The 83,461-nt window shown below is 44.2% G+C and carries 73 protein-coding genes and 1 tRNA gene; 23 read left to right on the top strand and 51 right to left on the bottom strand.

Annotated elements, in window-relative coordinates:
• Positions 1-73: 73 nt before the first annotated feature.
• The 6 genes from R7Z50_RS20855 to R7Z50_RS20830 all read right to left on the bottom strand — a co-directional run bounded on the left by R7Z50_RS20855 (position 74) and on the right by R7Z50_RS20830 (position 4,492).
• The gene (locus R7Z50_RS20855; RefSeq protein ID WP_318149244.1) at positions 74-847 is read right to left on the bottom strand and encodes an NERD domain-containing protein; all 774 of its coding nucleotides are present in this window, start codon (positions 845-847) and stop codon (positions 74-76) included.
• A gap of 150 nt (positions 848-997) precedes the next feature.
• On the bottom strand, positions 998-1,285 hold the full coding sequence (locus tag R7Z50_RS20850) for a type II toxin-antitoxin system RelE/ParE family toxin (RefSeq protein WP_203491063.1): 288 nt from the start codon (positions 1,283-1,285) through the stop codon (positions 998-1,000).
• Positions 1,282-1,563, bottom strand: a complete 282-nt coding sequence (locus R7Z50_RS20845; RefSeq protein ID WP_000086647.1) for a type II toxin-antitoxin system Phd/YefM family antitoxin — start codon at positions 1,561-1,563, stop codon at positions 1,282-1,284. Before R7Z50_RS20845 ends, R7Z50_RS20850 begins: the two co-directional genes overlap by 4 nt.
• 205 nt (positions 1,564-1,768) lie before the next feature.
• Complete coding sequence (locus R7Z50_RS20840; protein ID WP_225481802.1) at positions 1,769-2,017, bottom strand: hypothetical protein; 249 nt, start codon at positions 2,015-2,017, stop codon at positions 1,769-1,771.
• Between the two features lie 173 nt (positions 2,018-2,190).
• On the bottom strand, positions 2,191-2,949 hold the full coding sequence (locus R7Z50_RS20835; protein WP_213892801.1) for a hypothetical protein: 759 nt from the start codon (positions 2,947-2,949) through the stop codon (positions 2,191-2,193).
• 652 nt (positions 2,950-3,601) lie between these two features.
• Positions 3,602-4,492 carry a type I restriction enzyme HsdR N-terminal domain-containing protein gene (locus R7Z50_RS20830; RefSeq protein WP_054577386.1) on the bottom strand — a complete coding sequence of 297 codons (891 nt, stop codon included), beginning with the start codon at positions 4,490-4,492 and terminating at the stop codon, positions 3,602-3,604.
• A gap of 244 nt (positions 4,493-4,736) precedes the next feature.
• Between R7Z50_RS20830 and R7Z50_RS20825 the strand changes: the two genes are divergently transcribed.
• The gene (locus R7Z50_RS20825; RefSeq protein ID WP_017636093.1) at positions 4,737-5,699 is read left to right on the top strand and encodes an integron integrase; all 963 of its coding nucleotides are present in this window, start codon (positions 4,737-4,739) and stop codon (positions 5,697-5,699) included.
• A gap of 43 nt (positions 5,700-5,742) precedes the next feature.
• On the opposite strand, the gene R7Z50_RS20820 is transcribed toward R7Z50_RS20825, so the two are convergent.
• The 8 genes from R7Z50_RS20820 to R7Z50_RS20785 all read right to left on the bottom strand — a co-directional run bounded on the left by R7Z50_RS20820 (position 5,743) and on the right by R7Z50_RS20785 (position 13,631).
• A complete protein-coding gene (locus R7Z50_RS20820; protein ID WP_017636094.1) occupies positions 5,743-6,216 on the bottom strand; it encodes a DUF2947 domain-containing protein in 474 nt (157 codons plus the stop codon).
• Between the two features lie 13 nt (positions 6,217-6,229).
• Positions 6,230-6,817: an HD domain-containing protein gene (locus R7Z50_RS20815; protein ID WP_005376917.1), complete on the bottom strand. Its 588-nt coding sequence runs from the start codon at positions 6,815-6,817 to the stop codon at positions 6,230-6,232.
• A gap of 1 nt (position 6,818) precedes the next feature.
• Complete coding sequence (gene rimJ / locus R7Z50_RS20810; protein ID WP_005388271.1) at positions 6,819-7,403, bottom strand: ribosomal protein S5-alanine N-acetyltransferase; 585 nt, start codon at positions 7,401-7,403, stop codon at positions 6,819-6,821.
• A 36-nt stretch (positions 7,404-7,439) separates the two neighbouring features.
• Positions 7,440-8,984 carry a transcriptional regulator TyrR gene (gene tyrR, locus R7Z50_RS20805; RefSeq protein ID WP_017820442.1) on the bottom strand — a complete coding sequence of 515 codons (1,545 nt, stop codon included), beginning with the start codon at positions 8,982-8,984 and terminating at the stop codon, positions 7,440-7,442.
• Between the two features lie 100 nt (positions 8,985-9,084).
• Positions 9,085-10,125, bottom strand: a complete 1,041-nt coding sequence (locus R7Z50_RS20800; protein ID WP_065274660.1) for a YcjF family protein — start codon at positions 10,123-10,125, stop codon at positions 9,085-9,087.
• On the bottom strand, positions 10,122-11,498 hold the full coding sequence (locus tag R7Z50_RS20795; RefSeq protein WP_065274661.1) for a YcjX family protein: 1,377 nt from the start codon (positions 11,496-11,498) through the stop codon (positions 10,122-10,124). The genes R7Z50_RS20800 and R7Z50_RS20795 overlap by 4 nt, the downstream gene beginning before the upstream one ends.
• A gap of 255 nt (positions 11,499-11,753) precedes the next feature.
• Positions 11,754-11,939 carry a hypothetical protein gene (locus R7Z50_RS20790; protein WP_005376906.1) on the bottom strand — a complete coding sequence of 62 codons (186 nt, stop codon included), beginning with the start codon at positions 11,937-11,939 and terminating at the stop codon, positions 11,754-11,756.
• 174 nt (positions 11,940-12,113) lie between these two features.
• Entirely contained in the window at positions 12,114-13,631 is a 1,518-nt protein-coding gene (locus R7Z50_RS20785) for a fumarate hydratase (protein ID WP_005376905.1), read from the bottom strand.
• 270 nt (positions 13,632-13,901) lie between these two features.
• On the opposite strand from R7Z50_RS20785, the gene pabB reads away from it, so the two are divergent.
• The gene (gene pabB / locus R7Z50_RS20780; protein ID WP_186584874.1) at positions 13,902-15,266 is read left to right on the top strand and encodes an aminodeoxychorismate synthase component I; all 1,365 of its coding nucleotides are present in this window, start codon (positions 13,902-13,904) and stop codon (positions 15,264-15,266) included.
• Positions 15,267-15,631: 365 nt separating this feature from the next.
• Here the strand turns inward: pabB and R7Z50_RS20775 are convergent, their stop codons facing one another.
• Positions 15,632-17,332: an ATP-binding protein gene (locus R7Z50_RS20775; RefSeq protein ID WP_005388280.1), complete on the bottom strand. Its 1,701-nt coding sequence runs from the start codon at positions 17,330-17,332 to the stop codon at positions 15,632-15,634.
• A gap of 7 nt (positions 17,333-17,339) precedes the next feature.
• Entirely contained in the window at positions 17,340-17,879 is a 540-nt protein-coding gene (locus tag R7Z50_RS20770) for a heme NO-binding domain-containing protein (protein ID WP_005388282.1), read from the bottom strand.
• A 231-nt stretch (positions 17,880-18,110) separates the two neighbouring features.
• Here R7Z50_RS20770 and R7Z50_RS20765 point away from each other — a divergent pair, with 231 nt between their 5' ends.
• The 5 genes from R7Z50_RS20765 to R7Z50_RS20745 all read left to right on the top strand — a co-directional run bounded on the left by R7Z50_RS20765 (position 18,111) and on the right by R7Z50_RS20745 (position 24,258).
• Positions 18,111-18,710: a CoA pyrophosphatase gene (locus R7Z50_RS20765; RefSeq protein ID WP_005376901.1), complete on the top strand. Its 600-nt coding sequence runs from the start codon at positions 18,111-18,113 to the stop codon at positions 18,708-18,710.
• Positions 18,711-19,055: 345 nt separating this feature from the next.
• Complete coding sequence (locus tag R7Z50_RS20760) at positions 19,056-20,309, top strand: aromatic amino acid transport family protein (protein WP_005388284.1); 1,254 nt, start codon at positions 19,056-19,058, stop codon at positions 20,307-20,309.
• 97 nt (positions 20,310-20,406) lie between these two features.
• Positions 20,407-21,768, top strand: coding sequence for an L-serine ammonia-lyase (locus tag R7Z50_RS20755; RefSeq protein ID WP_005376899.1), 1,362 nt, complete (start codon positions 20,407-20,409; stop codon positions 21,766-21,768).
• A gap of 212 nt (positions 21,769-21,980) precedes the next feature.
• Positions 21,981-23,696, top strand: a complete 1,716-nt coding sequence (locus R7Z50_RS20750) for an EAL domain-containing protein (protein WP_154204465.1) — start codon at positions 21,981-21,983, stop codon at positions 23,694-23,696.
• A 94-nt stretch (positions 23,697-23,790) separates the two neighbouring features.
• A complete protein-coding gene (locus R7Z50_RS20745; protein ID WP_017636099.1) occupies positions 23,791-24,258 on the top strand; it encodes a GNAT family N-acetyltransferase in 468 nt (155 codons plus the stop codon).
• Positions 24,259-24,347: 89 nt separating this feature from the next.
• On the opposite strand, the gene queD is transcribed toward R7Z50_RS20745, so the two are convergent.
• Entirely contained in the window at positions 24,348-24,710 is a 363-nt protein-coding gene (gene queD, locus R7Z50_RS20740; protein WP_005376896.1) for a 6-carboxytetrahydropterin synthase QueD, read from the bottom strand.
• Positions 24,711-25,003: 293 nt separating this feature from the next.
• Here queD and R7Z50_RS20735 point away from each other — a divergent pair, with 293 nt between their 5' ends.
• Both R7Z50_RS20735 and asnS read left to right on the top strand, forming a co-directional pair.
• The gene (locus R7Z50_RS20735; protein WP_005389247.1) at positions 25,004-26,629 is read left to right on the top strand and encodes a methyl-accepting chemotaxis protein; all 1,626 of its coding nucleotides are present in this window, start codon (positions 25,004-25,006) and stop codon (positions 26,627-26,629) included.
• Between the two features lie 189 nt (positions 26,630-26,818).
• The gene (gene asnS / locus R7Z50_RS20730) at positions 26,819-28,219 is read left to right on the top strand and encodes an asparagine--tRNA ligase (protein ID WP_017636101.1); all 1,401 of its coding nucleotides are present in this window, start codon (positions 26,819-26,821) and stop codon (positions 28,217-28,219) included.
• Positions 28,220-28,310: 91 nt separating this feature from the next.
• Here asnS and R7Z50_RS20725 read toward each other — a convergent pair whose 3' ends face one another.
• On the bottom strand, positions 28,311-28,535 hold the full coding sequence (locus R7Z50_RS20725; protein ID WP_017636102.1) for a hypothetical protein: 225 nt from the start codon (positions 28,533-28,535) through the stop codon (positions 28,311-28,313).
• 98 nt (positions 28,536-28,633) lie between these two features.
• Positions 28,634-30,025 carry a PLP-dependent aminotransferase family protein gene (locus R7Z50_RS20720; RefSeq protein WP_318149243.1) on the bottom strand — a complete coding sequence of 464 codons (1,392 nt, stop codon included), beginning with the start codon at positions 30,023-30,025 and terminating at the stop codon, positions 28,634-28,636.
• 258 nt (positions 30,026-30,283) lie between these two features.
• On the opposite strand from R7Z50_RS20720, the gene R7Z50_RS20715 reads away from it, so the two are divergent.
• From R7Z50_RS20715 to R7Z50_RS20705, 3 genes are all read left to right on the top strand, one after another.
• Positions 30,284-30,514, top strand: a complete 231-nt coding sequence (locus tag R7Z50_RS20715) for a hypothetical protein (RefSeq protein WP_017636104.1) — start codon at positions 30,284-30,286, stop codon at positions 30,512-30,514.
• Positions 30,515-30,759: 245 nt separating this feature from the next.
• The gene (locus R7Z50_RS20710; RefSeq protein ID WP_005376885.1) at positions 30,760-31,059 is read left to right on the top strand and encodes a hypothetical protein; all 300 of its coding nucleotides are present in this window, start codon (positions 30,760-30,762) and stop codon (positions 31,057-31,059) included.
• A 332-nt stretch (positions 31,060-31,391) separates the two neighbouring features.
• Positions 31,392-32,582, top strand: a complete 1,191-nt coding sequence (locus tag R7Z50_RS20705; RefSeq protein ID WP_017636105.1) for an amino acid aminotransferase — start codon at positions 31,392-31,394, stop codon at positions 32,580-32,582.
• A gap of 89 nt (positions 32,583-32,671) precedes the next feature.
• On the opposite strand, the gene R7Z50_RS20700 is transcribed toward R7Z50_RS20705, so the two are convergent.
• A complete protein-coding gene (locus R7Z50_RS20700; RefSeq protein ID WP_318149242.1) occupies positions 32,672-33,313 on the bottom strand; it encodes an outer membrane beta-barrel protein in 642 nt (213 codons plus the stop codon).
• Between the two features lie 314 nt (positions 33,314-33,627).
• Between R7Z50_RS20700 and R7Z50_RS20695 the strand changes: the two genes are divergently transcribed.
• Positions 33,628-35,517 carry a DUF294 nucleotidyltransferase-like domain-containing protein gene (locus R7Z50_RS20695; protein ID WP_017636107.1) on the top strand — a complete coding sequence of 630 codons (1,890 nt, stop codon included), beginning with the start codon at positions 33,628-33,630 and terminating at the stop codon, positions 35,515-35,517.
• A gap of 8 nt (positions 35,518-35,525) precedes the next feature.
• Entirely contained in the window at positions 35,526-36,245 is a 720-nt protein-coding gene (locus tag R7Z50_RS20690) for a 3'-5' exonuclease (protein ID WP_318149241.1), read from the top strand.
• 69 nt (positions 36,246-36,314) lie between these two features.
• Here R7Z50_RS20690 and R7Z50_RS20685 read toward each other — a convergent pair whose 3' ends face one another.
• Both R7Z50_RS20685 and R7Z50_RS20680 read right to left on the bottom strand, forming a co-directional pair.
• A complete protein-coding gene (locus R7Z50_RS20685; protein ID WP_005376880.1) occupies positions 36,315-38,198 on the bottom strand; it encodes a methyl-accepting chemotaxis protein in 1,884 nt (627 codons plus the stop codon).
• A gap of 231 nt (positions 38,199-38,429) precedes the next feature.
• Entirely contained in the window at positions 38,430-40,001 is a 1,572-nt protein-coding gene (locus tag R7Z50_RS20680) for a BCCT family transporter (RefSeq protein WP_005376879.1), read from the bottom strand.
• 387 nt (positions 40,002-40,388) lie between these two features.
• Between R7Z50_RS20680 and R7Z50_RS20675 the strand changes: the two genes are divergently transcribed.
• Positions 40,389-40,865 (top strand): MarR family winged helix-turn-helix transcriptional regulator, encoded by a 477-nt coding sequence (locus tag R7Z50_RS20675; RefSeq protein ID WP_005376877.1) that lies wholly within the window; start codon positions 40,389-40,391, stop codon positions 40,863-40,865.
• A 40-nt stretch (positions 40,866-40,905) separates the two neighbouring features.
• On the opposite strand, the gene R7Z50_RS20670 is transcribed toward R7Z50_RS20675, so the two are convergent.
• From R7Z50_RS20670 to R7Z50_RS20645, 6 genes are all read right to left on the bottom strand, one after another.
• Positions 40,906-41,544, bottom strand: coding sequence for a response regulator (locus R7Z50_RS20670; protein ID WP_005376875.1), 639 nt, complete (start codon positions 41,542-41,544; stop codon positions 40,906-40,908).
• Entirely contained in the window at positions 41,537-42,892 is a 1,356-nt protein-coding gene (locus tag R7Z50_RS20665) for a cache domain-containing protein (RefSeq protein WP_005386831.1), read from the bottom strand. The genes R7Z50_RS20670 and R7Z50_RS20665 overlap by 8 nt, the downstream gene beginning before the upstream one ends.
• 151 nt (positions 42,893-43,043) lie before the next feature.
• Positions 43,044-44,330, bottom strand: coding sequence for a TRAP transporter large permease (locus R7Z50_RS20660; protein ID WP_005376871.1), 1,287 nt, complete (start codon positions 44,328-44,330; stop codon positions 43,044-43,046).
• 12 nt (positions 44,331-44,342) lie between these two features.
• Positions 44,343-44,882 carry a TRAP transporter small permease subunit gene (locus tag R7Z50_RS20655; RefSeq protein ID WP_053306570.1) on the bottom strand — a complete coding sequence of 180 codons (540 nt, stop codon included), beginning with the start codon at positions 44,880-44,882 and terminating at the stop codon, positions 44,343-44,345.
• A gap of 115 nt (positions 44,883-44,997) precedes the next feature.
• A complete protein-coding gene (locus R7Z50_RS20650) occupies positions 44,998-46,089 on the bottom strand; it encodes a TRAP transporter substrate-binding protein (protein ID WP_017636112.1) in 1,092 nt (363 codons plus the stop codon).
• Positions 46,090-46,503: 414 nt separating this feature from the next.
• Positions 46,504-46,908, bottom strand: coding sequence for a hypothetical protein (locus tag R7Z50_RS20645; protein WP_005376863.1), 405 nt, complete (start codon positions 46,906-46,908; stop codon positions 46,504-46,506).
• A gap of 273 nt (positions 46,909-47,181) precedes the next feature.
• Here R7Z50_RS20645 and R7Z50_RS20640 point away from each other — a divergent pair, with 273 nt between their 5' ends.
• Positions 47,182-47,847, top strand: a complete 666-nt coding sequence (locus R7Z50_RS20640; RefSeq protein ID WP_005386825.1) for a DUF2982 domain-containing protein — start codon at positions 47,182-47,184, stop codon at positions 47,845-47,847.
• Positions 47,848-47,865: 18 nt separating this feature from the next.
• Here R7Z50_RS20640 and R7Z50_RS20635 read toward each other — a convergent pair whose 3' ends face one another.
• The 15 genes from R7Z50_RS20635 to nrfB form a co-directional block, all read right to left on the bottom strand.
• Positions 47,866-48,522 (bottom strand): MBL fold metallo-hydrolase, encoded by a 657-nt coding sequence (locus tag R7Z50_RS20635; protein ID WP_005376855.1) that lies wholly within the window; start codon positions 48,520-48,522, stop codon positions 47,866-47,868.
• A 129-nt stretch (positions 48,523-48,651) separates the two neighbouring features.
• A complete protein-coding gene (locus R7Z50_RS20630) occupies positions 48,652-49,200 on the bottom strand; it encodes a DUF882 domain-containing protein (RefSeq protein WP_206970695.1) in 549 nt (182 codons plus the stop codon).
• A gap of 166 nt (positions 49,201-49,366) precedes the next feature.
• Positions 49,367-50,908 (bottom strand): L,D-transpeptidase family protein, encoded by a 1,542-nt coding sequence (locus R7Z50_RS20625; RefSeq protein ID WP_005376852.1) that lies wholly within the window; start codon positions 50,906-50,908, stop codon positions 49,367-49,369.
• A 153-nt stretch (positions 50,909-51,061) separates the two neighbouring features.
• Positions 51,062-52,144: a DUF1513 domain-containing protein gene (locus R7Z50_RS20620; RefSeq protein ID WP_318149240.1), complete on the bottom strand. Its 1,083-nt coding sequence runs from the start codon at positions 52,142-52,144 to the stop codon at positions 51,062-51,064.
• On the bottom strand, positions 52,125-53,162 hold the full coding sequence (locus R7Z50_RS20615; RefSeq protein WP_318149239.1) for an imelysin family protein: 1,038 nt from the start codon (positions 53,160-53,162) through the stop codon (positions 52,125-52,127). The genes R7Z50_RS20620 and R7Z50_RS20615 overlap by 20 nt, the downstream gene beginning before the upstream one ends.
• A 10-nt stretch (positions 53,163-53,172) precedes the next feature.
• Entirely contained in the window at positions 53,173-54,555 is a 1,383-nt protein-coding gene (locus R7Z50_RS20610) for a di-heme oxidoredictase family protein (protein WP_005376848.1), read from the bottom strand.
• 92 nt (positions 54,556-54,647) lie between these two features.
• Entirely contained in the window at positions 54,648-55,910 is a 1,263-nt protein-coding gene (locus tag R7Z50_RS20605; RefSeq protein WP_053304295.1) for an imelysin family protein, read from the bottom strand.
• Between the two features lie 174 nt (positions 55,911-56,084).
• On the bottom strand, positions 56,085-56,681 hold the full coding sequence (locus R7Z50_RS20600; RefSeq protein ID WP_025767283.1) for a GTP cyclohydrolase II: 597 nt from the start codon (positions 56,679-56,681) through the stop codon (positions 56,085-56,087).
• 271 nt (positions 56,682-56,952) lie between these two features.
• Positions 56,953-57,129, bottom strand: a complete 177-nt coding sequence (locus R7Z50_RS20595) for a hypothetical protein (RefSeq protein WP_020480909.1) — start codon at positions 57,127-57,129, stop codon at positions 56,953-56,955.
• Between the two features lie 146 nt (positions 57,130-57,275).
• Positions 57,276-57,686 carry a heme lyase NrfEFG subunit NrfF gene (gene nrfF, locus R7Z50_RS20590; RefSeq protein WP_085569796.1) on the bottom strand — a complete coding sequence of 137 codons (411 nt, stop codon included), beginning with the start codon at positions 57,684-57,686 and terminating at the stop codon, positions 57,276-57,278.
• Entirely contained in the window at positions 57,673-58,206 is a 534-nt protein-coding gene (locus tag R7Z50_RS20585; protein WP_172563564.1) for a DsbE family thiol:disulfide interchange protein, read from the bottom strand. Before R7Z50_RS20585 ends, nrfF begins: the two co-directional genes overlap by 14 nt.
• Positions 58,184-60,091, bottom strand: coding sequence for a heme lyase NrfEFG subunit NrfE (locus R7Z50_RS20580; protein WP_318149238.1), 1,908 nt, complete (start codon positions 60,089-60,091; stop codon positions 58,184-58,186). Before R7Z50_RS20580 ends, R7Z50_RS20585 begins: the two co-directional genes overlap by 23 nt.
• A 9-nt stretch (positions 60,092-60,100) precedes the next feature.
• On the bottom strand, positions 60,101-61,072 hold the full coding sequence (gene nrfD, locus R7Z50_RS20575) for a cytochrome c nitrite reductase subunit NrfD (RefSeq protein WP_318149237.1): 972 nt from the start codon (positions 61,070-61,072) through the stop codon (positions 60,101-60,103).
• On the bottom strand, positions 61,069-61,755 hold the full coding sequence (gene nrfC / locus R7Z50_RS20570) for a cytochrome c nitrite reductase Fe-S protein (protein ID WP_017636123.1): 687 nt from the start codon (positions 61,753-61,755) through the stop codon (positions 61,069-61,071). Before nrfC ends, nrfD begins: the two co-directional genes overlap by 4 nt.
• A 1-nt stretch (position 61,756) precedes the next feature.
• Complete coding sequence (gene nrfB, locus R7Z50_RS20565) at positions 61,757-62,359, bottom strand: cytochrome c nitrite reductase pentaheme subunit (protein WP_064354129.1); 603 nt, start codon at positions 62,357-62,359, stop codon at positions 61,757-61,759.
• 450 nt (positions 62,360-62,809) lie between these two features.
• Here nrfB and nrfA point away from each other — a divergent pair, with 450 nt between their 5' ends.
• Positions 62,810-64,237 carry an ammonia-forming nitrite reductase cytochrome c552 subunit gene (gene nrfA, locus R7Z50_RS20560; RefSeq protein ID WP_318149236.1) on the top strand — a complete coding sequence of 476 codons (1,428 nt, stop codon included), beginning with the start codon at positions 62,810-62,812 and terminating at the stop codon, positions 64,235-64,237.
• Between the two features lie 118 nt (positions 64,238-64,355).
• Here the strand turns inward: nrfA and R7Z50_RS20555 are convergent, their stop codons facing one another.
• From R7Z50_RS20555 to gyrA, 3 genes are all read right to left on the bottom strand, one after another.
• Complete coding sequence (locus tag R7Z50_RS20555) at positions 64,356-64,910, bottom strand: hypothetical protein (RefSeq protein ID WP_017636126.1); 555 nt, start codon at positions 64,908-64,910, stop codon at positions 64,356-64,358.
• Positions 64,911-64,952: 42 nt separating this feature from the next.
• On the bottom strand, positions 64,953-65,576 hold the full coding sequence (locus R7Z50_RS20550; protein ID WP_054701274.1) for a tetratricopeptide repeat protein: 624 nt from the start codon (positions 65,574-65,576) through the stop codon (positions 64,953-64,955).
• Positions 65,577-65,699: 123 nt separating this feature from the next.
• Entirely contained in the window at positions 65,700-68,411 is a 2,712-nt protein-coding gene (gyrA, locus tag R7Z50_RS20545; RefSeq protein WP_017636128.1) for a DNA topoisomerase (ATP-hydrolyzing) subunit A, read from the bottom strand.
• A 475-nt stretch (positions 68,412-68,886) separates the two neighbouring features.
• Between gyrA and ubiG the strand changes: the two genes are divergently transcribed.
• From ubiG to yfaE, 4 genes are all read left to right on the top strand, one after another.
• Complete coding sequence (gene ubiG / locus R7Z50_RS20540; RefSeq protein WP_054577035.1) at positions 68,887-69,594, top strand: bifunctional 2-polyprenyl-6-hydroxyphenol methylase/3-demethylubiquinol 3-O-methyltransferase UbiG; 708 nt, start codon at positions 68,887-68,889, stop codon at positions 69,592-69,594.
• Between the two features lie 501 nt (positions 69,595-70,095).
• Positions 70,096-72,378, top strand: a complete 2,283-nt coding sequence (gene nrdA, locus R7Z50_RS20535) for a class 1a ribonucleoside-diphosphate reductase subunit alpha (RefSeq protein ID WP_005376819.1) — start codon at positions 70,096-70,098, stop codon at positions 72,376-72,378.
• An 83-nt stretch (positions 72,379-72,461) separates the two neighbouring features.
• Complete coding sequence (nrdB, locus tag R7Z50_RS20530) at positions 72,462-73,595, top strand: class Ia ribonucleoside-diphosphate reductase subunit beta (protein ID WP_005376818.1); 1,134 nt, start codon at positions 72,462-72,464, stop codon at positions 73,593-73,595.
• Complete coding sequence (gene yfaE, locus R7Z50_RS20525; protein ID WP_005376817.1) at positions 73,595-73,876, top strand: class I ribonucleotide reductase maintenance protein YfaE; 282 nt, start codon at positions 73,595-73,597, stop codon at positions 73,874-73,876. Before nrdB ends, yfaE begins: the two co-directional genes overlap by 1 nt.
• A gap of 96 nt (positions 73,877-73,972) precedes the next feature.
• On the opposite strand, the gene R7Z50_RS20520 is transcribed toward yfaE, so the two are convergent.
• Positions 73,973-75,205: a CinA family nicotinamide mononucleotide deamidase-related protein gene (locus R7Z50_RS20520; RefSeq protein ID WP_225477562.1), complete on the bottom strand. Its 1,233-nt coding sequence runs from the start codon at positions 75,203-75,205 to the stop codon at positions 73,973-73,975.
• A 191-nt stretch (positions 75,206-75,396) separates the two neighbouring features.
• Here R7Z50_RS20520 and R7Z50_RS20515 point away from each other — a divergent pair, with 191 nt between their 5' ends.
• Together R7Z50_RS20515 and R7Z50_RS20510 are read left to right on the top strand one after the other, a co-directional pair.
• Positions 75,397-76,299, top strand: coding sequence for a DUF3943 domain-containing protein (locus R7Z50_RS20515; RefSeq protein WP_239932164.1), 903 nt, complete (start codon positions 75,397-75,399; stop codon positions 76,297-76,299).
• A 221-nt stretch (positions 76,300-76,520) separates the two neighbouring features.
• Positions 76,521-77,033, top strand: coding sequence for a glycine cleavage system protein R (locus R7Z50_RS20510; protein WP_238855301.1), 513 nt, complete (start codon positions 76,521-76,523; stop codon positions 77,031-77,033).
• Between the two features lie 77 nt (positions 77,034-77,110).
• On the opposite strand, the gene nspC is transcribed toward R7Z50_RS20510, so the two are convergent.
• The 4 genes from nspC to R7Z50_RS20490 form a co-directional block, all read right to left on the bottom strand.
• On the bottom strand, positions 77,111-78,244 hold the full coding sequence (gene nspC / locus R7Z50_RS20505) for a carboxynorspermidine decarboxylase (RefSeq protein ID WP_005386789.1): 1,134 nt from the start codon (positions 78,242-78,244) through the stop codon (positions 77,111-77,113).
• A gap of 103 nt (positions 78,245-78,347) precedes the next feature.
• Positions 78,348-79,592 (bottom strand): carboxynorspermidine synthase, encoded by a 1,245-nt coding sequence (locus R7Z50_RS20500; protein WP_012841628.1) that lies wholly within the window; start codon positions 79,590-79,592, stop codon positions 78,348-78,350.
• Positions 79,593-79,610: 18 nt separating this feature from the next.
• Positions 79,611-82,487, bottom strand: a complete 2,877-nt coding sequence (locus R7Z50_RS20495) for a pyridoxal phosphate-dependent class III aminotransferase (protein WP_262583802.1) — start codon at positions 82,485-82,487, stop codon at positions 79,611-79,613.
• Between the two features lie 898 nt (positions 82,488-83,385).
• A tRNA-Gly gene (locus tag R7Z50_RS20490) sits at positions 83,386-83,461 on the bottom strand.

Genomic DNA, 83,461 nt, shown 5'->3' with positions numbered 1-83,461 from the left:
CATACCACCTTAAACACTAAAACCAACGCATAGTAAAAATGCCACGCGTTGCGAATCACTCTTAAACAGTTTGTTAGTTGAATTTTTTCACCGCTCTACACTTGGGAAAGGTTGAACAACCCCAAAACTGCTTACCTATATTTTCACCACGCTTGGTTTCACGCAACACCATTTCAGAGCCGCAACGGGGACACTGATTTGAGCTAGCTTTGGATGTAACAACTTCTTTGACATGTTTCCGATGCTTTAAATCCGTAATGACTCCGCGCTTTAACTTTACCTGGTTTATAGACTCTGTTAACCGAGCATAATCCTTATCAGAGAACACGACTTCGTTAAATTGTTGAATGTATCGAATACTTCCTCGAGCATAGGTAACGTTTGGAGGCATTTCGGTTTTAAAGGTACTGTCGCCGATGAAAACAATAACTGAATGTAAGTGTTCTTCACTGCAACCTAGCAAGGTTTCCAGAGCTTTTATGTGCTTGTAATTCTGATGCAGTGGGTTCTGAAATTTAGAGGAATGACGGTAAATCTTTTGTGTCCACTGTTTCTGGCGAACTGAACCAAATATCCAACCTTTCATATTCTTAGTTTCAACGACGAAGATGCCATATCTAGAAACCACAATATGGTCGACTTGAGTTGTACCATCGTTAGTCGGCAACGTTACGTCTTTTATTAGTGTGTAATCAGACTCTGGTAATTTGGACAAAAGACGGTTCACGAGAAACTCACCGAATACACCTTTTAGCCACCTACTTTTGAAAACGCTAACAATGAGCAATAAAGGCACTAGATACCAGACTTGCGCAAGCACATTAATAAATGCCTCAAAAATATTCACGGATTTTCCCTATTCAACTAACGCCGCATTAAGGTGTGAGCAACGCTACCACAAAACTAGACCATACCACCGTAAACACAAAACCCAACGATGACACCAAAAATGCCAAGCGTTGGGAATCACTCTTAAATGCTTTGTTAAAACGCAGTTTTACACATCATCTTCCGACAACATTTGACGACAATTACGAACTGTTAGTACGCGGATTTCATGACTTAAGCTGTAGATAATACGATAGTGACCAAAAATAATTTCACGATAATTCGTATGAGGCATTTCAGGAACAAAGCGCCCCATCTCAGGCATACTGCCAAGTAGTTCAGTTTTGTCAAAAACTTCGTTTACCCACTTTTCTGCCACAGATGGGTTATCCAAAGAAATGAACTCCGCTGCATCGCCTAACTTTTGAAGCGCTAATGGAGACCAAACTACTTTCATTTTTTAATGCGCCCCAAAACTTGAGCACGCGCATCATCATTGGAGACGCCAAGACCTGAAGCTAATTGAGCTTCCGCTGTTCGCATTTCTTCCAGTAATTCGATTTTCTCTTGCATTGCTTCATACTCAGCAACGTCAAGGACAACAGCAACACCTTTGCCACGTTGAGTAATTACCAATGGACGGCGAGTCTCATTGATTTGTTTGATGTAAGAAGCTACACCTGCGCGAAACTCAGACAACGGCTGAATGTCTTGATCGAAATGAATACGACTCATATTGAACTCCAACTGGTACAAAATAACGTACAAATAATAGTTCAACTAACAGTTATGAGCAAGAAATTGATTCTGCGTTATAACGCCGCGTTAAGTAGTGAGCAACGCTACCACCTAACCTAAACCGTTGCACCGTAAACACAAAACTCAAATTGGACGAAAAATGCCACGCGTTGCGAATCTGCCTTAAACGCTTTGTTATGTGCTATTTCCCTAAGCATAACTTTATTACCTCTAAACCTAGGGTTAGAGCTGCAATGATAACCGCTGCTAAAGTAAGCCGATTAAGGCTAGTTGTTAATTTAGTTGACGAATCATTAGCTTTGTTTATTTCGTGACTTAAAGCCTCAATATTTTTTACTAGAGCTTCTTGTGCTGAAGCCGATTTGTTGTGAGACGAAAATACCCGGTTGGTTGCTAATGTTTCGTAGAAAGTTTTTTCGACATCACCCAATGTCCTTTCCTTTGATTCATTATTCAAAACTGACCTCCAGATTTTGCTAGCACATAACGCCGCATTAAGGTGTGAGCAACGCTACCACGAAACTTAACCAGACCACCGTAAACACAATACCCAACGATGAAATGAAAAATGCCAAGCGTTGGGAATCACTCTTAAATGCTTTGTTATGTGCCTTTATCTGCTATATGTGTAAAGTACACATTTATAACTGCGGAAATAAACAATAGAAATGCGATGGTTTGCTGAATGCGAGCCATCCTAATACTGTCACGGTGCTTTCGTTCCTCTCTTTGATAAGCCGAAAGTGTATTCAGAGCCTGTGGGTTCACAGTTATGTTAGACAGATGGAGAACTTCATCTTTAAAACTAACATCTCCACTTTCTTGTAAGGCTAATAGTTTCCAGCGCAAGTCCATGTTATGGGTATAGTCAGTTCTATTTTCCGAGCTGTTCCCATAAATTTCACGCTTTAGTGCATAGAAATTGACTTTATTTGACGCATCTCTATGTTTTAGAACCACACTTAACAATTCAAATTTTTCGTAATAACTAATCGTTTTTTTATCTCGACTTTGTTCGAAAAACCACTTAACACGATTAATACCAAGCACATTATAAATATAAGCACTAAGCAACGTTGTATACTCTAATTGCCATAAGCGATAATGATGTTTAATCAACAAGTCGTATTGAGACAGTTGAGAGAACGGTATCTTGTGAGTTTCAGCATCATCACTGTCAGGGTCTGGATAATGGAAAGTTAGGACATTTTCACCTTCAATTGATTCCAGATAATATTTCTTCGAATCCTTAGCCCAGATAAAGTACATATCGTTATTTTCCAATGACGATTTAGAGCCAAGATAAACCCGTTCTCTAGCTTTAAATTTAACTAAAGACTTTAGCAAAAATTTTTTGAACATAGTTCTCCTTTGACGCTTTGGCACATAACGCCGCGTTAAGGGGTGAGCAACGCCTGCCACCCGACCTAAACCATTGTGCCGTAAACACTAAAGCTAACTTAAATGGAAAATGCCAAGCGTTGGGAATCCCTCTTGAACGCCTTGTTAGCTTATTTAGTGCAAACCATTGTATACCAAAAAACTTACCCTACTGCGCATGAAGTATGAACTTGAGACATACCACTGAGCCGAATTTACAGGTTTGAGCTTTGAATTACCTTGAACCAGACCAAAACCGCCGAGCGTGGAGACTCACGGAACTTCACACACAAAAGCTGATATTTGACTTGCTGATTTCACACGAGGACTTTGTCACTTACACCTAACGAGGCGATGCTTGAATTTGACCCGCCTTGATATCTAACCGATAACCGATATAGCTCAATTAGGAACAAAACGAGTACAAGATAAAACATTGCCAGAGCACGATATTTCGATTTAGTTCGGCACTAAACATTTGCTATAATATACTGATCTTTAGAGAGTAAGCTAACGCCCTGTTAAGGTGTGAGCAACGCAATACCAAAGCTCCTGCATACCACCTTAAACACTAAACGCAACGCATAGTAAAAATGCCACGCGTTGCGAATCACTCTTAAACAGTTTGTTAGGGCTATTTTATTGCTTTCGGAAGCCCACCATATGGCATGAACTCTTGAACCTCAAAAGGAATATAAGATTCCTCAGCATTTTGCTGGACTTGGTCAGAGAGCACAGCCACAACGCCAAACTTAAACTCTTTGTCACCCTCAAGCATCACATAATAAGGCATTCGTTTTAGAGAGTTTCGCGTTAACTCAGCTATTTCCGGACTTTGGTAGGATAAAAGTTCCTCTAGCTGCTGTTGGTTGAAGTCCATTGATATTGCACACTCAACGTCTCCCTCGACCACACTAGTAGTTGTGTACAAACCATCTTCAACCCTTGCGATAAACTTACTATTTACAAGTGGACCGATGAACCTAAAACCTTGAATTGCGCCCAACTTTACCATGGAAACACCAAAATCCGGATGATACTCCACCAATGCAGGATTTGCTTTTACATCCGCGTTTAATAACCTGAATAGAAGCTCCCAGTGCTTTGAAATCTCTTTTAACTTAAATTGCAAAATGGGTTCAAATTTTGATACTTGATAAAGCACAAACTCTTCACCATTACATAGCGCATAATATTGAGCTCTAACCTCAGGATGAATTGCGTATGAATACGCTTGTTCTACATGCTTGCTTCTTGTTAGCTGCTCACTCGGAGCTTTTGCATCTAAAACCCAGAACGGTTTATCATCAGCTAAGAATAAATAGTCGGGAATAATTGAGACTTTGCGTTGCTTTGAACCGATTGCAACTAGGGGATTAATTAATGAACGACTTCTGACTACTCTATTGTCACCGCTGATTTTGTAACCTAAATTCCTTATTATTGGAAGTATTAACTCTTCCCTTACTGCATCTTCTTGAAACTCTGGATCATTTAAAACATCAAAGTCAAAATCTGAAAACATAATTTTTCACCATTCTATAAATAGCCTTAACGCTTTCTATACGGCGACTTGCCGTCTTTCTGGCAGGCTACCGCCTTCTTTCTTATCAAAAGCGCTATCAATCGTAGCACTTATCTGTATGAAACAAATAGAAAAACAGTATGAATATGTGTGGTGGCGCGCGCAATTAGGCGGCGCACAGCACGCTAATTTCAAAAGTGGTGATACATTAACGGAACTGTGTAAATAAACAGGTTAATTTATCATGAAAAGTCAGTTTTTACTTAGTGTAAAAGAGCACATGCTTACTCGTCATTATGCGAATAAAACTATCGAAAGTTATCTATTTTGGATAAAACGTTTTATCACTTTTCACCAGCTCGCCCACCCATCAACACTAGCAGAAGATGATGTCATTCAATTTCTGAGTTACTTAGCGGTAGAAGAAAAAGTTGCGGTAAAAACGCAAGCTTTGGCGCTGAACTCAATATCATTTTTATATCGTGATTATTTTAAAACCCCACTATCACTTGATATGAGATTTCAGAAATCCTTGACCGAAAAGAAACTTCCCGTTGTGTTAACCAGGGAGGAGATCCGAAGATTCGTTCAGCATATCGACCCGAGGTATAGACTCCATATTCAGCTACTTTACGGCTCCGGGCTTCGAGTGATGGAATGTTTACGCTTAAGAGTTCAAGACATCGATTATGATTATGGTGCAGTTCGCGTTTGGCAAGGAAAAGGAGGTAAAAATCGTACAGTCACATTAGCCAAAGAACTACATGAACCACTCAAAGCTCAAGTTAATTTAGCAAGAAACTACTACTTTAAAGATAGGCACATGCCTGGTTATGCGGGCGTATACATCTCTGAAGGTTTACGACGTAAATACCCAAAAGCGGAGCTAGATTTTAACTGGCACTTTTTGTTTCCATCAACAAAGTTAAGCGCAGATCGAGACACTGGTGAATTGAGAAGGCATCATATCAATGAAAGCGCAATACAAAGAGCAGTAAAGCGCGCGGCAAGCGACGCAAGCATTGAGAAAACTGTAACTTGCCACACACTAAGACACAGTTTTGCCACGCACTTATTGGAATCTGGCGCAGACATTAGAACTGTTCAGGAACAATTAGGGCATACTGATGTAAAAACCACGCAGATCTATACTCACGTTATCGAGCGCGGGGCTGGTGGTGTGTTGAGTCCATTATCCAGCCTTTAGAAAAACAAAGCCACCTCGAAAGGTGGCTTTGTTTTATAACTCTTTATTGACGAACACCGAGTTTCACATTGCCTTTTGAATCAAACCAAAGTGCTTGCGAACGGCGACGTCCTATTAGTATCGGACCATCGTCATAAAAGAGAAAGTTCTTCCAGTGCTTTTTAAAAATAGACCATTTCGTTTCGATGACATTGTACTTCTCGTAGCAAAAGTAAACGGTTACATCGTCTTGCCAATCGATATGTGCCTCAGCTTCCGCTGGCATGTCAGGATCATCCGACTCCCACGCAGCCATCCAATCCACAGTTTCAGACCAATTCGCCTCATTCATTGGCCAGTCTTGGGAACTAAGTCTATCCATATCAGGGCTTTGAGCACTGATATTTTCTTTCCAAAATTGTGCTGAGCGGGCTTGGCTCATCGGCTTAATAAAAGCCAAATCTTCTTCTGGCACAGGCATCGACTGATGCGTAAAAATCCATTTTCTTTGGTATTCGTCCAAAGGCAAATAAGACATTCAGTCTCCTTTATTACGATTTCAGCCAACCTTTCTCTGTGGCTTCTTCAATCAACTCTTTCGCTTTGTCCCATAAGGTAACAGAGCCAAATTCAATTCGTTTATTAATGGTAAGTGCTTGTTCGCGTGAGACACCATGTTCCTTCCAACTCTGACCATTATTATGGTAGTTCAAGAGCATTGGAATTAACCGATCGAGTGCTTTTGCATACTTAGCATCATCGGTCTGCGCGGCTTCAAATTCATGCCAAAGCGCCAATAGCTCTTGCTCCTGATCGCTGGGTAACATACCAAACAAGCGCTCTGCGGCTCTAATTTCTTTTTCTGCTTGCTCTTGAGACGCAGCAGTATCATAAACAAAGGTATCGCCCGCGTCGATCTCTACTACGTCATGTATCAATAACATTTTCATCACTCGGCAAATATCAACAGGTGCATTCGCATGCTCTTCCATCAATATTGCCATCAGTGCGACATGCCAACTATGCTCACCACTATTTTCGAGGCGCCCTTCAGCACTTTTAACTCGAGTTCGGCGCAAAATGCTTTTGAGTTTATCGAGCTCGATTACAAGTGCTAACTGCTTTTCCAATCGTTCCATACTATCGCCCTTCTGGCTGCCAATTCGGATTAATAAGCGACGTTAGGACGTGGTCTTGCCACTCACCATTAATCAAAAGGTAATCTTTTGCATACCCTTCTCGGTTGAACCCTACATGCTCTAGCACAGATTCACTACGTTTATTGTGAGGCATGTAGCCAGCTTGAATACGATGCAGTTTCTGGACATTAAACATGTAGTCGCAAGCCATGGTTAATCCACGACGCATATAACCATGCCCTTGCGCTTTTTCAGCGAGAGAATATCCGACGTTACAAGAATAAAAAGGGAAACGACTCAAACTACTAAAGGATATCGTACCTAGCATTTCACCCGAAGAGGCTCTGACTAAAAGGCAATAATACCCCAATCCCATTCGATGCAGCTCATTGAGCTTGATAAGCTTTTGCAACCAACCGTTCACTGAGAAAAAAGCCTCTTCACGTTTCGGTTCAAACGGTTTCAGGTATTCTCGGTTCGCTTGAAAATATTCGGCAATCATATCTGCGTCACCGATTTCAGCGGTACGAAGAAGCAAGTCACCGTCCAACTTATGAACGGCGATAGATGAGCTGTTATCTTCCATTACAAATGATTAATTCCGTCTTTTCGTTCAATTCGATTAATTCTTACGTATACCGTAATCACGCAGTTTATTAGCGATTGAGGTATGCGATACATTCAAGCGCTTAGCAAGCTTGCGGCTTGATGGGAATGACTGATACAAACGTTCCAGAACTTGAGATTCATAATCACGCATGATCTCATCCAAAGAACCGTCGATGTTAAGCGTTGCACTACCAGCGCCGACTGACTGAGGCTGAGGTAAATTGAAGTGATCCGCGTTTAGTATATCACCATCCATTTCCGTGAGCGCTCGAAGAACCATGTTATCCAGCTGGCGCATGTTTCCTGGCCACTGATAATTTGCAAGGGCATCAACTAGACCATCATCAAACTCTGGCTTATCAATCCCAAGCTGTTGAGCATGTTTCGCCACAAACAACTCAAGCAATGGTGCAACGTCGTTTGAGCGCTTACGTAACGGAGGAATGCTGAGCGTAAGTACGTTGAGACGATAATACAAATCTTCACGGAACATTCCTGCTTCAGAAAGCTCGGCAAGGTTATGTTTTGTTGAAGCGATGATACGAACATCGACATGCATCTCATCTTCTGCACCGACACGACGGAAATTACCATCCTGTAGAAAACGTAACAGCTTGATTTGAAGGTGCGAACTCATTTCACCGATTTCATCAAGAAATACCGTGCCGCCATTTGCTTGCTCAAAGATGCCTTTGTGGCCTTGTTCATGATTGAATGAACCCGGCGCATGACCAAAAAGTTCGGTTTCTGCTACATCGTCAGGCATCGAAGCACAACTCAAAACTAGGAATGGCTTGCTCGCGCGGCTAGAACGGCTGTGGCAAGCTTTAGCAAGCATTTCTTTACCGGTCCCCGTTTCGCCCTCAATCAACAATGGTTGGTCAAGCACAGACAGCTTCTTAGCTTGGTTCATTAGTGCTTTATGACGGTTCGATATACCAACAAAGTGTTCAAAACCCAGAGGATTATGCAGCGGTAGCGCTTCTTCAATTCTGGCAACTTGCTGACTAGAGCGAATCGTCATTAGAGTACTCGCTAGAGTCGAGTTTTGCGCTTCGTCTCGGATATAAACGGGCATCAACTCTAGAACATAGTCCAAGCCATCAATCACAAGGTTTTCCCGCGTTCGACCATTAACACCTTCAGACCAACGAGAGAAACGAACACTTGGTAACAAAGCACCGATTTGAGTACCAATCACTTCTTGCTTGTGAAGGCCAAGCAATGAAAGTGCAGACATGTTTGCCATGTCTACGGCACCTTTAAGATCAATGGCAAAAACCGGATCGGGCAAGTTATCAACTAACGAGAGCAGCTCCGTATTGTGGCGCTCCATCGGCATAAACTGGATTTTACGTACGTCTTTCACCCCCGGAATACGGCGGATTTCAGCCATCAGCTCACTAAACGTATCAAAATCAATATCCGGGCAATTCAAATAGATAATACCGCTAATATCGATTTCGATACCACGCAAGTCGATGCTTTTAGACGCTAAAATATCGAGCAGTTCTCGGGTCAAGCCGAGTCGATCTTCACATAAGACTTCAAGACGCACTTAAAATATCCCAATTCACAACTGTCAGGAAAAGTTGACAGTAGTTTCTATCATGCTTGGAATGGCGTCAAGCAATCCTATCCATCAAAGTTGATATTCGTTACGGTTTCATCGTAATTGATGCAACTTTCGCCGCCACAGCCTTGCGTATGGTGCCCAACTTAACCTGACGGTCAGGATACCAGGGTAGTGGACGCAATAAGGTCATCGCTTTCAAGCCCAAACGTGCCGTTAGAATACCAACACCTAGTCCCTGCCCCGCACGAGCAGAAACTTTGCCAGCAAGATCCATCGACATCAAATCCATACTGGCATCAATAGCGATCTCACTGGCACCAGCCGCCGCCATATTGACAAATACCGCTCTTAGTAACTTGATGCGAGATGCATAACCTAGCTCTACCCCATATACCTTGGAGAGGTTGTCGATCATTTTGAAATTTCGCCAAGCCACCAGCAACATATCAGCGGCAGCCAGAGGGCTCACGGCGACTAGGGCCGCACACTCGGTTGCGTGCTGTGATACGATTTTCGTTGCCAACTTGTCTTGTTGGCTCACCACCATCGAGTCATACATATCAAGAATTTCAGCGTCACTATGAGCAGGGTTAATACTGTTCTGCCAACGATCAAAGCCCGGATTCTCTGCCATCACACCACTTTGTTCTGCTACGGTTTCGCAAAAGGCTTTCCCTTTCCCAACGCTCTCACTATTAACAAGTGCTTCTGCTTCTTCTTGAACACTAAAATGATTTCGTAGTTTTCGCAGTTTCCAAAGCTCTTTACCCATAGCTCCTAAACCAAGCGAAGCGATCGCAGCAATAAACCCCGTCCAGCTTAAGGCTAGCCAATCAGAAGCCTGAATTGCGGTTATAACCGAGTCCACCGCTTGCCAGCCAACCAGACCAGCAAAAGTTGCAAATGCGCCAGTCGCGAGCCATTTTCTGCCCGATTTTGGACGAATGACATGCTCGAGTTGCAATTCCTGTTCGGTCTCCTGGTGCGCTTCTTTAACTTCAACAGGTACAAATGTTTCTTTTTCGCCGAATGTTTGCTGCGCCGTCAATTCCGGTTGATTCGATTGCTGCTCTTTTTCCATTACCTTTTCAGAGAAAACTTGTTTTTGCTTCAACTCACTCATTTCAATTTATCTCCAATCAGGTAATCCAATGCTTTGTCTAAGCGTATGTGCTTCACTGGCTCATCATTCGGTGAGGGCATCGGACGAAACGACGTAAAATCAAACCCGTTGTTTTGCCAATACGCTGCATTTGGTAGCTTTTTCGGCACCTCTCCGGGAAACATAGTCATCGGCTCACCACCCAATGTTGTTCCTTGTAACGCCGGAATGGTCTTATCTCCAGAGGAAATAAACCCCGTCGTGGTTGCTTGGATGGAAGCGATACTCATGCAGCTCATCTCAATATTCTCGTAGGCTGCCGTTTGCCATGCTGGATGCACCATTTGTTGGAGCAGAGACACCAAATTTGGGTGCTGATCGGGCGTGATATGATCCGCTTTTGTAGCAGCAAACAACACTTTGTCGATTTTTGGTGAGAACAAACGACGCAAAAAGCTACTACGACCATAGCGGAAGCTATGCATGATCTGTTCTAGCGCTTGGCGCATGTCGTAAAACGCTTCATCACCGGCATTGAGAGGCTGCAAACAATCCACCAGTACAATCTGGCGATCGAAGGTCGCAAAATGATGCTTATAAAACGCTTTCACGACTTTCTGTTGGTATTCCTGAAAACGGGCTTCTAACATCGCTAAGTTACTGCCCTTGGACGCTTTGCTTTCCGAATCAACACGACACGGAAAAAACTGTAGCACCGGCGCGCCTGCTAGCTCACCAGGTAATACAAAGCGGCCAGGCTGAACCCAATGAAGGCCAGCGTCTTTACAGGCATGAAGGTACTCGGTGTATGTGTGTGCAACTTTCTCAAGTAGTTTCTCATTCACTTCTGCAAAGAGATCCACTTTCTCCAGTTCAGAAAGCCAAGCTTTGGCTAAATCGCCACGCTGGCCTTTAAGTGCATCAAACTGAGTTTGCGACCACGTTGCAAAGTCCATGTCCAATAAAGGCAGGTCGAGCAACCACTCTCCTGGATAGTCGATAATATCAACATTTAAAATTGCGGTTTTACTCAACAGCTTTTTCGTAGTTTTATTTGGTTTGTACTTGAGCGCTAAGCGAATCTCACTCACATCACGTGTCGGTACTGGCCACTGAGGTGGAGTGGCATGAATTTGGCTCATCGCCTCATCGTAAGCAAAGCGTGGCACCATCATATTCGATTGAGGCTCACGCTTCGCCCCAATAAGGCGCTTATCTCTAGCCGCAGTCAAAAGAGGCAAATTGTCATGGGTTGCAGTATGAAGAAGCTGATTCACTAATGACGTGATGAATGCCGTCTTACCGGCACGAGAAAGTCCGGTGACAGCAATTCGAACATTAGAGTCCATACCTCTGTTGATAAAGTCATTAACTTCTTTCTTTATTCTCTTCATTACGCTTCTTTATCTTACTCCACTTTAAAACAACGTTGTCAGCGACTTCGAATTTCGATCTATGAATACTGTTCTATCCCGAATTCTATGAGTTTAACTTTATATACCTTAATAAAAGATGAACAAAACATCCGGCTTAATGCTGTGTTAAAAAAGAAAAGCCCCTGAGTGGTTCAGAGGCTTACTTAATCTACAGCATTAGTAACTCTATATGCGCTGATTACTATGTTAAACAGGAACCCGCTTTCTTTAAGCCTAGTCGTCTTCGATTAACTTATAGATAACAAATAGAGCGATTTCCAAAATCAACCACAACACACATGTGATGGTCACGTACTTTTCATCAAAGATGCTGATACCGTGAAGAATCAAGTCATAGCCAACAAAGCCACCTATCACTACAGCAAGAATAATTTGTAGAATCTGAATAAAACGAGGCATGCCGTCTCCTAATTATTGTTCGCATAACGTTTGATTGCTATGCCTAAAGGTTTATATCCTTAATTATATAGACAAAAAGTGCAGGTTTCGCTGCACTTTTGTCAATTGTTTGCTAGGTAAATCAGCACCTTGTCACATTCTCTCTACTGAGACGCAGCAAGATTGCCCTTTGCCTTATGCTTCCATCTCTTGAATTTTCACTTTCCAAGTGTCTGGACCAATTTGGTGCGCGTTAACACCATTTGAGTCGACGGCCACTGTTACTGGCATATCTTCAACTTCAAATTCGTAAATCGCTTCCATACCTAAATCTTCAAATGCGACAACGCGAGCTTTCTTGATCGCTTTCGCCACCAAGTACGCAGCGCCACCTACAGCCATTAGGTAAACCGCTTTGTGATTCTTGATAGATTCAACCGTTGCAGGGCCACGCTCAGCTTTACCGATCATGCCCATGATGCCGGTCTTTTCTAGCATCATGTCGGTGAATTTATCCATACGCGTTGATGTTGTTGGGCCAGCAGGACCAACGACTTCATCACCAACTGCATCGACAGGGCCTACGTAGTAAATGAACTTACCGTTGAGATCTACGCCTTCAGGTAGACCTTCACCGTTATCTAGCATGCCTTGAATACGTTTATGCGCAGCATCACGACCAGTCAGAATTTTACCTGATAGAAGAACCGTTTCGCCTGTCTTCCACTCTTGTACTTCTTCTTTAGTAATTGTGTCTAAGTTTACGCGACGCGTATTTTCGCCCGCTTCCCAAGTGATATCTGGCCAATCTTCTAGTTTAGGTGGTGTTAGCTCTGCTGGGCCGCTACCATCAAGCGTGAAGTGTACGTGACGAGTCGCCGCACAGTTCGGGATCAAACAAACAGGCTTAGAAGCCGCGTGCGTTGGCGCAGTTTTGATTTTAACGTCGACAACAGTCGTCAAACCGCCAAGACCTTGCGCACCGATACCAAGTTTGTTCACGCGATTGAAGATATCCAAACGAAGCTCTTCTTCTGCGTTTTGTGGGCCACGGTCAATAAGTTCTTGAATATCGATGTGTTCCATTAGAGATTCTTTTGCCAATACCGCTGCTTTTTCAGCCGTACCGCCGATACCAATGCCAAGCATGCCAGGAGGACACCAGCCCGCCCCCATTGTTGGTAGCGTTTTTTCTACCCACTCAGCAATATCGTCAGATGGGTTTAGCATCACCATCTTAGTTTTGTTTTCGCTACCGCCGCCCTTCGCAGCGATCTGAATTTCAACTTTATCGCCCGGAACCATGTTGATATGTACGACGGCAGGCGTGTTGTCTTTGGTATTAATACGTTTACCAGCAGGGTCCATTAGTACTGACGCACGCAACGGGTTATCAGGGTTCGTGTACGCTTGTCGAACACCTTCATCTACCATCTGCTGAACCGTCATGTCGGTCGAATCCCATTGCACGCCCATACCGATGTTGACGAAACACGTCACAATACCAGTATCCTGACAAATTGGACGGTGACCTTCTGCGGACATTCGGGAGTTAATTAAGATCTGAGCAATCGCGTCTTTAGCGGCTTGGCTCTCTTCGCGGTGATAGGCTTTTTCAAGAGCTTGAACAAAGTCTAGCGGGTGGTAGTAAGAAATATACTGTAGCGCATCAGCGACACTGCTGATCACATCCTGCTTGCGTATTACCGTCATTACATGCCTCGTTATAGTTATGCTTCCATTATTGGCTTGGCTTCAATCGTGTTTGTTGAGCTTATTGCTCTTTTGAGCTTCGTTTTTTGTAAACAATTGTCGAACGGCTGATATCGACACACGAAATGCTGAAGTTGCCTACTTGTAAACCATCTCAAAACCCTATGAATAGAGGGAGTTTGGCTATACAGAGGAATATGATACTCTTGCTGCCCATGACATGCCATGCAGTGAACGATCTCTTTGTCACAAATTACACAAATGAACAACATGGACAATCAATTCATTGATTTTAAAGCGCTGGAATACGCACCAGAGTTTACTCTTCACCTTTTTTCTCGCATTCAACACCTACCTTGGGCGATGTTGCTGCGTTCTGCATCAGAAACGCATATCGATAGCCGCTTCGATGTGTTGGTCTCCAACCCAATTGCAACGTTAGAAACCACTGCCGACAACACACAAGTTGAAACGCCATCGAATGCCTATTCAACTCAAGATGACCCATTTGCGCTGCTTCATCAGTTGCAAGAACAGTGGCTTCCTCACGTAGAGTTAAATAAAGAATTGGATCTGCCTTTTGTCGGCGGTGCGCTCGGTTACTTCAGTTACGATTTAGGTCGCCGCGTAGAAACGATGCCAGAAGTGGCAGAAAAGGACCTCAACACGCCGGATATGGCGGTAGGTCTGTATGAATGGGCCGTTGTTGTTGACCACCACCTAAAAAAAGCATGCTTAGTCGGTCAGAACATCGAGCAAGCTTGGCAATGGTTAAACGAGCAAAAAGCAGAACAAACCGTTGACTTCGCTTTGTCTGGTGATTGGCAGTCAAACATGACGAAAGAGAGCTACGCCACTCGCTTTGACAAGGTGCAAGAATACTTGTTGAGCGGTGACTGTTATCAGATCAATTTGGCGCAGCGCTTTAACGCACCGTATCAAGGCAGCGAGTGGCAAGCGTATCTGAAATTGGAGTCCGCCAACCAAGCGCCATTCTCAGCGTTTATCCGTATGCCTGAGTCTTCGATTTTGAGTATCTCTCCAGAGCGCTTTTTAGAGCTCAAAGATCGCGTCATTGAAACGAAACCAATCAAAGGTACTCGACCACGCAGCGAAGATCCAAAGCAAGATAACGCTAATGCTCATGACTTGCAGACAGCGGAAAAAGATCAGGCAGAAAACCTGATGATTGTCGATTTGCTGCGTAATGATATTGGTCGAGTTGCATCACCGGGTAGCGTTCACGTTCCAAAGCTGTTCGATATTGAAAGCTTCCCTGCCGTGCATCATTTGGTGAGCACCATTCGTGCAAATTTGGATGAACAATACGCTCCTGCGGATTTGCTGCGAGCGTGTTTTCCAGGCGGTTCAATTACGGGCGCACCTAAAGTTCGCGCAATGCAGATTATTGAAGAACTGGAGCCGCATCGACGCAGCGCGTATTGCGGCAGTATTGGCTACATTTCACGCCATGGTCGTATGGACACCAGCATTACTATCCGAACTCTTGTAGCGGAAAAAAACAAACTTTACGCTTGGGCTGGCGGCGGCGTCGTGGCAGATAGCGATTGCGCCTCTGAGTATCAAGAAACGTTGGATAAGCTTTCAAAGATTTTGCCAGCGCTGCAATCGTAGGTTTCAACAGCACACAACGCCGCTTTAATGCTATTGACGAAAACAATCTAAAACGCTTCCAGAACGGATAATGCCGCTCATTTAACAGCGAGTGGCATATTTCTGTATCTCATCACCCTGCACAGCGACGAAAGAGCGTGATACAGGTTCTTCTATTCAAGCACTTTGTGGTCAAATTTGTTTCATTATCCGCTCGGCGTGCTGCTACTAGATTCTTAGTCTAGCCAAGGCTCGCTAGAATGACCCAAAAAACATCGTTAAATGATCGGCATTATCCGGTGTGGTGCGCTTTTTTGTGTGTTTTATTTGCATGTACTTTAGCTTTTAGCCGTTGGCCAACAAACATACTTTTTAAGAGGCAGCGTCTACTGCTCAAGCCACTTACACATAATCTGTTCGATATCGGTTGCGGTGTACGGCTTAGTGAGGATGTCGTCCATGCCTGAATCAATACACTTTTGACGCTCTTCGATGGTAGTGCCAGCGGTTAATGCAATAATAGGATGAGTAAAGCCACGCTCTCTCAGATACATCGTCGCCTCATAACCATCCATTTCTGGCATTCGGCAGTCCATGAATATCAGTTCGTAGTCTTTACTTTTCACCGCTTCTAATGCTTCTTTGCCGTTGGCTTTTAAATCAGGTGTAATGTCGAGTTTTTTCAGCATTTGAGTAACAATGACTTGATTCATTCTGATGTCATCAACCACTAATATTGAGCGTCCTGCTAAATCGCTTCGCTCTATGGTGACCAATTCCCCCTCTGCTGTGCCTTGTGCTTGCCCTTCCTCAAGAGGAATAGCAACTTTAAAAGTTGTCCCTTTGCGCTCTTCACTCTCAAAGCTAATTTGACCTTGCATCAAATCCACGAGGTTTTTACAAATCGCGAGACCTAAACCTGAGCCTTCAAAGCTGCGTTTCGCCGAGCGATCAACTTGGACAAATGGGTCAAAGAGTGACGGCTGTGCTTTTATTGGGATGCCAATACCAGTGTCTTCAACCTCAAAATAAGCCGTGCCGTTAAGCCATTCCACCCGTAACACGACGCCACCCAAGTGCGTAAACTTAATCGCGTTTCCCACCAAGTTAACCAAAATTTGTGTAATGCGCTCTAAGTCACCGACTAAAAATTCCGGGATCCCCAGCTTTTTGTCGATAGAGAAATGGATACGTTTTTCCGCAGCCTTAGCTGCAAATACACCCATGATGGCTTTTTCAAGCTCCTCCCAGGCAAAGACTTTATGTATGATTTCCATCATACCGGCATTCATCTTACTGAAATCAAGAAGATCATTAATGATAACTCTCAATAAGTCCCCTGATTGAGTCAGATTGCTCAAGTATTGACGCTGCTCTTCTTCTAATTGGGTTCGACTCAATAACTCCGCACTACCCAATACGCCATTGAGAGGAGTTCGCAGCTCATGGTTAATCATGGCGACAAACTCCTTCGTCGCTTTTTCTGATTCCTCAGCCCGCTTTCTCAGCTCGACCTCTCGCTCTAAACTTAAGTGTCGACCAATAACACCATGAACTAAGTCAGACACGAGCTCCATCTGTTTGGAAATAAAAGACTGATCGATTTGATCTTGCAACACAGAGAAAATCAACTCCCCAACCGTTTCCCCATCAATGATAACTGGCAAATGCAAATTCTCTCCCTGCCAATTAGGAGAGGTTAAAATCTCGTTGTTATGACGAAGCTGTAAGTGACCAAAGTGATGACGACGCAATGAGCTCAGCTTTGTAGCGTCAAGAAACAAGTAAGCCGCAGAAATGATCGAGTTAGAAGTGAGCTGCTCAATAAAGCTCGCTATCATTGCTTCATCGAACGTGCTCGATAAAAAAGTACGACCGAACTTAATCAACGTGGCATCAATTTGCTCTTCAAACTCAAACTTACGAAGATCCTTTTTAGATTTCAGCTCCAGCTTTTTCAATGCAACACTGAGTTGCTGGTTGGATTCATATAACTCTAAGCTTTTCTGTTCCAACAGCTGCTCAGCTGCTTTTCTTGATGCAACTTCTCGTTTGAGTTTCCTTTCTAATGAGGAACTTCCCGTCATATCGTTCTTATTGAGCCTCTAACCAAAAACGTACTTTGCTGCCATCTTCTGACTGGTTTTGATGTTTGATATGAACTACCTCACCAAAATGTGCAGCACAACCTTTTATCAATCCTAAGCATACGTGAGACATACATCTTGCGCTGTGGTAGTCAAATACCAATTGGGATTGGTTTTCACTAATGAAATCAAATTGCGGAGGGTTAGCATCAGGATAGAGCTTCTTAACTTCGACATGAATAAAGTCTTCAACATGGCGAACAAATTGAAACGTCGTTTCACACTGTTGCAAACTGGCGTGACTAGGAATAGAGCGAAGTAAATTCAAAAAGACGCACTCTCCAAACACCTCTTGCAGTTGCTCGGGGGGAACACCAGATACTTTACTGAGATTCACGATCAACTTAACCAAGTCTTTGTGATCGTAACTACCAACAGCAGTGTAAACACCTTCATCGTTAGAAAGATCGAGAACTTGGTCTAACACATCAAGACCGAATTTCTCTTCCACTAACTCCATGAACTCGGTGAAAATAATCCCTTTCATTGGCCAATACTTGCCCTATAGTGACGTCCTAAAATAAAGAATGGTGTATAACCTTATAAGTTTCAAATTAATATGTTCAAGTAGAGTGAGACACACAACACAAAGAGGGAAAGTGCTGGCGAGTGCTTTAATGCGAATGTTTTATTTGGTAACCAGTAACGATAACGCCATACGCTTTGCCGTCTTTGAGTATAATAAATAATGGTTAGGCACGATAAATAAGGACTCAGTTTGGTTATCGACAAAACTCATTTACTACAGAACTTTCAATTTCGGCTTCCAACGGGCTACCACAAAGAGTCCCTTGCACGACTGAAATGGATGAAAGAAAAGTCCCTGAGAGATGCGGCAGTCTTAATCGGTTTTGTGGAACGCGATGACGGGTTACAAGTCATTCTGACTAAGCGTGCAGCCCACTTACGCCATCATCCGGGACAAATCAGCTTTCCCGGTGGCAAATATGAGCAGGAAGATATTCAGCTCGTGAATACCGCTTTAAGGGAAACCAAAGAAGAAGTTGGGATAGAAGATGAGCATATTCATGTGTTTGGTCAACTGCCTACACTACCAACGATTAGTCAATTTAATGTGACACCTTTTTTGGCTTTTGTTTCTCCGGAATATAAAACGCATATTGACCCAAATGAAGTAGAGTCAGTTTTTGAGGTTCCTGCCAACCATATTCTGAACCCCAAAAAATTGTATAGCACCAAATTTGACCTAAAAAGAAGCAGTCATCGTGTATTTGCTATCCCATATAGACAGCATTTCATCTGGGGCATGACGGCACAAATTATCGAATCAATGCAAAAACATATTATTTCACATTAAATAGTTGTTGATATCGGTGCTTTTATAGGCGCGATCATTATGCGCATCAATATTAATAAAACGTTGCTTCATAAACATTCATTCACATTAGATTAATTTTCCATTTTCACCGCAAACGCTTGCGGTGAAATAAATTTATACAAACAGCCCTATTGATAAGTTTTTCTAATTTTACTCATTAGCAGAAATCACGAGTAGCACATCATTTTCGTGATAAAAAGCAGGTTTTTGACATATCATTCAATAAGCGTAAGCAATAAATGATTTAGATCTAATTTTCCTAGTGTAAAATCTTGCAAAATTACTCCCGACTTATTTCCTGTTCCCAAAATGAGTAACTAAAAAATGAATACAACTACTTCTGCGGTTTCTACCGCACAATCGTCTAGTAAGTTTTCTTACAAAGACTTTACCTGGTGTCTGTCCCTTTTTGGTACGGCAGTAGGTGCAGGTGTACTGTTCCTTCCTATTAAAGCAGGTGCAGGTGGCTTTTGGCCATTAGTAATCCTAGCCCTAATCGCAGCACCAATGACTTGGTTCGCACACAAATCTTTAGCTCGTTTCGTTCTTTCTGCGAAAAACCCTGAAGCGGACATCACCGACACAGTAGAAGAGCACTTTGGTAAGACTGGCGCAAACCTTATTACGTTCGCTTACTTCTTCGCTATCTACCCAATCGTACTTATCTACGGTGTTGGTATCACAAACACAGTTGACTCTTTCCTAGTTAACCAAATGGGCATGGAATCTATTCCTCGCTGGCTACTTTCTGGTGCACTTATTGCTGCAATGACAGCAGGCGTAGTATTCGGTAAAGAGCTTATGCTGAAAGCAACTTCAGCAATGGTTTACCCTCTCGTGTTCATCCTACTAGCACTGTCTGTATACCTAATTCCTGGTTGGAACACTTCAATGATGGAAGTGTCACCTGACTGGGGTGCAATGCCAGCTATCGTTTGGCTAGCAATCCCTGTTATTGTGTTCTCTTTCAACCACAGCCCAATCATTTCTCAGTTCTCTAAAGAGCAACGTCGTGTATACGGTGATGACGCAGTTAAGAAAACTGACGCTATCACCGGTGGCGCAGCAATGATGCTGATGGGCTTTGTTATGTTCTTCGTTTTCTCTGTTGTACTTTCTCTGTCTCCAGAGCAACTAGCAACGGCGCAAGAGCAAAACATCTCTGTTCTCTCTTACCTAGCAAACGTGCATGAATCTCCACTGATCTCTTACATGGGTCCATTGGTTGCTTTCGCAGCGATCACCTCTAGCTACTTTGGCCACTTCTTAGGTGCGCACGAAGGTCTAGTTGGTCTAGTGAAATCTCGTTCAAAATCACCAGTAAGCAAGATCGAGAAGATGTCTCTAATCTTCATTGTAATCACAACTTGGATCGTTGCTATCGTTAACCCAAGCATCCTAGGTATGATTGAAACAATGGGTGCACCGATGATTGCCGCAATCCTATTCTTGATGCCAATCTTCGCAATGCAAAAAGTTCCTGCGATGGCTAAGTACAAAACTTCAGCACCTGTGCAAATTTTCACAGCAATCTGTGGTCTTGCTGCAATTAGTTCTGTAATCTACGGCGCTCTTTAATCATCTCTGCCCAGTGCAGTATGATTAATCCAAAAATATAACGATAAAATTAAGCCTCCCAACTCCCCTTGGGAGGCTTTCTTCTGAGGTAATCGATATGATTAGTGTTTTTGATATCTATAAAATCGGTGTTGGACCTTCAAGCTCACACACTGTAGGCCCAATGAAAGCGGGTAAAGAGTTTATTGATGATCTTCGTGCAATGGGAAAACTGCGCGACATCACTAAAATCACCGTTGACGTTTATGGATCACTATCACTGACAGGGAAAGGTCACCACACAGATATTGCTATCATCATGGGTCTTGCAGGCAACACTCCTGAGAAAGTTGATATCGATTCTATCCCGGGCTTTATCGCTCGTGTAGAAGAAACTGAACGCCTTCCTGTTGGCATGCACTGTCACACAGTATCGTTCCCACGTGAAGGTGGAATGAACTTCCACAAAACAAACCTAGAGCTACACGAAAACGGCATGCAGATCCACGCTTGGATTGATGACGAAAAAGCGTACTCAAAAACTTACTACTCTATCGGCGGTGGTTTCATCGTTGATGAAGAAAATTTCGGTAAAGAAGCTGAGAACCCAGTAAAAGTACCTTACCCGTTTACAACGGCAGAGGAACTGGTTAACCAATGCCATGAAAGTGGATTGTCCATCAGCGCACTAACCATGAAGAATGAGCATGCGCTTCATTCAGATGAAGAAACTCGTACTTATTTCGCAAACATCTGGCGCACAATGCGCGAGTGTATGGATCGCGGTATGAATGAAGAAGGTATTTTGCCAGGTCCATTGCGTGTGCCTCGCCGTGCAGCAGCACTTCGCCAGCAGCTACTTACTTCAGAAAAGACAACAAACGACCCAATGTCTGTTGTTGATTGGGTAAACATGTTTGCTTTCGCAGTAAACGAAGAGAACGCAGCAGGTGGCCGCGTTGTTACAGCACCAACTAACGGTGCGTGTGGCATCATCCCTGCGGTACTGGCTTACTACGATAAGTTCATCCAAACTGTGACTGAAAAAGATTACATCCGTTACTTTGCAGCTTCTGGCGCAATCGGTGGTCTTTACAAGCGTAACGCGTCGATCTCTGGTGCAGAGGTTGGCTGTCAGGGTGAAGTTGGCGTGGCATGTTCTATGGCAGCAGCAGGCCTTGCTGAGCTTATGGGTGGTAGCCCAGAGCAAGTATGTATGGCAGCAGAAATCGCAATGGAGCACAACTTAGGTCTAACGTGTGACCCAGTTGCAGGTCAGGTTCAGGTTCCATGTATCGAGCGTAACGGTATTGCGGCAGTAAAAGCAATCAACTCTACTCGTATGGCACTACGTCGCTCTTCAGCTCCAACTGTTTCTCTAGATAAGGTTATCGAAACCATGCTAGAAACAGGTAAAGACATGAACGCGAAATACCGCGAAACATCTCAAGGTGGTCTAGCAATCAAAGTGATTTGCTAACACGCCTTTCTGAATACCAATCAAAACCCGAGTTTATGCTCGGGTTTTTTTATACCCCAAAAACCCAGGAGAATGCGTTATCAGGACAAGTAAAAAAAAACCTAAAACGTTGAATATATCCAAATATTATGGATATCTCAGTAAAAAATCACATCTCTTCCCTAGCTTTATTGATAACGTAGCCAAAAATTAAACTTGGAGCACATCAACACATGATTAGGTTTGAAATTGGAAACCAAATCTGCGTTTGCTTGTCCGAAAACGAAATATCTCTAGAGCTCAATCAGTCACTCCACCACTCCATTCCTGTCAACCCAAATGAGTACGCCATTCTGTCAACTATCGCCACATACGGCAGTTTAAATACGCCGATTAGTCAGCGGTTAATAGAAAGCAAAATCACTCAACAATACAAAATGACACTGCCTGAAAATGGCTTTAAAAACGCGGTGGCCGCTCTAAGAAAGAAATTTCGCAAGCTCACGGAAGAACATTTAACCACTAACAAAAACATTATCGAAAACATTCACCGGACCGGATACTTCATCCCTTTTACTATGCAAAACAACCATCAGAATGGCATCGAACATCAACAGAAGATCAATCAATACACAACCAATAGTCTTCGCAAAGCGCTTCGTATTTGCCTGCGTAATAAAAAGATCTATTCAGAAGCAATGTGGGTTGTGTTGATCACTGCGATCATTTTCTTTGCTATCTGTTACTACGCGATAAACAGCATCGTTAAACATAATTATCTGGATAACGCCTTCGAAATTGCAGAGAACCTTTCCCGCAGGAGTTGCTTTGCTAATGAAAGCGAACTGAAGTCACTATTTGATAATGTGAAGTTGGTGGAATCGAGCATGATGCTAGATCGTTTCAATATTCGATGCTTAGTCACTCCAGAAACCGTTGTCCCTGTCAGCAAAAAAGCCTTTGAAGAGTGGAGTAACAATAACAATTACACCACCCAATCATTTGACTTAAATAACGCAACCGTTTTGGTTCGTGTTAAAAACATTAACTTATCCGACAATGTTGAAAATCATATTTCACGTTTTTTTCTTTCTGGTATGAAGCTATCAACGAATACCGGAACGTCGTTAGAGATTGGTAACACCAATGAACGCTTTTTCAATTATCACGTAAAGAATAGTGGCTATAAAGAGGTGTATTACATCTCTGGACCGTTTCAAAGTATCATTCTACTGAGCTTACTTTTTCTCATTATACTGCGTCACCGCTCCCTACAAGCCTTTATGGCTTACTTGTGCGCAATTCGACAATTCAAAATAAAACTGGAACCGATTTATAACACTTCGGCACAAAAGATTGTGCACTACGAAGCCCTCTCCCGGTTTAAGGTAAAAAATACGCAACGGTTTATTGAAACACTGATCCGCAATGGATTGCTGCTAACTCATACCTTACTGGTGATTGATTCCATCTACACCAAACAAAAAGCGTTGCCCATCCCTATCAGCATTAACGTTTGTCCTTCTTTGCTGCGAGGGCGTAACTTTTCAATCCTATATAGAGAGCTATCTAATCGGGATTGCCGTTTGCTGACAATCGAAATCACAGAAAATGCATCGATGTACTATACCTCTGAGATTTATGGCAATGTCGCGAAACTAAAAGCTCTGGATTGTAAAATCAGTATTGATGACTTTGGCACCGGTAATAATAATGTGGCGCTTATCAGCAAGCTGAATCCGGACTATCTAAAAATCGACCGAGAATTTGTTATTGGCCTAAAAACTGATGATAAAAAGATAGAAACCTTGCGTCAGTTAATTGCTATGGGCAATACGTATCGCTGCACGGTCATTGTTGAAGGCGTAGAAACGGCAGACAGTGCTCACTTACTCACAACATTGGGCGCATACATTCACCAAGGTTATTATTACCCTCTTCATTGCTAGCTTTTCTTCACTCGGTTAGTTACTTAAAATAGATTTAATACTCTATAAAAACTCGTGGTGGCATAACGGTATGCCGCCAATTTGTGATTGAGCGATGATTGCGATTAAACCCACCAAACTGAAAGATTTTTCAAGTTTGATGCAATTGGATGTGCAAGAAGAGCAAAAAGGATTTTTTACACCGTTTGAAATGGCTTATCAAAAACGTAGTAAGTCAGAGGCGTTCTTTACGATTTATTCTGATGATCTATTAGTAGGCTACCTTGTTATCGATAAAGGTTTCTCCCAACATGCGCCGTTTGCTAAACGATACGAACTGGAGCTTAAATACTTGATGATTGATCAACGTTTCCAACGTCAAGGGGTTGGGAGTGAGGCATTGCGTAAACTGTTCCTTTATGCGTATACCATTAACCCTAAAAGCACCTCTCTTTGCGCCACTGTCCCACAAAGTCAGCAATACGCTATCAGTTTTTTTGATGCGTGCGGATTCATTAATACAGAGGAAACAACATTGGGTGATAATGAAAAAGAATGGATTCTACGACATCCATTAAGCTAGCTGGTGAAGCATAATCAAAATTGGGGCATTCAGATACAACAAAGGCAAGCTTCTCGCTTGCCTTTGTTTAATGCTCAATAGAAAGTGACTTATTCGCCTTTGTAAATACAACCCGCTGTGCACGTTTCTTTGATTTCTACTTTACTTAGCAGTGGTAAGCTTGGCTTAAGCTGCTGCCAAATCCATTTTGCTAACACTTCGCTAGTCGGGTTCTCTAACCCTTCAATGTCGTTTAGGTAGTAATGGTCTAAGCGATTGTAAATTGGTTTAAATGCAGCTTTAATCTCTGCAAAATCCACTACCCAACCTGTATGTGGATCAACTTCACCTTCTACATAAAGACGAACAAGGAAAGAGTGTCCGTGCAAACGACCACACTTGTGACCTTCTGGTACGTGTGGCAAATGGTGTGCTGCTTCGAACATAAACTCTTTGTATAATTCTGTTTTCATCTTGATTCTCAGGCTTTAAAAAGACAGGCAATACTAAGGAATTCGCTGCCAAGAGACAAGCGTTACCCCATACAAGCGTAGCAAAAACTTCCGCTGGTTCCCGGCCTCTTTGCTATCACTCACACCAAAGCGCCGTATTTCTGTCACGCGCCAAACATTTGATTACACAGCACTCACATCACAATTACATATCCCCAACATGTGTGGGGTCACAATCATTCATTTCGTTGTTCGCAGTGCGCATTTGTGCACATTAATATTGTGCAGTTCGTTCCAATTACACTTATAAATTTATGCGCTCAACTATCACTTTTAAGCTCTTACTGGCGTTAATTGCTGTCTTCAGCTGCGTTCTAGCTGCCTCTACGGCTTACCAATACCATCAACAAAAAACCTTAATCAATGATGTTCTTAGTGAACAACTCCATGATAAGGCTAGTAATTATTTCGATAGCCTAAATATGATGATGCTTACGGGCACCATGTCGCAAAAAGAGACCTTACGTCAAAAAGCCCTGGCCCAAGAAGGCATTGAAGCAGTTCGCGTGTTGCGAGCTGATACTGTGACCAAACTTTACGGACCTGGGCAACAAAACCAGCAGCCTGTCGATGATATTGATCAACGAGCGTTGAATGGTGAACTGGTGATTGAACCAATCTCAGCCGATTGGGGCAAAGGGTTAGTAGTCGCGCTACCAATGAAATCGAGCGAAAATTACCGTGGCACCAACTGCGTTTCTTGCCACGTTGCACCAGCAGGAGAAGTGTTGGGCGCGATTCGCTTGGAATACAACATGAATCATGTCAATTCAATGATCAGTAAACAGGCAATGTTTGCGATGGGAATAATGGCCGTAATCGCATTTGTGGGCTTCATCATAACGATGAGTTTGATTCAGAAAATCATTGTACGACCAATTCAAAGAACGTCGAAATTCATGTCGAATGTGAGCCATAGCAAAGATCTATCTCAACGACTTATGCATCACCAACAGGATGAAGTGGGCCAACTTTCTACAGCCATCAGTTCATTCATGGATACGGTCTCCGAAAGCTTAGAACGTGTGCAAGACACCTCTCACTCACTTGCCGACTCCGCGAGTAAACTAACTGCTGTCGCGCAGTCCACAGATAAAGCGGCCAATAACCAACAGCTAGAGACCAACGAAGTACAAAGTAATATCACCGATATGTTGCAGCAACAAACTGCTGTTGAGGACTCGACTAACAACGCTACTGTTTTGGTCAATCACACCGTTGATGTCGCCACTCATAGTGCAAGCCAAGCACACAACGTCAGTGAAGACATCAAACAACTAGTAAGTAACATTGATACCGTACGGGAAAAAATCAGCTCTCTAAATCAAAGAACCGAAGAAGTGTCGTCCATTCTTGTGGTTATTAAGGGTATTGCAGAACAAACCAATCTGCTCGCGTTGAATGCTGCTATTGAAGCCGCCCGAGCCGGAGAGCAAGGGCGCGGTTTTGCGGTCGTCGCGGAAGAAGTGCGTAACCTGGCTTCTAGGACGGCTGAGGCCACTGGTAATATTGAACATATCATTTCTCAATTCCAGCAAGGAAGTGAAGAGTCATTAACTTCTGTTGATACCGTCTGCCAGTTTGCTCATCAACGCTCTGTCGATGTCGAGGCACTATCAGCCACAATGCATAACGTTGTTGACGAAATGCGCCAAGTGCTCAGACATGCAGAAGATATCCAAAACCAGACGCAAACCACATCTGATGTAAGTCAGCATATTCAATCTAAAATAGATGTGATCACACTGCATGCTAACGACACATCACAATCAGCATCGCACACGCGTGATATTAGTGTTGATTTAGAGCATCTATCCGAACGTTTAGAGCAATTACTAAACCAATTCACACTTTCAGAGCACAAAAGAGTGAATAAATAGAGAGATTCTCCCCATCAAAACGAATATAAAGGTTGATGCGAGCGAATTGACAGGTAATATGTCTCGTTGAATCTGTAAAATGCTACCCAACTCAGCGCTTAGCTTGTTTTTTGAACAAAAATGTTATTAGACAAGTACTTTAAGTAAGCGTTGAGTTGAATTTTTACCTCAATGGAGAATATTGAAAACATGACTTACGCGCCTGTATCAGACGTATTGAAAGGTCAGCTAGCAGTAGACAGCGAAGTGACTGTTCGTGGCTGGATCCGTTCACGTCGTGATTCCAAAGCTGGAATCTCTTTCCTTGCCATATATGACGGCTCTTGTTTCGACCCGATTCAGGCCGTGGTCCCAAATAATCTTAATAATTACGAAGACGAAGTATTAAAGCTAACGACTGGCTGCTCTGTTGAAGTAACTGGTAAGATTGTTGAATCTCCTGCAAAGGGTCAAGACTTCGAACTTGCTGCCACTGACGTTAAAGTGGTTGGTTGGGTTGAAGATGCTGAAACTTACCCAATGGCAAAAACTCGTCACTCAATCGAGTACCTACGTGAAGTTGCGCACCTACGTCCGCGCACAAACGTAATCGGTGCAGTAGCACGTGTACGTAACTGCCTATCTCAAGCAATCCACCGCTTCTACCACGAGCAAGGTTACTTCTGGGTATCTGCGCCGTTGATCACGGCTTCAGATGCTGAAGGCGCTGGTGAAATGTTCCGCGTATCTACGCTAGACATGGAAAACCTTCCTCGCACTGACGCTGGTAAAGTGGACTACAACGAAGACTTCTTCGGTAAAGAGACGTTCCTAACCGTATCTGGTCAGCTAAACGCAGAAGCTTACGCTTGTGCGCTAAGCAAAGTTTACACTTTCGGCCCTACTTTCCGAGCTGAAAACTCAAACACAAGCCGCCACCTAGCAGAATTCTGGATGGTTGAGCCTGAAGTTGCGTTCGCAGAACTGGATGATGTAGCGAAACTGGCTGAAGACATGCTCAAGTACGTGTTTAAAGCAGTGCTTGCAGAGTGTCGCGATGACCTTGAGTTCTTCGCTCAACGCATCGACAAAGAAGCAATCACTCGTCTAGAGCAGTTCGTTTCTTCTGACTTCGCGCAAGTTGACTACACTGACGCAATCCAGATCCTTCTTGATTCAGGTCGTGAGTTCGAATTCCCAGTTGAATGGGGTATCGATATGTCTTCTGAGCACGAGCGTTTCCTTGCTGAAGAACACTTCAAAGCACCTGTAATCGTTAAGAACTACCCGAAAGACATTAAAGCATTCTACATGCGTGCTAACGATGACGGTAAAACAGTTGCAGCGATGGACGTTCTAGCACCGGGCATCGGCGAAATCATCGGTGGTTCTCAGCGTGAAGAGCGCCTAGACATTCTAGATGCACGTATGCGTGAAGTGGGTATCGATCCTGAACATATGAGCTGGTACCGCGACCTACGTAAATACGGTACAGTGCCACACGCAGGCTTCGGTCTAGGCTTCGAGCGCCTAGTATCTTACGTAACTGGTATGGGCAACGTTCGTGACGTGATCCCATTCCCACGTACTCCTCGCTCTGCGAACTTCTAATCACTTTTTAGTGATATTGAATTAAAAAGACCTCCCATGTGGAGGTCTTTTATTTTGTACGAATGATTTTCTAGCAACCGATGTATGCACTCTAGTTGTTATTTTCGTCGTCATCCTCATCTGCTCGCGCTGCGTATTTTACTCCAACCACACACAAGCCAAACATCACAAATGGGATAACGGCAGCAGTGTATTCCGTCCAAACCATATGAGAGAAAGATTTCGCCAATATCAAGTGTGCAAACACCAACAAAAATGCGCTAAAAATAGCAACACCCATCAACCTAAGTTCATGCTTTACCAACTGCTTTTTCATTACGGCTCCTAACCTAAATGGTTGTCTGCCCATGATTGAAACACAGCTTCGGTATCGTCCACTGATACAGTTTGAGCAAAAAACAGGTAAACAGTTGGCTAATGAAGTAATTCTCCGACCGTCTTCACGGCTTGTTCTAATTCATCATTTACAGGTAACGATGTATTAAGCCTCAGGTAGTTCTCATAATTTGGAGTGATAGAAAACAACTGACCAAATGCTACAGTGATGTTCGCTTCCAATAACTTCTGATAAATCGCTTTTCCGCACTTTGTTTTCGGCAGTTCTATCCAAAGAAAATAGCCGCCTTCCGGTTGCGTGTAACGAATCGATTGGGGAAAGTACTTATCAACCAGTTCAATAAACGCCAATTGCCGCTGCTCAAGATTCTTTCGCAGTTTTCTAAGATGGCTATCATAACTATCGTTTTGCAAGTAATGCGCGATACCCTGCTGGATTGGTGCACTGCCTGACAGCGTCGAGATAAGTTGCAGCTTTTGAAGTTGCTCATTGAAGCGTTTGTTTACCACCCAGCCCAGCCTATAGCCAGGGCAAAGGCTTTTTGAAAATGATCCACAATGCAACACGCGCTCTTGTGTATCAAAAGCTTTAAGTGAGCTTGGCTTTTTTTCAGAAAAATAAAGCTCTGAATACACATCATCTTCGATCAAGTACACATCGTATTTGTCAGCCAGTTCGACGATACGTTGCTTCTGCCCGTCACTTAATAAAGTTCCTGTTGGATTGTGAAAGTTAGTCATTAACCAACATGCGCGAACATTATTGCCGGCAAAAGTCGCTTCAATTTGATCCACTGAATGTCCAGTTAACGGATCCACCGTTATTTCTATCGCCTTTAGACCTAAACGTTCAATCGCTTGAAGTGCGCCATAAAACGTCGGTGATTCAACTACAACAGTATCTCCAGGCTGGGTCACGGCCTGAAGGCTCAAATTCAATGCTTCTAATGCGCCAGAAGTAACGACAATATCATCATGGGTAAACACCATACCTTGTTGGATGTACCGTTGAGCAATCAAACGGCGTAGAGACTCACAGCCCGGCGGCAAGTTATCCAATAACGTCTCTGCCCCCATCTTCCTGCCTGAGCTGGCTAGGTTGCGGTTTAGCGCTTCTAATGGGAACAATGCAGGGTCTGGAAACGCGGAGCCAAACTTCACCGCATTCGGTGAGGCCTGATTTTTGAGGTAGTCGTAAAGTTCATCGTTGATGCTGGAGCGATAAACGGAAGTGGCTGGAGAACTCGGTTCGAAGCGGTCCAACTCCGCAGTCACAAAGTATCCAGACTGAGGTTTCGCTGCGACCCAACCTTGTGCTTCGAGCAGCTGATAAGCTTGTAATACCGTACCTGCGCTGACAGAATGGTTTCGGCTTGTTACACGCACTGATGGCAGCTTTTCCCCTGCTCTCCATGTATTTTGCTGAATCTGCGTTTTGAACAGCTCAGCCAGTTGACGGTATCGGTTCATGTTTCCCTCATTTCACTTACAGCCGCACCATAGCATACTTCGCGCCAGCATTCTGATATGGGAGTATTCAATTTAGCAACGTAATTTATCAAGCTTATAATAGATATTTCAGCCACGAAGTGAGCGTTTATATCCCATACTTTGACTGTTACACACATATTGCCTTACATCTTTGCAATACCTAAAAGCCAAGGTTTTACGTTGGACTGAGTGCGTTAAACTCACTTCGAACTACTGTCTTTAAATCAGGAGGAAGCGATGAAAGTTTTTACAATGGACGATCTCTCGTATCGCGGAAAACATAAAGGTGTACATAGTTGGGACCATCCTGGCAGTACCACCCCTTATTATTGGCATCCTGATTGGCTGCATATCGCTGAAGATGCTTTGGGTGAACACAAAAAGGCTGACCTTGAAGTCCCTGATGGAGAAACAGCGACAGAAGAGCATGCAAAAGCGGCGATTCTCAAACACTTGAATGACGAGTAGTTTAGGCTCTATCACCGTTCAAGAATAGCATTAGGTAGGCGAATCCATCGTTGTATGCTTTAAACACAAATAAAGCTAAAACCTGCCAAATAGTAAATTCTTCTGAATGAGAAGTACGCATCTTCTATAGCGTTCAAAGGGCAAAATAAGTCGATTGTTATCACATTAATTTTCATTACATCTGTTACATTTAAATAGTAATGGTGATGCACACCTCAACTCATGGATTATGAGAGAAAACAATAATGGCGAAATACAACGAAGAAGATATTAAATACAAAGGTGAATCCAACGGCGTACATTCTTGGAGCTCTCCTTCCGGCCAACCTTATTACTGGCACCCAGATTGGCTACACGTTGCGGAAGATGCGACGGGTACGCATCCGAAGCAAAAACTTGAAGTTGAAAAGACAGAAGTACCAACCGAAAAGCACGCATTAAAAGCGATCTTAAAGCATATGAACGACTGGGCGACTGAAAAACTTTCTTCTAACCCTGACATCGAAACCAATGCGGTTGAGTCGGAAATCAATCTGAAGAAATAACCCCAACCGATATCCATACTTCTAACAGTAAACGCTCCACCTTTGGTGGGGCGTTTTTGTCTCAACAAATCCTCACTAGACAATTATAAACGCGTTAACGCAAAGCACTGAATTGAAACGATTGGGATGTGTGCAAAACTTCTCCAACCATGGCATAAATGCCCTTCAAACTCTGTGTCTACCAAACGTTTTCATGGCAAAAACTTTAGTTATGTTAGAATTCTGTTTCAAATCGCAACTTTTTTAGGTTTTCTTTTCAGTAACGGTTGTAACCAATATTGCTGAAAGGTATAAATGTTAGCACACCCCTTCGATTAACATGGATGAAGATTATGTTTGAAAAAGTAGTTGCCGCTCCGGCTGACCCTATTCTTGGCCTTACTGAAGAGTTTAAAAAAGATGCTCGCGCAGACAAAATTAACCTTGGCGTAGGTATTTACAAAAACGAGCAAGGCGAAACTCCCGTTCTTGCGACAGTAAAGAAAGCTGAAGCAGCACTTGTTGAAACTGAAAAAACCAAATCTTACCTAACCATCGAAGGCACAGCAGAGTACGGTATTGCAGTGCAAAAACTGCTTTTCGGCTCTGATGCAGAAATTGTAAACGAAAAACGCGCTAAAACAGCGCAAGCTCCGGGTGGTACTGGTGCACTACGTGTTGCCGGCGAGTTCATTAAACGTCAACTAGGCGATGTAAAGATCTGGATCAGCAATCCTACATGGGCGAACCACAACGGCGTATTTACTGCTGCTGGTATCGAAACGGCACAATACAGCTACTACAATGCTGAAACAAAAGACAAAGACTTCGACGCGATGCTAAATGATCTGCAATCTGCATCTGAAGGCGACATCGTGCTTCTACACGGCTGCTGTCACAACCCTACAGGGATCGATCCTACAGCTGAAGAATGGGAAACATTGGCGAAACTTGTCGCAGAGAAGAAGTTGCTTCCTCTGTTCGACTTCGCCTACCAAGGCTTTGCTAAAGGTGTGGAAGAAGATGCTGCAGGTCTTCGTACTTTTGCTAAATACAACAAAGAAATCCTAGTCGCGAGCTCTTTCTCGAAAAACTTTGGCCTATACAATGAACGCGTAGGTGCCTTCACGTTAGTAGCTGAGTCAGAAGAAGTCGCAACAACCGCTTTTTCTCAAGTTAAAGCCATTATTCGCTCTATCTACTCTAACCCACCTGCACACGGCAGCGCTGTCGTGACTCACATTCTTGGCAACGCCGAAATGCGTGCGGAATGGGAAGCTGAAGTAGCAGAAATGCGTGACCGCATTCAAGAAATGCGTGAACTATTTGTAGCGACACTAAAAGCAGAGGGTGTGGACGCAGACTTTAGTTTCATCGAACGTCAAAATGGTATGTTCTCTTTCTCTGGTCTTTCTAAAGAGCAAGTTAACCGCCTTAAAGAAGAGTTCGGTATTTACATTGTCGGTTCTGGCCGAATCAGTGTTGCTGGTATGACGAAGTCAAATATGGGCCCTCTGTGTAAAGGCATTGCAGCGGTTTTATAATCGACTGTCGCATACTTTATTAAAAGGAAAGGTCAGCATAAGCTGACCTTTTTTGTTTTAACTTAACGCCAAAAACGAACCCGTCCGATCTAGTAGACAAACTTCAAACTCAGCCCTACTTCATTGACGTAATCTGAGCTTTCACCGCTGTAATCAGTATCTCTAAACTGATAAAAAAGACCAGTGCCGATGACTTTATGCCATTGGTAGTTAAAACCGATCTTAAAATTGTTCTCATCAACGATATCACTACGGTTAAACTCCACTTCAGCTGTCGCAATAAGCTTTTCACTGAGCAAGTAATTCACCCCAACAGTTACAGCTTGAATCAATTCGCTATCGGAAGACAACGTATTATCCGTTTTGTCGTCCGTCGCTTTCGCTTTGATTGCGCCTATTCCATATATCCCGTAGATATCGAATTGCTCTGTAACTCCATAACGGTAACCACCACCAAACAAAAGGCGGTCAATGCGAAGAGTAAAATCATCCGGATGGAAAAACTGCGCTGAGTAATCAACATTAAACAACCAGTTCTCAGTAAACAAATAGTTACCACCGAGTCCAACTGTGGTCGCATTAGAGTTATCTAACCATTCTTCGTTTGTCGTTCCGGCACCAACATCCAAATGAATGTGTTCGTACCCAAATTTTTCTGCTTGGTCCATGACCGCTGCGCTTGATATCGCCGGCAAAGCAGCTAAAAAAACAAGCAATAAATTTCTCACCATTCGACTTCCTTTCATGAGAATTATCTAAACACTGTATTCCATCGCCTGAGCTACTTGGCTCAAGAAGAATAGCTTAATCTAAAGACGTGATAACGATCTGAAACAGCCAAAGAGCTAATCATTCATCACGAAGAAAACATATCGACGACGTCTTTTTCAATTGAGGTGACCATATAGTAGTAAAAATGAAGCTCCCTTATCGTGCGATATGTCAGAATCTTATGACTGAGCACGAAAATCGCGGTTCAGATAAGACTCTGTTTTAAAACTAAGTTAAGATTACTTTATTATTTGCGAACTAAAAGGCGCCTTCGATGGATGCAGAACTTCTCGAGATTTACAACTTTCTCGCCAAGTATCCCCCGTTCAATGAACTCCCTGAAGAAACACTAAACAAGGTGACAGAGAGTGTCGAAATCTCGTACTACCGAGAAGATACCCCCATCATCCATTTTGGAGACTATATCCAAGATTTATACGTGGTGCGAAGCGGTGTTGTTGAAGTTTATCGACGCAAAGGTGAGCTGTATAACCGCCTTGACGAAGGTGACCTATTTGGCCAGATGGGCATGCTCACCAATAACAAAGTCCGCTTTCCGGTAAAAGCCATTGAGGATACCCTGCTCTACTGTATTCCTGGTGACATTTTCCAAGAAATTTACGATAACTTTGATTCCTTTGCGGATTTTGTTGAAGTTGAAAATAGCGCTCGTTTACGCCAAGCCATTTCAGAAAACAAAGACGCCAATGACCTGACGACGTCGAAAGTGAAAACCTTGCTGACTGGCGATGCTCATACGATTGATCGTGGTCAGACAATCCAGCAAGCCGCGCAGCAAATGGCGAATGACAACGTATCGGCTTTACTTATCGTCGACCCAGATTTCGTTCGTGACGAAGACGATCCACAGTCCCCAGTACTTGGTATCATTACTGACCGTGACTTGTGTACCCGTGTGTTAGCTGAAGGTTTGTCCCCACAGGACGATGTGTCCAGTGTGATGACCACGGAGGTCATGTCTCTTGACCACAACGCTTACATCTATGAAGCAATGTTAACGATGCTGCGTTACAACGTACATCACCTACCAGTGGTAAAAAACCAATTACCAATCGGTATTATCGAAACAACCGACATTGTTCGTTATGAATCTCAGAATTCGTTGTTGTTGGTGAGTAGTATTTTCCAACAACAGACTATCGAAGATTTAGCCGTTGTTGCCGAAGAAGTGAAAAGCAGCTTCGTGCGTCTGGTCAATGAAGATGCCAACTCTCACATGGTGGGTAGCGCGATGTCGGTCATTGGCCGAAGCTTCAAACAGCGTCTGCTAGAAATGGCAGAAGAAGAGCTTGGCCCACCGCCAATTCCTTATTGTTTCCTTGCACTTGGCTCAATGGGGCGAGATGAGCAACTGTTGGTGACTGACCAAGATAACGCCATCATTCTAGATGAGACCTATCAAGAAGAGAAACATGGTAAATACTTCGAAGCCCTAGCAAAATACGTCAGCGATGGGTTAGATGCCTGTGGCTACAAATATTGCACAGGTGATATTATGGCAACCAACCCACTATGGCGCATGACTCGTTCAGAGTGGGAAGAGTGTTTTGCTGACTGGATTGATAACCCGAACCCGAAAGCACTACTCAACGCCTCCATCTTTTTCGACTTGGATGGTGTCTATGGCCGCTTAAAATGGGCAGAACAGTTAACTAGCTTTATTGTTCGTCGCGCTCGAAAGAACAACCGCTTCTTAGCGTGTTTGGCTCGTAACGCACTAAACAGAACACCACCTCTAGGCTTCTTTAAAGACTTCGTGATGGAAAAAGATGGCAGACACAACAACTCCATCAACCTCAAACGTCGCGGTACTGCTCCTCTGGTCGACTTAATTCGTGTTCACTCTCTGGCAGTTGGCTCACGTGCACAGAACTCGTTTGAGCGTCTTGACGACATTATTGATGCTGGCATTTTGCCAAAAGGTCGAGCACAAGACTTAAAAGACGCGTTAGAGTTTATTTCCATGGTGCGTATTCGTCACCAAGCGACGGATGTGGAACTAGGCATTGATCCTGATAACAATATCGAACCGGAAAACCTCTCTGAGTTTGAACGTCGCAACCTAAAGGATGCATTCCAGATCCTAAGCAATGGTCAAAATTTCCTTAAGTTCCGCTACCAAGCGAACAAGAGCTTTAAGTGAGGTTTAGCATGATTAAAAAGCTCTTTCAGAAGCCAACCATTCAGTGGCCAACGAAGTTTGAACAAAAGCTGGAGATGGCGAAGGATGAGAATTTAATTGCGTTTTATAGCAACAAGCCGCCTGCTCCAGAAACACCGTTATCTGAGGTGGAGTTCGTGGCGTTAGATTTCGAAACGACGGGTTTGAATCCTGAAAAACATGACATCATTACTATTGGTTTAGTGCCGTTTAACCTGAAGCGAATTTTCCTACGTAACTCGCGTCATTGGAAGGTACGTCCACAGCGTGCACTCGATGAAGACTCAGTCATTATACACGGTATTACTCACAGCGAATTGATCGATGCGCCTGACTTAGGCGATATCTTAAGCGAGCTGCTACCATGCTTAAGCGGGAAAATCATTGTTGTTCATTACCGTCGTATCGAGAGAGAGTTTCTGGATAAAGCGCTCAAAAGCCGTTTAGGGGAAGGTATTGAGTTTCCTGTTTTAGATACGCTGCACCTTGAAGAAACGATTCAACAGAAACGTTCAGGCTCTATCTGGGAGCGTTTAAAAGGGAAAAAACCAGAATCGGTTCGGCTAGCGCAATCTCGACGCCGTTATGGGCTGCCAGACTATACGCCTCACCATGCATTAACCGATGCAATTGCTACCGCAGAGCTACTGCAAGCGCAAATCGCCCATCATTACAGTGAAGAGCAACCCATCAGTGAGTTCTGGCTGTAATATACTTCACGCTTAATAGCGATCAGAAAAGGAGCCAGATGGCTCCTTTTTACTTAGCTTGAGACAAGATTACAGCTTAAAGCGTTGAATCTCTTGTTCAAGTTCGTGTGATAGCTCAGACAGGTGAGCAGCTTGTTCTGCTGCTTGATGAGCTTCGACTGACAACTCGTTAGACACGTCACGAATACCTTCAGTGTTACGAGTGATCTCAGTGGTTACCGATGCTTGCTCTTCTGCTGCTGAAGCAATCTGCGTTGCCATATCACTGATACGCTCAACAGCAGTGTGGATTTGCGTCAAGCTCGCTGCAGCCGCATTGGCATCATCAACACTGGTATCAGCTAGACGACGACTGTCACCCATAATACCGACCGCTTTGGCCGTTGTGCCTTGTAGCATCTCGATAGTTTCTTGAATCTCTTGCGTTGAAGCATGAGTACGTTGGCTCAATACGCGGACTTCATCTGCAACCACAGCAAAACCACGGCCTTGCTCACCTGCACGTGCCGCTTCGATCGCCGCGTTAAGTGCAAGTAGGTTCGTTTGCTCTGCAATGCCTTGAATCGTTGATAGAATCGTATTGATGCTATTTCCGTGTGCTTCTAGCTCTTGAATCACATCAGTAGCAACTTGAACTTCTTGCGCTAAGTTCTGAATAGAGCCTTGCGTTTGAGTTACTTGGCTTGAACCGTGTGAACAAGCTTGAACCGCTTCTTCTGAGTTACTTGCCGTGCTATCAGCATTACCTGCAATTTCTTGTGTCGCTGCTGCCATTTCGTTCACGGCCGTCGCCACCATGTTGATTTCATCTTGCTGGTAAGAGATACGCTGACTACGCTCCTCAGCTTGCTGTGCTGTCGTGCGAGCTTGCTCTGAAAGCGCAGAAGATACGTGGCTAAGCTTAGTAACCATTGTGTGCATGTTGCCAACAAAACGGTTGAAGTTTTCCGCCAGTTTACCTACTTCATCATCACTGCGTGGCTCTAGGCGTTGCGTTAAGTCACCTTCGCCAGATGCAATTTCTTCCAGTGCATTTGATACGCGGTTCAAGTCACGGAACAAGAAACCAACTAGCCAAGAAACTGCAAGAATAACCACAATCGTGATCGCCACAGCAGTAAACAATAGATCTCGTAGCAATACCGCATGACCTGCTTCTTCTGTTGCGCGATCCATTTCAATCGCAAACATCCAATGCGTACCAGGAACTTTATTGAAGTAGTAAAGCTTCTCTTTTCCTTTGATTACCGTATCTTCGATACGACCTTCATCGGCGGCGCGCTCAATTGCCTCTTCTGAAAAATCTTTTAGAACACTGGTGATAGGCTTAAGCGTCAAGCTTTTATCTGGATGCGCTAAGAAGGTGCCTTCATTCATGTCGATTAGCATCGCATGCGCGTTTTCACCTGCATCTAAGTTAATCACATCGCTGATAAGCTGATCGATCAGTACGTCCGCACCAACAACACCAACAAACTGACCATTTTTCATTACTGGCTCAGCAATGGTCACAAGTAGTGCATTCGTGATTGCGTCTTGATATGCGGCTGTGATGATTTGCTTACCCGCGGCATCAGCATCCTTGTACCAAGGACGTGTGCGAGGGTCATAATCAGCACGGTTACGCTCCGGATGAGAGCGGTACATATCACCGTTTGGTGTACCAAGGAAGATGTCATCGAAGCCACCAGCCTTGCGAGCTTGTTGTAGGAAAGGAACAACGTCTTGCTCGGTCGAGTAGTCGTTGAACGCAGTGGCAATATCTTTACGGATATTGACCCAATCAGAAATTCCCTCTGACGCAGTAGTACTAAGACTTTGCGCACGTGAATAGACACCTGAACGAGTCTGATCAAATAATTGACCAGCCGACAACCAAGTAAGTGCTGTTGCCATCACAACAACAGCAGAAAGGCTTGCGCCTATAAGCTTTTGTTTTAATGATAATTTCATATTTATAGTTTTTTGAGTTGGGAGAACAGTTAAGGTGCATGAATATTACACACTTTTTTACGACTATTCACTAATTTTTAAAAAACAAAATAGCACATTAACTCTTTGTAAAATATGAACTTTCATGTGTCATTTTTTTGTCTCGAGCGTCATAAAAACCGCACAAAAAAAGCCAGCAAATTGCTGGCCTTTTGATTGATTGTTAGTCAAACGGTTTTATAAAATGCCGAATTACTGACGCTCAGTTCGCATACCCATCAATAAGCTCACACACATTGCAAGCAGAATGAAGGTAAATGGCAGTGCTGTAGAAATGGCACCAGCCTGAAGAGCTTGAACCGCCTCGGAGCCACCAATCCATAGCAGAGCAACCGCAATTGCACCTTCCATGAATGCCCAGAAGACACGTTGAAGTACAGGTGCATCGACTTTACCACCTGCCGTGATACTGTCGATAACAAGTGAACCAGAGTCAGAAGACGTAATGAAGAACACAAGTACCAACACAACAGCGATGATAGAAAGCATGCTACCAAATGGAAGAACATCAAACATTTGGAACATAGCAAGTGATACGTCAGTCAAGCCATTTGTGCCCAGCTCACCTACTTTATCAACAACTTGCTCGATCGCCAGGCCACCAAATACAGACATCCAAACAACGGTAACCGCAGTTGGAACCAGTAGAACTGCTGTGATGAACTCGCGAACGGTACGACCACGAGAAACACGCGCGATGAACATGCCTACGAATGGCGACCATGAAATCCACCAAGCCCAGTAGAACACTGTCCAGCCTTGGAACCAAGCTTCGTCCGTACGACCAAACGGGTTACTTAGTGGGATGATATTCTCTACATATGCCATAAGTGTGGTTGGAATCGAACCTAGGCTCGCCGCCCAACCGATAAGACCAACAAGGAGAAGTAGCAAGAACGCCACAACCATGTTGATGTTACTAATGACTTTAACACCACCATCGATGCCGCGTACGACTGAAACAACAGCAAGTAAAGTCACCACGGTAATAACGACGATTTGCAGACCTAGGCCTGGCTCAACACCAAATACGTGATGAATACCACTTGCTGCTTGCTGCGCACCTAGACCTAGGGATGTAGCAAGACCAAATAAAGTCGCAAGCACAGCCAGAATGTCCACAATGTGGCCAGCCCAACCCCATGCACGATCACCCAGAAGTGGGTAGAAGATCGAACGCATAGATAGCGGTAAACCTTTGTTGTAGGCAAAGAATGCTAAAGAAAGTGCTACAACACCGTAAATTGCCCATGGGTGAAGGCCCCAGTGGAACATCGTTGCACCCAGTGCCAATCTCGCGGCTTCTGGTGTATTTGCCTCAACACCAAGTGGCGTTTCATACCAACCGGTGAAGTAAGCGACAGGTTCTGCAACACTCCAGAACATTAAACCGATACCCATACCAGCTGCAAATAGCATTGCAAGCCATGACATAAACGAGTAATCGGCAACAGCGTCTTTACCACCTAGTCGAATCTTACCCATTGGTGAGACGATAAGCGCCAAACAGAAAATAACGAAAATGTTACCTGCAATAATGAACAACCAATCGAATGAACCAATAATTTTCCACTTCAGCCCATCAAGTGCCGTCTTTGCGGTATGTGCATCTAGAACTAATGCAGCGACAAGAAACAGCGCAATTAAACCTGCACTAATACCAAAAACTGGGTTATGAACATCAAAACCCCATTTTTGAACGTTGTCCTGACCTACCGTATAGTCGGTACTATCGATACTGTACTTATCTATACCCTTTGTCATCGTTCCTCTCTATTTTTGTAGTGTTTTTACGTACCAAACAAAAAAATCTTTCGAACACGATACGTTTTGCATTCCGTGAAGGCGCAAGATCCTATCATTTGACACGTTTTTGTCTATCTTTTTGCTATTAAAAAATCCAATAACTTACTTTTCACTGTGTGGTTACGGCCTTTGATAGAACAAATCACTACTACAATAGTTAGACCACAAACATTTATTGCTATAATAATTTTAGCTCTTCTTATTTTGTCGAAAAGGCGCGACAAAATGGTATTGAGGACACGGCGTAAAATTGTAGGGGTAATTTTTGATTTCCCCCCTTTAAATAAGGGCGCATTTAAGTTAGTGTCGCCTCGATAAATGTTCCCTACAGACTGGATGAATAAATTGGAAAAGTACGAAGAAGTATTGGTCTCGATTCGTCAGATCATCCGCGCTATTGATTTACATTCTAAAAAGCTGAGCAAAGAGTCTGGATTGACTGCTCCACAGTTGATTTTGATGCGCGCTATCAATGACTTAGATAACGTGACGATTAAACAGTTGTCTAGCCACACTAACATGAGCCAAGCGACCGCAACGACCATTCTAGATAGACTAGAACGAGGCCAGTTTGTTGAGCGTCAGCGCAGTGTTCAAGACAAGCGTAAAGTGCATGCTGTACTTACGAGCAAGGGCCAAGAAGCCTTAAAACAAGCACCAACGCCGCTGCAAGAGCACTTCATTAATCGATTCCAAAAATTGGAAGAATGGGAGCAATCCCTTCTACTATCTTCCGTTCAACGCATCTCGACGATGATGAATGCAGAGGACATCGATGTTGCTCCAATGCTAGAGCTTGGTAGCATTACCAAAGCCGATTAGTTTCGCTCCCACGTGCTCGCTTTTTGCGGGCACTACTCTCCTACTCAGTCAAGCCAGTTTCAAACGCATATTTTGCTAACTCTGCCGTCGAATGTAAGTCCAACTTGTGCTTAATGTTATGGCGATGCGTCTCTACCGTTCGATAACTAATATTGAGTAAAGTGGCGATTTTTTTGCTGCTGTTTCCTTGAGCAACTAATTTAAGTACCGCTTCTTCCCTGCGGCTGAGAGGATTCGTTTTTTGCGTGGCAGGCACCACTTCTTGGGTAAAGAGTGTTTGTGTGACGGATTCACAGAAATACGTCGAGCCTTGGTTCACCGTTTTTATTGCTTGCACCATTTTCTCGGCCGAGATTTCCTTGAGCATATATCCTACGGCACCAGCTTGCATGACCTTCATGATGTACTCGCGATTATCGTGCATGGTCAACATAAGTATTTTGCTCTCTGGGCGCGCTTCTTTAATTACACCAGTCGCTTCAATACCGTTCATTATAGGCATGCTGATATCCATCAATATGACATCCGGTTGCAAGTGCTTTGCGACCTCTATCGCTTCCAAACCATTACTTGCTGTACCCACCACTTCGATGTCAGGCTCTAACTCCAAACGAGCCATGAAGCCATCCAACACCACTTGATGATCATCGACAATCACTACACTAATCGGTTTATCCATAAACTATTTCATCCAAATTAAGCAGCACGGTAATCTCTGTTCCCAAGCCAAGCTCACTCATTAGCTCAAATTCACCACCGATGAACTCTACACGCTCTTGCATATTCCTTAACCCAATCCCTTGTTGGTGCACTGCTTGGTTAACCACAAACCCAACGCCATCATCACGTATGAGTAATTGCAGCATATTGCCCATTTTTTGCAAAGTAACCGTTACTTTTTTCGCTCGCGCATGTTTTTCAATGTTATTCAAAGACTCCTGAGCGACGCGATATAGCGTCGTTGCGACTTCCGAAGTCAGTTTGTGCTGCTGAGTATCGAAATTGCTCTCGATATCAATCCCGGAATGGGAATGAAAATCCTGTAGCAAGGTCGTCAGTGCTGCTTCTAAACCGATATCATCGAGGGCGCTTGGACGGAGCTGATGAGAAATATGCCGCACCTCATTTATCGCGGTGACGAGCGATCGTTGTGATTTATCTAAGTGGGATTTGAGTTTTTCGTCTTCCAGTCTATGACTCATTAAGTCTAAATGACATTTACTGGAGACTAACAACTGATTGATTCCATCATGCAGTTCTCGCGCTAAATGCTTTTTCTCATCTTCTTGGAACATCACGGTTTTATGTGCCAATTCTTTCAGGTTCTTATCAGCGAGGCGATGCTCGTGCAGATTGATCGCCAAAGTGAGAACAATGATTACAGCAACGGTCACCGCTAAGATCACGACGACTGAGAAAAATGTCGTTTCGATATTTTTGTTCACTGCCGCGCGCATATTGGCGACTTCTCGGCTGACATCCTCAATATACAGCCCAGTCCCTATCATCCATTCCCACTTATCGAGCCATGCAGCGTAACTAAGCTTAGGGACAACTTCACCTGTAGATGGCTTTTGCCACAGGTACTGATGAAATCCACCACCTGATTGCGCTTGATACAATAAAGCTTCGATTAAGCGATCGCCATTTTCGTCTTCAAGATAGAGTAAGTTTTCCCCGACAAGCTCCGGAAGAACTGGGTGTACAAGGTTGGTACCATATTTATCATAAGCAAAAAAATAGCCGTCCGACCCATAACTCAAACGATTTAAAATCGCTTTCACACGCGTTTTGGCAACACTCTCTTCTAAAGTCGGATCGTTGTAGATGTAAGAAATGGAGTCAAAAGCGACGTCGACCGTATCTTTCAGCGCCGCTTCTTTTGATTGGATCAGGTTTTGATGAAAGATCTCCACCTCCCTTTTGCCAAGGGTCTTGGTTTGATAGATAGAGATCCAGCTGATACTCGCTGACACCAATACCACGGGTATCAGTGTCAGCAGAATTAACTTTGCTTTGAGAGGCATCCCTTCCCTCCATGAAACGCTGCCTTTACAGCTTACTATCTTAGCAGTACAAACTAATCGATTGTATCTGCATAGACATAATTAACAGCTTAACAACTTGTCTCAAAAGGTAAAAACTCTCAGTTCACAAAATCTCTTTATTATCGAGTGATTAACTCATACCGTAAAAACCTGGGAAAAACAGCAAAGACGCCAACACAACAATCTGAATCGCGATGAACGGCATCACACCTTTGTAGATATCACGCGTAGTAACCCCTGCTGGAGCGACACCTTTTAGATAGAACAAACTAAAGCCAAATGGCGGTGTGAGGAACGACGTCTGCAAGTTCATCGCAATAAGAATCGCAAACCACGTCATATTAATGCCCATCAATTCAGCGACTGGCGCAATAATTGGCACGATGATAAAACAGATTTCAACGAAGTCGATAAAGAAACCTAAAATCAGAATCACCACCATGGTAATAATAAGGAATCCCCACTTTTCACCCGGCAGTTCTAACATCCACTCTTCAACTAAATAATCACCACCAGTGTAGGTAAATGCCATTGAAAAGGCGGTCGCACCAAGTAAGATCGCAAAAACCATTGCGGTTACTTTAACTGTCTCTTTTGATGCATCATAAATCATCGACCAACTAAACTGCTTATACAATAGCGATAAAATAATCGCACCTGCACCACCCAGTGCCGCTGACTCTGTTGGTGTTGCAATCCCTGCAAAGATGGAGCCCAATACCACAATGATCAATGCTAAAGGTGGCAATACAGCTTTCAGTGCGGTGAGCACTTCTTGTTTACGACTGATCGACTCATCACGCTCTATCGCCTGTGCGGCTTGAGGGTTCAACTTCGCGTAGATGAGAATGTAGATCACATAGGCGCCAACAAGTGTAATACCGGGCCAGATCGCAGCTTGAAATAGGTCCCCTACCGGTACGCCAAGTACATCACCCAACAAGATCAACACGATAGAAGGTGGGATAATTTGGCCCAACGTGCCAGACGCACAAATAGTCCCACACGCTAAACCTTTGTCGTAATTGTACTTGAGCATCACAGGAAGAGATATTAAGCCCATCGCAACAACTGATGCGCCTACCACACCCGTTGAAGCCGCAAGCAATGCGCCAACTAACACGGTAGAAATAGCGATACCACCGCGAACGCCACCGAACAAACGCCCCATTGATTCTAGTAGCTGTTCAGCAAGCTTCGTTTTCTGTAGCACTAGCCCCATAAAAACGAACAGCGGTACGGCCATTAGCACCGTATTTTCCATAATGGACTGAATTCGATATGGCATAAAAGCAAACATCTCGATGCCTTCAGCCCAAACACCAAAAATCAGCGCGATACCACCAAAAGTAAAGGCAACGGGAAATCCCAATAGAAGCGCAAAGAGCGCAACAAAAAACATCACTATACCGATCATAATGACTTCCTTTTACGACTTACCGTTATTACCGGCATAGATGAGATGAGGGTTGACAATTTTGTTGATTGAATGAAGTAACAATCCAATACCACTCACCGCCATAAAGAAAAATGACAGCGGAATCATCGCTTTGATAATCCAACGATATGGTAAGCCACCTGGGTCACCAGACGTCTCGCCTAACGCGTAACTTTCCTTAGCGAAATCAACACCAAACCAAGCTACCAGTAGGCAAAAAGGGAATAAGAAAAATAGTGTGCCTATGATGTCGATGATGGATTGTGCTTTGTAAGATAAGCGTTCATAAAAAATGTCGACGCGAACATGGCCACCGGACTTAATTGCGTAAGGCACACCAAGCAAGAACACGGCAGAGAATAGATGCCATTCCATTTCTTGGAATGCGATAGACACATCATTAAACACGTAACGCATGACAACGTCGTACACAACGTTTGCTAACAACAAAATAAACAGGATGCTGGATAACCATCCGAGGAAATCGCTAAAGCGGTTAAATAATCGCTCAATATAAATAAGACTTCTCATTCCGAACTCCGTGGAACGTTTAGATGCGCTCCGCTATGGTGCGGAGCATTCATTATGAAGTTTTCTTGGGCTTCGATAGCAGGCTAAACCTCTCGGCATCGCCTGCTTCATAACGTTATTGTTGAGCTTGACTGTTTAAGTACGCTCGGTGCGAAATATCTGACCATGGTCGAACTTGATTCATATAGTTCGCTTGCGACTCTTGAATCTCTTTCGCCAAAGCATCTTTTTCTGCATGTTCTTTCAACAAACGATCGTTTGCTTCTCGCAACGCAGCTACTACTTCAGGTGGGAAATCTTTTACTTCAACATTTGGGTATTCAGACTTAATAGATGCCCAGTTTTTGCCACTTTCGTGTTTCGATTGCGTGTACATATCGTAAGCGGCCGTTTTCATGGCTACTTGCAAAATCGCTTTTAGGTCATCAGGTAGACGATTCCAGGTACGCTTGTTAACGAGGAACTGAAGCTCAGTCGCTGGCTCATGCCAACCTGTGTAGTAGTAAGGCGCGATTTTGTGGAAGCCCATACGTAGATCCAGCGATGGACCAACCCATTCCAAGGCATCAATTGTGCGACGCTCTAGAGAAGTATATAGCTCACCAGGGGCGATATTCGTTGGCTTGGCACCTAACTCAGCCAAAATCTCACCAGCAAACCCTGGGATACGCATTTTCAAACCCTGTAAGTCCTCGACGGACTTGATCTCTTTTTGGAACCACCCGCCCATCTGAGTATCGGTATTACCGCCAGGGAAAGACATCAAGTTATGTGGAGAGTACACTTTTTCCATCAGCTCCATACCACCGCCGTAGTAAAACCATGCATACTGCTCAGTTGGCAACATACCGAAGGGCATAGAAGTGAAGTAAAGTGTGTTTGGAACCTTACCCTTCCAGTAATAAGACGCTGAGTGACCCATGTCATACTGACCCGACTTAACCATATCAAACACCCCAAAAGGCGCTTTATGCTTGTTTGCGGAATCAATGCGGATTTGCAAACGTCCGTTGGACATCTCTTCCGCCATTTTGGCCATGTTTTTTGTGGTATCACCAAAAATTGGGAAATTAGGCCCCCAAGTTTCAGCAAGCTTTAAACGATAGACTTTTTCAGCAGCGTTTACAGAAGTCGCTGCGAGTGCCATCGCGGCAGCGACAGCGGTTGTTTTGAGCACTCGTTTTAAAGATTTTTGGATTAGACTCATCGTTCACGTCCTTTATCACCAAGGTTATTGTTGTCATCCATTTCATTAGGATTGGCTGTATTCGGTATAAAAGATGTAACAATGTTGTCTAATGCGAAATGGGCATGAACACGGAAGCGAGTAATTCATCAATAAGGCATTAGCCTAAGGTATTACGTACAAGTACGTAGGACAACCGTCATGACAAAAGACTGTTAATAGCAAAATCAATAAATTATATTTTTATCTATGAATAAAAATAAAAGACAATACGTACGTATTTTTCTGCCAAAAAATTTACATAGTATTTAAGAAAATGTGACAAACCACTTATTGGCAGTGTTAAAGTCAGTACTTAATGCATTATTTCCAATACCAAGATAAAAAAATACCTCGGCATCGGCCGAGGTATTCAATCTAGAACGGTAGCGGTAATTAAACTGCTTTGTAGATAACTTTGTTACCTGCTAACTGCTCTTTTTGAACTAGGTTTTCTTCAAGAAGCTTCTTTAGTGCGCCAGTAGCCCATGATGCCGCTTTAGTATCTTCTTGACCTGCAGCTAGACCGATGCCTTTAGGGTTAATACCTTCAGCATTCGCCATAACAATGTCTAATACTTGTTGTTGCTTAGGAGTAAGGGCAACATCAACTGTTTTCACTGCAGCTACTTTTTTATCAGCTACTACTTTCTCCGCAACAGCTTTTTCAGCAACAGAAGGTGCTACTGCTTTTTCCGCAACAGGCTTCACTGCTTTAGGTGCTGCAGCTAAGTTTGCTACTGTCGCTTTAATGCGTTTTTGCAGTTTCATCTGCACTTTACGCTTATGAGCAAGTCTCATTGAATATTTCTCCAGTTCACTGCATCTCAGCAGGGATGAAAATTTGAAGCGCGTTTTATACCAAAATTCACAAGCAATTTGTAGGTTTTAGCGGCGAAACGCGATGAAAAATGCGCTCAAAGCATAGAACGTCTACTATTTAATCAGATATTTTATGAACGGATTTATTGAATACTGGGTATAAAAACAGAGGTTTGTTTTATTTTAAATGCAAATCAATGCACATAAAGCTACCCACTTATTTTTGGACAAGTATTCGATGAGGTTATAAGCATGGAAACGCTGCACCTAACAAATTCACATTTCAAACCCGACTCCCCTATCAACAGAATACTTTTGTTGCTTGTTGCACTCATCACTTTGTTTTTGGTTGCCATTTCTCCGGGATGGAAGCAAGCCATGTTGTCGGTCATTTTGATGTCTGCAATCGTTGGTTTCGCCATCTTGATGATTAAGAAAAGCCAAGTCACTTTTACGCTGACAGCTTCTCACTTTCAGCAACACCTTTTTAAAGGAGGTTGGGTCGTCCGATGGCGAAATATTGAGTCAATCGGTATTTGTAGCTACCAACAGGAAGGGTGGCACCAACCGCTACCTTGGATCGGTATTCGTCTAAAACACTACTCGCCCTACTTAAATTCAATCTGCCCTCGTATAGCGACAGAAATTCTCCTCAGCCAGCGAGCACTGCTTTACTTAGGCGCGAAACAAAATCAGTGTGAAGATAAGTTTGAGGATATAGTGCTTGACCCTAAACCGTATATAAACAGAGATGGGATTGAGTACAAAGGTTTGTTAGCGATGCTCGCCAACCGGATGAAGTATCAGAGAGGCTTTTATGGCTACGATCTATTTATATCAGCAAGTGATCTAGATCGTGAGGCTGAGGATTTTGTGGGACTGACTCGGCGATACTTAGCTGCCGCCGAGCCAGAATAATGCTTAGTACACGCACTTTTAGTAAAGCGGCATCTCGTCAGCAACGAACGGGTTAGTTTTACGCTCATGACCGAAAGTCGATTGAGGGCCGTGACCAGGGACAAACGTGACATCATTGCCTAAAGGCCACAATTTCTCTTTGATAGAACTAATCAACGTATTGAAATCACCTTGTGGGAAGTCAGTTCGACCAATGCTACCGTTAAACAAAACGTCACCCACAAACGCTAAACGCGCTTCTTCACTGTAAAGCACAACGTGACCAGGTGTATGACCAGGTGTGTGGAATACGTTCAGCACTTGATTACCAAAAGTGACAGTGTCACCTTCATTTAGCCATTGGTGCGGTTCAAACGCTTCTGTCAGCGGGAAACCAAACATTTGGCTCTGACCTTCCAAACCTTGCAACCAGAAGTTATCTGCCTTGTGAGGACCAACAATCTCTGTACCGCCAAGCAGTGCAGACAGCGGTTCCGTGCCACCTACGTGGTCCAAGTGACCGTGTGTTAGCACTAGGTTTACCACGTCAACACCCAGCTCTTTGATAAGCATAGCGAGCTGCTTTTCATCGCCGCCTGGGTCAACCACAATACCTTTCATGGTTTCGTCACACCAGACAATAGAACAGTTTTGAGAGAAAGATGTTACTGGAACAACTTGGTATTTCAGAGCCATAGATAACCTATACCGAATAAATTTGCATGAAAACTGCCGCAACTATGACACTAAGGCCTAGCGACTTCAAGCTTTGAACTGTGGGTAATCGACGACGTTCTGAGACTAGAAACCTTGTCTCAACTAGCACTACCAGGAACGAACAGCTCCCGTATCGATATGAACAAAGTTACTACCTGGATAATAACCCACGCCACCGGCTTTTAGGCTTAATGCAGCATCACGAACCGTTGAAAGCTTCACGCCGTCTAAACGAAAATCAATGGCCTTTCCTTCCATGTGCATGCTCTTTTTCGCTACACGAGAAGACCCGTTGCGCAGCGAGGCGTTAGTGGCAGGAGAACGGTAACCTGAAATGACGATCACCTCTGCTTCTGTACCAATTAACTTTTGAATTTGGCTTATTTGATCGAACAAGCGTCGATCCATCGGATGAACCTCATTCCGTCGATGGTCTCGACAAAACTCATTCAGCCTTTGAAGTTCATCATTAATGTATCGTTTTCCATCGAAATAGCATGTTTCGAGGATCTCTCCAGTATTAAGATTGTTCATCGCCAGCGCACGTGGCTCGTCAGAGAGTGAAGCCCAAGAAAATGATGGCAGGGCAGACGCCAACACCACACCACCAGCGGTCATTTTAAGGAAATCTCGGCGGGAAAAGTTACGACTTACCATTTCAAAATACAGTGCTCAACAACTAGACAAGTCGTGGACATTAACCAAACACATTTGTCACGTCAAATGCATAAAACGCTCCATCTTGATTTTCAGATGCAGTAATTATTGCTTAATTATTGAACGAAAAGAGAATTCTTCGTTTTGTAAATTTTCCTTAAAGATTTCAACTGCGGTGATCGTACTTATAGATATCATCACGGTAGTAAAGCGTTCCCTCTTCCAACCATGCTGTTTGATAAATGATGTGTACTTGAATGCGCTCTCCCAAAGGAACTGACGTGTTAGACCGACGAGAACTTTCTCGCTTTTTCGCTAAACGTTCTTCCAACCCCTGAGTTTTGAACAGAAGTTCTGCTAACTGGTCTGCATGTTCTACACGAACACATCCTGAGCTGAATGCGCGTCTGTCCTGTTCAAACAAGTTCTTACTTGGCGTGTCATGCAAATAAATAGCTTGTGGGTTAGGCATATTGAACTTGTACAATCCCAGTGCATTTTGTAAGCCCGACGCCTGTCGCATACGATAAGGAAATGTTCTCGGATTCACCGTTGCCCAATTGATGGTTGTAGGGTCAATAATTTCGTTCGAAGTCCAAGACCGAATGATTTGAATGTTATGGTTAATCAAATACATCGGATTACGTTTTACTTTAGGAATAATGTCTTTAACCATGATAGTCCAAGGCACGTTCCAAGTTGGGTTGAGAATAACTGAATCCAGTGCTACCGACATGATGGGCGTTTTTCTTGATGCTCTCCCTACCACAACTTTAGACTCAAACAAGGGTTGACCATCATGCCAATACGTGACTTCGTATCCAGGCACGTTAACAAAGACAACATTATCCCTTTCTTTCGACCAAATTCTTGAACGCTCAGAATTCAACGCCAGCAGATGCAATCGCTCTTGAGGAGAAAAGTTGATCCATCGAATGGTATTCGGGCCGATAACGCCATCTTCTTTCAAACCATGAATACGCTGGAACTCTTTTATCGCAAGCTCTAATTGTTCGTCATATTCTTCAGTGACTAAATCCAAGTAAGAAACATCTACGCCTACGATCTCCATTCGCTCAATCAATAGGGGTCTGTTTTCTAATATATCGCCAACACGTGCTAGCCCAGTTTGTTGATAGGCAGGATATTGGTACTGAGAATGTTCCGATAGCGAAGAATAGGCGGAGTAGAAAGCATCATCTGTTTGTAATGGAGACCGGAGACTTGCCAAAAACTGACCAAGTTTGCCAACCGTAATCTCATTACTCAGAACCGATAAAGTATCGATGCTAGGAGCGGGTAACGTAACATGGGCTTTGTCTGTAAATAGCCAATTAATCCCTTCTTCGGGGAGTTGCTCAAGATAACTAAGGTACATCAAGAGTGAATCTGTCATCACTAAATCGAAGTCGAGATTATCTCCCTGCCACCTTACTTGGTTTATCCGGTGAAGTTGATTTTCGAATTCATCGGTGACATCCGCAAGTGCAACCAGGTTTACTTGAAAAAGAAACTGCTCAATATCACTTTCATTTTCCCAGTTCAAACGGTAATTGGTGCTTTGATACAGTTGATCAATCACCTCTGGATAATGGATCATTTTTTCTACAGACAGCTTTTGTACCGCTCCCTCTTGCTCGACTTGCGCTGAAGCTTCGAGAGAAACGACGGTGGAAAAGCTGCAAAACGGCACCAGAAGTGCCGTCATGATTAAAACCCTAGCAAACACTGAAATGATCCTTGCGCTACTTGCCATAATAAAAAGTATGGCAAATATCTCACAGCTTGCAGGTTTAAAATTAAGAATCTGATGCCGAAAACGACAACAAAACCCTCTATAAGTAATTACTCAATGATCTTTCTAGATAATTCTCGACCAATGGTTGTCCCATTGTACTCCGCTTGCGAAGGTACTTTTTGACGCTTCGGGCTTTTGCTCTACCACTTTTCCCGCACCAGAGCTGACTCGGAACTCATCGCCATAGACCACAACACCAGAAGCGTCTGGTAACGCACTTAGCTCTACCAATTTGCCAGTAGATTTAGACCATATACCATAACAACTGCCCGGAGGCGAAGTGGCTAAGATCCATTCATCGGTTGCTGCAATACTCGCAACGTAGTGATTGAAACGCGCCCACTCTTCAGGCTCAGCTTGAAGATCTTGCATTTCACCACCACGCGTGTGCATGGCGATCAAGGCTGGATACTCGTCCGGCTCACCACGATATTGCTGACCACAAAGCACGGTTTCCGCACCATCATGAGCTAAATGGCGAATACTCAACTTATGATCCGGTAAAGACACTTGATCCAATAGCTCCCCTTCCTGTGAAAGGTAACTCAGACTCGGTCTCATGCTATCAAGATTGAGAGGTTCACGGCCGTTGGTGTGTACGCCACCGACGCCAATCGCTAATGCGCCATCAGGCATCATGATCACTTCATGAGGACCAAGACCAAAACCCGTTAACTCATCGATTTTTTGATATTGCTTCTGCACATCATAAACACCAATGATCCCACTACTTGTCCCCCTCTCCCCTTCTGTGGCAAATAGCAACGTGCCATCGTGGGAGTAAACGCCATGCCCATAGAAATGACGATTTGACTTTGCTAGTTGCAGTTTGATCATCTGCCCTGAGCGATAATCAAATACCATGAAGAAAGTACCTGGTCGACGACCAAAAACTACGGCGTGGCCTTGTTGGTTGGTTGCCACACCGTGACCACGCTCAGGAATCGGCAATGAAGATAGCGGCATACCATGCTCATCCGCCACCACCGCTGCATATTTATCTCGGCCAATGATAGAGCAGCCGATCAACGCAGGCTCACGTGAGCTTGTTGAAGAACAACCAAATGGCATCATAGGTGTAGCCGCCCCGAATAGAGCGGCTTTCAGCAAAGTTCGGCGGGTTTGATCAGTCACCATCGGTTGCATTAAATCCTATAACTACGCCAAGCTCGATCGCCACTTCTTCGTGAATCAGGTACTTCAATTGCTCTAGCTTGTTGTATTGAGCGAGCACCATGCGATAGCCTTCTTTTGTTTGTAGTGCAGCAAACAAGCTCTTATCTTCTGGCCAAGTTTCTAACGCCATTTCAAACTGATGAACGACACGGTCTGCGAGATCTGCATGGCCTTGCTCTCTAAGTAGCGCATCTAGACCATTCCCGTTAGCAAAGTACAACGCTTCCATCCCTTGAAGGTTGGCTTTTAAGTTTGAAAGCGAGGTCTCTGAACGCCACGATTCTGAGAAATACGGGCGAGGCTTACCAATCTTCGCTAGCGGTCGGCTCAACTTCTTCATGCTGTATTCAAGCTGATTCGAGAGCAGTGAAATGTACTCAGACTCCCATGCCGTCATCTCTAGCGATTTCCAAGGGTTCTCTGCCCAAGAATCCGCGATGATCTGCGCTTTGTTATCGAGGTTTTCTGCAATCGCTACGCCTGTCACACAAGTATTGCCGTTGCTAGATAAGGTCGACGCTTTATCGTAAAGCAGCCATTCCAATGCACCTAAACCTTGCACGGTGACACTTTGGGTGGAGATATCTTCTGCACTCCAAGCTTGATCAGATTTCGTCAGTACAGACATTTTACGACCAGTGGTATTCTTTTTATCTGGCCAAAACTGAACATTCCAGCTTTGCTCCAACGCCGTAGCAGGGCCACGTTCTTGACCTTGTAATGCCATCCACGCAAGCATCGTTTGATGCCATTGCTGTTTTACTTGTGCATCATCTTTCGACTCTGATGCGCAGTAATCCGCGAAGCGCTGTTCAAGTTCTGTGGTTTGCGCTAAAAACGTCTGAGCTGATTGAAACTCAACCTCGTACACGCTTTGAGAAATATGACTTGTACTCTCAGGCTTGGCTGAGCTCGAACCGATGGTCGATTGGCAACCAACCAAACTTAACGTTGCGGCAATCGCACTCACTAACAGTGTTTTTTTCATGGTTGCTTCCTTATAGAGAGTTCAGAAACGCAATGAGAGCATCACGTTCTTTTTTGTTCAGAGCTAAAACATTTTGTTTCGCCGTTTCAGCTTCGCCGCCGTGCCACAACACCGCTTCCATCAGGTTACGAGCGCGGCCATCATGTAGAAAGTAAGTGTGTCCGTTTACTTCTTCGGTATAACCAATGCCCCATAGCGGTGCCGTTCGCCATTCACGGCCGTTTGCTAAGTATTCCGGACGGTTATCGGCTAAGCCTTTACCCATGTCATGCAAAAGCATGTCTGTGTATGGGTGGATAAGCTGCTCAGAAAGCGCTGGTAACTCTGGTCGTTTCGCCGTTTTAACACTGGTCTTGTGGCAGCTTTCACAGCCAGACGCAGCAAAGATTTGCTGACCAAGTTTCACGTTAGGATCATTGACGTTACGGCGAATAGGTACGGCTAAGTGTTGGCTGTAAAACTCTACGAAGTCGAGAATATTTTCACTCACCTCTGGTTTGCCGCCATTTGGCATGTCGTCACAAATGCTTTGTTTCGAGGTACAGTTTTCATTTGGGAATAAATGGCTCGTAAGACCCACATCACCATTAAATGCTGCTGCATTTTGCTGCATTAGCGTCGGTTGTCCTGCTTTCCAGCCAAAACGACCAATCGAGAAGTCGTCCTTCTCAATATCCCACACCTTATTGACTTTGCCTGAGATACCGTCTTTGTCGGCATCTTGTTCATCAGCCCAAGCAAGTAGCGTTTCGTCGGGAATACTCTCTAACAAACCAAGGCCGATCATTGGCGGTGCCACGCGTGCTGAGAACTCGGTATCAGGGTGCATATCGCCGTAACCCAGATCGGTAATGTTCAAATGAGGTTTTCTTAGCGTCACCGTCGTACCGTCTTTAAATTTCACTGGGACATCGGTGTAAGTGATTTCGATTTTGCCTTCTGGCGTTTGATCTTGCAGAGCGAAATCTTGAAGCTGGCCACCATAAGTCGGCTCAGGTATGCCGCCATCTTTGATGTAAGCTTTCTTTTGTTCTGGCGTCATCGCAGGAATGCTTAAGCGCACTAACATAGACACGGCATGTAAATCATCTTTCTCTGGCGGATGACCACGACCGTCTTTGATGTGACAATTCTGACAACCATTGGTGTTAAAAAGCGGGCCTAGGCCATCACGAGCGTCCGTTGACGCTGGCGCTTGTACCCAAGGGTTACGGAAAAAGCTGTTACCTACGCTAAAGTCGAGGCGTTTGCTCATTGGCAAGTTAGCAGCAGGAAGAGAATAGGCATTCGCGCCGTCTTTTTTAACACTGGTTTTGCCACCAGACTTAACATCATAAGCCATGGCAGAAGAAGAAAGGATCGCGGCTAGCGCAGAAATTAGGTATGGCTTCATATCATTGCTCTACATAGACAACAAGGGTGATAACAACGAGCTCAAACGTCAAAAGGGCTCACAAAGAGCCCTTATTTATTATGGTTTTCTTATTAAAACTCGTGGTCAGCAGTATCAGGGCTTAGGCTGTCGATGCCGACAATGCTTGCCGCACGCTCAATCGCACCGGTTTGTGCTACCAACGACATGATGGTGTCGTTTACTAGCGCGTTGCCTTGTGCGTTACCCGCTGCAATAAGTTGGTCAAAGTGCTGGTTGTTCTTCTCTGCAGAAGTCACTAGCTCACCAACTTGGCTACGTGTTGTATCAAACTGCTTTTGAATTTCGGTCGCGGCTTTCTTGTCTTTTTGAGCAACAAGGTCAGCGATACTTGGACCAGATAGCTCTTTGCCGTTTACACCTTTGTATGTACCTGTGTAAACGTTGTAGATGCCTTGCTCATTGTAGTAGTGAGAGTTGTGCGTGTTGTCTGAGAAACAATCGTGTTCGTCTTCAGTCGAGTTTGCCTCTAGTGCCACCTTCATGCGCTCACCCGCTAGCTCACCTAGAGAAAGAGAACCCATGCCGAATAGCATCTTACGAAGACCATTGTCAGCAGATTCGTTCAATAGCTCTTCACGGTAGTTGCCTTTCACTTCTGCAGACCACTGCTTTTCCATCCACTCTAGGTCTTGAACCAGTAGATCAGCGGCCGCTTTTAGGTACTCACCACGACGATCACAATGACCATTCGTACACTCAGAGCCAACGACGAAATCAGTGTAAGCACGTTGACCTGCACCCGCGTTAGTGCCGTTTAGGTCTTGACCCCAAAGCAAGAATTCAATCGCGTGGTAACCTGATGCAACGTTTGCCTCAGAACCGCCTACTTCGTTTAGATCCGCTAGCAATTCTGGAGTGATTTTTGAAACGTCCAGTTTAGAAGCACCAATCTGCAGACTTGTGTTCGCGATGATGTTGGCAGCAGCGCCCTCGTTACCCAATTCGTATTGGTAATCAGCCGCTACGTAGTCAATCAAACCTTCATCAAGTGGCCATGCGTTCAGCTGACCTTCCCAATCATCAACAATCGCGTTACCAAAACGGAAAACTTCAGACTGTTGGTAAGGCACGCGAGAATCTAGCCAAGCTTGTTTTACTTCTTCAAGCTTTTTCGCTGATGGTGATTGTAGAAATTCGTCGATTTTCACATCAAGCGCTTTCGCTGTTGTTACTGAATCAGCAAATACAGCATGGGCAACGTCCGCGTAATGTTCGACTACTTGTTGTTTAGTTACTGTGGCAGCAACGGTAGAACCACTGGCAATGAGGAGTGATGCAGCAATAGATTGGACTAAAACTTTTTTTGCATTCATCTGAAGCATCCTTGTTGAGCTTTTCAATTATCGTATTGGTAGTGCTAATTATTCTTATTTGCACTTTAGTCTCGAGATAATACAAATTTACAATTTATTTGCAACTCCAGATACAAAAAAACCTCATAAAAATGAGGTTTTTCACAGACTTTATTGTCAGTTTTATCTTTAGGATTAAACCTTTAGGTCATGTTTTCCGTGAGAGACTTTTGCCTTCAGATAATTTTCGTTGCCATCTTTGATATGTGCAGAGGTATTGACAACCTCGCCAATTTCAATTCCGTACTCAGATAACTCACGGATTTTCTTAGGGTTGTTCGTCACGAGGCGGATCTTATTCACGCCTAAAGCTTCTAGCATTTGTGCTGCTTCTGTGAAATCACGCAGGTCATCATCAAAGCCCAAATGGTTGTTAGCTTCGTACGTGTTCATGCCCTGGCTTTGTAAGCGGTATGCATCGATCTTATTGTACAAGCCAATACCACGACCTTCCTGACGGAGATACAAGATGATACCACCGGACTCGCCCATGCGATTGATCGTCTCTTCTAGTTGCTCACCACAGTCACAGCGTGAAGAGTGGAACACATCGCCTGTCAAACACTCAGAGTGCATACGAACTAAAGGCATGTCCTGAGTTTGGTCCGCTTGTTTAAAGATAATAGCAACATGCTCTTTGTCTGTCTTCAGACCATGGAAAGACAGAATTTCGGCATCAATGTTACTTTTTGCCCCGACTTTAAAATCTACTCTGGCACGTACTTCCGCCATATCTATACTCACTCGATTTATTGCTTGATGCGCTTGATGCGTTTTCGTTATTGCATTCATGGGATTTACTCGTTGCTCTTCAACTATGGGGACTGATACCGCATTTTGCAATATAGAGATCACAATTGAGGGCAGTTATCCACTCAAGACAGCAAAAGAGAAACACTCTCCAACTGAACAATTGTTATATTATAACAATTTAAAAAAACTACAATAAAAAACCCCAGACAAATTTTGTCTGGGGTTTCAAGAAGGTCGTTTGGTCTATCTTTTAATGGGTCTGACTGCGCTTCCAAACGGCGAGTTCAATCCAAACTGCTTCGAGTTCTTGGATTTCCTCGTCGGTCAACACGGCGAGCGTTGAAGTAACTTGAGGCAGGTTCGGTGATTGCAATGCACGAATCTGCGAATAGAAGTCTTTTTTAAGTTGTAATATAACTGAATCCACTGCGTGCACCTATTTCGTTCTTTTATTACTTATCCAGCTCAAAATTTTTATTTTCTTTATACTGGAAACTTCATAAATTCGGAAAAATGATAACATTCTGCTTGTTAAGTGCACAATTTATTTTTAATAGTGGAATAACGGTCACATTAATTACGCTTCACCATTCGGATCGAATATAAGACAAAAAAGATCAAAAATAGCACAGGAAAGATCCACAACAGCGCCGTGGAATAATTTAATGGTGGTTGGTACAGAACAATATTCCCATAACGAGCAACTAGATAGTCCTTTATTTCTTGATCTGAGCTGCCTTCATTGGCCATCGTATACACTTTCAACCTCAGGTCTTTAGCCGCTTGTGCATTAGACTCGACAAGGTTTTGGTTTTGACACTGCGGGCAGCGTAATGTCTTGGCTAGCGAGGTTGCACGCTGTTGCACTTCAACAGAATGAAAATCAAACAGATCAACATTCTGTTCTAAATCCGCACTTCTCGTGAAAGGAGAAAATAGTATAAATAGGATTAAAGTGAGGAGAAGATTATTAAATCGAAACATTCAAGTATCCTGAAAATATATCGTTCCATTTATCTGCCGTTAGCTCTCCACGATATTTGATCAATATACGACCATTTTGATCAATCAAGTAAGTTTCCGGCGTTCCTATAACACCTAGCTCCACAGCAAGCTTTCCATTAGGGTCACTAATTACTTCAATATATGGATTTCGTTTAGAGCTCAAATATTCACGAGCGGCTTGTTTTTGATCTCTATAATTCAGCCCAATAATAGGCACACCGAGTTCTGCTAACTGCAATAACTCTTCATGCTCTCGTTTGCATACTCCGCACCAAGATGCCCAAACATTCAATAATTTATATCCGTCGCTTTTGAACAACTGCTCAGAAACCATGTCATCAGAGATCAGAGAAGTAGAGCGAAAATTAGGTGTCTCTAAATTTCGTTGTGGGGACAATTCAACATGTGGTCGCTCAGACAAAGCCACCGCAGTTACTACAGCAAACACGGCAACAGCCACAAACAGACCTGCGAGTTTAAGCGTATTTCTCGATCGCATTGATAGCCTCTCTCCTTTTCTTTAGGCCGGTTAATAGCGCACCAAACACAGCTAGTAGCCCGCCAGACCATATCCACCAAATACCTGCGCGGTACTGAACTTTAATCGCATAAGCATGAGTATCGACTTTGTCACCCAATGTCACGTAATAATCGCCATGCCATAGTGAACGAATCGCAGGCTCGGTCATATTCATCACTCGCACAGGGTAATGACGCTTTTGCGGGTTGAAATTGAGCATGCGGCCATCTTCCAAGTGCAAGGTGATCTGTCCTTGTTCCGCGGTGTAGTTTGGCCCCACCAGCCATTCGATACCATGATAATCGATAGTGATCCCCGCCCTTTGTTGAGAACTGCCGGGTTCGACACGTAAATTGTGTTCATATGAGTAGTGACTGTTGAATACAGCTCCACTCACCGCCAGCGCAAAACCGATATGTGCCATCACGATTGGCATGAGTTTGCGCTTATTGGAACAACGAAACAGCATAACGAGATGCGCCACAATCACCCAAGTAGCCAATATTATGGTTAGCAATACTTCGAAATGCAGTGCGTGCACTAAGAAGATAAACCCGATCCCAGAGACAAGAGATAACGCAATACTGATCGCAATATCAGCGCTTACACTCGGCACTGTGCCTTTTGTCCATTTCAGCAGCGGCGTGAAAGCTAAGGAAATCAGAGCCAGTATGCTTAATGGGAAGATCAGACTATTAAAATAAGGTGCGCCAACTGAAATGTTCCCTAAACCGAGCAGTTGATAAACCATCGGATAAAAAGTGCCAAGAAAAACGATAGCAGTCGCAATAACCAGCAGCCCTTTGGCGATGTAAGCAGTGTAAGCTCGGCTCGCTAGAGATTGAAGTTTGAAGCGAGGGAGTTGTTCTCCTCGCAAAATCAATACGCCAAAAGTGATGATGATAAGCAAGCTCAATACACCAAGCAGCACTAAACCCTTAGTTGGGTCCACCGCAAAAGCATGCACTGAAGTCAGCACGCCAGAGCGCACCACGAATGTCCCTAAAATGCTTAGGCTGAACGTAGCAAACGCCAGTGCATAGGAGCTCCAAATTGCGCCTCTGTTACGTGTTGCGACAACACCGCTGTGCAACAAAGCAGTACCAGTAAGCCAAGGGAGTAGAGAAGCGTTCTCCACAGGGTCCCAAAACCACCAGCCGCCCCACCCTAGCTCATTGTACGCCCACCATGATCCCACCAAGATACCCAACGTGAGCGTTCCCCATGCAAAAAACGCTGCGCTTCGAGCAACCACATACCAATCGCTCATCGGTTGTTTACCCAATAGCGCTGCTAATGCAAAAGCTAATATTGCTGCGTAACCGACATAACCGAGATAAAGCAATGGTGGATGAATGATAAGCCCAACATCTTGCAACATTGGGTTTAGATCTCGTCCTTCCGACGCCAATACTTGGGCATACTCGAACGGGTTAGAGGTCATTAACGTGAACCAAGCAAATGTCGCAATAAGAAGGTTCATGATTCCTAAACAGTCACAAGTATATTGGGCGTTGAGCGGTGACTTAAATGCAATAAACGACGCCCATAAACTCAAGGTGACGACCCAAAACAACATGGAGCCTTGGTGCCCGCCCCAAGCGGCAGCAATCTTGAATGCTACGGGAAGTTGACTGTTGGAATGCGTAACAACATATTCCAACGCGAAGTTGTCTTGCACGAAGCAGACGATCAGAAGTGCTAAACAAATGAAGGAAGCTAAGCTAATGATGTGGGACATCGCGACTTGATGCGGCAATGTCGCCTTCTTACCCATAGCACGACGTAGCCAATGCAGCAACGATGCACAAGTCGATGTTACAGCCACCAATATCAGTAAGAAGAACCCTAGCTCAGCTTCCATTTATCCCCCTTACACTACGGTCATTTGACCGGCATAGAGAATGAAAGTACGCAGCATAAGTACGCCAACCAAGCTCAACGTCGTGACCACAAAAACGTAACTGCCTTTGTGGCGCACTTCAGAAGGCGTCAACCAATTGAGAGTCAAAGGCGTAATCATGCCGATGAACACTACCCCAACCCAGAACCATTGAGCCCAGAATCCACTCGAAATTGCATTCCAAGCCGCGACTTCGTTCTGACCACCGCTGAAGATCAATCCAGTAAAGAAGGTCACTAAGACAAACAACTCAAACAACACTACTGGGCGTTCAAATCCGTGCACCCAAGATACACTTGGGCTGCTGGTCGACTCTTTAAACACCAAGATGCCGAACATCAAGCATGCCGCTGCGCCCGAGGACAAACTAGAGAACAGGAACAAGATTGGCAGTACTGGATTGTTTAGCATTGGATAAGTCTTCAACGCAGACAATAGAAAGCCAGTGTACGCTGCAAGTGCGATGGCTAAGAAGCCCAAGAACAATTCAATGGCGTTGTTGGCTTTCCCCGCCTTAATCAAAATGCCATCGGCAAAATCCAGCAGTTTGCTTGGTAACTTCCCTTCACAGAAGCTGATGATTTGATGGCGGAAGATAACGCCAATCCAAACAAACAACACGATCATGTACACTTGGAACAAGATCACGCCCATCGACATCACAGACGTTGGGTTGTAGTAGATCATGATCTTCCAAAACTCTAAAGGCTTGGTTAAATGGAAAATCAAAATTACCAACCCAGCAATGATGCCAAATGGTGCGAGCCAAGCCATCGCTTTCATGATGCCGTTTTTTGCGGGATCACCTTCAATCACTTTGCGTTTTAAATAGATTGAAATCATCACCGTACCCGCTGACATCCCAGCAAGGAATAAGTAAATCGCGATGATCCAATCCCAGACTAACGAGTCAAAGTGGAATGCACTTTCGAAGCCGTTCATGATGACACCTCCCCTTTGCTATGCGGAATTTTGTACAGTTTAGGTTGCGTACCTAAATGCGATTTATCGCGATAGACAACATGGCTTTCGATAGCTTTGCTCACCTCGCTAGTTGGGTCATTCAAATCACCAAAGATGAGTGCTTTTGTTGGGCAAGATTCCACGCAAGCTGGCTGTTTACCTTGCGCTAGGTTGGTATCACGGCAGAAGTTACATTTATCCGCAGAGTGATCGACTGGATTAAAGAAGCGCACTTGGTAAGGGCAAGCGGCAAGGCAATAACCACATCCGACACATTTCTCTTTGTGCACATCCACGATGCCGGTCGCTTCATCTTTGTATGCAGCGCCTGTTGGACAAACGTACACACATGGTGGGTTATCACAGTGCTGACAGGATTCGCGAGTAAACTGGTATTCCACATCTGGAAATTCGCCAATCGGTTCACTGCGATGAATTTTAAGTCGCGTTACGCCTTCAGGGACTTTATTTACTTCGCGACAAGCATCGGTACAAGCGGTACAGCCAATACAGGCATTTTCATCATGAACCATACCCATGCGTTTCGCTTGTTCACTGTTGCTGGCATAGAGAGAGGAGCTAACAACGGAAGTGCCTGCAACGCCTGTAGTTAAAATCAACGCGCCGCTGCCGGCTAAAAAGTTTCTTCTCGAACATTTCATGCTATCTCTCCTCTTCTTTGGCAAGTTCAGGTTCGACGGCAAATTCAGAGTGACAATCCACACACTGCTTGATCAGTTGTTTTCTGTCGTACGACAACGCTTTGGTTTTCGCTGCGTGTACATCGTGGCAATTTGAACAAGTGAGGTTTTTGGCGTGCACATCGTGCGTCCAGTGGCTTTCTCTCAGCTGTGTCGGTGCGTGGCAATCCACACATTGGCTGTTAGCTTTAAGAATCATGCTTGGATCAAGGAACACTTTGTCGTGTACTTCTTTCGATTGCGCTGCAGAAAACTTAATCACATCAGGTGCACCTTCACGATGGTCGGGACCAATGTTGCTATGGCAGTTAGTGCAATTAAGTTGCTTCCCTTGGCTGAGTAGAGCTTGCGAATCATGCGATAAGTTCAGAGTCTCTTTTGCATCCTTATGACATTGCAGGCACTTGTAGTCACGGTCACGGATCAACTCGACTTGATGACGCTCAGCTTGAGCACCTTCAATCGGCTCTGAAGAAGTCGCATGGGCGGCGATGGAGAAACCATAGATGGCAAAGACGAAGAGAAGTTTCAGCATTGTCTCTATGGTCAATTTTATATTGCCCATATTGTTCTTTCCTTAGCTCGATAATAATTGATAACTATTCTCAATTATTTATTTGAGCGACAATTAATTTCCTCTGAAGATATTTTTTAGATCTTCAAATGACATCAATTCTTATTTCGGAAAGCCACAACGCTAAACCTATATTTATAATACCTCTATTATTCATAAGGGGTAGAAACGCCTGCTCAAAAAGCGAACTAAATCACCCTATATTTAAAAAGGTTAAAAACTCAAAGCATTGCACAACAATGACTTAACAGCTACCACTTTAGAGGTATATAAATTCAAATATGACTGAGATCACTGGTGTAAATTGATCTAAAACAAGACAAGATTCACTCTCTATTTCATCTATCCAATTAAGCAATATTATTAATCGTAGATCTCCAGTTCTTATTTGGAATAGCTTCTCACAACGCTGCTAATAAAAACGAATATGGAGATAACACCGTGAGCATAAAACACTGGATGAGCGCACCTATCGCGGTTGCGACCTTATTCGCCAGCCAATTATTTTTGGTCGGCGCTCCGTTGGCGGCAGAAGAAAAAGGCCTCATCGATCCTCGAAATGACGCCTTTGAACAGAACCATCCCGACCAATACCACTCTTGGAAAGCAACATCCGAAAGTGAGCACATTGAAGATGCTCTAAGTGAAGACCCAAACATGGTGATCTTATGGGCTGGCTACGGCTTCGCAAAAGACTACAACAAAGCGCGCGGTCACTTTTACGCACTTGATGATGTTCGTCAAACCTTACGTACCGGCGCACCAACCGACGAGAAGTCCGGGCCTATGCCAATGGCCTGTTGGAGCTGTAAAAGCCCTGACGTTGCTCGCGTGATTGATGAACGTGGTGAAGACGGTTATTTCGAAGGTAAATGGGCACGCTTAGGCTCAGAAATCGTCAACCCTATCGGTTGTTCCGATTGCCACAACACAGGCTCTGAAGCCTTCAAGAAAGGCGAACCTGCGCTAGCACTGACTCGCCCATACGTCGAGCGTGCTTTTGATACTATTGGTAAAAACTTTGATGGACAGTCTCGCCTAGATAAGCAAGCATCGGTCTGCGCTCAATGTCACGTTGAATACTACTTCACCGGCCCAACTAAAGCGGTTAAATTCCCATGGGATATGGGCACCACCGTTAATGACATGGAGAAATACTACGACGCATTGAATTTCAAAGATTGGACGCATGCCGTATCTAAAGCGCCGATGCTAAAAGCGCAACATCCAGGTTTCGAAACTTGGAGAGCGGGTATTCATGGTAAAAACAAAGTGGTGTGTGTGGACTGCCACATGCCTAAAGTGACCAAAGAAGACGGTACGGTGTACACAGACCACAAAGTGGGTAACCCATTTGATCGTTTTGAAGACACCTGTGCGCAATGCCATACCCAAACTAAAGAGCAGCTACAAGGCATCGTCTCGACTCGCAAAGCGCAAGTACTGAACATGAAGCTAACCGCCGAGAAGCAAATCGTAGCGGCACACTTTGAAGCTGGTGCAGCGTGGAAAGCAGGTGCAACAGCAGCAGAGATGGAACCTATCCTACAAGATATTCGCCATGCACAATGGCGTTGGGACTACGCGATTGCTTCTCACGGTGTTCACATGCATGCTCCTGAGGTAGCACTTGAAGTACTAGGTACTGCAGTTGACCGCGCTGCTGACGCCCGTACCAAATTGGTTCGTTTACTGGCAACCAAAGGCATTACTGACCCTGTTCAAATTCCAGATATCTCGACCAAAGCGAAAGCACAACAAGCACTGGGCATGGATATGGATAAGATGAACGCAGACAAGAAACACTTCCTAGAAACAGTAGCGCCAGAGTGGGATAAAGCAGCAGCTGAACGCGAAGCCACGTATTAGTCTAACTGGCAACGGTTAACTTATAGATACAACAAGGGGCGTACTGAACGCCCCTTTTCTTTCTTTATTATCTTTATCTCTTCATCCTGATTCTATCGAGAGACAAAAATCGAATGTACTAGCGACGAGGAAGCCTAGGTCTAGGTTGAATATTTGGACGTGCTTTAGGTATCTGCACATTTGGACGAGCAACTGGACGCTGGATCTTCGTTTCCGGTAATGCTTTTCTTTGTTGAACCTTTTCTTTCACCGCCTTGCCTTGTAAAGTCGCTGGTTCAATATGCTCCGGACGATTCTCCCATTGGGTTCGAATCTCTTGCTTTTGCTCGTCAGGCAGTGATTGCCAATGATCGTCAAGTTGGCGTTTCATGTTATCGATATTGGCGGACATATCGTCGTCTTTCCAATCTTCGATTTTGTCTTTGATGGATTGCTGTTGGTCTTCATCTAAACCATTCCACCACTCTTCCAGTTTCTCTTTGTATTCATCGTCGTTATCGCAACAGCCCGGATAGTAATAAATCCAGTAGTCGTCATGATCGTACCACCACGGGTCGTAGTAACCCGATGAATAATAAACCGTAGAGGAAGAGCCAGAATGATCGGAAGAGCTACAACCCGCCAGCACAGAGCCGCACAGCAAAACCAATATGCTTAGTGCTTTATTTTTCATTCGTTGCCCACCTTTCCCTCTATTGCTTGTTAAATTGTACGCTTACAACAGCTCTTTTGCTTTGTTAATAGAGTTAATGATTTGCACCCTATCTAAATTTGGATCATTAGAATCTAATAATAGTACCCAGGCATCAATCGCTTCCTGAAATCGGAATGACAGAAAATGATCATTTGCGATCAAAGACAAAGCGGCTTCATTGTGCGGTTCTATCTGCAAAGCTTGCTCCAAAAGCAAGCTAACTTCTTGCGTCATTGATTGCTGGTGAATGTAGTACAAGGTCGTCGCTTTTGCGGCAAGTTGCGTGGCACTGACTGGCTCAGTCAGTTGGATCGCGTAATCAAAACAAATCAGCGCGCCATCAAATTCCCCCTCTAGCAGGTAGCCCTGCCCGAGTTGGAACCACAATTCAGCGTTGTTCGGATCTTCACGCAACTGGTCTTGAATCTCTTTCATGATGTCACGAGCAGTCATCATTCGTGACATTTCCGCTTGTATTGGTTTAGGCGGAGTTTGATGCAGCAATAAGAAACTGGCACTCGTCACGACAAGTACTAACAGGCAAAAGCCAAACCATTGAGCAGGTTTAACTTTTGATGCACTCAGTGATAAGAGTACGATAAACAGCCCCATCAGAGTGATGGCAGCGAAAAACCAAACAGACATAACACGTCCTGTAAACAAAGATAACGTCAGTGTACGCATTTCTTACTTTAAATGCGTTGATACAGATACAAAAAAGCCGAGCAACTAAGGCTCGGCTTTTCATATCAGGATAACGATGTAAGATTACTCTTCGTTACCTTCCTCTGCATCATCAGCAGCTGGAGCGTCTTGCTGCGTATTTTCGTCTGTTGACTCTAACGCTTCTGCATCTTCATCAGCAGGCAGCTCTTCATCATCAACTTCTTCAATACGTTGCAAACCAACAACTGATTCATCTTCCGCAGTACGGATAAGCGTTACACCTTGTGTGTTACGACCAACTTGGCTAACTTCACCCACACGAGTACGTACTAACGTGCCAGCGTCGGTGATCATCATCATTTCATCACCTTCAACAACCTGGATAGCACCAACTACCGGGCCATTTCGCTCAGAAACTTTGATAGAAACTACACCTTGAGTGCCACGACCTTTTGTCGGGTACTCGCTAAGTGCTGTGCGTTTACCATAACCGTTTTCTGTAACCGTTAGGATGTCGCCTTCGTGCGAAGGAACAATAAGTGATACAACTTGGTCATTTTCAGCCAGTTTCATACCACGAACACCAGAGGCGGTACGACCCATAGGACGAACACCTTTAAACTTGATCTCTGGCTGACCATTCTCATCAAGAACTGGTTTACCATTTTCATCAAGTACTGGAATCTCTTCTGCTTCTTTAAAGCGAACCACTTTACCCGCTTTAGAGAACAGCATGATTTCATTTTCGCCGTTAGTGATATCCACACCGATTAACGAATCGTCTTCACGTAGGTTCACAGCGATTAGGCCGTTTGAACGTACGTTTGCAAACTGGTTCAACGGCGTTTTCTTAACCGTACCGTCACCTGTTGCCATGAAGATGAATTTGTCTTCAGAGAATTCATCAACACGTAGAATCGCGGTAATGCGCTCACCTTCTTCGAGTGGAAGGATGTTTACGATTGGCTTACCACGCGCAGTACGGCTCGCTAGAGGCAATTGGTAAACTTTCAGGCGGTATGTTTTACCACGAGTAGAGAAACACAAGATGTTATCGTGGGTATTCGCCACTAGAAGACGCTCGATATGGTCTTCATCTTTCATCTTAGTCGCACTCTTGCCTTTACCACCACGGCGCTGTGACTCGTAGTCGCTCAGTACTTGGTACTTAACGTAACCACCGTGAGATAGAGTAACCACAACGTCTTCACGTGCGATCAGCTCTTCCATGTCAATATCATGGCTCGCAGCTGTGATTTCTGTACGACGAGCGTCACCAAAGCCGTCACGAACCGCTTCAAGTTCTTCACGGATCACTTCCATCAAACGCTCAGTGCTCGCAAGGATATGCATGAGTTCAGCGATTTCTTCTAGAAGTGTTTTGTATTCGCCAAGAATCTTCTCGTGTTCTAGACCTGTTAGTTTATGTAAACGTAGATCTAGGATAGCTTGTGCTTGTTGCTCAGTCAGGAAGTACTGACCATCACGAATACCGTATTCAGGCTCTAGCCATTCAGGGCGCGCAGCATCTGTACCAGCACGCTCTAGCATTGCTGAAACGTTGCCTAAATCCCAACCACGAGCGATAAGACCCGCTTTTGCTTCAGCCGGTGTAGGTGCCTTACGGATAAGCTCAATAATTTCATCAATGTTAGCAAGCGCTAGAGCTAAACCTTCAAGGATATGAGCACGTTCACGCGCTTTACGCAGTTCGAAAATAGTACGGCGTGTCACAACTTCACGACGGTGATCAACAAAGCACTTCAACATATCTTTTAGGTTGAATAGCTGTGGCTGGCCATTGTTTAGGGCCACCATGTTGATACCGAAAGTGGTTTGCAGCTGAGTCTGAGCGTAAAGGTTGTTTAGAACTACTTCGCCCACAGCATCGCGCTTACACTCAATAACAATGCGCATACCGTCTTTATCTGACTCGTCGCGCAGTGCACTGATACCTTCTACTTTCTTATCTTTAACTAGCTCAGCGATCTTTTCGATCAAGCGAGCTTTGTTCACCTGGTAAGGAATTTCAGTGACGATAATGGTCTCTTTACCATTCTTCTCCACTTCGATGTCCGCTTTCGAACGCATGTAGATTTTGCCACGACCTGTTTTGTACGCGTCTACAATGCCTTTACGACCGCTGATAAGCGCCGCCGTTGGGAAATCAGGACCAGGAATGTAATCCATTAGTTCATCAATAGTGATTTCTTCATTATTGATGTATGCAAGACAGCCATCAATCACTTCGCCAAGGTTATGAGGCGGGATGTTGGTTGCCATACCTACTGCGATACCAGAAGCACCGTTAACCAATAGGTTTGGAATTTTAGTTGGAAGAACCGCTGGGATCTGCTCAGTACCGTCGTAGTTTGGTACGTAGTCTACGGTTTCTTTGTCTAGGTCAGCCAATAGTTCATGGGCAATTTTTGCCATTCGAACTTCGGTGTAACGCATTGCCGCAGCAGAGTCGCCATCGATCGAGCCAAAGTTACCTTGACCATCGACCAGCATGTAACGAAGCGAGAACGGCTGAGCCATACGTACGATTGTGTCGTACACAGCACTATCACCATGTGGGTGGTATTTACCGATTACGTCGCCGACAACACGGGCTGATTTTTTATATGGTTTGTTCCAATCGTTGCCTAGTACGTTCATCGCGAATAAAACGCGGCGGTGTACTGGTTTTAGGCCATCACGCACATCTGGAAGAGCACGACCCACGATGACTGACATCGCATAGTCTAGGTATGAACCTCTAAGCTCATCTTCAATGTTTACGGGCGTGATCTCTTTAGCTAAATCGCTCATAGAGCCATTATCCCTCTATTATCTGATCGTAATTACGATACGTGTAAGGTGCAAAAATATAACACACAATTCATCACTTCGGCATCACTTTCCCTCTCCTTTTATCAGGTTGTGAGCTTGGTTATGAATCAAATGTCGAGAATTTGCACACTCATCCCATATCTTTCTGATTAGTGGTTATATTTCGGTCAATATTGAGCAAAATCGGACCCTTTACGCGGAAAAGCGAGGTAAATTCCTTTAACCACACAACGCGAAAATGCAGGTTTTAGAGTTATTATCACTGGCACCAGTTCAAGGATGAACCAAAAACAATAGTTAGCGCTTTACAAATTACAGGCACCTGTCTCGATTGCCGCGCCAGTGAACTCTGTCATTGTCCCTTAACTAAGCACATCGAGGTTGTTTGGGTGTAAAACGTTGGAGTATACTGGCGCCCTCTAAAGGACTCAGATTGAATGCAATAAAACCAATTATGACTAAAGCACAAAACGTCGACCCAAGTGAAATTAAGAAATTCGAGGACATGGCTTCTCGATGGTGGGATTTAGAAGGCGAGTTTAAGCCGCTTCATCAAATTAACCCACTTCGTTTGAACTATGTACTTGAAAAAGCAAATGGCTTGTTTGGCAAGCGCGCACTTGATGTCGGCTGTGGTGGTGGCATTCTTGCTGAAAGCATGGCAAAAGAAGGCGCTATTGTGACTGGACTTGATATGGGTAAAGAACCATTAGAAGTCGCGCGACTACATGCATTAGAAACAGGTACTCAACTGACCTACATTCAGAGCACAATAGAAGACCACGCTATAGAAAACGCAGGAACTTACGATGTCGTGACTTGTATGGAGATGCTTGAACACGTTCCAGATCCTCTCTCCGTTATCCGCTCTTGTGCTGCGCTAGTCAAACCCGGTGGTCACGTGTTTTTCTCAACTTTGAACCGAAACATTAAGTCGTACTTATTTGCTATTGTCGGTGCTGAGAAGCTTCTTAAGATTGTTCCTGAAGGCACTCATGAGCACGATAAGTTTATCAAGCCAGCCGAAATGATGAAGATGATAGACCAAACTGACCTGACGGAAATGGGCATTACTGGGCTTCATTACAACCTTCTAAATGATAGCTACAAACTCGGTCGTAATGTAGATGTAAACTACATCGTTCATACTAAAAAATACTGAACGCTATTAAGTTAAAAAATGAGTTTTGTGATTGACATTTTTTAAAGAAAATGAATCGGAAGCGGTAGCACAAAGTTGCCGCTTTTTTTGTCTTTTTATGGCTAAAATTCGTGCTCTAGATTCCATTTTGACCAAGCCATTTTTCGTAGATAAAAACGGCCAAAGATCAAGGAAAATATTTTTGCATGCGGTTATTTCTAAACCGATCTCGAAACCGTACTTTTAACCATTCAAGTCTGCCCTTTTCTCATCGGTTAGTGTTCACTTACTGATTTTTTTCATTTTGTCAGTTATCCACAAGTCATCCCCGATCTGTACCTTGATAAATCAGTGTAATAGCACTATCTTGTAACCCGCAAACAAATGAACCCCTATATGTTGTGTTTAAGCGACAATATATAGATAGACTTTGATCACAAAGCCGCCGCAAGCTTTACTCATATTGCACATAAACAAACAAAAATACGGCTTTTATCAGTTTTCTTAGGGAAATAAAGCAGAATGAACCAACAACTTACCGTCACCAAGCGTGATGGCCGTAAAGAAAGTATCGATCTGGATAAAATCCACCGCGTTATCACTTGGGCTGCAGAAGGTCTAGATAATGTTTCGGTTTCTCAAGTAGAACTTCGCGCTCACATCCAGTTTTACGACGGCATCACAACGACAGATATTCACGAGACAATCATCAAGTCTGCGGCAGACCTGATCTCTGAAGAGACTCCGGATTACCAATACCTAGCTGCTCGCCTAGCGGTATTCCATCTGCGTAAAAAAGCGTATGGCCAATACGAGCCACCAACGCTTTATGATCACGTGTCTCGCCTCGTCGATATGGGTAAGTACGATCAACATATTCTAGAAGACTACACAAAAGCAGAACTCGACGAACTTGATGCGTACCTCGACCATAAACGCGACCTAAACTTCTCATACGCGGCAGTTAAGCAGCTAGAGGGTAAGTACTTCGTACAGAACCGTGTTACGGGCCAAATTTACGAAAGTGCTCAGTTCTTATACATCCTTGTAGCAGCGTGCTTATTTGCGAAATATCCAAAAGCGACGCGTCTTGATTACATCAAACGTTTCTACGATGCGACATCGACATTTAAGATTTCTCTACCTACGCCAATTATGTCTGGCGTGCGTACCCCTACTCGCCAGTTCAGCTCATGTGTTCTGATCGAGTGTGGCGATAGTCTTGATTCTATTAACGCAACAGCAAGCTCAATTGTTCGTTACGTATCTCAGCGCGCTGGTATTGGTATCAACGCAGGTCGTATCCGTGCATTAGGCTCAGAGATTCGCGGTGGTGAAGCATTCCACACTGGTTGTATTCCGTTCTACAAGTACTTCCAAACAGCAGTAAAATGTTGTTCACAAGGTGGTGTACGTGGTGGCGCAGCTACTGTGTTCTACCCAATGTGGCACGGTGAAGCACGCTCACTAATGGTACTTAAGAACAACCGTGGTGTTGAAGAAAACCGTGTTCGTCACATGGACTACGGTGTTCAGTTAAACAAACTGATGTACCAACGTTTAGTTGAAGGCGGCAATATTACGCTATTCTCACCATCTGATGTACCTGGTCTGTACGACGCATTCTTCGAAAACCAAGAAGAGTTTGAGCGTCTATACGTGAAGTACGAGAACGATCCTTCAATCAAGAAAGAAACGGTTAAAGCGATTGAAATGTTCACTCTGCTAATGCAAGAGCGTGCATCAACGGGTCGTATCTACATCCAGAACGTGGACCACTGTAATACTCACAGCCCATTTGATTCTGAAGTTGCTCCAGTTCGTCAGTCGAACCTATGTTTAGAAATCGCACTACCAACGAAACCATTAACTAACGTTGAAGATGACTCAGGCGAGATCGCACTGTGTACGCTTTCTGCATTCAACTTAGGTGCTATCAAGTCTCTAGATGATTTCGAAGAGCTATCCGATCTTGTTGTTCGTGCGTTAGATGCACTGCTTGATTACCAAGATTACCCTCTACCAGCGGCATACAAATCGACTATGAACCGTCGTACGCTAGGTGTTGGTGTGATTAACTTTGCTTACTACTTAGCGAAGAATGGCGTGAAATACTCTGACGGTAGCGCGAACGGCCTAACTCACCGTACGTTCGAAGCAATGCAGTACTACCTATTGAAAGCATCTGTAGCACTGGCGAAAGAACAAGGTAAGTGCCCTTCATTCGACGAGACGAACTACGCGAAAGGCTTACTGCCGATTGATACGTATAAGAAAGATATCGACCTAATTTGTGACGAAGCGCTGCACTACGACTGGGACAGCCTACGTAAAGAAATTATGGAGCACGGCCTACGTAACTCAACACTGACTGCGCTAATGCCTTCTGAGACTTCTTCTCAGATTTCAAACGCAACTAACGGTATTGAGCCACCACGTGGTTACGTCTCAGTAAAAGCTTCGAAAGACGGTATCCTGAAGCAAGTTGTACCAGAGTTCACAGAACTTAAAGACAGCTATGAACTGCTTTGGAATATCGGTTCGAACGACGGTTATCTACACCTTGTGGGTATTATGCAGAAGTTTGTTGACCAAGCTATCTCTGCTAATACTAACTACGACCCGTCACGTTACGAGACTGGCAAGGTTCCAATGAAGAAACTACTTCAAGACCTGCTAACAGCGTATAAGTTTGGTGTGAAAACGCTTTACTACCACAACACTCGTGATGGCGCGAAAGATGAACAGAAAGACGCTGTTCAACCACAAGATGACGATTGTGCTGGCGGCGGTTGTAAGATTTAATCTTCCCGTACCTAGCGAACCCGTAAAGACAGACTATCGATAACCTCCCCCTTACGGGGAGGTTTAAAAGGAATTGAGGCATTATGGCTTACAGTACTTTTAACCAAAAAAAGAATGACCAATTGAAGGAACCAATGTTCCTAGGTCAATCAGTAAACGTTGCACGTTACGACCAACAAAAGTTTGAGATTTTCGAAAAACTTATCGAGAAACAACTTTCTTTCTTCTGGCGTCCAGAAGAAGTAGACGTATCTAGTGACCGTATCGATTACAACAAACTGCCAGATCACGAGAAGCACATCTTCATCTCTAACTTGAAGTACCAAACGCTTCTTGACTCTATCCAAGGCCGCAGCCCTAACGTGGCACTGCTGCCGCTTGTGTCTCTGCCAGAACTAGAGACTTGGATTGAGACTTGGTCTTTCTCTGAAACGATTCACTCTCGTTCTTACACACACATTATTCGTAACATCGTGAACGACCCTGCTGTAGTGTTTGATGATATCGTTGAGAACGAGCACATTCTGAAGCGTGCAAAAGACATCGCGCACTACTACGACGATTTGATTCAAGCGACGAATGATTACCATCGCTACGGTGAAGGTGAGCATGTCCTTAACGGTGAAACGGTTAAGGTTAGTCTGTACGATCTTAAGAAGAAGCTGTACATCTGTCTGATGTCTGTTAACGCATTAGAAGCCATTCGTTTTTACGTAAGTTTCGCATGTTCTTTCGCTTTCGCAGAACGCGAACTAATGGAAGGTAACGCGAAAATCATCAAGCTGATCGCTCGTGACGAAGCACTTCACTTAAACGGCACGCAGCACATGATCAACCTGCTACGTAACGGTCAAGATGACTTCACTTTCATGCAAATCGCAGAAGAGGCAAAACAGGACTGTTTTGACCTATTCAAAGAAGCGGCTGAGCAAGAAAAAGAGTGGGCAGAGTATCTATTCAAAGATGGCTCTATGATCGGTCTAAACAAAGACATCCTAAGCCAATACGTTGAATACATCACAAATATTCGTATGCAAGCGGTAGGTCTACCAGCAGCGTATCCAGAAGCAACAACCAACCCAATTCCATGGATTAACGCTTGGTTGTCTTCAGATAACGTTCAAGTTGCGCCTCAAGAAGCAGAAATCTCTTCTTACCTTGTGGGTCAAATTGACAATGAAGTTCGCGCAGATGACTTCGAAGGATTCGAGCTGTAATGGCAACACTCAAAATCAACAAACTGATCAGCATTGAATCCAACCCTTCCAATACGATTTTGGAAACAATGGAGCAAGCTGGCCTATTACCAGAATACAACTGCCGTGATGGGCACTGCGGCGCCTGTCGCTGCAAATTGGAGTCTGGTGAAGTGGAGTATGTTGGTTTTGCCATGGCTTACACACAAAGTGATGAAATATTACCTTGTATCTGTAAAGCAAAATCAGATTTGTCACTTAGCGGCGTTAACTACGCGATGAAAGAAAAGCAGCGCGCATAACGTTGACTCGACGGTATAAAATGCAAAAGCCAAGGTAATCACCTTGGCTTTTTTGTCTCTGTTTTTTGTCTCTCAGACTACTGTAGAGAGCTTTGGTTATAAAGCACTGCTCGGGAGGTGCATCTCTTTAACTTTCTCTAAAAATGCATAATGCGCAAACATCGGTTTACGTTCTAGGTAGCGACGCAACAAGTCTAGTGCTGCCGTGCTGATCACTTTAACTTGATCATTGCGCTGATACTTTTTCGAGAGTTTATATAATGCTCCCCACTCGCCTGACGGTGTCGATAAAGCGACGGAAAAAACGCCCTCTTCAATATGGCCAGTGACGAGTGATAAATCCGTCCCACACTTCTCTCGCGTAGCACCAGCCAGAGCAAACGTTTCTGCTAATGGATCTCCGCTGTTGCCCATCGCCTGAGTCAGGCTCGGTAGTACCCAACCATGCCCTAGTTGCTTTTCAGCGTTTTCATCACTGTTTAGCCAGTACGTTAAGTATCCCCTGCTACTTTTTTCGGAGGTCGACACTGTTAGTCCTTTATCGACCAACAACTGGCCGACATTTTCAACCATAGGTAAATCAATACTAACGGTATTACTCTCAAGGTGTTTATTAATTATCTGTACGAGTTTCAAACGCTGTTCAAGCTGATCTGAAGGACCAAAAAGTTTCACTTCAATAAAAGGCAAGTAAGAGCGATACCCTAGCTCATAGCCTTGAGGAAGTTTTAGCTTATCTAGCTTATCTGAAATACCGGATTCAGACAGACCAAACGTGTAGATTCGGCTACAACATGAACCTTGCACATCGGGAAACACTCTTCTCAGATCGGGAAGAATTTGCGTCTCTGCCATGAGCTTAAATTCACTTGGTACACCCGGTGTGAAATAAAAAATGGCATCATTAATCAGCATTTTGAAACCGCAAGCAGTGCCTATCGGGTTGTCCAATATCTCTGCCGTTTCTGGCAGCATTGCTTGCTTTAAATTACTGTCCGGCATAGGGATGCCACGTCGAGCATACAAACTTTCTAGATGCTGCAACCACTCTTTGAATAGCACCAGTTTACAATCGGCGGCTCTCGCGGCGGCGGCAGCACTCATGTCATCCGTTGTAGGGCCTAAACCACCATTAACAATAACCACATCGTTGTTAAAGCTGAGCATTAAAAACTCTTCAACCAAACTCGATAGGCTATCACCAACCGTTGAGCGCTTTGTTAAGCCAAATCCATGTTGATAAAACAGGCTAGACAACCATGCCGCATTAGTATCAACAATATCACCGTGGAGGACTTCCTCACCAGTACTAAGCATTGCTATTTTCACAACTGACTCCTGAACGTAAGCACAATCCTATTTTCGTTATAGCGCTTATTTTTCTTTTTATTTGGACAAATCTCGCCGAGGTTTGTTGGGACTAAATAAGGGTCAAGTGTTTAAATGATTGATGTTTTGAGGGATAATTACGAGCCCGAACATACACCATTAACTCGGAGACCTTTGTGTCAAAATCATCCATGTTCAAGACGACTCTAACAGGCCTTTGCTTGGCTTCGTCAGCGCTTGCGCACGCAAGTCACTATGACCTAAGCCGTCATACAGAGTTTTCTTACACACCTGATTGCTTGTCAGGTTACTGCGAAACGACGACTCTGTACACCTTCGAGGCTCAAAATCGCGGTGTTATGTATGAACAGAATAATGATGATTCGCTAAACCTTGACGCAGGGCTTCAGCCTAAACATCTCATCATCCCTCAAGATAAAGACTGGGATTATCTGATGGGTCAAACCTACACCATTCTAGGTCTCAGTATCGCGACCGTAGGCATGATGACTTTTCTTCCAGAAAGTATCACCAAATGGGACGAAGAAGACCGAGACATGAGTAAGTTGGGGCAAAAGTGGAAAGATAATGTCTCTGACGGCCCCGTTTGGGATCGCGATGAACATGTCCTCAACTACATCATGCACCCATATTTTGGCGGCGTTTACTACACGGCAGCACGTCACGCTGGCTATAATGAATTTCAGTCGTTTTTGTACTCCGCAACTATGTCGACGTTCTTTTGGGAGTATGGCGTAGAGGCGTTCGCAGAGGTACCGTCTTGGCAGGATATTTTTATTACACCGTTCTTTGGTGCTGTTGTTGGTGAAATGATGTTAACGGCTGAGCAAGACATTATTGCCAACGGCGGCGAAGTTATGGGCTCTGAAACCGCAGGTGATGTTTCGCTCTTCTTCTTAAACCCTGTTGGACATATTCATTATTGGGTAACTGATGCATGGGGCGGTAGTGCAGAACTACAATTCAATTCATCACCTTGGTTTGGAAACCAAGATGTTGCAAAATTCGCCATGGACGCAGGCGCAAACTACGACAGTCAATTTTATGGTATCGAGTTAAAAGTAACCTTCTAATCCTAAGTTGATACTCGGTAAAAAGCAGCCTTACGATGGCTGCTTTTTTGTGCTCTGAACATTGTTTTAATTATTTGCATCACGAATTAGTGTTAAAAATTGACTTTCATCAAACATTACCCGCCCTTAGCACCTACACTAAATAAAAGGATTTATTCCAATAACTTAAGTAGCACGTTTATTCGTACTGCGTCCAAACCTTGATTCCAGGAGGGGACATTATGAACACCGTATTTATTGTTAATTTTGTCGGACAAGCGTCACCCGCCACGATTAAAGAGCTCGCTGCAATCACACACGAAAACGGCGGGAAATGGCTGATCAGCAAAGTAAACTTTATCGAAGACCAAGTTGCAGGTGTCATCAAAGTGGAGCTTCCAAGAGAAAATGCCGACATCGTTAAACAGGCGTTCTCTTCTTGTCAGACTCTTGTTGTTAAGTTCGTCGACTCTGAGCCTCACTCATATCGTGAAGACACTATCTTCCAACTTCGTTTAGATGCCAACGATAGAGCGGGTATTGTGAATGAAATTACCCACGTTCTCGATAATCAAGGTATCTCTATTTTAGATATGGATTGTCAGCGTGTATTCATTGCTGGAGGCGGAGGGGTAAGCTCTAGCTTATTCAGCGCTAAAATGGCGATAAAACTACCTAGCGAGCTAGAAATTGAAGACATAGCCAATGAGTTAGAATCTCTGAGTGAAGACACTCGTGTAATTGTAGAAAGCTAACTGCATACCTTTAACGCTTCCCCAATAAAAAGAGCAGCAATTCAGCTGCTCTTTGTCGTTCTAATACTCAATACGTTTTATTTCACTGACCACTGAGACAGTGAACGTTTGAAATCAGAGTAGTCAAATTCATTCAGTTTTTGAATGTCACCATTCGAACGTTCACAGTAAACCGACGGCATACGTAGACCGTTAAACCAGTTCAGTTTCACCATGGTGTAACCGGCACTATCTAGAATATGCAGACGCTGTCCTATCTCTAGAGGCTGTTCGAAGTTCGCCACGCAGAACTGGTCACCAGCCAAACAAGAGCACGAGCCGATCACATACTCATGTTCACCATTTTCAGATGCTTCAAGAATTGACGCTGGCTCATTGTAGATCAACGTATCTAAGCGGTGAGCTTCTGTGGCTGAATCGACAATCGCCGTCTTCTTTACGTTCTCTACAATATCAACCACTGTTACAACGAGATCAGTGGTCTTAGTAATTATCGCTTCACCCGGCTCTAAATACATTTGTACGCCGTGTTTCTCTGAGAACGCTTTAAGTGCTAACCCCAACTTCTCGATATCGTACCCCGGCCATGTGAAGAACACGCCGCCACCCATGCTTACCCAGTCCAGCTTATCTAGGTACTCGCCAAACTGAGCTGAAATAGCATCGAGTAAGCCGATAAACGCATCCACGTCTTTGTTCTCACAGTTCATGTGGAACATTACGCCATCAATACCATCAAAAATTTCCGGTTTGATGTGATCAGCCTGAACACCAAGACGAGAGAATTGACGCGCTGGGTTTGCTAAGTCTTGCCCTGCATAGCTCACACCTGGGTTCAGGCGCAAGCCAATCGATGCTTTACCTTCGACAATATGACGATAAGCCGCTAGCTGTGACTGAGAGTTAAAGATCATCTTGTCACAGATGTCCGCCACATCGCGAACGTCATCTTCGCTGTAACCCACGCTGTATGCGTGTGTCTCACCACCAAACGTTTCGTAGCCAAGCTTCACTTCAAACGGGCCAGAACTTGTTGTTCCGTCTAGGTAAGGCTTGATGATGTCGAATACACCCCATGTTGAGAAGCACTTCAGTGCTAATACAAGCTTCACACCAGAGATGTCTTTTAGCTGTTTTGCTTTCTCTAGGTTCTCAATCAGCTTGTCTTCATTGATCATGAAGTATGGCGTTTTTAGTTCGTTTTGTTGCATTTTGATACCTTACGTCCCTTCGCCTTAGCAAAGGCACTATAAAATCGAACAAAGCCGACGCAAGTGCATCGGCTTAAACGTACAAATAAGAGCCGCTAAATTCTTACTTCAATTTATGGATAACAGGTTGTCCTGGCTCCAGTTCTTGAACATGCCAATCTAGACCAATAGATGGCATGGTTTCTAGGAATGGGTCTGGATCTAGTTGTTCCATGTTGAACACGCCTTTGTCTGCCCACTTGCCACGGAAGAACTGCAAAGCCGCAGTGATCGCTGGTACGCCAGTGGTGTATGAGATAGCTTGGTGTTCAACATCTTCGTATGCGACTTCGTGATCAGCGTTGTTGTAAATAAATACACTGCGCTCTTTACCATCTTTCTTACCTTGAACCCAAGTACCGATACACGTTAGGCCAGTGTAGCCTGGCGCGAGTGATGTTGGATCTGGTAGTAGTGCTTTTAGCACGTGCAAAGGTTGAACAACCGTACCGTCGTGAAGCGTTAGTGGATCTGGGCTGAGTAGACCGATGTCGCGCATCACATTGAAGTAGTTTAGGTAACGGTCACCAAAGCCCATCCAGAATTCGATGCGTTTCGCCGGGATGAACTCTTGCATAGATCGAACTTCGTCGTGCGCCATTGAGTACACTTTGTGTGAACCACAATTCGGGAATTCGAACTCAAGCATACGTGAGTGACAAGGTACTTGTTTCCACTCGCCGTTTTCCCAGTAGAACGAATCGCCTTGAATCTCAAGCATGTTCGTTTCTGGATCAAAGTTAGTTGCGAACTTCTTACCGTGGTCGCCTGCGTTTACATCCATTACGTCGATAGTATCGATTTCATCGAACAGATGCTTCACTGCGTATGCGGCAAACACCGATACTACGCCCGGATCGAAACCAGCACCAAGAATACCTGTAATGCCCGCTTCTTCAAACTTCTCACGGTAGCCCCACTGCCAATCGTAAGCTTGAGGTACTTGTTGGCCTTCAGAGCACAAGTCAACCGCAACAGATGTATCAAGGTATGACACTTTAGCTTGGTAACATGCTTCCATAATAGACATGTTCACCCAAGGAGGACCTGCGTTGATCACTAAGTCAGGTTGTACTTCTTTAATTAAAGCAACTAAAGAATCTACGTCGTCCGCGTTTACCGCTCGCGCTTCTAATTTCTTAGTTGAATCTTTCAGATTGTTTTTCTTCTGAATCGATTCGATGATTTTCTCACACTTACCTACGGTACGTGATGCGATTGTGATATCACCCAGAACGTCGTTGTTTTGTGCTGCTTTATGTGCAACTACCCAGCCAACGCCGCCTGCACCAATCTGTAGAATTGCCATAGTTTTCCGTTACCTTTGTTAAACTAGCTCTGCCGCTAGCGTATTGATTTTCGAGAGCAAAGATTCAAAGTCCGCCGTCGTCAGACACGGGTTCAAAATCGTAAATTTCAATGCAGTTTTATCGTCGACAATGGTTTCACCCAATACCGCGATACCGCGTGTTAACGCTTCTAAGCGCAACGTTTTGTTCAGTTCATCAAGATCCGCTGATTCATGTGTCGCTCGGAACAGAACCGTAGAGAGTGATGGTTCAGCCAACAACTCAAAGTGTTTGTTATCTCGAATCATGTCCGCCACTTCAAGCGTCTGTTCAAGCAAATGATCATACATATCGCCTAGGGCTTTTGGCCCTACGCTTTGCATCGTCATAAACACTTTGAGCGCATCAAAACGCTTAGTTGTCGCAATAGACTTATCCACCAAGTTCGGTAGTTCGTCGTGTTCGCGGTTCAAATAGTCTGCATGGTGAAGCAGGAATTTAAAGTTAGACTTGTCATTTACCAATAGCGCACCACAACTGATGGTTTGGTAAAACAGCTTATGGAAGTCTACGCTGATGGAATGTGCACGCTCACAACCTTTCAGACGAGTTTTTTGGCTACTTAGAATCAGAGCTCCACCGTATGCACCGTCGACGTGCATCCACATGTCATGTTTCGCTGCCATATCGGCGATAAAGTCTAAGTCATCAATAGCACCGTGATCCGTTGTACCCGCGGTTCCAACAATGGCAAATGGGATCAAACCTTCTGCTTTGGCCTGATTGAGAACTTCGTCTAATTTAGTGACATCCATCGTTCCATCGGCATTAGCATCGACGGTCATGACCGCTTTTTCACCCAATCCCATCCAAGACGCTGATTTTTGAACCGTGAAGTGGGATTTTTTCGAACATACAATACGTAGCTTGTCTGCGTATTCAGGAAGGCCAAGCTTTTGAATTGAGTGTGCACTGAGTTTGTCAGCAATCCAATCTCGCGCAAGCATCAAACCCATTTGATTACTTTGCGTGCCGCCGCTCGTGAAGATACCGTCCGCTTTTTCACCTAACTCATATTTATCGCATAGCCAGTTCACAACTTTCTGTTCAACATAAGTCGCTGATGAAGCTTGATCCCATGAGTCCATAGACTGGTTCAAAGCCGCAATCATTGCCTCTGCCGCAATCGCTGGCATCAAAGGTGGAGTATGCAGGTGAGCAATACAATCTGGATGTTGAGTAAAAATTGCGTTTTTCGCGACCAGCTCAGCAGCATCGTCGATAACGGTTTTAAGAGGCGCATTTCCATTATCAAGATCAACTTCGTGAATCGCTGCTTCCAATGCTTTTGGATCCATACCTGAATACGGTGTAGTCACTTGTTCAAACACTGACTTCATTGCCGTAGTAGTGTGATTCATCACCGAAGCAAATTCATTGCTGCCCATCTCTCCAGTGTGGATGAAATGCTTCTTCCATTCATCTTGTGGCTGAGTTTCGATGTGACTACCGCCAGCGGCTAAAATCGCGTCTTCAAATACACGTAAAGCAAAGTCGATTTGCTCAAACGAGATGATAAGAGGAGGAAGGAAACGAATTACTGCGCCTTCGCGTCCACCTTTCTCAACGATCAAGCCACGCTCGAGTGCTGCGCGTTGAATAGAAAGTGTGAGTTCACTATCCGCTTGAGGTTCACCAAATTTATTGAGCTCACCGTCTGGATTTTTAATCTCCACGCCTAGCATCAAACCTTTGCCACGAACCTCTGCGATACAGTTCACACGCTTTTGAATACTTTCAAGGCCGTAGCGCAGGTACTGACCCGCAACATTGGCATGCTCAACAAGATTATCACGCTGGATAATTTCTAATGCTTTCGCACCAGAGACCATGGCTAGCTGGTTACCACGAAATGTACCTGTGTGCTCGCCCGGCTTCCATGTATCATGTTGCTTGTTGATAACCAATAGCGACATTGGTAAGCCACCACCAATTGCTTTTGATAAACACAGAATATCTGGAACAATGCCCGACTCTTCGAACGCGAAATTGTAGCCAGTTTTACCAACACCACACTGGATCTCATCGAAGATCAGTAAGATACCGTGTTCATCACAAATACGACGTAACTCTCGTAGCCAGAATGCTGGCGCAGGAACAACACCACCCTCACCTTGCACTGGCTCCACGATAATCGCGGCAGGCTTCATAATGCCTGACTCATCATCGTTTAAAAGACGATCGATATAGCGAATGCTTGCTTTCGCACCTTCGTCACCGCCAAGCCCAAAAGGACAACGCAGGTTGTATGGGAAAGGCATAAAGTGCACATCCGACATCAAACCAGTTCGACGAGCTTTCGTGCCTAAGTTACCCATCATCCCCATCGTACCATTAGTCATACCATGGTATGCGCCACGGAAGGCAAACATAGTGTTGCGACCGGTAGTCTGTTTCGCGAGCTTGATAGCAGCTTCAACCGCATCAGCTCCAGACGGGCCACAAAATTGGATAACGCTGTTCTCGCTTAACTCTTGAGGAAGAAAAGATTTAACAGATTGAATAAACGTCGTTTTTGCTGATGTTGCAATATCTAGCGTCTGATATGGCAGTCCTGAATCCAATTGCTCTTTCAGAGCTTGGTTTATTTCAGGATGGTTATACCCCAAAGCTAGAGTGCCTGCCCCCGCAAGGCAGTCTAGAAAGATCTGTCCACGCGTATCTTCAACCAAGCACCCAAAGGCTTGTTTAATTGCGATCGGCAAACGACGTGGATAAGAACGTACTTCAGATTCATGCTCAGCCTGATCGATCAATACTTGATCTGGCGTTAAGTCATACGTTCCCTCAACGATAGGAACCTGAGACGAAAAAATGTTTGCGATATTGCTATCGACTTCAAAGGCAGTGCTCATACTACATAATCCCTTGAATTATAATAATTCTGTATCCTGTATTAATAATCATTAGAATGAAATTACAGGAGGTGTGAATACCCCTCCGCATTTGTCAGTGCATAAATGACAAATACAGATCATCCGCCACGATACTCGCGGCTTTATATGTAAAAGGGATTAATCAAGGTTCTGTAATGCACCCGTTTTGTAAAACAGGACATTTCGGCAGTATGAAGCTGATTAGTGTGTGTTTATTCAAAGGTTTCAATGTTGGGTTTCCCATTAATATGCCGCGTTTACAGCATTAGTATCCCGTCTATCGACAAAAGGCTTTGCCGATACCTACCCTACGCAGTGTCACAATCAGCTTGAATGGTCACTACGCGTATCCCCCAGAGATCAAACGTTGTTAATTACGCTCCGAGATTGCGCGCGAATTTATCACAAAATAAAATCTTCTGGCAACGATTTTTCATATTAGTAACAGTGATGTAAATCACAACAAAACATACCCCATCGCAACTGTCGTGCTCATAGTCGTGAGCTATGCTTTTCTGCTTCTCTCAAACAGCTGTTATTTAAACAAATATTCTTGAGATATCATCACCTCATCCAACAGAGGTTTAAGGTTGTGCTGCTTAATCGTAAAACATTCCTTTCTATATCCGGAACATTTAAAAAGATAGCATTCTCGTCACAGCTTTGCCTGGATCAAGAGTGGTTATTCTCCACAAGTGATGGTTTAAACATAGACTAGTAGGAATGGCTAAGATGCTTTGCAATGGCAGAATGAACAATCACTTGAGTCAATGAGACAAAGGGTTCGTTACTTAACGAAGTCTGTGACAGAAAAGAAGTTTGAGATTTTCAAAAAAATACGAAAAAGGCCTAACATTTTCATGTTAGGCCTTAAATCTGGAGCGACACACGAGGTTCGAACTCGTGACCTCAACCTTGGCAAGGTTGCGCTCTACCAACTGAGCTAGTGTCGC

It is taken from the genome of Vibrio sp. 1249-1 (genome assembly GCF_033340495.1).
Note: the sequence above shows the minus strand (reverse complement) of the source record. Positions and strands in the feature narration are given on the sequence as shown.

Coding starts and splice junctions, on each gene's coding strand:
- R7Z50_RS20660 (WP_005376871.1), bottom strand. CDS start 44,330: ATGATCGGTATAGTGATGTTTTTTGTTGCGCTCTTTGCGCTTCTATTG.
- R7Z50_RS20585 (WP_172563564.1), bottom strand. CDS start 58,206: ATGCGATCGAGAAATACGCTTAAACTCGCAGGTCTGTTTGTGGCTGTT.
- R7Z50_RS20835 (WP_213892801.1), bottom strand. CDS start 2,949: ATGTTCAAAAAATTTTTGCTAAAGTCTTTAGTTAAATTTAAAGCTAGA.
- R7Z50_RS20610 (WP_005376848.1), bottom strand. CDS start 54,555: ATGAAGCCATACCTAATTTCTGCGCTAGCCGCGATCCTTTCTTCTTCT.
- R7Z50_RS20705 (WP_017636105.1), top strand. CDS start 31,392: ATGTTTGAAAAAGTAGTTGCCGCTCCGGCTGACCCTATTCTTGGCCTT.
- R7Z50_RS20735 (WP_005389247.1), top strand. CDS start 25,004: ATGCGCTCAACTATCACTTTTAAGCTCTTACTGGCGTTAATTGCTGTC.
- R7Z50_RS20830 (WP_054577386.1), bottom strand. CDS start 4,492: ATGTTTTCAGATTTTGACTTTGATGTTTTAAATGATCCAGAGTTTCAA.
- R7Z50_RS20710 (WP_005376885.1), top strand. CDS start 30,760: ATGGCGAAATACAACGAAGAAGATATTAAATACAAAGGTGAATCCAAC.
- R7Z50_RS20510 (WP_238855301.1), top strand. CDS start 76,521: ATGAACACCGTATTTATTGTTAATTTTGTCGGACAAGCGTCACCCGCC.
- R7Z50_RS20550 (WP_054701274.1), bottom strand. CDS start 65,576: ATGTCTGTTTGGTTTTTCGCTGCCATCACTCTGATGGGGCTGTTTATC.
- R7Z50_RS20680 (WP_005376879.1), bottom strand. CDS start 40,001: ATGACAAAGGGTATAGATAAGTACAGTATCGATAGTACCGACTATACG.
- R7Z50_RS20695 (WP_017636107.1), top strand. CDS start 33,628: ATGGATGCAGAACTTCTCGAGATTTACAACTTTCTCGCCAAGTATCCC.
- R7Z50_RS20850 (WP_203491063.1), bottom strand. CDS start 1,285: ATGAAAGTAGTTTGGTCTCCATTAGCGCTTCAAAAGTTAGGCGATGCA.
- R7Z50_RS20795 (WP_065274661.1), bottom strand. CDS start 11,498: ATGAAGAGAATAAAGAAAGAAGTTAATGACTTTATCAACAGAGGTATG.
- nrfF (WP_085569796.1), bottom strand. CDS start 57,686: ATGTTTCGATTTAATAATCTTCTCCTCACTTTAATCCTATTTATACTA.
- R7Z50_RS20655 (WP_053306570.1), bottom strand. CDS start 44,882: ATGAGAAGTCTTATTTATATTGAGCGATTATTTAACCGCTTTAGCGAT.
- R7Z50_RS20630 (WP_206970695.1), bottom strand. CDS start 49,200: ATGGTAAGTCGTAACTTTTCCCGCCGAGATTTCCTTAAAATGACCGCT.
- R7Z50_RS20635 (WP_005376855.1), bottom strand. CDS start 48,522: ATGGCTCTGAAATACCAAGTTGTTCCAGTAACATCTTTCTCTCAAAAC.
- R7Z50_RS20745 (WP_017636099.1), top strand. CDS start 23,791: ATGATTGCGATTAAACCCACCAAACTGAAAGATTTTTCAAGTTTGATG.
- nrfB (WP_064354129.1), bottom strand. CDS start 62,359: ATGGGCAATATAAAATTGACCATAGAGACAATGCTGAAACTTCTCTTC.
- queD (WP_005376896.1), bottom strand. CDS start 24,710: ATGAAAACAGAATTATACAAAGAGTTTATGTTCGAAGCAGCACACCAT.
- R7Z50_RS20615 (WP_318149239.1), bottom strand. CDS start 53,162: ATGAAAAAAACACTGTTAGTGAGTGCGATTGCCGCAACGTTAAGTTTG.
- nspC (WP_005386789.1), bottom strand. CDS start 78,244: ATGCAACAAAACGAACTAAAAACGCCATACTTCATGATCAATGAAGAC.
- R7Z50_RS20625 (WP_005376852.1), bottom strand. CDS start 50,908: ATGACGGCACTTCTGGTGCCGTTTTGCAGCTTTTCCACCGTCGTTTCT.
- nrfD (WP_318149237.1), bottom strand. CDS start 61,072: ATGAACGGCTTCGAAAGTGCATTCCACTTTGACTCGTTAGTCTGGGAT.
- R7Z50_RS20720 (WP_318149243.1), bottom strand. CDS start 30,025: ATGAACCGATACCGTCAACTGGCTGAGCTGTTCAAAACGCAGATTCAG.
- R7Z50_RS20770 (WP_005388282.1), bottom strand. CDS start 17,879: ATGAAAGGGATTATTTTCACCGAGTTCATGGAGTTAGTGGAAGAGAAA.
- R7Z50_RS20670 (WP_005376875.1), bottom strand. CDS start 41,544: ATGGATAAACCGATTAGTGTAGTGATTGTCGATGATCATCAAGTGGTG.
- R7Z50_RS20580 (WP_318149238.1), bottom strand. CDS start 60,091: ATGGAAGCTGAGCTAGGGTTCTTCTTACTGATATTGGTGGCTGTAACA.
- nrfC (WP_017636123.1), bottom strand. CDS start 61,755: ATGAAATGTTCGAGAAGAAACTTTTTAGCCGGCAGCGGCGCGTTGATT.
- gyrA (WP_017636128.1), bottom strand. CDS start 68,411: ATGAGCGATTTAGCTAAAGAGATCACGCCCGTAAACATTGAAGATGAG.
- R7Z50_RS20640 (WP_005386825.1), top strand. CDS start 47,182: ATGGAAACGCTGCACCTAACAAATTCACATTTCAAACCCGACTCCCCT.
- R7Z50_RS20515 (WP_239932164.1), top strand. CDS start 75,397: ATGTTCAAGACGACTCTAACAGGCCTTTGCTTGGCTTCGTCAGCGCTT.
- R7Z50_RS20725 (WP_017636102.1), bottom strand. CDS start 28,535: ATGAAAAAGCAGTTGGTAAAGCATGAACTTAGGTTGATGGGTGTTGCT.
- rimJ (WP_005388271.1), bottom strand. CDS start 7,403: ATGGAAGATAACAGCTCATCTATCGCCGTTCATAAGTTGGACGGTGAC.
- R7Z50_RS20760 (WP_005388284.1), top strand. CDS start 19,056: ATGAATACAACTACTTCTGCGGTTTCTACCGCACAATCGTCTAGTAAG.
- R7Z50_RS20790 (WP_005376906.1), bottom strand. CDS start 11,939: ATGCCTCGTTTTATTCAGATTCTACAAATTATTCTTGCTGTAGTGATA.
- R7Z50_RS20495 (WP_262583802.1), bottom strand. CDS start 82,487: ATGAGCACTGCCTTTGAAGTCGATAGCAATATCGCAAACATTTTTTCG.
- R7Z50_RS20605 (WP_053304295.1), bottom strand. CDS start 55,910: ATGAATGCAAAAAAAGTTTTAGTCCAATCTATTGCTGCATCACTCCTC.
- R7Z50_RS20700 (WP_318149242.1), bottom strand. CDS start 33,313: ATGGTGAGAAATTTATTGCTTGTTTTTTTAGCTGCTTTGCCGGCGATA.
- R7Z50_RS20555 (WP_017636126.1), bottom strand. CDS start 64,910: ATGAAAAATAAAGCACTAAGCATATTGGTTTTGCTGTGCGGCTCTGTG.
- R7Z50_RS20690 (WP_318149241.1), top strand. CDS start 35,526: ATGATTAAAAAGCTCTTTCAGAAGCCAACCATTCAGTGGCCAACGAAG.
- R7Z50_RS20800 (WP_065274660.1), bottom strand. CDS start 10,125: ATGAGTGAGTTGAAGCAAAAACAAGTTTTCTCTGAAAAGGTAATGGAA.
- asnS (WP_017636101.1), top strand. CDS start 26,819: ATGACTTACGCGCCTGTATCAGACGTATTGAAAGGTCAGCTAGCAGTA.
- ubiG (WP_054577035.1), top strand. CDS start 68,887: ATGACTAAAGCACAAAACGTCGACCCAAGTGAAATTAAGAAATTCGAG.
- yfaE (WP_005376817.1), top strand. CDS start 73,595: ATGGCAACACTCAAAATCAACAAACTGATCAGCATTGAATCCAACCCT.
- R7Z50_RS20775 (WP_005388280.1), bottom strand. CDS start 17,332: ATGACGGGAAGTTCCTCATTAGAAAGGAAACTCAAACGAGAAGTTGCA.
- nrdA (WP_005376819.1), top strand. CDS start 70,096: ATGAACCAACAACTTACCGTCACCAAGCGTGATGGCCGTAAAGAAAGT.
- R7Z50_RS20665 (WP_005386831.1), bottom strand. CDS start 42,892: ATGCCTCTCAAAGCAAAGTTAATTCTGCTGACACTGATACCCGTGGTA.
- R7Z50_RS20750 (WP_154204465.1), top strand. CDS start 21,981: ATGATTAGGTTTGAAATTGGAAACCAAATCTGCGTTTGCTTGTCCGAA.
- R7Z50_RS20815 (WP_005376917.1), bottom strand. CDS start 6,817: ATGGAACGATTGGAAAAGCAGTTAGCACTTGTAATCGAGCTCGATAAA.
- R7Z50_RS20820 (WP_017636094.1), bottom strand. CDS start 6,216: ATGTCTTATTTGCCTTTGGACGAATACCAAAGAAAATGGATTTTTACG.
- R7Z50_RS20685 (WP_005376880.1), bottom strand. CDS start 38,198: ATGAAATTATCATTAAAACAAAAGCTTATAGGCGCAAGCCTTTCTGCT.
- nrdB (WP_005376818.1), top strand. CDS start 72,462: ATGGCTTACAGTACTTTTAACCAAAAAAAGAATGACCAATTGAAGGAA.
- R7Z50_RS20825 (WP_017636093.1), top strand. CDS start 4,737: ATGAAAAGTCAGTTTTTACTTAGTGTAAAAGAGCACATGCTTACTCGT.
- R7Z50_RS20620 (WP_318149240.1), bottom strand. CDS start 52,144: ATGCAACCGATGGTGACTGATCAAACCCGCCGAACTTTGCTGAAAGCC.
- pabB (WP_186584874.1), top strand. CDS start 13,902: ATGGACAATCAATTCATTGATTTTAAAGCGCTGGAATACGCACCAGAG.
- R7Z50_RS20650 (WP_017636112.1), bottom strand. CDS start 46,089: ATGAGTCTAATCCAAAAATCTTTAAAACGAGTGCTCAAAACAACCGCT.
- R7Z50_RS20845 (WP_000086647.1), bottom strand. CDS start 1,563: ATGAGTCGTATTCATTTCGATCAAGACATTCAGCCGTTGTCTGAGTTT.
- R7Z50_RS20785 (WP_005376905.1), bottom strand. CDS start 13,631: ATGACGGTAATACGCAAGCAGGATGTGATCAGCAGTGTCGCTGATGCG.
- R7Z50_RS20715 (WP_017636104.1), top strand. CDS start 30,284: ATGAAAGTTTTTACAATGGACGATCTCTCGTATCGCGGAAAACATAAA.
- R7Z50_RS20645 (WP_005376863.1), bottom strand. CDS start 46,908: ATGAGACTTGCTCATAAGCGTAAAGTGCAGATGAAACTGCAAAAACGC.
- R7Z50_RS20500 (WP_012841628.1), bottom strand. CDS start 79,592: ATGGCAATTCTACAGATTGGTGCAGGCGGCGTTGGCTGGGTAGTTGCA.
- R7Z50_RS20600 (WP_025767283.1), bottom strand. CDS start 56,681: ATGGCGGAAGTACGTGCCAGAGTAGATTTTAAAGTCGGGGCAAAAAGT.
- R7Z50_RS20755 (WP_005376899.1), top strand. CDS start 20,407: ATGATTAGTGTTTTTGATATCTATAAAATCGGTGTTGGACCTTCAAGC.